The sequence below is a fragment of the Arthrobacter sp. 49Tsu3.1M3 genome (assembly GCF_900168135.1).
Classification (GTDB): domain Bacteria; phylum Actinomycetota; class Actinomycetes; order Actinomycetales; family Micrococcaceae; genus Arthrobacter.
Genome location: NZ_FUZD01000006.1, coordinates 55745 through 166833, shown reverse-complemented (window position 1 = coordinate 166833; position 111089 = coordinate 55745). Strand labels below are relative to the sequence as shown.

The window sequence follows — 111089 nt, the reverse complement described above, 5'->3', positions numbered from 1 at the left end:
GAGCGAACTCGTGCAGCGTGCCCTGGCCCGTTTCAACCTCGACTACGACTCGCACGTCCAGCTGACCATGGAGCGCGGGGACACCTTCCTGCCCACGGGCGCGCCGGTGGCCGTGGGCGAACTGCTGAGCAGCTACGTGGAGCTCGCAGTCCCCGCCACCCGCGCCCAGCTCGAGGACCTGGCGGATGTCGCGGCGGATCCTGCCCACCGCGGCGACCTTGAGGCCCTGGCCCAGGACCGGGGGCGGTACGCGGCCGAGATCCTCGACAAGCGCGTTTCCATCCTTGACCTGCTGGAGACGTATCCGTCATGCCAGCTGTCGTTCACCTCGTTCCTGCAACTGCTGACCCAGCTGACTCCCCGGCGGTACTCCATCTCCTCGTCCCCGCTCTGGAGCCCCGACCACGTGACCCTGACCTTCGCCGTCGTCCAGGCTCCGGCGTGGTCCGGCCGCGGGGTCTTCGAAGGGGCCTCGTCCACCTACCTCGCCCAGGCCAGGCCGGGGTCAAGGGTGGCGGTTACTGTCCGGCCCTCGAACGCGGCCTTTCACCCGCCGCCGTCCCTGGCGGTCCCGCTCATCATGGTCTGTGCGGGGACGGGGCTGGCCCCCTTCCGCGGGTTCGTCCAGGACCGGGCGCTGCGGGCCGAGGCCGAGGAGACGACGCCGGCACCTGCCCTGCTGTTCTTCGGCTGCCGCGCCCCGGACACCGATTTCCTCTACCGCGCGGAACTCGCGTCGTGGGCGGACCAGGCCAACCTCGATCTGCGGCCGGTCTTTTCCACCGCCCCCGAGGACGGCCTGAAGTACGTCCAGGACCGGCTTTGGGCGGACCGGGCCGACGTCGTCGAGCTGGTCCGGCAGGGCGCCACGGTCTACGTCTGCGGTGACGGCAAGCACATGGCGCCGCAGGTCCGGGACACGTGCGCCCTCATTTACCAGGAAGCGACCGGCGCCTCCAGGGCGGAGGCCGAGGCCTGGATGGATGAAGTGGAGCGCACCCACGGCAGGTACGTGGCCGACATCTTCACCTGAGGCCGGCCGGCTGCTCCCGCGGCCGGGCCGGTGCCGCCTAGCGGTGGTTGAACTCCGGCGGCCGCTTCTCGGTGAAGGCGGCCATGCCTTCCTTCTGGTCCTCGGTGGCGAACAGCGAGTGGAACACGCGCCGTTCAAACAGCACGCCCTGGGCAAGCCCGGTCTCAAACGCGGCGTTCACCGCTTCCTTGGCCACCATCGCCACCGGCTTGGATTTGGACGCGATCACTTCGGCGGCTTTCAGCGCCTCCTCGACGACGTCCGCGGCTGGGACCACCCGGGACACCAGGCCGGCGCGTTCGGCCTCCTCGGCGTCCATGAAGCGGCCGGTCAGGATCATGTCCATCGCCTTGGACTTGCCCACTGCGCGGGTCAGGCGCTGCGAGCCGCCCATGCCGGGGAGCACGCCAAGGTTGATTTCCGGCTGGCCGAACTTGGCGTTGTCCCCGGCGATGATGAAGTCGCACATCATCGCCAGCTCGCAGCCGCCGCCGAGCGCGAAGCCGGACACGGCTGCCACGACGGGGATGCGGAGCCGGGTGAAGTCCTCCCAGCCGCGGAACCAGTCCGCCGCGTACATGTCCATGTAGCCCTTGGACTGCATTTCCTTGATGTCCGCGCCGGCCGCGAAGGCCTTCGCCGAACCGGTCACCACCACGGCACCGACCCCCGGGTCCGCGTCCATCCCGGCGACTGCCTTCACCAGCTCGTCCATCGTGGCCTTGTTCAGGGCATTGAGGGCTTCGGGCCGGTTGAGCGTCACGAGGCCCACGCGGCCGCGGCGCTCCACCAGGATGTTTGCGTACTGTTCCGTCATGGGTGGTCCCCTTCGGTGGTGCTGGTCTGGTTCTGGTTCGGATGTTGCGCGTTGGCTTCGGTCCGGGACTAGTGCCCGGCCGTGCCTGCCTCGGATTTGCCTGCTTCCGACTTTTCACGGATGTCGGTGATGATGCCGGAGAAGTCCCGGCCGGCACCGCCTTCCGCGGCAAACGTATCGTAAATTTCGGCCGCGAGCGGCCCAAGCCGGGCGGCAACACCGGTGCTCTGCAACGCGTTGAGGGCCAGGTTGAGGTCCTTGGCCATGAGCGCTCCGGCGAAGCCCGGCCGGTAGTCCCGGTTGGCGGGGCTCGTCGGGACCGGACCGGGCACGGGGCAATTGGTGGTCAGCGCCCAGCACTGTCCCGAGGCGGCGGAAGCGACGTCGAACAGTGCCTGGTGGGTCAGGCCGAGCTTCTCGCCCAGCACGAAGGCCTCACTGACGGCGATCATCGAGACGCCCAGGATCATGTTGTTGCAGATCTTGGCCGCCTGGCCGGCACCGTGGGCGCCGCAGTGGACCACCCGCTTGCCCATGACTTCCAGCAGCGGCTCGACGGCCTCGAAGTCCTCCGGGAGGGCACCGACCATGAACGTGAGCGTGCCGGCCTCGGCGCCCACCACGCCGCCGGACACGGGGGCGTCGACGGCGCGGTGGCCGGCCGCGACCGCGAGTTCTGCGGCCTCCCGGGCCTCGTCCACGTTGATGGTGGAACAATCCAGGAACATGGTGCCCGGTGCGGCGGCTTCGAGCAGGCCGGGCGTGCCGCCCGTGCCGCGGTAGGCGTCCAGCAGGTGTTTGCCGCTGGGCAGCATGGTCAGCACGACGGCGGCGGCCGTCGCCGCCTCGGCAGCCGTCCCGGCAGTGGGAATGCCGTGCTCCCGGGCGGCGTCCAGGGCCGCCGGCACGACGTCGAAACCGGTCACCCGGTAGCCGGCCTTGACCAGGGTGACGGCCATGGGGCCGCCCATGTGGCCCAGGCCGAGGAAGGCGATGGTGCCGGTAACCGGGACTCCTGCGTCAGACATTGTTCTTCTCCTTGTTCTTCCCCTTGTCCTTCTCCTTCGGAGTCAGGTTCAGTTCGCGGCCGCCCAGCGGGGCGAAGTAGGCCTCGACGTCCGGCCCGGTGACCTCGGCGAGAGTGGCGGGCTTCCAGCGGGGATTGCGGTCCTTGTCCACCACCTGGGCGCGGATGCCTTCACGGAAGTCCGGGCCGTCGAGGAAGCGCAGGCCGACGCGGTATTCCTGTTCCAGCGCCTGCTCCAGCCTCAGGCCGCGGACCCGGCGCAGGGATTCCAGCGCCACCTTGACCGCCGTCGGCGACTTGGCCTCGATGGTGTCCGCGGCTGCGGCGGCCTCCCCGCCCGCCTCTCCGCCAAAGGCCCGCAGCCGGCGCAGGATTTCCTCGGCGTCGTCGCTGGAGTAGCAGGCGTCAATCCATTCCTGCTGTGCGGCCAGGACTGACGCCGGTGCCGGTTCGGCGAATCGGGCGACGGCGGCCTCGGCCGCCTCGGTTTCGAGCGCTGCCGCCAGGTCCGGCAAGTGGCCGGAGGGCACGAAGCAGTCGGCGAGGCCCAGGAACAGCGCGTCCGCGCCGCTCAGGTGGGCCCCGGTCAGGGCCGCATGGGTGCCGGTTTCCCCCGGCGAGCCGGAGAGCAACAGGGTGCCGCCGACGTCGGGAACAAACCCGATCGTCGTTTCGGGCATGCCCGTGCGGGTGCGTTCGGTGACGATCCGTACGGAGCCGTGGGCGGAGATCCCCACGCCGCCGCCCAACACCAGCCCGTCCATGAACGCAACGTACGGCTTGGGGTATTCGGAGATGAGCAGGTTCAGCCGGTACTCGACCGCCCAGAAGTCCGCGGTGGCGTCACCGCCGTCGAGCATGTCCCGGTAGATGGCCACGATGTCACCGCCTGCGCACAGGCCCCGGTCGCCGGCGCCGCGGACCAGCACCGTGGCCACGGCGTCGTCGTCGGCCCAGAGCGTGAGCTGTTCGAGCATCGCGGCGGCCATCCCGGCCGTCAGGGCGTTGACGGCCGCGGGCCGGTTGAGGGTCACGACGCCGAGGCGGCCGCGCCGTTCAAACGTCACATCCCCGGCCAAGGGTTCGCCGGGCGCTGCTGCGCCGTCCGCTTCCCGCGAAGCTTCCGCCCCCATCAGCTGCCTTCCGGCATGACGAAGCTGCTGCCGGAACGGATGCCGGAGGGCCAGCGGCTGGTGACCGTCTTGGTCTTCGTGTAGAAGCGGAACGCATCGGCCCCGTGCTGGTTGAGGTCGCCGAATCCGGACGCCTTCCAGCCGCCGAAGGTGTAGTACGCAATCGGCACGGGGATGGGGACGTTGATGCCCACCATGCCCACCTGGACCCGGCTGGCGAAGTCCCGGGCGGCGTCGCCGTCGCGGGTGAAGATGGCCACGCCGTTGCCGAACTCGTGTTCGCTGCAGAGCCGGAGAGCCTCGTCGTAGTCTTCGGCGCGGAGCACGCTGAGGACCGGGCCGAAGATTTCCTCCCTGTAGATCTTCATGTCCTTGGTGACGTTGTCGAACAACGTGGGCCCGATCCAGAAGCCGCCGTCGTAGCCTTCCACCTTCAGGCCGCGGCCATCGGTCACCAGGCTCGCGCCTTCCTCGACGCCGGAGGCGATGTAGCCTTCGATCCGGTCCTTCGCGGAGGCCGCCACTACCGGGCCGAAGTCGGAATCCTTGGCGAGGCTGTGGCCGACCTTGAGGCCGGCGATCCGCTCCTGCAGCTTCTCCACGAGGATGTCCGCGGTCTTCCGGCCGACCGGAACGGCCACCGAGATCGCCATGCAGCGCTCGCCCGCGGAGCCGAAGCCTGCCCCGATCAGGGCGTCCGCGGCCATGTCCAGGTCCGCGTCGGGCATGATCACCATGTGGTTCTTGGCGCCGCCGAAGCACTGCGCGCGTTTGCCATTCGCCGCGGCGGTGGCGTAGATGTACTGGGCAATGGGCGTGGAGCCGACGAACCCGATGGCCTGGACCCGGGGATCCTCCAGCAGCGCGTCCACCGCTTCCTTGTCCCCGTTGACGACGTTGAAGACGCCGTCGGGGAGGCCCGCTTCGGTGAAGAGCTCGGCCAGCCGCAGCGGCACGGAGGGGTCCCGTTCGGAGGGCTTGAGGATAAAGGCGTTGCCGGCTGCGAGCGCCGGGCCGGACTTCCACAGCGGGATCATGGCCGGGAAGTTGAACGGCGTGATGCCGGCAACGACGCCGAGGGGCTGGCGCATCGAGTGCACGTCGACGCCGGTTCCGGCGTTGTCCGAGAACTCGCCCTTGAGCAGGTGCGGGGCGCCGGCGGCGAATTCGACCACTTCGATGCCGCGCTGGATGTCGCCCTTGGCGTCCGGGAAGGTCTTGCCGTGCTCGGAGGACAGCAGGGTGGCGAGCTCGTCCATGTGCTCGTTGACCAGGTCCACGAACTTGAGCAGGATCCGGCCGCGGCGCTGCGGATTCATCGCGGCCCATTCCACCTGCCCCTTTTCGGCGCTGGCGATCACGTTGCGCACTTCCTCGGTGCTGGCCAGCGGCAGCCGGGCCTGGACCTCGCCGGTGCAGGGATCAAAGACGTCGCTGAACCGGCCGGAGGTGCCGTCAACCCGCTGTCCGTCGATGTAATGGGATAGTTCTCGAACCATGACCGAATGCTCCTTTGCATGTGACCTAGATCATCTCTGCAGCCGAATATACTCGGACTTCCTACTAATTTCCAGAGGACAGAGCCGGCCGGCGGCTTCGTCCGGGGGCCAAGTTCGGTAAGTTAGGGACTGTGAAGATTGCTACCTGGAATGTGAACTCGCTCCGTGCCCGCGCCGACCGTGTGGAGGCCTGGCTTCGGCGCACGGACTGCGACGTCCTGGCCATCCAGGAAACCAAATGCAAGGACGAGAACTTTCCGTGGGAGCTCTTCGAGAGCATGGGCTACGAGGTGGCGCACTTCGGCCTGAGCCAGTGGAACGGCGTCGCGATCGCCTCCCGGGTGGGACTCGCCGACGTCGAACGCACCTTCCTGGACCAGCCCGTGTTCGGCAAGAACGGCAAGGACGCCGTGCAGGAGGCCCGCGCCATCGGCGCCACCTGCGGCGGTGTCCGGGTCTGGAGCCTCTACGTCCCCAACGGCCGCTCCCTCGACGACGAACACATGCCCTACAAGCTCAACTGGCTGGACATCCTGAAAACCCACGCCGGCACCTGGGTCAAGGAGGACCCCGAGGCGCAGATTGCACTGATGGGCGATTTCAATATCGCGCCGCAGGACGACGACGTCTGGGACATCGACTTCTTCCGTGCCAACGCCATGACCCACGTCAGCGAGCCCGAGCGGGCCGCCTTCCATGCCTTCGAGGAGGCCGGCTTCCAGGATGTGGTCCGCCCGCACACCCCGGGACCCGGGGTCTACACCTACTGGGATTACACGCAGCTCCGCTTCCCGAAAAAAGAGGGCATGCGGATCGACTTCATCCTCGCCTCCCCGGCCCTGGCGGCACGGGTCACCGGTGCGATGATCGACCGCGAGGAGCGCAAGGGCAAGGGCGCCTCGGACCACGCCCCGGTGATTGCGGAACTGGCGGACTAATGGCTGCCGCCCAGGGAAGCGTCGTGATCCAATGACCGGGAGCATCTACCACGGACAGTCCGGGCTGCCGTTCTCTTCCGCGCTCCGGATCTACGAGCCCCTTGAGGCGTTCCCCGAGCAGCAGCAGGAAACCCTGCGGGCTGCCGGCGCCGGCCAGGCGTCCCGCGCGGCTGTGGAGAACGCCGAACTGCTGGCGTCCCTGGGCCGCATCACCCGGCCCGACGGGGATCCGTTTCCCACCGGCCGGACCGATCTGGTGCGGGTTGTCGCGGCCCCGGCCAGGCGGCCCCCGTCCGGCGCAGTGCACGGCGCACCGCACGACGCCGCCGAGTCCGGGACTGCGGCCGCCCCGCAGCCCGACCGGCTGCTGTACTGCCCCAGCCAGCTGGTCCTCCGCGCCGGGCTGGCCGCTAATGCCCTGATGGAAGGCATCCACGGGCCCCTGGCCCAGCTGCTGATCCCGGAAGAACAGCGGGACAAACACCAGGAACGCATCGATGAGGTGCGCGCCCACGATGGCCTCAGCCGGGTGCACACGAGGGCATCCACGTGGGGCATTCCGTTCAGCTGGTTCTGCCTCTTCCAGGAATCGGACCCCACCGACGTCGTCGAAGCCGACGGCCACATTGTCACGGTCCGCATCCGCGCCGGCATCGGCAACGCGCTGGAGCGGGTGAGCTACGCGGTGGCGCACCTGGCCCTCGCCGCGCCGGATCTCGACATGCTCGAGGACCTGACCCAGCTCACGGAATGGCTTGAGCTCTTCCACCCGGACTCGGCAGTGGAACTCGACTACGGCGGGGTGGCGGACAAGGTCTATCCGGATGATTCGCCGCTGGACGTACGCCTCGGCATCGAGTGCCTGGCGGAGGGGGACATGACCGGCGCCGCCGCGGCCTACCGCCGGCTGGCATCGCGTTGGGTGCCGATCCGCCAGCTGGCCCGCGCGTCCTAACCCGGCCCGAACTCCGCTAGCGGAGCCGCACGGACTGGCGCAGCGGCGGCGCCGTCGTCGTCCGGACAATCAGCCGGTGCGGCGCCACAGCCGACTGCACGGAGCCGGAAATACCGTCGAGCTCGTCCAGCAGCATCTTGGTGCCGAGTTCGGCCTGCTGGTCCGGGCGCTGCCCGACTGTGGTCAGGCCCATGGCCTCGGCGAAGTCGTGGTCGTCGATGCCGATGACCGAGAGGTCCTCCGGGACGCGCACCCCGGCCTTGTTGGCCTCAAAGATGACGCCCATGGCCATCTCATCGGAGGCGCAGAAGATTGCTGTGGGCTTGGGCCCCTCGGCGGCCCAGAGGCGGCGGAATGCCTCCTGGCCGCTGCGCACGGTGAAGTCCCCCCAAAGGTCCCACTCGGGCCTGACGGGCAGCCGCGCCTCGCCCATGATGTCGTGGAAGGCCTGGATCCGGACCCTGGGGACGTCAAAGTTGAGGTCGGTTTCGTCGTCGCCGTGCAGGAGCGCGATGTCCGTGTGGCCCAGCCCGATCAGGTGGCGGACTGCTGTGGCGGCCGCGGCGTAGTCGTCGATGCCGATGTAGGGGCACTCCTCGACATGGCCTCCCACCACCACCAGCGGGATGTCGATTTTCTGGAGATGCTCGATTTCCTCGTGGGTGAGCGCCATGCAGAGGACCAGCAGGGCGTCGATCTGCTTGTAGACCATGGTCTTGCTGAAGAGCCGCTCACGGTGGCTGCCGTGGCCGCCGAGGTTGAAGAGGGAAAGGTTGTACTGCCGGGAGTGCAGTTCCCGGTCGGCGCCCTCGATGGCCTTGGAGAAGAACCAGCGGCTGACGAACGGGGCCAGCACGCCGATGGTTTTCGTCCGGCCCGTCGCCAGGCCGGACGCCGAGGACGAGGCGACGTAGCCCAAGGTTTCCGCGATGCCGAGGATCTTCTCGCGGGTTGCCGGGGAAACACGGGGCAGTCCCCGGACGGCCCGGGATACGGTGGCCGTTGACACGCCCGCAGCGGCGGCGACGTCCTCAATGCTGACGCCCGAGTGGCCGCCGCGCTGCGCCCGTTCCGTCCGTGCCACCTGTGCCCCCTAGTTAACGGTCCGCGGAAGCCTGGCGGCTGCCCGCAGACGTGTTGCGCCCGCCTCCCCCCGGCGGCTGAATAATCCTGCCCGGCTGCTCTCCCCCCTGCTAGGAGTGCCGGCTGGCCGTCCGGCGCGGCAAACGCCGGCGCAGCCGGATCATCCCGTAGAGGGCCAGCAGCATGGCGAGCAGACCCAGGGCCCAGAAGAGGGCTGGCTGGGCGGTCACCTCCATCCAGACAGTGACCACCAGCAGCACCACGGCCCAGAAGCCGAGGAAGCCGATGATGATGTCGAAGTCCTCGCCGGAGCGCACCTTTCGACGCGTCGCCGGCACGTGGCCCTGGTTCTGCTCGTCAGTCATCACGCCTCAGTCACTTAACCGCGCCGGCCGTGAGGCCCGCGACAATCTTACGCTGGAACACCAGCACCAGAATGACCAACGGAATGGTCACAATAGTGCCCGCAGCCATGATCGCGGTGTACGGAATCTGGTTCGGCTGCGCACCGGCGAAGCTGGCAATGGCCACAGTGACCGGCTGCGTTGCGTCGGACGAGAGCTGGCTGGCGATCAGGAATTCATTCCACGAGGAGATGAAGGCCAGGATGGCGGTCGTGAAGATGGCCGGGGCGGCCAGCGGCATGATGACCTTCCGGAAGGCCTGTCCCTGCGTGCAGCCGTCCACCCGGGCCGATTCCTCGAGCTCCCACGGCATCTCCCGGAAGAAGGACGTCATGGTGTAGACCGTCAGCGGCAGCACGAACGAGATGTTCGGGATGATCAGGGCCTGGTAGGTGCCCATCCAGCCGATGTTCGTGAAGAGCTGGAACAGCGGGGTGATGAGGGCGACGCCGGGGAACATGGAAGCGCCCAGGATGAAGCCCAGCACAAGGTACTTGAACTTGAAGTTCAAGCGGGCCAGGGCGTAGGCGGCAAACACGCCGATCACCAGCGACACCAGGGTGACGACGGTGCCGATGAACAAGCTGTTCAGCAGTGCCTGGCCAAAGTGGTTGCCGAAGGAGGTGTCGAACGCCGTCTTGAAGTTGTCCAGCGTGACGTGCGTCGGCAGGATCGAGGTGTCGTAGGTGTAGCCGACGTCGCGGAACGCCGTCACCACCATCCAGTAGGCCGGAGCCAGGCACCAGAAGAGGATCACCACCGCGCTGATGTAGGTCCGGCTCTGGGCCCACTTCTCGCGGTTCTGCGCGACCTTCCGCCCCCGGTCCTGCTCTGCGCGCAACTCGGTTGCGGCGCTCGTCGCGGCGGTCATTTCTTCCCCTTACCTGCGCCGGTCTGCTGCTCCACAACGTTCGCTCCGAGGAAGCGCACGAAGATGAAAGCCACCAGAAAGATGATGATGAACGTGATGGTGGACAAAGCCGCCGCCGCGTTGAAGCCCTGCCTGATCTGGTTGATCACCAGGATGGACAAGGTGGTGGTGTTGTTCGCTCCGCCCGTCAGGATGTACGGGAGGTCGAACATGCGCAGTGCGTCGAGGGTGCGGAACAGGATGGCTACCATGAGCGCGGGCTTCACCAGCGGCAGGGTGATCATCCGAAACCGCTGCCAGGCGCTCGCGCCGTCGACCTTGGCCGCCTCGTACACTTCGGCGGGAATCATCTGCAGGCCGGCAAGAATCAACAGCGCCATGAACGGCGTCGTCTTCCAGACGTCCGCGATGATCACGGCCCACCGTGCCGGCCACTCGCTGCCGGTCCACAGGACGGTGGTGTTGAAGAGCTTGTTGCCGATGCCCTCGAAGGCGAAGATGAACAGCCACAGCTTGGCTGTCACGGCGGTGGGGATGGCCCACGGCACCAGGACAGCGGCGCGGACCAGGCTGCGGCCCTTGAAGGCGCGTGCCATGATGACGGCCATCCAGAAGCCGAGGACGGTCTCCAGTGCCACCGTCACGACGGTGAAGAAGAACGTGGTGCCGGTGGCGGACCAGAACTGCGCGCCGAGGGTTCCCGGCGGGCAGTCAACGGTTCCGCCGGACGGTGCCGGGCATTGCTGGAAAATCCAGTTGTAGTAGTTGGAGAAGCCGGCCGGGCCACCCTCAACGAAGAGACCCGTGGCGGGGTCCAGACCGGCATCCTTCTGGAATGACATCACAATGGCGGTGATGATCGGGTACACGATCACGACCGACAATGCGAGGATAGTCGGCGCCAGCAGCCAGGCTGCCCAGCGCCCCTGCGTCGCGATGCGGTTGTCCTCTCCAACACCCTTGGGTGCGTGGTGGATCGGAGCCCCGCCCGACGCCGGTGCCTTGACCGACGTCGGGCCTACTTCAGTTGCCATGATGGACCTACTGTCCCGCGCTAGCGGACTCGATGGACTTCTGCATGTCAGACAGGGCCGCGTCTACAGTCTTCTCGCCCTTGATGGCCGAGTACGCGTTTTCCTGGATGGCCTTGGTGACGGCCGGGTAGAACGGCGTGACCGGGCGCGGTACGGCGTTCTCGATCGAGGTCTTCAGGACCGGCAGGTACGGCAGCTTGGCGACGAGTTCCTTGTCGTCGTAGAGCGTCCCGATCACCGGAGCGAGCGAACCCTGCGTGGCGAAGAACTTCTGGGTCTCTTCCGTGGTGAGGAACTTCAGGAAGTCCAGTGCCGTGGCCTTGTTCTTTGAGTAAACGCTGACCGCGGCGCTGTGGCCGCCGAGGGACGAGGCGCCCGGGCCGTCCTTGCCCGGGAGGGCGGTCATGCCCAGGACGTCCTTGACCTTCGAGGAACCTTCAGTGGTGGCCAGGTTGTAGACGTAAGGCCAGTTGCGCAGGAACAGCAGCTTGCCGTCCTGGAACGCCTGGCGGCTTTCCTCTTCCTGGAAGGTGATGGCTTCCTTCGGGATGTCGCCGTTTGCGTAGGCCTTGGTCAGGTTGGCCATGCCGGCCTTTGCTTCCGCGGTGAGCAGGTTGGGCTTGCCGTTCGCGTCCAGCACGGCACCGCCGGCGGAGTTGATGGCCTCAGAGGCGTTTACGGTCAGTCCCTCGTACTTCTTGAACTGGCCCGAGTAGCAGCCGATGTTGTTGGTCTTGGCGATGGAGCACATGCTCATCATCTCGTCCCAGGTCTTCGGGGGCGTGGGGACCAGGTCCTTGCGGTAGTACAGGATGCCGCCGTCGGATGATTCCGGTGCCGCGTACAGGGTGCCCTTGTAGGAGGCGGCCTCGACGGTCGGTTTCAGCAGGGCGGAGGTGTCCAGCGCCATCTTGTCCTTGAGCGGCTGCAGCCAGCCCTTGGCGGCAAACTCGGCGGTCCAGACGACGTCGACGCTCGCGACGTCGTAGCCGGCGTCCTTGGCCTGGAAGTGCTGGACGAGGTCGTCGTGCTGCTGGTCGGCCTGGTCGGTCTGCTCCTTGAAGGTGACCTTCTCGTTCGGGTGTGCGGCGTTCCACTTCTCGATCAGCGGGCGGACCACGTTGCTGTTGTCCTTGCCCTGAACGTAGGTGATGGGGCCGCGCCCGTCCAGGCCCTGCGAGGCGGCGTCGCTGCCGCTCGTAGTGCCGCCACCTCCGCCGCCACACGCCGAAAGGGTGATAGCCAAAATGCCTGCCGTGGCGACGGGAAGTAGGAAATTGCGGGTTTTCATACTGGAGTGCTCCTCGCTGAGTACCGGTGAAAAACGGCCGTACTGTTGGTGTGCCGACCATCACAGTAATCAACAGGTACCCTGAATGCAAGCGTTTACATGAAAGCTTTATGCAAAGGAGATTCCGTGGGCCGCCGGCCGGCCGTCCAGGGCGGGTGGCCATGCCGCCACCGCGCCTGCCGGGGAAGGCCGCCTCAGCCTTCCCGCCGGCTCAGCGGACCCGCTCTGAACGGCCGAACCGCGACCGCGCGCCGGATCCGATGTGGATCAGCACCGGGGTGCGTTTGCCGATCACCGCGTCGAGCGCCTCTACCAGGGCGGAAACTTCGGCGGCGAGCCGGTGCGGGGCGACGCCCTGGCGCGGTTCCACCCGGATCTTGAGGGCCGGCTCCCCGCTGATTTCGTAGGCGGCAACCGTGACGCCGGCCAGGTCGGGCCGGTCCGCGAGCGCCGCGCGGAGCGTCTGCTCCGCCACGCCGCCGCTGATTCCGACGTTGCCGGGCACTTCCCCCGGGTCCTCCTCGGCCACGAGCAGGCTGGTCCGGCCCTTACCCTGTTGGGCAATCCAGGCGATCATCAGGCCAAGCACCACCAGCAGCGCCAGGCAGATGACAAGCCACAGCCAGCTCCCCTGGCGGCGGGGGAATTGCGTCCGTTCGAACAAATCGAGCCAGAAGCTCAGGACGCCGCCTGCCCACTCATGCCACCAGACACCGACGATTGGGACGGTTGCAAGCAAAATCAGGAGGACGCCGATGGCGAGGAGGATGATGCCAAGGATGCCAATCAGTACGCGGTTCAGCACCCGGGGAGTGTTGTTCATGCCCCCACCACCCCTGCCGTGGATACCTGGATCCGCACTTCCGGCATCGGCCAGGGGCGCATTTCCTCCACTTCCCGGCGCACAGCCTCCAGGACGGCGTCCGGACGCAGCGGCACACCGGAGGTCGGCCGGACGTTGACCGTGATCCGGTTCCGCGACACCACCACCATCACTTGTTCCTTGGCCACGTTGGCGGCCAGCCGGGCCCGGCGCGCCAGGGCAGCGGCGATCACCTCATCGTCCACCACGACGCCGGCCCGGCGGTCCGGGAGCAGGTGGCGTGCCCGCCGGCCGGGCAGCACGGCGTTGAGGAAGAAGAACAATCCGGCCATCGCGACCACGGCGCCCGTGACGCCCAGCAGGAGCGGCGGGATTCCCGCCGGGAGCGCGACCACCCGCTCGGCCGCGGTCTGCGGATCCACGAGCCACGGCGGCTGCCCGATCGCACGGACCCCGGTCTCAAGCAGCGCATAGCCGAACACGGCCATGACCAGGCAGGCCGCGATCACGGACACAACGGCGCGCGAGGTGTGCATCTCCCGTTTCACTATCCGATCCATGCCCGCGGCGCCGGAACCCAGCCGCGCGCTCCCCGGCACCGCATCGGCGTCGTGCCCGCCGGAGACCGTCCCGGCGTGTTGGATGTCCTGGCTCAATGTACCCGGCCTCCCCCGCGCACTGCGGCGCCGCTGATGCGGATGTCCACCCGGCTCAGCTGCGCTCCGGTCAGTTCCGTCACGCGGCGCAGGATCTGGGCCTTGGCGGCGACGGCACGCTCCCAGATGGAACCGCCGAATCCGGCGACGCGGCCGGCGTCCCGGACCACAGCGGTGAGGTTCGGGACCGCAACGGGCATGACAAGCGACAGCGCGAGCAGTCCGTCATCGTCCGACCAGTTGGCGCGCACGTCGTGCGCCGGGACACCGAGGGCCTCCCCCGCGGCCGCCCGGGCCACGCTCGTCAGGGCCTGGGTGCTGATGCGGTTGTGCCCGGCCATCGCGGCGCCGGGGATCGGCGCTTCAGCCGTGATGCTCATGAGGAGGAACGCCGGCCTGTGAGGGCGTCAAACACGCTGCGCAGGTCCAGCTTCCCCTCTGCGGCCCGGCCCAGGAGGGCGCCGATGGCCATGAAGAACAGGGCGCCGAGGAAGCCCCAGACACCGAACTGGAAGGACATGAAGGCCACGAAGGCGCCCATGGCGATTCCCACTACCGTCAGACTCATTGGATAGCCTCCCTGACTGGCCGGGCCGCAGCGGACGCGGCCGGTTTGGCCGGGCCGGGCACATAAACGTCGTTGATCTCGATATTGACCTCGATCACTTCGAGACCCACCAATTCCTCGACGGCGGCGTAGACGGCGGCGCGGACCTGGTCAGCGAGGGCCTGCAGGGGGGTGCCGTACACCGCAACAAGATCGATGTCGACTGCGACCTGCGTTTCGCCGACTTCCGCGCGGACGCCCGCTGCGTGATCAGCGTTGCCGACGGCGTCGCGGATGGCCCCGAGGGCGCGTGAGGGTCCTGATCCCAAAGAATAGACGCCGGGCACCGATCGGGCGGCGATGCCCGCGACCTTGGCGACGGCGGTTTCCGCTATGACCGTGCGGCCGGTGCCCTCCGGCGCGGACAGACCGTCCGTGGGCCCGACCAGGGCACCAGGACCGGGCTGACCTGCCGCGAGGCCGGCAACGTGTTGACCAGCCGCGGGACCGGCGACGGGCTGACCAGCCGCGGGACCGGCGACGGGCTGAGAATTCTGGTATTCCATAACGCACTCCCCCTTCTCTTTGACACAACCCTAGTCCCTGCCTTGGGGCGCGTGGGGGAATCTTGCGGCGCCCGTTCCCACAGTCCATGCAGGTGGGGGCGGGAACGGGCTGCCCGCGTTAGGGACAAGGCCGGCCGTTTGTCAGCTGCGGGATGTCAGCCGGGAGCAGACGCGGGCGATGGCCTGGCCGAACCCCCTACTTGCAGTTGGTGGCGATCCAGGTCGTGACCGGCGCCATGGCGGCCTGGAGCTTTCCGCTGGAGAAGACCGTCTGGTCGGTGACGCCGGCAACGGCCACCTCCTTGAGGTTGGCGAAGTCGGCCTTGAGGCTGTTCGGGACGCGTTCGGCCGTCTCGGCGAGCTCCGTTTTGAACTTCTCCAGTTCCGCCGTCTTGCCCTGGGCGGCGGAGAGCGGAAGGAGCGTGGCGCCGGTTGCCTGCTCCGAGATCTTGGAGCAGGCCTCGGCGGCGCTGGTGAAGCCGCCGAACGGTCCCGAGGTCCCGGTAGGGCTCGGCGTGGCGGACGCGGAAGCAGTGGACTCGCCCGCATCGGACGTGCCCGCGGCGGACGACGGCGCGCTGCCGGCCTGCGGGGCCGAACAGCCGGTAAGTGCCAGGGCTGCGAGGAGGGCGGTTGCGGCGAGAGGACGGGCAATATTCTTCGAAGTCACGTTGCAGAATCACTTTTCGGTTGAGATTGCGCCGCCCGCCCGGTCCGGGCTGCCGGCGGCCTTGGTGTTCTTTCCCCAGCGTGCGAGTCTAGCCCGGCCGGCTGGACGGCCCCCAACCAGTCGCCGCCGTCGGCCGCCCATCGCCGCCCGTGGTTGCGCCGCGCCGCCTACTCCCCGCCGATTGCCCCGTAACTGCCCTTTTGACCCGTCAGAAGGGCAGTTACGGAGCAATCGATCGTGTTTACGGCTCTGCCCGTGATTTCTGCGGGTATCAGCATCGCCACGATAGGCAGGAACGGTCCCTGTTTGGATTCAACTGACAGCCACCCCTCAACTGCATGCGCTCGACCGCCCCGAACAGCTGGGGCGCCGATCCCAAATGGATGCGGGCTGGGACGGTGTGGGCGGCTCTGCTTTCACGTCCCTCCGCAACCCTCAGCCGGCTTCAAGGACGAAGAAGATGAAGGACAGGAACGCTGTCTTCTCGCCGCTGAGGATGCGCGGCGGAAGGAGTTCATGCGGTGTGTCTGGAGATGGCCCTGGCTCGCTCACGGTAGCTACGCGGTATCCCGCCGACGTGAAGGCGTTGATCATCGCGTGAAGTGGCCGATGCCAGAAGGTCAGGACCGCAGGCTCGCCATCGAACTCGTAATCCTCCGAGTACTGCCGGATGGCGAAGTAGTCCTCGGTTGGTTGGGTGATCACGCTGACCGTGGGGTGGTTGACCGAGAGGATCAGGCGACCGCCGGGCTTCAGCACGCGCCGCAGTTCCGCAAGTGGTGCCGACCAGTCCTCCAGATAGTGCAGGACCAGGGACGAGACAACGTCGTCGAAGGATCCATCGGCGAAAGGGAGCGGCTTGCTGAGGTCGGCCACGCACAGGTCCGCGGTCGCGCCCAATCGTTGTCTTGCCAATTCGAGCATCGCAGGACTGGAATCGAAGCCGGTCATGATCGCGCCTCTCGCGCTCAGCGCCGCGGACAGGGGCCCGGAGCCGCACCCTGCATCCAGGACCCGGTGGCCGTCGACGTCGCCGGCGAGGCCAATCATCGCCGGCCGCTCGTAGTAGGCGTTGAGGAGGCTGGACTCGTTCTCCGCCGAATAGCTCTCGGCAAAACTGTCATAGTGGTCGGCTTTCACGGATCCTCGCTCTCGGGAGAACGCGCCGGGTCAGGAGGGTCGGCCCGATCCTAACAACCTGGTCGCCCCATCCGCATCCAGAAGCCGCAGACGACCCCTTTGAGAGCAGAGGCCGTGGGTATTCCAAGGGGGCGGCCCCGTCGATTGCTCCGTAACCGCCCTTTTGGCCCGTCAGAAGGGCAGTTACGGAGCAATCGACGGGGTTAAGGCGGAGCAATCGATGGAGTTAAAGAAGAAAAGCACCAGTTCTCAAAGAACTGGTGCTTCCCAGTGGTGGCTCCGACCGGCGTCGATCCGGTGACCTTTCGATTTTCAGTCGAACGCTGAATCGACCGCCAAGCTGGAGTGAAGCACTCCCCCACCGGTTCAGCCGTCGGGCCATAGACGTAGCCAGATTAGGTTGACGGAAGCTCCATTATCGGCTTTTTTGTTGGCGGGGTAGCCCTCGAGCATCACTCTGTAGGACTTACCGATGCTCGCCATCAATGGACCGACGTTAGTGGGACGTATCGGAGTTGGCGTGTACGTTTTCGAGGACCTCGTACCACGTCGTCCGATGGTTAACCTGCTGCAGCTCGTCCAGCCTTGCGCGGACAGAGAGAAAGTCTGGATCTTCATGCCATGCTTCCCAGTCCTGTCGGCTTCTCCATGTCCCGATAATGACCCGGGTCTCCGGTGCGTCGACGGGAACCAGTAACTGGCCTGAGATCCAGCCCTGACGGTCGTGGGCTGATCTAAAGCGTTTGAGGATCAGTTCGTCCCACTCTTCCACTGAGCCGGAGTGGAGTTGCATGGTGCTGACGACGGTCATCATGGAAGCGCCCTCCTCAAGAATCGTCCAACCAAGTTGCGTCTGCTCAGGTTTTCAGGTTCGAGCCGCGCCGTCAACGAAGTGCTCTCGCCCGCATGGGCGGCGCGTCGTTTCTGGCGTGCCAGGGCCGGGGCTGACTCCACCCGAGAGACTGGTGGGGTTTAGTGGGCGATGTGCGGTTCACCGGTGCGTCGCTCTCCGTGCTGACCGTTCCTGCAAGTGGGGGAATCCCTTGGCTACATGGGCAGGAAATGGCGAACCGCGGCCTCGGAGTCTTCTATTGTTTGGTCCCGTCTTTTGGATTTTTTAATGATGAGCAGCAGAAGTCCCAAGAGGAGGATTGCTGCGGCAGACGCAGCAGTGTATTCGATAGTGGAAGCAATGTTTTGCGCCGTACTGCCAGTGGCGGGGTCGTTTTCGTTCCCGGTGAGCAGGTGTGCAGTGATTGCGAGTAGCAGGTCGAGGTTCAACATGTGTGGCTCCTAGATACAGCGCTCTGCGTCTGACTTTGATTGGTCGGTAGGAATTTGAAGCGTGGATCCATGAACGCGCTTCAGCCTGGGATCGAGTCCGTAGCCGTAGTCGGGGGACCTTACGGAATCGGTCAGTCCAGCAGGTGCAGTTGGTCCCGTGTGTCGATGTCCTCTCCCCCTTCATATCCGCAGTCAACAAGATCGACGAGTTCCGGGTTGGCCTGAAGGAACAGGCGGGCGCCAGAGTCGCCTGCGGCAGAGTCGGTTGCGAGTGTGCGCAGCGATGCGTCAAGTAGCAGGGGATGTCCGCGCCGGAGCTTCCCGGAAGCAGCCCGGTAGCCCGCAGCTGTGACCCTGCCAGGCAGGTGTGCTGCCAGGAGCGTTCGCACAACGTCAGCGGTGAGGCCGGGTTGGTCGACAAGGGCTACAAGTACGTGGTCCCCAGGCAACGCGTTCTCGACTCCGAGCAGGAACGAACCGGCCATACCGCTATTCCATTCAGGGTTCACCACTACCCGAACCAGGCGTTGCTCCGCGCGGCCGAGGCCGGTGGAGGCGAGGACTTGTCCAGCCTCCGCACCAAGCACGACCACCACTTCTCGGCATCCACCGTCGAGGAGTACCTCCGCAAGCACTTCCACCAACGTGCGGCTCCGGAACGGAAGCAAAGCCTTCGGGCCCAGGCCCAGGCGCGTCCCCAGGCCAGCAGCAAGCAGAACAGCGGTGACGTTGGATGTGCTGAATTCGCTCATTTCTGGCCCTTTAGGTCGAACTGTTGTCTTCACCGGGCTTGGTCGCCGCGAAACCCGGCACATGGACTCCCCCAGCAAGAATCCAACAGTAGGGATCGTCGCCGCTTAACCTGGTTCTGATCAGTCGATTTTCCGGGTTCTCTGTCATATGGGCAAAGGCCCGATGCCGGGCTCGCCGGGCCGGTAGCAGTACCTTGTGAATCCAACGGGAAACTGAGCGTCTACCCGCTGAATCCATTGGTTTTGCGTCATCACTCATTGAGATGATGCTCCAACGACTCGTGATTGTGGTGCAGCAGAAGCTCGTGCCTGTAGTGCAGTCCAAGCCAGGGGGATGCGTTGAAGTCGTCGATGTTAATTGCCTTGGACGGAGCCAATTTCTCTGTTTCGCTGATGGCTCGATCCGCCATACGTGACCGGAACGCATATTGGGGGTTGGTGTTGGTATGCGGGGGAACTCGGCGTCTGGGCATGGTTTCTTCTCGAATTCGTTGAATGAGGGCGGGCTGGCTAACTTTCGCCACTGCAAGTGGGCATCCCAGGCCTGCAATGGCAAACAAGCAGTGTTCGGTGCTAGAAGGCACGGAGAATGTCCTCAACGCGTTGTTTGGCGTCGCCGAAGAGCATCTGGGAGTTGTCCCGGAAGAACAGAGGGTTCTGGACGCCTGCGTAACCGGCGGCCATGGAACGCTTGAACACCACGACGTTCTCCGCTTCCCAAACTTTGAGGACAGGCATCCCGGCGATGGGACTGCCCGGGTCTTCGGCCGCGGCGGGGTTGACCGTGTCGTTCGCGCCGATGACCAGGACCACGGAAGTGTCGCCGAGGTCGTCGTTGATCTCGTCCATTTCCAGAACGATGTCGTACGGGACCTTGGCTTCGGCAAGCAGGACATTCATGTGTCCTGGGAGGCGCCCGGCAACGGGGTGGATGCCGAACCTGACGTTCACGCCCTTCTCGCGGAGCTGGTGCGCCAGTTCAGCGACGGGGTACTGCGCTTGGGCGACGGCCATTCCGTAGCCGGGGGTGATGACGACGGACGAGGCGCTGGCCAGCATTTCCGCTGTCGCTTCGGCCGTGATCTCGCGGTGCTCGCCCTGGTCCGTGTCCCCCGTGCGGGCCGGGGCGGCGATGCCGAAGCCGCCGGCGATCACGGAAATGAAGGACCGGTTCATGGCCTTGCACATGATGTAGGACAGGTACGCGCCGGAGGAGCCTACGAGGGCGCCGGTGATGATGAGAAGGTCGTTGTTCAGCAGGAAGCCGGCGGCGGCTGCGGCCCAGCCGGAGTAACTGTTGAGCATGGACACCACCACAGGCATGTCACCACCGCCGATGGAGGCGACCAGGTGCCAGCCCAGCCCCAGAGCCAGGGCCGTGACAACGATGAGCAGCCAGAGCTGGGAGTCGTTGACGTACCAGACGGTCAGGACGACGAACACAACGAGGGCGCCGAGGTTGATCCCGTTTTTGCCCGGCAGCATCAGCGGCGAGGACTTCATACGGGCCGAAAGCTTCAGGAACGCCACGATGGAGCCGGTGAAGGTCACCGCGCCGATGAACACGCCGATGAACACCTCTGCGTGGTGGATCGCCATCAGGTCAGCGGACAGCGCAGGGGCTTCGAGGTGCCCGTTCCAGCCCACCAGGACCGCCGCAAGGCCCACAAAACTGTGCAGCAGCGCGATCAGCTCGGGCATGCCGGTCATTTCGACCACCCGCGCGCGCCAGAGTCCGATGGCGCCGCCGATGGCGACCGCGGCGACCAGCAGGCACAGGCCGGTCAGGGCGTGCCCGGCGCCCCAGGCGTCCTGCAGGGTCAGCCAGATGGTGGCGGCGAGGGCGATGACCATGCCGGTGATGCCGTAGACCACCCCGGCGCGGGCTTTTTCATGCTTGCTCAGGCCCGCGAGGCTGAGGATGAACAGCAAGGCCGCGACGATGTAGGCCGCCCCTGCAATGGAGTCGGCGGTCAACGGACCGGAGACGGCGTCAGTCACGGTAGAGCTCCTCGTCAGTGTTGCTGCTGTTGCGGTGGCGGCGCTCATGACCGGGCCCCGTTCCCCTTGGCCGCGTCACCGCGGGAGAACATGGCGAGCATCCGCCGGGTGACGGCGAAGCCGCCGAAAATGTTAATGCTGGCCAGCAGCACGGCGACGGCGGCCAGGACCTGCCTGACAATGTTTTCGGAGGTGACCTGCAGCAGGGCACCGACGACGATGATCCCGGAAATGGCGTTCGTCACCGACATCAGCGGGGTGTGCAGGGCATGGTGGACCTTCCCGATCACATAGAAACCGACCACGATCGAGAGCATCAGCACCGTGAAGTGCTGCGGCAGCGGCGCCGGCGCCACCGCGTTGACCAGGAACAGCGCCGCGATGCCCGCGGCAAACAGCCCGGCCTTACCGGCCGCGCTGAGGCCCTGCTTTTTCTTCGGCGCCGTGTTCTTGGCAACCTCAGCTTTGGTCTGGGCCGCGGGTGCGGCGGAGACCTGGACCGGGGGCGGAGGCCAGGTCATCTCACCCTCGCGCACGACCGTCACCGACCGCTGCACCACGTCATCGAAATCGATCCGCAGGACCCCGTCCTTTTCCGGGGTCAGGAGCTTGAGCAGGTTCACCAAATTGGTCCCGTACAACTGGGACGCCTGGGCCGGCAACCGGGCCGGGAGATCCGTGTAACCCAGGATCACCACGCCGTTATCGGTGACGATGCGTTCCCCTGCCACCGAGCCTTCAACGTTGCCGCCCTGCCCGGCAGCCATGTCCACGATGACGCTGCCCGGTTTCATCGCGGCCACATCATCGGCCGTGAGGAGTTTCGGCGCGGGCCGGCCCGGGATCAGGGCCGTGGTGATGATGATGTCCACATCTGCTGCCTGCTCGGAGTAGATTTCCGCAGCCCTGGCGTTGTACGCCTCGGACGTTGCCTTGGCATATCCGTCGGCGGACTTCATCTCTTCGGCGACCTCGACCTTGAGGTAGGTCCCGCCGATCGACTTCACCTGGTCGGCGACTTCCGGCCGCGGGTCCGTTGCCCGGACAATTGCCCCCAGACTGCTGGCCGCACCGACCGCCGCCAGGCCCGCAACGCCTGCGCCAGCTACCAGCACTTTCGCGGGCGGCACTTTGCCCGCCGCGGTCACCTGTCCCGTAAAAAACCGGCCGAACTCGTGAGCCGCCTCGATCACGGCGCGGTAACCGGCAATGTTCGCCATCGAACTGAGCACATCCATCGACTGCGCCCGCGAAATGCGCGGCACAGCGTCCAGCGCCAGCGCCGTGATTGGACGCGCCGCCAGCGCCCCTACCAAATCCGGGCGCAGTCCCGGGCTCAGCGAACCGATCAGCGTCGCACCGTCAGCCAAACAGCCGATCTCTTCCTCGGTGGGCGGGTTGATCCTGAGTACGACGTCACTGCCCCACGCCTCATCAGCACCCACGATCATGGCACCGGCCTCGGTGTACGCCACATCAGGGAAAGACGAGGACTCCCCCGCGCCCTTTTCCACTACGACGTCGTAGCCCAGCTGGATCAGCTGGCCGACCGTGAGGGGTGTTGCTGCAACCCTTGTCTCGCTACCTAATTCGGCGACGACCCCGATACGTGTCACGTTTTCTCTCTCTCATCCATTTTCAAGCCCTGGACGGTGTGCCCGATTCCCGGCGCACCAAGCCCTTGTTTCTTGTGAACCGTCAGCGCGCTGCTGCCGTATCTGACATGGCTCCTGACCCAAGGTCGAAGACTGCCTGCCCTCGATGACGATCTATCTGAACAGCACCTTGCTGGCGGGGACACGGATATGGGCCGGTCTTTGCCTGGCCCCTCACTGAGTTCGAAGGGATGCCGGACAGCCTCCGGAGATGTGCCCCCCCGACTGCGCCAGGCGGCCAGCTCCAGGTCTTCAGACTCTTCTCGGTCGGTACTGTTGTGCAATGCACGATTTCGGAGCGGGAACACCGGGGAAAGTTCCGCTGGCATGAAGGTCAAGTTCTTCCGTCACACCAAATGGCACGTTTTCGTCCAGCGCCACGATGAACTGCCGGTCTCCCAGGCGGGAGATCGATATTCCAGTGCGCCGTCCCTGTTGGAGGGCGACTCGCACCAGCCTGTCGACCGCGGCCGAAATCTGTTCATCCATCTCGGAGCGGCTGTCCACGATCAATTCAAGCTCGAGCGCTTCCGGATCCAGCCGCTTACTCGCGGTCTGCATGGGCACTGTGGTCATATGAGTTCCTCCTCAGTTAGGACGGTGGGGGCTGTCAGGGATTCCGGCAGTCACAGGTACCTGGACCCGCTCGTCTCCACGGCGCTGTGTGGTCTTGAGGCCCCGGAGCGCTTTCTTCAACTCAAGGTCGAGTCCTGCATCAGAGGCCGGCACTGGGTCGCAATCCAGCCCCAGCCTCTGGAAGGTGAGTGTTGCAAAGTCCATTAGAGGGTCACGCCTGTGGTTCGGGACAGCCAGTCGTGGGCGATCTGTTCGGCCGCTTCACCCAGTAGGCGCGGGGCCTCCCTCATGCAGACTTCCGGCAGCGGTTCGAAGTCCGTCAGGGCATAGACGCGGTCCAGCCCTGCCGTCCGGATCTGCGCCTCTCCCAGAGTCGTGCGCCCGACGACTGCAACAACTGTCGTACCATGGCGCTTTGCAAGTGCCGCGATTCCGACAGGCCCTTTACCGCGCAGGCTCTGCTCGTCCAGTGAGCCCTCACCGACGATGACCAGGTCGGCTTCCCTCAGCGCAGGACCGAGGGTGGTCAGTTCCGTGAGAACTTCGACGCCGGAGCAGAGCCGTGCTTCGGCGATGGCAAGGGCTGCAAATGCTGCCCCTCCGGCGGCGCCAGTGCCTGCTACTAGGCTCAGATCGCGGCCCAGTGTGTGTGCGATGAGGCGTGCCCAGTGGCGGAGAGAGCGTTCGAGCTGTTCTACCGTTCGAGCGTCGGCGCCCTTTTGCGGTCCATAGACGGCGGCAGCGCCGTCGTCCCCGGTCAAGGGGTTGTCTACGTCGCAGGCCAGGATAAGGTCCACTGCCCGGACCCGGGGATCGAGGCCGCTAAGATCTATCTCGGATGCAGAGTGCAGACCTTCGCCTCCTGGGGCTATTTCCGTCCCTGCCGCGTCTGTGATGCGGACACCGAGTGCCTGTGCGAGGCCGGCACCGCCGTCGGTGGAGGCGCTTCCCCCGACGCCCAAAATGATGCGCCCTGCTCCCCGGTCGAGAGCGTCCTTCAGCATCTCCCCCACACCGCGGGTAGTTGATTTTCCCGCCGTCTGGACGTTGGGTCTGCCCGGGAGCAGGGCAAGCCCCGATGCCTCGGCGAGCTCCAGGACTGCTGTTCCAGCATCGTCCATGGCATAAGTCGCCTCCACTGGCTCGCCCAACGGACCTGTCACCTGGACTGCGACGGGCGAGAAGCCGTTCGCGAGGGCAAGCTTGACGGTCCCCTCTCCCCCGTCGGCAACAGGGTGCCGAAGGATTCTGCTGTGCGGCGAGACGGACTTGATGGCGCGCGCCAGTACCTCTGAAGCCTCTTCGGCGGTGAGCGAACCCTTGAATTTGTCGGGCGCCACGACGACGAGGGGCCCCGCCCCTGTTTCCTCGGTCACCGGGTCGCCTCGTGGTGGGTTCGCACAAGGTCCAGGTACCGTTCGGCATTGGCCCGGATCCCGGCGCGTTCGTCTTCAGTCAGCTGCCGGCGGGCTTTGGCGGGAACGCCGGCTATCAGGGTTCCCGGTTCGAAGGTGGCGTCCTCAAGTACCACAGCTCCGGCCGCAACCAGACATCCGGGTCCGATCCTTGTCCCATTGAGCACTACTGCGCCCATGCCGATCAGCGATTCGTCGCCGATGTGGCAGCCATGCAGAATGGCCCGATGCCCAACGGAGACCCTCTCCCCCACTTCGACCGGAAATCCCCGGTCAGCGTGGAGCACGCATCCGTCTTGAATGTTGCTGTCAGCGCCCACAGTGATGGTGTCCCCGTCTGCCCTGAGGACCGATGCGTACCAGACGCTCGCACGGGCTTGGAGGGTGACTGAGCCGATGATTGTTGCATTGTCGGCGGACCATGCTTCGGGGTGGATGGTGGGCTTCCGGCCACCGAGACTCATCCGCTTCTGTTCCAGGACGGTCATCAGATGATTGCGACGGGGTCAAGCATGGAGCCTGTCGCTCCTTTGACCTTGATGGGGAGGGCAACGAAGAGGAATTCATATACGCGGTCCCGGGCAAGGTCTTCCAGGTAGATCGACTCGAACAGGTAGATGGCGTTTTCGATAAGCAGGAGTGTATGGACAGGCTGGGGGTTGGCCGGAGACCCGGGGTCGGGAGCCGGCTGAACCTCGAAGGTCTCCGTGTCACTTCCGGCGGCAACGACGCCCTGCTCGAGCAGCCACCGGGCCGCGCTGATGTCGGGTCCGGCGGTCACGTGCCGGGCCATGCGTTCGGGGTCGGGCCATTCGCTCATATAGCCGGTGCGGATCATCACGACGTCACCGGGGGTGATGGTGACGCCCTGGTGCCGGGCGACGGCTTGGAGTTCTTCGGCGTTGACGGGTTCATTGGCGGGAAGCGCGTTGATGCCGCGGTATCCGGGGACGTCGAGAAGGATGCCGCGGCGGATGAACGGCGGGATCTTGCTGCCGTCACCCACTGTTGGACCCCTGTCGCCGAGGCAGGTTCCTGCTGCGGCCCCTCCGTACCAATGGTCATCGTCCCCGATGGTCATGTGGGCGAGTGCGTCGACGTGAGCGCCGCTGTGCGAAGTACCGCTCATAACCTCGGCCATGTAGCCCAGATTTACTTCATTGACCTCCCCCCAGGGCTTGACGCCGTCCCCGCGCAGGCCGGCCGGGGTGCGGTACATCGATACGTCGAAGGGAGGGTGGGCGCCGAAAACGGGCATCCCGGTGAAGCGTGGCACCGAAAGGGAGTACAGCCGACCTTGCCTCGGTAGCTGCAGCGCAGCCAACAACTCGTTGGGGGATTGGTGGGCTGCTGGTCCTTCTTCAAGGAACTGGTCTGTCTGGGTGCTCATGGTGGTCCTTTCGAAAGGTCAGGTTTGCATGGAGTCGCGGATCTTGATGGCCCGCCGCAAATGCGCACCTGGAGGGCGTCAGGGCGCCTCGGGCAGTAGCTTGATGCGAACGGTGCGGTCCTCGGTTACTTCGACGTCAAGGCCAGCCAGCCACTGTGGTTCCCCTGGCTCTTCGCCAAGGGATTCACGGGCTACTGCTCGGAGAACGGGTGAGTGCGTGACAGCAACGGTGAAGACCGTGTTGTCGTCGCGGTCCGCGAGGCTTGCCGCGAATGCGTTGATTCTCCGGGCGACGGCCGCGGCGTCGTCACCAGGCGGGTTCTCGTGGCGGACCCACCATCCGACACGGTCGGGGGCCTGGAGCCACTCTCGGTAGAAGTCGATCCGGGCAATGTCCGCTTCACTCAGGCCAGGTACCTGAGCGGCAAAGGCTGCTTCGCTGCTGACCATGTCAACACGTGAACCGGCAAGGTACAGATCGGGGTTCCGCAAGGCAAAGGCGACTCCGTCGTCCTGTACCTGCGCACCTGCTTCGCGGGCGCCTTTTGCTACTGCCTCGGCTGTCTCCCGGGTGCGTCGCGTGGCACCGCTGATGACGCGGATGAGGCCGCCGTTTGCCTGCTCGGCAAGCCGTCGCCCCACTTCGACTGCGGTTTCCAGGCCCGCGGCGGTGACAGGCACGTCCCCGCGATGGGATGCGACTTCACCGTGGCGAAGCAGGAAGAGTTGATGGCTCATAGGGTCCTCCGGAGGTGGTACTTCTGGCTGGCGTATTGGTCCCGCAGCAGGGATATCGATGTTTCGGGGCCGGTACCCCTGCTGCGGAACGGATGAGAGGTGGAGCTGCTTACGCGTTGGTAGTCTCGGCGACAGAGGGTTCTGCAGCCTCTGCCTTTGCGGCCCATTGCTTCAGGAACAGTCCGAAGACGGCGTCCGCGAAGGCGTCATCGTTGATGTTGTTGTCCATTTCGATCAGTTCGACGCCAGCGTCTAGCCCGGCACGCAGTGAGTCAAACAGAGGCGAGGTGTCAACACCGTGCCACTGGCTGCCTTCTACGAAGTAGTTGTCCAGGCCAAGCAGGGGGAACGCGACCGCCTTGGGGCCTTTGGCGCGGTTCACGTGGTCGGCGATGTACGCACCGAGGCGGCGCATCTCTTCCGGTGTCGCCAGAAGGGATGTGACGTTCGGGTTGTGGATGATGATGTTTCGCTCCGGCGTGGCGTACTGCTCGGGGATGGTGTCAAAGGCGCCGAAGTTGAAGCATTCTGCTGCACCGGGAACGACTACCTGGGGGATTTCTTTGCGGATGGCGGCTTCCATGCGCTCCATGCCCGGGTCGAAGATGCCCTTGTTCCAGTGGTTGATGATCTCGGGCAAGGTGAAGTCGATCAGGCCATCGATTACGCCGACGTCGATAAGGTGTTCCATCCCGGCGCCTTCCCCGACGGCGTGGAACGTGACGACTTCGAAGCCGTGCTCCTCCAGGTTCTTGCGGATGCGCATGACACCGGGTGTCGTGACGCCGAACATGGAGATCGCGATCAGCGGCTTGGAGAACAGTGCGTGGGACTTTGTCACCTCGTACCCGCGGGCCATTCCTGCAGCAGCGTTGGCGGCGTTGGTCAGCACGAGCTTCGAGATGCGGTTCAGGCCGGCGATGTCGGTCACAGCGTTCATCATCAGCATGTCGGAGTGGCCGACATACGGGCGGGTATTGTTGGACGCCATGGTGCTCACGATGAGTTTCGGAACACCCATGCCAAGGCCCCTGAAGGCCTTGCTCAGCAAATCGGTCCCTCCGGTGCCGCCCAGGCCCAGCACAGCGTCGATCTTGCCCTCATTACACAGTTCTTCGAGGACAGACTTCAATCCGAGGCTCATGTTGGTGATGGCCGAATTGCGGCCGCCCGAGCCTCCCTCGACCCCTCCCGAGAAGGAAGCCAGGTCGATGCCGGCACGTTCTGCGACTACGGAGGACGGGACATCCGGCTCGAAATATGGCTCACCGAGGACACCGCAGTCCACAACCAGGACGTCGACGCCGGCCGCGAGGAGTGTATTGCGAACGAATTCGTACTCGGTACCCTTGGTGTCCAAGGTTCCGGCCAAGCAAACAACGGGCTTACGAGACATGATGTCTCCTTTCTTGGTTTCCCAATCAGGCTTATCCGCATCGGTGGGGATAGCCGTTCGCCGCCTTGGCGGCATTTTTCATTCAGTCGGGCTGACCGAGATCGGCTGCTTGCAGCCCCGCCCAGACAGTTTCGGGGGTTAGCGGCAGGTCGCGGAACACGACGCCGGTCGCGGCCGCCACCGCCGAACCCAGTGCTCCAGCCGTGCACAACAGCGCGCCTTCGCTGATTCCCTTGGACCCGTACGGTCCTGGACCGTCGTGGTTCTCGATGGCAGCGCTGATGAGCTCCACCGGCACATCTTTGAAGGTCGGAATTCGGTAGTCCAACGCCCCAAGGTTTCGGATCCGGCCATGGTCGTCTATCAGCAGCTGCTCCATCTGACTATGACCGAGACCCATGATTGCGGCGCCCTCATCCTGGGAGACGACCTGCAGCGGGTTGAGCTCGGTGCCCACATCGCTGACAGTGACGTGTTTCGTGAGAAGCAGCTCACCTGTCTCGCGATCAACCTCGACCTCGATTGCGGTGGCGTTGAACTCATAGAAGGCGGCGTCCCCGCCCAGCGGGTGATGCCCCTTGCCTCGAAGCCGCCTGGTTCCCTGGCCGATGAACTCCCCGCGTAAACTTCCCAGTGCCGCACGCGCCGCTTCCGGAAGGCTCACCTCACCGTCGCGAGTTACCAGGAGACCAGGCTTTTCGGAGAGCTGCTCCTCTGGTATCCCGTGCGTCTCTGCGTACAGCTCCAGCACGCGGCGACGGACATCCTGGCACGCAAGTACGGCCGCCGAACCCATGAAGACCGTCGAGCGGCTGGCGGAAGTCTGGAGGTCAAACGGTACGGTGCTGGTATCCCCGCTGACGACGCTGACCTTGTCCAGTTCCACGCCGAGTTCATCGGAAACGATCTGCTGCCACAGCGTGCGCGCTCCCTGCCCCATGTCGGACGTGCCGGCGTAAACGATGGCGCTTCCGTCGAAGAGCAGCCGGACCAGGCTCTGCGAGAGTCCGGAGGTGGCACCGGGCTTGATGCCGACGGCGATGCCGCGGCCGCGGTTGGGGGCCAGCGGCTGATCCCATCCGATGAGCTCGGCTGCTTTTTCCAGGCTCTGGATCCATTCACCGTCAGCCTTGGCTTCACATTCTCCGCGAACGAAGGCTTCCCCGTTTCCAACGAGGTTGCGACGCCGGATTTCAAGGCCGTCGAGGCCAAGTGCCCGCGCACCAGCGTCCAGTTGAGATTCGGTCGCCCACGTCACCTGGGGGCTGCCGTATCCCCGAAAGGCGGTGCTTGGCGTGGTGTTCGTTAGGACGGCACGGCCGGCAACCCGGACAGCAGGCATCCGGTAAGGTCCTGCCGCAACGTAGGTTCCTTTGGACATTACCCGGGGGGCGACGTCCGCGTAGGCCCCGATCAGGAAATCTGCTTTGACTTCGTGGAACGTGAGGTGCCCCTGCCCGGTGAAGCCAGTGCGCGCGGTGATCCGGCATCCGGCCCGGCGCATGCTCTGGAAGGTTTCCTCCAGCGACAGAATCAGGCGGCAGGTCCTGCCGGTGCGAAGAGCCAGGATAGCCACTAAAGGTTCCAGCTTGGGATTCTGTTTGCCGCCGAAGGCGCCTCCAGGATCGGGCGCGCAGACCCGCACCTTATTCAGCGGAAAACCGAGCAATTTCGCCAGGGTCTGCTGCAGCAGGTAGGGGTGCTGCACAGGAGAATAGACCTCGATGCCACCGTTGTCGGTCGGGATCGCAACGGTGCCGCCCGGCTCAATGGGAAAGTGGGTGACCATCGGGAAGGTGTAGGTGTTTTCGACAACCGTGGCTGTTCGTTCCTCTTCCGCGGCGATGTCGCCCCACGTGTAGAGCGCATCCTTTATAACGTTGGTGTCCGCCAACGGATCGCCAGGTCGAAGAGCCGGGTCCTGGACCAGGTGCGCTTCTGGTGCCAGGGCGGAATCGAGCGTGTAGACGCCAGGGAGCTCATTGAAGTCAACATGAACAGCGCGGGCGCCGGCGTATGCCGCCTCGGCGGTCTCGGCCAACACGGCAGCGACCGGCTCCCCATGGAAGTTCACTCTTCCATCGGCAAGAACAGGGCGGTCCTGGTGTGATACTCCAAACCGCGGCATGGGGGACGGAAGGTCCACCCCGGCCACAACGTCCACCACCCCTGGGATCCGTAGCGCAGCCGCCTTGTCGATTCCCGTGATCTCGGCGCAGCCGACGGGAATGGTGACCAAGGCTACCTGGAGGGCGTTGGTGAACTCCAGGTCGGCGACGAAGCGCTGAGCGCCGGTAGTCCGGTCCTCTCCGCCGTACCTAAGCACGGGCTGGCCTACGTTACGGCCGGATACGGTGCCATCACCATGAGCGTGGGACGGGGCCGTGTGCTGTAGTGCTTCAGTCATGGCCACAGGTCCTCCGGGCAGCTGTAGCCTGCACGGCGCAAACTATCCGCTCGTAGCCGGCGCACCGGCACAGGTTACCGGACATGCCCTCGCGGATTTGCTCCACCGAAGGCCCGGGGTTCGTGCGGAGCAGGTATTCCGCAGATACGACCTGCCCGGGGATGCAGAAGCCGCACTGGACTGCGCCTGCGTTGAGGAATTCCTCCTGCAAATCGCTCATGCCGTCCTGGGAAAGGCCCTCGATGGTCGTGATCTCGCGGCCATCGGCTTCCGAGCAGAGAACAAGGCAGGAGTTCACCGCCCGGCCGTCCAGGAGGATGGTGCAGGCACCACACTCACCTTCCGCGCAGCACTTTTTGCTGCCGGTCAGTCCAAGCTCGTCACGCAGGCCGTCCAGCAGGGTGCGTTCTGTCGGCACGAACATGGATCGTTCACTTCCGTTGACGGTGCACGTCACGTTCTGCTGATCAGTGCTCGCCGGTGGTTGGTTCCCGGTGGTGCTTGTCACGATGCCATCTCCTTGTTGTTTCTGCGGTTTGCCGCTGTCAGGACCGCGCGTTTGGTCAGGGCGCGGAGCGTGGCGATGCGGTATTCCCGGCTGCTGCGCACGTCGCTGATCGGTGTGGCGAGCTCCAGCAACTCATCAAGGACCTTGATAAGGGCCGGGCCGTCTTCAAGGGCAAGCGGATCTGTCTGACCGGTGAGCAGTGGGCGGGGGCCGACGGCGCCCAGCCCCAGGAGGAGCTTTCCGTCGGCGCTGACCTGAGCAGCGACGCTGACCGTAGCAATATCAACCCCCCGCCGCCGGGTGAGCCGGCGGGAGGCCGATCCGCTTCCTTCCTCCGGCCGCGGAAGGTGAATTTGAGTGACGATCTGTCCGGGGCTGCATTGCGTTCGCCTTGGGCCAAGGAAGAACTCGGAAATCGGAACGGTTCGCTCTCCGTCTACGGAGGCTATTGTCACGGATGCGCCCAGGACCAGGAGCGGCGGAGCGGTGTCCGCTGCCGGGGAACCGTTGCAGACGTTGCCGATGAGACTTGCCCGGTTGCGGATCGCTACGGATCCTACGCTGCCTGCAGCTTCCACCAGTCCCGGGTACCATTCCTGGACCACGGGATGCGTGATGAGTTCAGTCATGGTGAAGGTGGGGCCGATGCTCACTCCGGCGTCGGTAACGGTGATCGGCGTGGGGAGGTCCTGGGCGTTTTTGAGATCAACGATGAGATCCGGCTGCAGCGTGTGGTGCCGCAGCCCGACTATCAGGTCAGTTCCGCCGACGAGGATACGTCCGCCTTCACCTGCCGCGGCAAGGGCAGCAAGGGCGTCCGCCACACTGGCGGGCCGATAGTACTTGGACATCGTCGTCCTTTCTTTTCCGGTGCGTCCGGGTCAGGGTTCGATGATGATCTTCAGCGCGCCGCTGGAACGGTCGTTGAAGGTGTTCAGTGCCGTCTCGTATTCCGCCAGGGGGAAGCGGTGGGTGATCAGGTCCTTGACCCGCATCCGGCCGTTGGCAATAAAAGGTATGACACGGCGCATCTCGCCGGCGGAGGCGCGCGAGCCGACAAGTTCGAGTTCGTTGAGCACAATAGGCTGAATAGTCAAAGCAACGGCTTCGGTCGGGATGCCGACCATGGCGCAGCGCCCGCCCTTGCGGAGCATTTCCATTGCCCAGGTCAGGGTTTCCGGCACACCGGCGCATTCGAGGACAACATCGGCGCCGAGGTCCTCGGTCAGACGCCGGACGTCCGCGACCGGGTCGCCGGCGTTTGTGTCAACGGTCTCGAAGCCCATGGCGGCAGCTTTTTCGAGGCGGTGTCCACGGCCGACGATGATTACCCGGGCCGCGCCACAGATGAGCGCTGCGTCGCCGGCAAGAAGCCCGATGGCCCCGGCGCCGGTCACGGCGACCGTATCGCCGGGCTTGATGTTGCCCCGTCGTGCCACGTGCAGTGCGATGCTGGCCGGGTCGACCAGTGCACCCTCTTCGAAGGAGACACTGTCCGGCAGCCGGAAGATGCACTTGACGTTGTGGACCGCGTAGGTGGCATCCACGCCCTGGACGTTGTGGCCGTACTGCTCGTGCAGCCCGGCCTTCCCGTAGTTCTCACAGATGTTGTACTGGCCCTCGACACACTTCTGGCACGCCCCACAGGCGTTGTGGCTGGTACCGGCAACACGGTCGCCGACGTTCCAGCCATACGCCTCAGCACCGGGGCCAAGAGCCACGATCTCACCTGCCCATTCATGGCCAGGGGTGAAGGGGAAGGCCAAGGGCCAGAATCCCGGGTAGTCGCCCCGGATCAGGTGTGCGTCGGTGCCACAGATGGCGGTTGCCCTCACCCTGGCAAGGACTTCGTTGGCTCCCGGCTGGGGCACGGCCCTGGTTTCGATGCCGAGAACGTTCGGCGATTGCACGACAAGGGCTTCCATCGTTTCTGTCATTGATCTCTTCCTTGAGTCAGTTCACATTTTCCGTCGCCGGCCCAATGGGGTTTCAGCGGGGAATGTGATCGGGATTACTTTGAAGCTTAGGCTTCATCGGTGACCCTGTCAAACGATTATCGATTATCTAGGGTTTTGAATCAGTGTTGCAGTAAATAGGGTTACCAGCGAGAGGCTAGGTCAGCCCACTTCCTTGGGCTGGTAATGGTCTTGGATCAGCTTGCTGACGTTGAGCTGGTGCTCGCGGGCGGCCTTGGACGCACGTTCGGCATCGCCGTCGCGCAAAGCGTCGAGGATGCCAACATGCTCCTGAAGCAGGTCGCGCACATCCACGTTGGGCAGGTTCAGGGTGATGAAGGTGCGTCCGAACGGAGCGAGGTGGTCGAAAGCCGACACCACTGCTTGATTCCCGGCAGTCTGAGCGATAACTCTGTGGAACTGGACGTCAGCTTCCGTGACGGCGAGGAAATCGCCGGAGCCAAGGCTGGCCAGCATCGCATCAACCAGATCCTGAAGGCTTGCCAGAGTGGATTCGCTCATCACGCCGGCGGTCAGCCGGGCAGCCAGGGCGTCGATTTCCGCGCGAACTATACTGACATCCGCCAGTTCCTTGGCGCTCGGCATGCGAACGCGCGCCCCTCGCCGGGGATGAATCGTAATGACGCCTGCTGCGGCCAGATCGCGCAGCGCCTCCCGGATGGGCGACTGGCTCATTCCCAGCTCCTTGGCCAACTGCAGCTCGACAATTCTTCCGCCGGGCTCGTACTGTCCGCTCATGATGCGGTCCAGCAGGAGCCGCTTGACCGTGGTTGATAGAAGCTCGTTGCTGTGCTCAGAAATCCCTGGGCTGGCAGTCATCGTAAGGCACCTCTCATCGGCCTCGAGCGGCCTGCGGCTGACGTCGAGGATTATCGTTTATTTCACAAGTCTCTCAGATCGAGGCGACGGCGCGCCTCTTCCGGAGTGGCCGGTTCCCTGTGAAGCAGGCGAGCGATGGATGTTATCCTTTCGACCTGCGCAGCATTGGTCTCGGCCAGCTTCCCGGGACCGTCCCACAGCGAGTCCTCGATGCCCACGCGGGCGTTGCCGCCGAGGGAGAGGGCGATGGCACCGATACGCATCTGCGCAGAGCCGGCACCCAGCACTGACCACTCAAAGTCATTACCGAAGAGGCGCTCGGCAGTGCGGTGCATGTGGGCAATGTCCTCGATGTGGTTTCCTGTCCCCCCGAGGAGGCCAAAGACGGTCTGGATGAATAGCGGCCCACGCACGAGGCCGCGGTCAAGCATGTGCGCGAGGTTGTAGAGGTGCGATGTGTCGTAACACTCGAATTCGAACCGGGTGCCCTGGTCACCGCACGTCTTGAGGATCCGCTCGATGTCGGCAAAGGTGTTCTTGAAGACGATGTCCTTGTTGCCGAGGTACTCCCGCTCCCAGTCGTGCTTCACTGAAGGATAGCGGTCAAGCATGGGGAACAAACCAAAGTTCATGGATCCCATGTTCAGCGACGCCAGTTCCGGAGCCAGTTGGACGGCCGGAGCGATGCGCTCCTCGACCGTCATCGCCGGGCTTCCTCCGGTCGTGAGGTTGATGATCACATCTGACTCGTCCTTGATGATTCCGAGCACTTCCTTGAACAGCGCCGGATCCTGGACCGGGCGACCGTCCTTCGGATCGCGAACGTGCAGATGGACGATGGCAGCCCCGGCGCGTGCGGCGCCAAGCGCGGCCTCGGCGATCTCCTCCGGCGTGATGGGCAGCCAGGGCGACATGGTCGGGGTGTGAATCGCACCGGTTGGTGCGCACGTGATAATTGCGTGATGGGCAGCTCTGGCCATGGTGGTACTCCTCCTGTAGACTAACGATAATCGATTATAACGCGATAGCCAGCCGAAGACCAGAGCTCAACGGGTTCAGGTGTTAAGGCTGATCAGGAACGGCAACATGCGAGGGTGAGAAGCAATGCGCGAGATACTTGACGACCTTCTTTCCTGGTGGCGGGCTGGCCACACGGTCGGGATGGGCACCGTCGTGGCTACCTTTCAATCCGCACCCAGGCTACCGGGCGCCTCCCTTATCGTGGGTCCGGACGGAGAAGCCGTCGGCTCGGTCTCGGGCGGATGCGTCGAGGGTGCTGTCTACGAGCTAGCACAGTCGGTGGTGGAGAACGATGCCCCCGTTCTGCAACGGTACGGCGTGAGCAGCGAAACGGCCTTCTCCGCCGGACTGACGTGCGGCGGCATTCTCGATGTATTTGTCGAGCCCATAAACCGTGAGACCTTCCCCGATCTGGAGTCAGTTGCCAGGGATGTGGACGAAGGACGCCCGGTGGCCGTCGCCACCGTAATAGAGCATCCCGACCCCGAGCGGCTGGGTGCCAGGCTGATAGTAAGGCCTGAAGGAGAATCAACCGGCACCCTTGGCGGCGCCGTCCTCGATGACGCGGTAGGCGATGATGCGCTGGGCCTGCTGGGGCTGGGCCACAACGGCACGTTCACCTACGGTCCTCACGGCGAGCGGCTCGGCGATGGTGTCAAGGTCTTCGTTTGGGCCTTCGCCCCCGCGCCGCGCATGCTCGTGTTCGGAGCCATCGACTTCGCCGCAGCGGTTGCCAGCATCGGCTCCTTCCTCGGCTATCACGTCACCGTCTGCGACGCCCGCCCGGTGTTCGCAACCCGCGCCCGGTTCCCGTCCGCCGATCAGGTCATCGTCGACTGGCCCCACCGGTACCTGCGCAGCGAGGCCGAAGCAGGCCGCATCGACGGCCGCTCTGTTCTCTGCGTACTCACCCACGATCCGAAATTCGATGGGCCGCTGCTGGAGACGGCGCTCACTCTTCCTGTGGCCTACATCGGTGCCATGGGATCCCGACGTACCCACGAAGACCGCCTGGGCCGGCTCCGCGAGGCTGGAGTCAGCGAAGAACAGCTGCGCCGGCTGTCGTCGCCGATTGGGCTCGATCTTGGTGCCCGAACCCCTGAGGAAACAGCCGTCAGCATCGCAGCCGAAATCATCGCTCACCGCTGGGGCGGGACCGGGACCCCCCTGGGCAGCACCAGCGGGCGCATCCATCACGACATGTGGGCAAAAGCACCGGGGGCGCTTACGCCGGTCCTCAACCACATCGAGTCCTCCACGTGAAAGTCGCCCCCGTGACGGGACCATCAGCGCCAGAAACCCCAACGTGCACACCCGCCGTGCCGGGGAAAACAGCATCACCCACCCCCCTCGGCATGCCAAGCATCCGCCCCGGCCCGGAACGTGAACCCGATGCGGTACCGCCGCTCCCCCGCCGTGAAGCACCCGACGGGCTATGGGACCGGTACGGGCGGCGCGCCACTGACATGAGGTTGTCCCTTACCGACAGGTGCAGCCTGCGCTGCACCTACTGCATGCCTGCCAAAGGCCTCGAATGGATGGCCAAGCAGGCAGTCATGACCGCCGAGGAGATCATCCGGACCGTCCGCCTCGGCGTCAGGGAGCTTGGCATCCGTGAGCTGAGATTGACCGGCGGAGAGCCCTTGGTGCGTGCCGATCTCTTTGACGTCATATCCGGGATCCGTGCCAATCATCCGCACCTGCCGATCGCCATGACCACCAATGGTGTCGGACTCCAAACGAGGGCGGCCCCGCTGAAGGCAGCCGGACTGACCAGGATTAACATCTCCCTCGATTCCCTGCACGAGGAGACCTTCAAGCGGCTGACGCGCAGGCCGTTCCTCACCCAGGTTCTGGCCGGAGTAGATGCTGCCCGTGATGCCGGGCTCGGACCCGTCAAGCTCAACGCCGTCCTCATGCGCGGCATCAACGACGCCGAAGCGCCAGAGCTGCTGCGCTGGTCACTGCAGCAGGGGCATGAGCTGCGCTTCATCGAACAAATGCCCCTGGACGCAGACCACGGCTGGAGCCGATGGGACATGATCACCGCCGCGGAAATCCGCGAGCTTTTGTCGACCGAGTATGTCCTGACAACCGACCCCGGCCACCGGGATGGGGCCCCCGCTGAGCGGTTTCAGGTGCGGCGCCGCGACTCCAGCCGAGGCGGCATCACAGGCCCGGCGCTGGGAACGGTCGGCATCATCGCCTCAGTGACAGAACCCTTCTGCGGCGATTGCCGCCGCACCCGGATCACTGCAGACGGAAAGATCATGAGTTGCCTCTTCTCCCGCCAGGAAATCGATTTTGTCTCGCTCATGCGGCAAGGAGCCACGGATCGCGAGCTCGCGGAAAGATGGCAGGACGCAATGTGGGCCAAGCCCCGGGCCCACGGCATGGACCACACCGGCCTTGGCACAGAGGATTTTGTTCAACCGGATCGCAGCATGAGCGCCATAGGAGGCTAACCAGTGCTCGTACGTTATTTTGCTGCCGCATGCGCAGCCGCCGGGGTCGAGGAGGAAGACCACCCCCTGCCCGAGGGCACCAGCCTGGAAACACTGCTGGCAGCTGTACTGGCGGTCCACCGCCCGGAACCTCCGGCAGGAACGGCGCCCCTCTCGCGCATACTGCAGCGATGCAGCTTCCTGAGAAATCAGGTCGCCCTTCGTGACCCCACTGCAGGCCTCGGGACAAGTGACGTCATCGATGTCCTGCCACCCTTCGCCGGCGGATAGAACCCTGCAGCGGCAGACCGGCCGCAGCAATTGAACAGGGAATGAATCAGAAGGAGCGGCCAATGAGCAGAGCAGAAACGCAAATCCAGGTCATAAGGACCTCACTGGCCACCGAACCGATCGCCGTGGAAGAGGCAATCGCCGCTGTCGGGTCAGAAAGGGACGGTGCCGTTGTCAGCTTCAGCGGCGTCGTCCGCAATCACGATGGAGGCAAGGGTGTTGAGCAGCTGAGGTACTCCGCCCATCCGATCGCGGAGCAGGTGCTCAGAGAGGTAGTTGCAGCCCTCGTCCAAGAGAAAACCGGCGCGGACAGTCAATCCTTGCGGATCTGGGCCGCACACAGGGTTGGCAGGCTTGAAATTGGCGACTCCGCGCTCGTGTGTGCCGTGGCCGCGCCCCACCGGCAGCAGGCGTTCGAGGTCTGCTGTGAATTGGTGGACCGGATCAAGGCGCAGGTCCCGATTTGGAAAGAGCAGTTTTTCAGCGACGGCACCACAGAATGGGTCTCCTCAGGGGGCTAACGTCCGGCACTGTCCAGCCCTGGATACCGCTCGCGCACAGCCTCCCCCGGGGCCCGCGACATCGCGGCTGCGGAAGCCCAACAGCCGAGCCGAAGCAAAGAGTCATAGGGCTGCATCGCCATGCCTGGAGACCCGTTCCTTGAGGCCCGAGACAAATAGCTGGCTGGGCCCAGATTCACCCCAACAGTGTGCAATATCGGCTCAAAGCCTTGTGAGTCCAGTCACAGCCCTGTACAGTCGCAGTCAGATTATCAATTAACGATAATCGGTGAAGTGCTTCCCCTCCCGCTCCAGTTCCGCTAAGGCAATGCCGGCAAGGGCAAAAATTACTGAGCGGCCCTGCGTTGGCTCAGGCCCAAAGGACGGACGTCGGCAGATGCCGCAGGGAGGGGCCACCGCCTTCCACCCCCTCAACTGATCAACGATGCTCTCTTGAAAGCAAGGAACAACTATGAAGGCTCTTGTAATTATCGGTATCACTGCAGGCGTTCTTGCCGGCTTCTGGGCCGAGTACAGCACTCCCCTTGGACTCATCACCTGGGTCGGATTTTTGTCATGGGCGTGCTTCTTCGCGGCGGGAGGCAAGCGGACGGGGCTTCTCAAGACCATCCCTGCGAACCTGACCGGTGTCCTGTGGGGCGCCGCAATGGTGTGGGGGGCGTCAACCCTGCCGATTCCCGGGGCCCTGGGAATCTCGGTCGCCATCGCTGCCTTCGCCATGTGCATCCAGGCACGCTGGAGTGTCCTGAGCTTTATCCCGGGGGCGTTCGCCGGGACCGCGGCATACTTCGGAAATAACCTCGACCTTCTAAGCACGTCACTGGCGCTTGTTATCGGTGCCTGCCTTGGTTGGATCTCCGAATTTGCTGCCGGCCTCATCATGAATGCCGGCAGCACGAAAAGCGACGCCACTGCGACTCCCGACGCAGCTGCCGCAGCCCACAACTAACGAGTGAAGCGCCGGCGGGGCCACCAATTCCCGGCGGCGCTTTGCCGCCAGCCCCTGCGGGCACCGGCCACGGGACAACCCCGCTCCGGCAGGAATCCGGCCCCTGCGCCTACAAGCCCGAGGAAGGCAAGGCAGGGGCTCAGCGTTTGATCTTCTCGGATAGGGCGTGGGCGTGGCGCAGCAGCAGGCGCCCAAGGACGGGACGCCGTTCGGCTGAGAAACGGGACTCTATACCGGTGATGCTCAAAGCCCAGGCAGGCTGCCCGGCGGCGTCGAACACCGCCGCTCCCATGCCCCAACTGCCTTGAACGAGAAGCCCGGGATTGGTTGAATATCCCGCCGCGCGGGTCTCTTCGACCCGTTGGCGGATGACGTCCGCAGCGTGTTCGGGGCCAAAGTGTTCTTCCAGTCGCGCGCGGGCAAGGTACCGCTCGGCCGCGTCCCGCGGCAGGAACGAGAGGATAACCAGGCCCGCGGATGCGACGCCGAGAGGGAAGCGCTTGCCCTCGAAGAGAACGAAGGAACGGATCGGGAAGCTGCCGTCCTGGCGCAGCACGCAGACAGTTTCGTCGCCGCGTCGGGCCGACAGGAAGGCGCTCTCACCGGTCTCTTCAGCAAGGGCCCGGACGTGGTCGCGGGCCAGTTCGGTGATGTCATAGCGCTCCGCGGCGATAGACCCCATGAGGTAGAGCTCGGGCCCCAGGTGCCAGCGGCCCGCCTTGGAATCATGGTCCAGGAACCCCTCGACCGCCAAAGATGACAGCAGCCGATGGGCCGTGGGGCGCGCCAACCCGGTGGCGCGGGCGACCTCTGTCGTCCCGATCCCGCGGGGCATGGCTCCGCTGACGGCTCGAAGAACCTGGCCGATGCGGCCGACGACTTGGGCCCCGGGAAGCGATGCACTCATGTCTACATTATGGACGCTTTGGGCCACCCTGACCACAAGGCGACCAATAAACCGTCAAGGGCACATTCTCATTGACCGCAGTTCCGAGCAGGAGCTACGGTTCATGACAAACCTCACACAGATCATATAGTGGACGAACGGGAAAATATGATGGCAGAAAAACTTTGGGGCAGCGCCGCAGAGGCACTGGCCGGAACCATCCAGGACGGAATGGTCCTCGCCGTCGGGGGATTCGGCCTCAGCGGCATCCCCCGGGACCTCATCGAGGCGGTACGCGACAGCGGCGCGCGCAACTTGACTGTCGTATCCAACAACATGGGCGTGGACGGCAAGGGACTGGGCTTGCTGCTGGAGAACCAGCAGGTGAGCAAGGTTCTGGCTTCCTACGTTGGGGAAAACAAGCTCTTTGCAGAGCAATACCTGGCAGGCACGCTCGATGTTGAATTCGTTCCGCAGGGAACCCTAGCGGAGCGTCTGCGCGCTGGCGGAGCAGGCGTCCCCGCCTTCTACACTCCCACTGGCGTTGGCACGCCAATCGCGGAGGGTAAGCCTGAAGCAGAATTCGATGGCCAGCGTTGCATCCTGGAACGCGGCATCGTTGCAGACGTCTCCTTGGTCCGCGCCCACCAGGCAGACCGCGAAGGTAACCTCCGCTACAGAATGACTGCCCGCAACTTCAACCCCCTCGTCGCAGCGGCCGGCCGAATGACCATCGCTGAAGCCGAAGAAGTGGTAGACGGTTACCTGGACCCCGAGGACGTCATCACACCAGGGGTCTTCGTGCAGCGAGTGGTGCGCGTCGTCAACCCGATTAAAGACATCGAACAGCGGACCGTACGGGTCCGCGCGGAGGTATGAATACATGTGGACCCGTGATGAAATGGCGGCCATCGCCGCCAGCGAACTCGAAGACGGCCAGTATGTGAATCTGGGCATCGGAATCCCGACGCTGGTGGCCAACCACCTGCCCGAGGGCGTCCGCGTTACTCTCCAAAGCGAGAACGGCCTGCTGGGCATGGGCCCGTTCCCCTACGAAGGCGAAGAGGACGCGGACCTCATCAACGCCGGCAAACAGACCGTCACCGTTCTCCCGGGCGGCAGCTTTTTCGACTCCGCTGTCTCCTTCGGCATGATCCGTGGCGGACACGTACAGACCGCCATCCTCGGAGCCCTGCAGGTGTCAGGGGCAGGAGACCTGGCTAACTGGACCATTCCAGGAAAGCTCGTTAAGGGTATGGGCGGTGCCATGGACCTTGTCGCCGGCACCCCGCGCGTGATCGTAGTTACCGACCACGTGGCAAAAGAAGGTACCCCGAAGATCGTGTCCGAGTGCGACCTTCCGCTGACCGGTGTTGGCGTTGTCGACCGCATCATCAGCGACCGTGCAGTCTTCGATGTAGTGGACGGCGCTCTTGTCCTGCGCCAAATTGCCCCAGGGCATACCGTCGAAGAACTTCGCACTCAGACCGGGGCGGCCTTCACCGTTTCCCCCGAGCCGGCTTCCGGTGATCCCGGGGCACTCCGGGAGGCGGAAACCCCTGAGTCCGCATCCGAGACCGTCGGGGCAGACGCATGAGCGCCCTGATCGCCGGCTACGCCCGGACACCCTTCGCCCGGTTCAACGGACAGTTCGCCTCCATCCCGGCCACAGCCCTTGGCTCTCACGCGATCGCGGCAGCGCTTAGCCGTGCCGGCGTAAATCCGCAGGAAGTCCAAAGAGTGATCGCCGGACACGTCCTGCAGGGCGGAGCGGGCCAAAACCCCGCCCGACAGTCTGCCGTAGCGGCAGGAATCCCCTTGAGCGTCCCGGCAATCACGCTAAATGCAGTGTGCCTCTCGGGCATCGAGGCCGTCGCTTCCGCCGCACGGCTGATCGACAGCGGTGAGGCGGACATTGTCGTAGCGCTCGGACAGGAGTCCATGTCCTTGGCTCCTCACGTGTTCAACGCGAGGGCCGGACAAAAGTACGGAGCATTGCAGGCCGTGGACACACTGGAAATCGACGGCCTTACTGACGCCTTCGAACGCCGATCGATGGGGATCTCCACCGAGGACGGCAATACCGACTACGGTCTGGACAGGGCAAGCCAGGATGCATGGGCGGCGGTCTCGCACCAGCGTGCCCAGGCACATGCCGCCTTCCATGCCCAAGAAATAGCCCCTTACACGATCACCTCACGCCGTGGAGATAGCGTAGTCGCCGGTGACGACGGAGTTCGGAACGGGACGACGTCCGAGTCACTCGCAGCCCTGCGTCCGGCCTTCAGCAAGGAAGGGACCATCACGGCCGGAAACTCGTCGCAAATCACAGACGGCGCCGCCGCATTGGTCCTCGTCAGCCAAGAAGCTGCTGCAAGGTTGGGCCTATCCCCAATCGCTGCAGTGGAATCGCATGCCTTCGTGGCCGGGCCCGACGTGCGGCTGCACGACCAACCCGCCAATGCCATCCTGGCCGCACTCAAGAAGGTCTACGCCGGAGTGGAAGACCTGGCGGCCGTGGAGATCAACGAGGCGTTCGCCGCCGTGGCCGTCCAATCGGTCCGCACACTCGGAATCAGCCCCGATATCGTCAACACCCGTGGCGGCGCGATCGCCCTCGGGCACCCCATCGGAGCCTCAGGCGCACGCATTGTCGGAACACTGGCACGGCAACTTGCCGAGCAAGGATCGGGTGAGCTGGGCGCCGCGGGAATCTGCGGTGGAGGCGGACAGGGATCCGCTCTCGTTCTCAGGTCGCTCTAATCCGATGACTACGAGCGCGAAGCTTTTGCCTGAGCAACTCAACAGGCCCACCCAGTATGGCTATCGGAGATCGGTAGTGGCGAACTGGTGCGAGCTCATACCAGGTGACACCGTGCTGCTGCTCGGCCCCGTGGCCGAGCAGAGCCACAGGGGAACCGTAGACGCCATTTTGGCGGACGGCACCGTCATGTGGCTACTACTGGAGCATGCAGGCGGTCGGAAACTATTCCATCACGTCGATGGATACCAGACATTCGTCGATCCTGTCAGTACCTGAGGACCAGTGATCAGGAAAATTCTTCAGACTCCCGGCGCTGGCGCGGACACGCAACACGCAACCCGAAAGTCGGGGCCAGCGCCGGGCCTCCAACTCGTCCCCTGGCACGTCACAGGAGATGCCATTATCCCGATGTTGGCTATCGAGGCCTGCACCCTTCGACTGTAGGGTCAGGGGTGGCGCTGATTTTGGTGGGGTCAATGAGCCTCAGGTCCAGCGCGGCCTTGTGGCCGGCCGACGAGACTCTGCGTCCAGGACTTAGGGTTTGTGTCCTAGCCCCACGCGGGCTGACTACTTGTTCAGGTTGGGATCGTGGAGGTCATGCTCGCGGATATCGGCAGCGCCCAGAAGACGCTCTGCAGGGATGTCACCATGAGGATGCACGCGCATGCTCAACTCGGGGTGGTGCAGGCCCAGGGGCGGGACGCTCTAAACGGATCCGGGGCACGGAGGTGAAGTTGTGCCGCGGTGGCGGGCAGGACGTTGCCCATTCGAGCGAAGCGCCGAAGCCCCAAGGGTCGTCCACCGTGACCTTCTTCGTCCCCGGCTGGGCCCATCACGCACCGACCCTTGCCGGCCTCCAGAGGCAGGGCCTGGTCGGTGTACGGGTGTGCTTCCCGGCCGGTTGATTGCCGGCACGGATGGACATCCGGGTCACCTGCACGTTCGTGCTGGTCCAGGCGCGGAAGGTGCTGTTCAGGGTGATGGCCTTCTGGATGTCGAAAGAGTTGGGCCGGGCGCCGGGGACGACGACGGTCATACTCTTTTCCTGTTCTTTCCGTTACGGAGGGTGCACTAGTACGTCCGCCCGTGAGTCGTGCGGTCAGGCAGTTATGAAGGCGGACGCTTCATCCAGGCGACGAATGTCGGAAGCGCTGAGCCTCAGCGTGGCAGCTGCCATCAGGTGGGGCAATTGCTCGGCCGTGCGGGCGCTGGCAATGGGGGCTGCAATGTTATTTCGTGTCAGGAGCCAGGCCAGAGCTGCGGTGGCGATGGCCGTATCCCGTTGTCCGGCGATGTCCTCGAGGGTGGAGATGACCCGCAGGCCAGCGTCGCTGAAGTAGGTTCCTGCCATCTCTTCTCGTGGGCTTCCGACCAGGTCTTGTTGGGTCCTGTACTTGCCGGTGAGAAAACCGCTGGCCAGTGACCAGTAAGGAATGACACCGAGGTCGTAGGCGGCAGCAACGTCCGCAAGGCCGTCCTCGAACGCTGCCCGGTGCACCAGGTTGTAGTGCGGTTGCAGTGCGACCGGACGGGCGTAGCCGTTTTCGTCCGCAACCCGCATCCATTCGCGTACCCGGTCAGCGCTGTAGTTGGAGATCCCGATGTGGCGGACTTTTCCGGCGATGACGAGATCGTCGAAGGCCGCGACCGTCTCCTCCAACGCGGTCGCTTCGTCATCAAAGTGCGCGTAGTACAGGTCTATGTAGTCGGTCTGGAGACGGCGCAGGGAAGCGTCAGCCGCGGCCTTGATGTTTCGCCTGGAGAGTCCGGGGAAATCGGGGTGTTGACTGACTTTCGTTCCAATGATGAGTTCTGACCTGTTGGTACGGCTGGCCATCCAGTCTCCGATGATGGCTTCAGACTCACCACCGGCATTTCCTCCCACCCATGCGGAGTAACTGTCCGCGGTGTCGATGAAGTTCCCGCCCTGGGCTGTGAACGCGTCGAGGACGGACTTGGACTCTAATTCGTCCGATGTCCACCCGAACGTGTTTCCGCCCAGAGCCAGCGGGAAGATCGTCAGGTCTGAATGTCCGATGGTGTTCATGGGAATCCTATGCTGTGGTGGGTGTGGTTAGTCGGAGAGTTCGTCGATCAGTTTGATGTAGTCCGGTGTCAGGACGGGACCCGCGTTCAGGGTGCCCTGGCCGACGGCGCTTTCGTTGTGGCGCCGTGCCGAGGGGCCGATCGCTGATGCGGGCGGCGGCCGCGTCGTCCTTCCGGGCGGTCTGCCCGCACCCGTCGCCGGTGGGTGGAACATACGCTTTGATGTTCAACCGAGGCTAGTCGTCGTGGTGGTTATGCCGTGACCCTTCCTGCCCTGATCCGGCCACGCAGTTGTTTCCATATTTGTGGTGCATGCGCAGGTCAAGACACAACATGTTTGCTGCTCATCTTGCCGACGGGATCCGGTGGGAGGCCTCCACGCGATCGGGTTGGTCGGCGATATAAGCGCAGGCATGATTTTTCAGGAGACGTCCGGCGGTGGAGGCGTTCCCCGCGTCCAAGGCGTTCATAATGGCGTCATGTTCTTCTACGCAGGCGTACAGGTCCACGCCTGGTTGGCCCGCCCCAATCAGGGTGAGCATTTCTATTCCGACCGCATTCCATGCCCGGGTCAATGCCGTGTTATTCGCACTGTCCACGATGCTGCGGTGAAACTGAGTGCTGTGGAAGCAGAGAGCAGCAAGATCTCTGTCCAGCAGGGCTGCGCGCATCCCGCCCAGTGAGGTTCGAAGCTGCCTTGTATTGCCCTTCAACTGCGGCGCGGCCAACTGTCCGGCTATGTCCTCCAGCGCAGCTCGTATTATGTGGGCCTGACGAATCTCTTCACTATCGATCCTCCGGACCCGGCAACCTTTGTTGGGCGCAGATTCGAGAAACCCCATCGCAGAAAGCTCGCGCAGCGCTTCCCTCACCGGCGTTTGGCTGGTCCCCAACGTCCGGGCTACTTCCGCTTCCGTCAGTCGCTGTCCTGGAACGTAGGTGCTGTCGACAATCCTGGCAGTGATATGTTCACGGATTCTCACGCGAAGAGGAATCGCAATGTATGGGGCAGATTGTGCTGCCGATTGGCCTCCTGACGTCCACTGCCGCATCTCCGCAGAGGGCCAGCCTGTATGGGTTCTCATTTTTTCCTCACTGTTAGATGAGCCTAACCATCCAAGATTCTGCATCATCGATTATCTATAATCGTTTATAGACTATGAACGAAGGAGGCAGGCTATGCCCGAAAGTGACATCCGGCGCCCGGCTGTGGTCGCAGTGACCCTTGCTCTAGTTATGGATCTTCTCGATACGACCGTGGTCAATGTTGCGGTGCCAACCATGCAGGCGGAGTTCGGCACCGGACCCGGGATCACCCAATGGGTTGTTACTGCCTATCTGCTGGCTATTGCAGTGGCAATGCCGATGAGTAGCTGGATCAGCCGCCGACTGGGGCAGGGCCGCGCCTTTTATGCCGCCCTGGGTTTGTTCTCGGCGTCATCGGCCCTCACGGGCCTGGCCTGGTCCTTGCCTGCACTCACTGTCTTCCGGGCGATGCAAGGGCTGGGCGGGGGCATCCTTCTTCCGACCGGTATGGCGCTTCTTTTTGCAGCATTTCCCGCGGCCGAGCGAACCAAGGCCTCGGCGCTCATGTCTGTTCCGGCATCACTGGCGCCCGTGCTCGGCCCGCTGATCGGAGGCTGGTTTGTGCAGGACATCGGCTGGCGTTGGGTGTTCTTGCTCAACGTCCCGGTTGCGGTGGCCGCCATGCTGGCTGCAAAGCCTCTGCTACATCTTCGGACCGGGGATGACAAAGCTGCATTCGACACCGTTGGTTTTCTTGCTGTCTCGGGCGGCCTTGTGCTGCTTGTTTTCGGACTTTCAAGGGCAGAGAACAGCGACGGCACCCTTCTTGTCCCCGCCGCAATGGCGGCCTCACTGGTGCTCTTGGCCACGTTCACAGTGAGGCAGCTGCGCCGACACCGCCCTCTGATTAACGTGCGCTTGCTCGGACGGCGGGAACTTTGGAGCAGCAATCTTGTCTTTATGCTGACCTCACTGTCTTACGGCGGGCTGCTCTTCGTCCTTCCGATGTATCTTCAAGGTCCGCGAGGCATGTCTCCCTTCTCAAGTGGGCTGGTTACGTCGTTGCATGCGGTCGGCATTCTGCTGGCCAGTCCCTTCTCGACGCGATTCACACGCCGCTGGGGATTGACAGCTCCGCTGGTAGCCGGACTGGGTATCATAACTGCCGGCGACGCCGGGCTGGCTTTGACAGGACCGGACGGGCCACTGTGGGTGACGGCGGGCCTGATACTGGTAGCCGGTGTTGGGTTTGGGGCAACGATTATCCCGTTGCAGACTGCAACGGTTGCCGGGCTCGATGGTCTCGAGCTATCGGACGGATCGACCATGGTCAACATGGCCCGGCTAATCGGCATGGCCCTTGGCGTTGCCGCCGGAGCTGCTGTCCTCAATGCATTAACGGGCAACGCTACCCCGGGCGTAGGGTTCGCCGGTGGCTTTATCCTCATATCGGCGGCTGCAGCCCTGGCGGTCATCCCAAGCCTCCTGTTCAGGGAACCGGGATCCGCTCCGCAAGGTGCAGCACGCGCTCGGCAAGGAGCTTGAAGCAAACGGAATGGCAGGAGTGCCGAGGGGGCTTATAGGTATTTACGTTGTCGGTAGAGCATGAGCTGCCGTGGGTGGTGGCTAAACCGTCTCATACTCGGGGGTGCCAGCAGCCCAAGTATTTGGACGGTCTGCAAGCAACAAGGGGACTCGCCGCCGCGGAAAGCCCTCCCACCGCGGCGGCCGGTGGATGAGCATCTGGTCGATGTACTCCAATCCCAATGTTGCAAGGGACCCGTCGATCCCGGCGGCGGCATCGTAGTCCTTGATCTCGGCGGCCAGCTTGGTCGAGACGTCGTCAAGATAATAGCGCAGAAAAACCCCGGAATCTCGGGGATTCCGGGGGTCTTGTCTGTAGCACTGGGGAGGCTCGATCTCCCGACCTCACGATTAGCTGGAGATTGACTCCATAGTGACTAGTTAAGGTCCCGATGTACTGCAAGCTAGGGGTGGACTCGGGGCAACCCGATTTGTTCCACTCGTGATAACTCAGCGCATCTCGTCGTTTTCGTTGGGTAAACGTTGGCTGTTGGACAGAACTTACTGACGACGACGAGCCTCGTCGACCATGCCCTGAGCGATGCCGCGGAGCTCGGACGCCGAGGGCTCGTAGGCCCCCGTTCGGCGTATTTCTCGCCTTAGCTTTTCCGTGACGGTCGTGACACTGTCCGTCGGCTCAATGTTGACAATCAGGCCATCCAGCTTCTCCACGCCGTCGCTAAGCTTCCGCAGACTCTTGCTGAACTCTTCCAACCCCGATATTCCGGCCATGACCTGTCCCCTTTCATTCGCCAGCCCAGCGCCGGCGACATGAGGCTCAACGTACAGCACGGGGCAGACTTATCTGCTTACCTTCGGCTGCCTCTTGCTATAGTCCTCGACGCCGGCCCAGGGGATCCTGACGTGCTAGGACTGCCTACCGGCGCCTGTCTTGTAGGCGTTGGGGAAGTCCCGGCCGGGTCATGGTCCGGACGGTCTCGGAGTGGAGGTTTTGGCTGTCAGCATCCTCTCGGACTGTCATGTCCGGCTCGCGGCCGGGGATTCCGTTGCTCATGAGCCAAAACTTACATCGCTTCACGGCGGAGGCTGTGGTGATCCGTATGCCTCCGGCGAGGCTCCCCAGAGTTCCGCCAGGTTCCCCACCCAATGTTCCCCAGACATAGCTAGAGTGTCAGCGAAGGCCTTGACCGCAGGGTCCAGGTATTCGTAGTCGGGTTCAGTCTCCTCAAACTCAGAGCGCCGGATGACCTGTGACGGTGCCGCCAGCGCCTCGTCGAGCATCCGGCCGACCGCTTCCACATCTATCTTCTCCATTGTGTGGACGTTAGCCACTGGCACTGACAATGACGCGTTCCACTGCCCTGCGAATAGCACGGGCACAAGGAACGCCACGGAACGCAAACGGCCGGACATCTCGTCCTTCCAGGCCGGAGGCCTTCTGCATGTGCTGCCTTCTACCAAGGGAATACCAGAGGTCTGTCTCATAGTTTGGCTGATTCCGCCTGATCCAGACTGAATCGCCGGCTTCCTTTTAACAACAAAAAACCCCGCTGTTCCCGTGTAAACACTGGGAACTGCGGGGTTCTAGCTGGTGGCTCCGACCGGCGTCGATCCGGTGACCTTTCGATTTTCAGTCGAACGCTCTACCAACTGAGCTACAGAGCCTAGGTGACATGTCACCTTGAAGGCCGGAATTTCTTCCGGCAATCAGAGCGACCCTGACGGGACTTGAACCCGCGACCTCCGCCGTGACAGGGCGGCGCGCTAACCAACTGCGCTACAGGGCCTTGCTTGTTTACTGCTTGTTCTTGCTGTCTGCGATATCGCTACCGCAGATTTTCAAGGCCTTTAGCCTACCAGACTTTTTCACCCGGTTTGACCAGTTCCTTGCGTACCCCCAACGGGATTCGAACCCGTGCCGCCGCCGTGAAAGGGCGGTGTCCTAGGCCGCTAGACGATGGGGGCCAGGACGCCATCCGGTGAAACATAACAGGGCAAAAATTAAGGGCCGAAGCCTGTCGTTTTTGTCCTTTCGGGTTCCTCCGAACTGGACTATAAAACTATAAGGGCAGACCCCCGGATTATCCAAAATCGAGCCCTCCCGCCGATGCAAAGCCAGGCCAAGCTAGGGGCGGGGACGGGCAGGGTGGGTGCAAGATGGACTGATGGATGCCGTTGATGCCCTCAATGAGATCGCGTTCTGGCTCGAACGCGAGCTCGCCCCCACCTTCAAGGTCCAGGCGTTCCGCAAGGCAGCCGGGATTATCGGCGCCCTGGACCCGGAGGAGGTCGCAGCGCGGGCTCGCAACGGCAGGCTCAAGAGCATGAAGGGGATCGGCGACAGAACGTTCGAGGTCATCCGGCAGGCGGTCGACGGCGGCGTACCCGACTATCTTGAGGGTCTGCGCCAACGCGGGCAGCAGCCCCTCGCGACCGGCGGCGCCGAACTGAGCTCGGCCCTCCGCGGGGACCTGCACAGCCACAGCGACTGGTCCGACGGCGGATCCCCGATCGGACTCATGGCTGACGCCGCCCGGACGCTGGGCCGGGATTACCTCGCCCTGACGGACCACTCCCCCAACCTCAAGATCGCGAACGGCCTGAGCGCAGAACGGCTTCGGGAACAGCTGGACATTGTTGCGGACATCAACAAGAACGGCGGGGACTTCCGCCTCCTGGCCGGGATCGAGGTGGACATCCTGGAGGACGGCACCCTGGACCAGACCCCGGAGATGCTGGACCGGCTCGACATCGTGGTGGCGAGCGTCCACTCGAAGCTCCGCTCCGACCGGAGCACCATGACTGAGCGGATGCTGGGCGCCATCAATGATCCGCACACGAACGTCCTCGGCCACTGCACCGGCCGGCTGCTGCAGGGGTCGAGGGGAACCCGCCCGCAGTCCGAGTTCGACGCCGCGCGCGTGTTCGCGGCGTGCGCCAAGAATAATGTGGCGGTCGAAATCAATTCCCGCCCCGAACGGCAGGATCCGCCGGACGAGCTGATCCGGCTGGCCCTCGATGCCGGCTGCCTGTTCAGCATCGACAGCGACGCCCATGCGCCGGGCCAGCTGGATTTCCTGCAGTACGGTGCCGAGCGCGCGGCCTCGAACGGGGTGCCCGCCGAGCGGATCGTCACCACCTGGCCGGTGGATCGGCTGCTGGAGTGGGCCGGAAGCGGTAAATAGCAGCTGGACAGTCGCCTTGGGCCAGGCCCCAGGCGCCCATGCCCAGGCGCCCATGCCCAGGCGCCCATGCCCAGCCCGCCAATGCCCTAGGTGTACTGGGACGACTCCGGCCCCTCGGGCCGCCACGGCGTCGGCCTGGGCAGCCAGCGCGGGACGTTGCTGCGGTACTCCTCGTAGGCCGCGCCGAATTTCTGGGTCAGCTCCGGCTCCTCGTACAGCCGGACGAATGCCACCACCGGGATGGCGCCGATGCCCAGGGCCAGGAAGAGCTTCGGCTGGCCGAGCAGGAGCCCCTGCCCCGCGACCGCAGCCGCAATGGACACGTATATCGGATTCCGCACGTACCGGTAGAGCCCGCCGACCACCAGTTTCCTGGGCGGCGCAAATGGCGCGGGGGTCCCGATGCCCTCGACGGCGAAATGCACAAAGGAATTCGCGATGACGGCGGCGCCCGCCCCGATCATCATGGCGCCCGCGATCTGCGCGCGCACCCCGCCGGGGACCGGGGATTCCACTTTCCAGCGGGTCAGAAGCCACGGCACCACGCCGGCGGCCGTTGCGGGGGCGACCGCGAAGACGGCTGTACCGATGGCTGCGCGTCGTCGTTCGCTGGCCGAGGCTGGGGATGCTGTCATACCAGCAATCGTGACCCCGCCATGTTGAACGGACAAGGGCCCACCGGCCCAACCCCGGGGACGGAGGGATCAGCCTGAGCTTTCCCGACAGATCGAGTGGGCGGGGCGGGGCGCGCGGAGCGAGCCGCGCGGCGAGGCGGAGCGGCGGGTAGGCGCGATTCAGTTGAGAAGCAGCACGGCAAGGGTGACCATCACGACGGCGATTCCGGCGTCGAGTACGCGCCAGGCCGTCCGGCGCCCGAACAGGGACGTCAGGAACCGCGCCCCCGCGCCGAGGGCGGTGAACCAGGCAATGCTTCCCAGGCCGGCCCCGGCGGCGAACCACCAGCGCCCGGCTTCGCCCTGGGCGGCAGCGAGGGATCCGAGCAGCAGCACCGTGTCCAGGTAGACGTGCGGGTTCAGCCAGGTGAAGGCCAGGCAGGTGCCCAGGACGGCGGCCCGGCCGGCGGCGGGCTTGTTGCCGGGATTCTCCATCTGCTCCCCGCGGACCGCACGCCGGGCCGCGAGCGCCCCGTAGGCAAGGAGGAACGCCGCCCCGGCCCACCGGATCACGACGAGGGCAGCTGGCGCCCGGTCCAGGAGGATGCCGATGCCCGCGACGCCCAGCAGGATCAGCACGAGGTCCGAGACCGCGCAGACTGCCACCACCATAACCACGTGCGAGCGCTGGATGCCCTGCCGGAGGACAAAGGCGTTCTGCGCGCCGATGGCAACGATGAGGGACAGCCCGGCGGAAAGACCGGAAAACAGGGGAAGGATCACCACTCCACGGTAGGCACCCGCCAAAGATGAAACCAGTTAAAGATTCTGCTGATACGTAAGATGGGCTAATGATGGAGATCACCCCCCGAACAGGCCCGGACGCTGGCCGCGATTCTGACGCACGGGAGCTTCGACGCCGCGGCCGTGCACCTGTCCGTGACGCCCTCAGCGATCAGCCAGCGGGTCCGGGCCCTCGAGACCGCCGTCGGCCGGCCCGTCCTGACCCGGGCGCGGCCGCCCGGACTCACGGAGTCCGGCGGGGCCGTGGTGCGCTTCGCCCGGCAGTTGGAAATGCTCTCCGCGGACCTGGCCGAGGAGCTGCAGCCGGAGCACCCCCGCGGAGGGACGCGCCTGACGCTGGTGATCAACAGCGATTCCTTGCACACCTGGGCGTTGGCCGGCCTCGCGGCGGCCAGTAACAACGTCCAGCTTGAGATCCTGCGTGAAGACCAGGAGCACTCGCTGGACCTGCTGCGCGCCGGCGCCGCCGCAGCCGCCATCACGGAGACAGCCCAGCCCGTGCCCGGCTGCTCGTCGAGCAAGCTGGGGACCATGCGCTATTTGCCGGTGTGCGCTCCGGACTTCGCCCGCCGCTGGTTTGGGGCGGGTGCGACCGGCGCGACGCTCGCCGCGGCTCCCGTAGTGGTCTTCGACCGCAAGGACGACCTGCAGGACCGCTGGCTGCGCCGGGTCAGCCGGGCCTCCCTGCAGCCGCCGCGCCACTATGTGCCGGCCGCGCACGAGTTTGGCGATGCCATCCGCTGGGGCATGGGCTGGGGCATGATGCCCGAGATCGAAATCGGCGAGGACCTGTTGGCCGGCCGGCTCGAGACCCTCGCCCCGCGGGCGCACGTGGACGTTGCCCTCCACTGGCAGCAGTGGCGGCGCGGCTCGGCGGCGCTGAACGACGTCGCGGCCGCTGTCCGGGCGGCGGCGCGCGTCCTGCGCTGAGGCCGTTCGGGATGTTGGCAGGATCTCGACTAGACGTGACCGATTCCCGCCAGCCGGGAGGACACGGGAACGGCTAGATTGGCAGCATGGCAACAACCGCCGCATCCGGCCCCACTCCGTCCGCAGGCCCCCACGAAGGGTCTCCGCACGCTGCTCCCGCACCCGCCCCGCAACCCGCGCCGCCCCCTCCCGGGCAGCCGGCCACGATCAGCAGGCTCGGCATCGGCGCCGTCGTCGTTACTGTGGTCCTGTGGGCCTCCGCCTTCGTGGGCATCCGCGCCGTGGGCCCGAGCTTCTCCCCCGGCCCCCTGACGCTCGGCCGGCTGGCCGTCGCCGCCGTCGTGCTGGGCCTGTTGGTGGTGCCCAAGCTCAGGGGCCTGCCCCGGGGCCGCGAGTGGTGGCCCATCCTGGCCTATGGCGTCATGTGGTTCGGAGGCTACAACGTGGCCCTGAATGCCGCCGAACACATGCTCGACGCCGGCACGGCCGCCCTGCTGATCAATGTCAACCCCATCCTGGTGGCCGTCATGGCCGGTGTGATCCTGAAGGAAGGGTTCCCTCGCTGGCTCATCATCGGCAGCCTGATCGCATTCGGCGGCGTGGCCGTGATTGCGCTTGGCTCCGGCCAGCGGTCGACGGCGGACGTGGCCGGGGTGCTGCTCTGCCTGCTTGCGGCCGCGCTGGCCGCCGTGAGCGTGATCGTCCAAAAACCTGTGCTCCGCAAGTTCCCGGCGGCCCAGGCCACCTGGTTCGGCATCATGGTGGGCGCCCTGTGCTGCCTGCCCTTCAGCGGCCAGTTGGTCACCGAGCTGCAGGCCGCTCCCCTGCCGGCCACCCTGGGCCTGGTCTATCTGGGCATCTTCCCCACTGCGATCGCATTCACCACCTGGGCCTATGCCCTCTCGATGATTGATGCGGGACGCCTCGCCGCCACCACCTACCTGGTCCCCGGCACCACAATCCTGATCTCCTGGCTGGTCCTGGGCGAGATTCCGACCATCTGGGGCCTGGTGGGCGGCGTGATCTGCCTTGTCGGCGTGGGGCTGACCCGGCGCCGGTCCCGCTAGAGTTTGCCCATGCCCTCCTCCCTCCCGCCCGGCCTGCCGATCGTTCCGAACGGCGGAGACGGTGGTAACGACGGGGACGGTGGAGACGGTTCCTTCCCGATGTCCGAGGCCGATTTCGAGGCCGCCGTCAGTGATGCCCTCGACCGGATCCCGCCGGATCTGGCAAAAACCATGAGCAACGTCGCGATCTTCATCGAGGACGACTACACCCCGCAGCCCGGGGAGGATCCGGACACCGTGCTGCTGGGGCTCTACGAGGGGGTACCCCTGACCGAACGGGACTCCTGGTGGGATGCCGGCTCGCTGCCGGACCGGATCACCATCTTCCGCCAACCCATCCTGGACATCTGCACCTCCCGGGAGGACGTGATCGAGGAAGTCACCGTCACCGTGGTGCACGAGATCGCCCACCACTTCGGCATCAGCGACGCGCGCCTGCACGAGCTCGGCTGGGGCTAGCCTTAGAGGCATGGGACACGACCACAGCCACTCGCACGGCATCGCCGCCTCTGCCACGGGCACAGCCAAGCACCGCAAGCGCCTGGTCGCCGTCCTGGCCATCACGCTCGCCGTGGTGCTCGTGCAGACGATCGGTGCGGTGGTCTCCGGATCCCTGGCCCTGCTCGCCGATGCCGGACACATGCTCTCGGACGCCGCCGGCGTCTTCATCGCCCTGCTGGCCGCGTGGATCGCCACCCGGCCCGCCAGCGACCTGCGCACCTACGGTTACCAGCGCGCCGAAGTCCTGGCGGCGCTGGCGAACGCACTGGTCCTGATCGTCATCTCGGTGGTCATCTTCACCGAGGCCATCCGCAGGCTCGGCACCACCCCCGAGGTCCACACCGACGTCATGCTCGCCGCGGCGGTCCTCGGCGCCGTCGCCAACCTGGTCTCCCTGCTGATCCTGCGCGGCGCCCAGAAGGAAAGCCTGAACGTCCGCGGCGCCTACCTCGAAGTCCTGGGGGATCTGCTGGGCTCCTTTGCCGTCATCGCGGCAGCGGTGGTCATCATGGTCACCGGTTTCCAGGCGGCCGACACCATTGCCTCGATCCTCATCGCCCTCATGATCCTGCCCCGGGCCTGGCATCTGCTGCGCGACGTCGTGGACGTGCTCCTCGAGGCTACGCCCAAGGGCGTGGACGTCCAGATGATCCGCGACCACATCCTTGCGGTGGACGGCGTGGTATCCGTCCACGACATCCACATCTGGACCATTACCTCCGGTGTCCCCGTCTTCTCAGCCCACGTGGTGGTGGAAGACGCAGCGCTCGGCGCCAAGGGTGCCGACCGGGTCCTGGACAAGCTCACCAGCTGCCTTGGCTCCCATTTCGACACCGAACACTGCACGTTCCAGCTCGAGCCCACCACGCATTCAGAGCACGAGGCCCACCAGCACGCCTGACCGGCGGCAGGACACACCCGTCACGGACGTGGCCAAATGACACTCGTGTTGTTTATGTTATTCATGTGACTCGTGTTGCCAAAGTAGCCTTTGGCACGTAGCCTCATGCCTGCTGGGTGATCCGCAGAGGGCTTTCACGCGCCAAATCCGACCTCGCTCACTCCAGCCTGAGACTTCTGCGAGGTTGCCCATGAGTTGGACCGGACCCGGCCGCAAGACGGCTGTGCTCTGCACCGCCGTCGTCCTCCTTGGAACGCTCGCGCTCCCGGCCCAGGCCGCGCCGCTGACTTCCACGCTGGTTTCTTCGCAGATTTCTGAGCAGGGGCGCCCACCGCTGGAGACTGCCGGCCGGGTTCCGGCGTCGCCGGAGATCCCCTCACCGGAAGAGATCGCTGCCGCCAAGTCCAACGCGAGCTCGACGGCGGCAGAGGTCACCAGGATCGACGGGCTTCTGGCTGACGCGTCGGCCGGCCAGGAAACCAGCCTGGCCGCATCCCTGCAAGCAAACAACGCGTACGGTGAGGCCCTCGTGGAGCTGGCCGCACGCCGTGACGCTGCGGCTGTGGCGGCTGCCAGGGCTGCCGCCGCCGGGACGGAACAAGCCAAGGCCCGCAAGCAGGTTGGCCAGCTGGCCGGTGACCTGTACCGCAACGGCGGGCTGAACCCGGCCCTGAGCAGCTTCGTCAGCGGCTCCGGGCGGGCACTGGAGGATGCCGCCACGCTGGAGGCTGTAACGGCCGGACGGGCGCGGGCCTTCGAGTCCGCGGAAAACGCGGCCACGGCCGCGCAGTCCCTGACCGAAGCCGCAGCGGACGCCAACCGCGCCGCCGACGAGGCCGCCGCGACCGCCGAGGACCGCAAGGCCGACGCCGACGGCGCCGCAGCAGCCCAGCGCCAGGTCGTGGCCGATGCCAAAGCGCAGCGCAGCGCGCTCGTGGACCAGCTGGCAAGCCTGAGAAACACCACCGCGGCGCTGGAATCTGCCCGGGTGGATGCCCTCGACCGCCAGCGCCAGGAGGCGCGGCTCGCAGCACTGACCGCGGCGGCCGGCCCCGCGCCGCAGCCTGGCACGGGTTCGCAGCCGGCACCGGCAGCACCGGGACGGGACGATTCGGCCGCAGGGCAGCCAGCCGCTCCGGCTCCCGCCGACGTTCCGGCGGCACCCGCACCCGCCCCGGCTCCGGCACCGGCCCCAGCGCCCGCGCCGGCTCCCGCTCCGGCCCCAGCGTCCGCGCCGGATCCCGCGCCAGTACCTGCTCCGGTCCCTGTTCCGGTCCCCGCACCGGTTCCTGCGCCAGTACCCGTTCCGGTTCCGGCGCCGATTTCCGGCGGGTCGAACCAGACCGCGATTTCGGTGGCGCTCGGCAAGACCGGATCGCCGTTCTTCTACCAGTACGGCGGAACCGGGAGCTATGGGTTTGACTGCTCGGGCCTGGTGCAGAATGCATTCGCTGCGGCAGGGAAGTACCTGCCCCGCACGGCCTCCCAGCAGTTCGCCCAGGCCCCTGTTCATGTTCCGCTCTCCCAGGCGCGTCCGGGAGATCTGTTCGTCTGGGGTTCGGCCCCGGGATTCTACCACGTGGCCATCTACCTCGGCGGCGGCCGCGTGGTCCAGGCGCTGAACCCCGACGCCGGCATTACCGTGACCGATGTTGCCGCCATGTCCGGGATGCAGCTGTACGGCTACGCGGCCCGTTACTGAGACCCGCTCCCGGGGTTCCGTTCAGGCCTGTCTGGCGGCTAGGAGAGCACGTCCTTGGTGATGAACCTGCCGTAGGCCAGCGCGCCGAAGACGGCGACGTAGCCGCCCTGCAGGAGGGCATTGGCGGTAAAGGAATCCCAGGAAACCGGCTGCCGGAGCAGATCGCCAAAGTCCAGCCAGTAGTGGCTGAAAAGCCAGGGATGCAGCCACTCCAGTTGCGGCAGCGCGTCCAGGACCTGCGCGACGACCGAGAGCACCACGGTGGCCGCCATGGCCCCCACCGGAACATCGGTCAGGGTGGAGATGAACAGCCCAATCGCCGACAACCCCAGCAGTGAAACCGCCAGATAGGCGGCGATCAGCAAGAGCCGGACCATGGCCTCGCCGGTGCCGATCGTGTCGCCGGAGAGCAGGGTCACGGGCCCCACGGGGAAGAGCGCCGCGCCGATTCCGGCCCCGGTCAGGGCCACCACGAGCGGGGCAACGATCACGAACACGGCTGCCCCGGCATATTTGACAATCAGCAGGCGGATCCGCCCGGCGGGAGCCACCAGCAGGTACCGGAGGGTCCCCTGTCCGGCTTCCCCGGCGATCGTGTCTCCGGCCACGACGCCGACGGTAAGGGGCAGGAACAGCGGAACCGAGACCACCATGGCCGTGACGCCCACGAACAGGCCGTTCTGGGCGATCCGGTCCAGGAAGGCCGGCCCCCGGCCTGCCGGCACGGCCGAGGAGACCCGCACCGCCACCGCGATCAGGATCGGGATGGCCGCCAGCGCGCACAACATGGCCCACGTCCTGCGGCGGCGGAACAGCACCCCGAGCTCAGAGGCCAGCAGCCCGCCGGTCAGAGACCCGCGCCGGACCGGCGCAGCGCCCGCCCCGCCTTTGCCCCCAGCGTCAGCGCCTGCGCCCGCTCCGCTGCGGCCATCGGCCGCGCCGGCGCGGTCCGGCGCCGGGGCCACTGATGGGCCGGCTGCCGGATCACCCAAAGATGAGCTGTTACTGGACAACGTCGAACCCCTCCCCCGTCAATGCCACAAACCGGTCCTCGAGGCTTGCTTGTTCGGTCGCGAAGCCGCGGACCCGGACCCCCGCCGCCACGAGGGCCGCCACCACAGCTTCCGGCTGCACGGCCGCCCGCTCCACGGACCGGGACGATCCTCCGTCTTCCCGGGCTGCCGCACCTGGCGGAGCCACAGCCGGAGCCACAGCCGGAGCCACAGCCGGGGCCCCAGCCGGAGCCCCAGGCAGTGACGCGAACAGGGCCGCGTCCGTCCCGGACCCGGCGGCACCGGAACCAGCGCCACCGGGAGGACGGCCGTCGGTGCCCAGGGTCGCGGTCAGGCCCAGGCCGGCCAGCACCTGCGCCGCAGGCCCCGGGTCCGGGGTCAACACGCGGATCCTTGCCTGGCCGGCCCCGCGCAGTTCTGCCAGGGTTCCCTGCGCCACAAGCCGGCCAGCGCTCATGATGGCCGCATGGGTGCAGATCTGCTCGACCTCGGCCAGCAGATGGCTGGAGACGAAGACCGTGGCGCCGTCGGCCGCGAGCGATCGCACCAGGCTCCGCACCTCACGGGTGCCCTGCGGATCCAGCCCGTTGGTGGGCTCGTCCAGCACCAGCAGTTCCCGGGGGGCCAGCAGGGCGTTGGCGATCCCCAGCCGCTGCTTCATCCCCAGCGAGTAGGCCCGGACCAGCTTGTCCGCGGCGTGCGTCAAACCCACCCGTTCCAGGGCTGACTGGACGCGGGCACGCCGCGTCCCGCCCAAACCATAGGGGTCCGCGGCGTCCATGCGGCGCAGATTGGCGGCGCCGGAGAGGAACGGGTAGAACGCCGGTCCTTCCACCAGTGCCCCGACCCGGGGCAGCACGTCATTGAGTTTGCCGGGCATCTCCTCGCCCAGCACGCGCATGGAGCCTCCGGTGGCCGTGGCCAGGCCGAGCAGGAGCCTGATGGTGGTGGTCTTCCCCGAACCGTTCGGGCCCAGGAAACCAAAGACCGCGCCTTTCGGCACGGCCAGGTCGACGCCGTCGACAGCCATCTGCTGGCCGAACCGTTTGGTCAGGCCCGTGGTCTCAATGCTCAGCTCGGCCGCCGGCCCGGCGGCGCTCACGCGGCCGTCACCGGATGGTCAGGGAGCAACTGCCGGCCGCCGGATGCCGCGCCGGACATCACTTCTGCGCGGCAGCGGCCTGGAGCCGCTCCACTGGCACGGAGCCGGCGACGACCCTGCCGTCGTCGAGCACCAACACGTTCACGAGCGCGGTGGACAAGAGCCGCCCGCCCTGGACCGGGACGGTGGCCTGTTCGAGCAGGGCCGTGGCGTCCGACGCCGGGCTGGCCGTTCCCGCCGGGAACTCAACAACAGAGTCCCAGCCGGAGCCGGTGACGGCCGGCTTGCCGGCGCGGTCCTTGGCAGCAGGCGCGGTCGCGTTCCCGGCGTCGTTCCCGTGCTCGTGCTTCTTTACCGGAATCTCCTCGACCGTGGCGCCCGGGGGCGGAGTGAACGTGAAGACCGAGGCGTCGGGGGCCCCGAGGGTCAGGCTCGTGTAGGCGACGCGGAAGGCGGGATCCGACTGTCCGCGCGCCTTGATCTCGACGCCCAGCGGCAGACCGGTCTGGCCGTCAACGGCTACCGCGATGGACCCGACCAGCGTCGCCCCGGACTTTGGTGTCAGCACCAGGTTGTAGGCGGCCCGGCCGGCTACCTGGACATCGGCGCCCACCGCCACGTCGGTGCCCGGTTCGATCTTGGCCAAAAGCATCGCGGCGAGCTGGTCGGGCGTGGCGGTGACGTCGCTGCCGGCGCCGTGACGGCCTGTGCCACCGGCTTCACCGGCCGGGAGCTGGGCATGGGCGGCCGTGTTGTCCTTGGAGTTGTAGAACCACACGTCGTTGCCGTGGCGGATGGCGTTGCGTTCGGCCAGCCGGTCCATCACCTGGACGCGGGCGTTATCCGGGCCGTCGCGATAAACCCGCGCGGTGTGCGGACCCGTCAGCAATTCGAGCCACGCCGCCCCTGACGCGTCCGGGCCGGTACCGGACTTGGGCAGCTCGGGAAGCCCGAGCTCAGAGGACTGTTCCAGGGTTCCCGAGAGGGCGGGCTCGCGGTGCTGGGCAATCAACTGCAGCACCTGCTCCGGCGTCTTGGCCGGCAGGGGATCCCCGGCGCTGGCGGGCAGGGATCCGGCCAGCGCGCCGGCGGCAATGACGGCGGGAACGGCGACGGCGGGCAGCCAGCGCAGCCACGTGCGCGTCATCGTGACCGCGCTCCGGAAAGAGATGTTCCAACTATCCGCGCCTGGGGTATGCGCGCTTCGGTGCAGCTCATAGGTCAACAGTACGCCTGGGCCCGGCAGCCCGGTTATCCTACTTCAGCACATTGATGGTCAGTTCCACGGCGCCCAGCAGGAACGCGAGCACAGAGGTGCCCAGACCCGCCACGAGCAGCAGGCCGGGATGGGCCAGGCCCACCACCACCCGCCTCAGCCGCGGCCTGTCCCGCAGGAACTTCTTGGGTACGGCGCCCGGTTCCGGCGTTTGTTTCCAGCCCCGGAGCCGCCGCAGGAACCAGGCGCAGCGAATGATGAAGGCAAGCCACAGTACTGAGACCACCAGCGGGATCGCGGCCAGCAGGAGGTTGAAGCCCACCGCGGTGACCTCGCGTTCGGACGCCCCGACGAGCGACTGGAGGGTGGTTGAGATCGAGGCGCTCATGACCACTGACACTCCCCACACGAGGAAGGCGGCGATCAGGGCCAGGAATCGGACGAAGAAGTGGCCCAGGACGGAGTCCCGACGCGGCTTCAGGTAGCGGCGCGGGGTGGCATGCAGAAGGGCGATGCTTGCCAGCAGAGTCGGCAGGGCGGCGAGGCCAACCAAGACATACCAGGACCAGCCGGCCAGATCCAGGAACTCGTCGGCCACGATCAGCGCTGCCCAGAACCCGGCCCACGCCCAGCCGGCCGTGAGCGGGCGGCTGGCGCGGGCGCGGGCGCGCCGCAGGATCCGGGGTTGCCGGGCGGCCGGGGCTCAGGCGCCGGGGTGCCCGCCGCGGGTACCCCGGCGCTCCCGGGCTCCCGGCCATCGGAGCCGCGCGCTTCGCTCATGGCCCCACTGTAGCGAGCCGGCCGGCGTCGTGGTGTGGAGCCCGGCGCCGCGGGCGCCCCGGCGCGAATTGGACGGCGTCAGGGTGCCGGCGTCACGGTGCCGGCGGCGCCGTCGACCGTAATGCTGTGGCCCGTAGCGATCCTCGACGTCGCGTCGGGGACCCCCACCACTGCGGGGATCCCGTATTCCCGGGCGACGACGGCGCCGTGGGAGTTGGGCCCGCCCATTTCCATCACGAGGCCGCCGGCCGTCAGGAACAACGGCGTCCAGCCCGGATCGGTGGACGGCGCCACGAGGATCTCGCCGGGTTCCAGGTGCGCGCCCTGGGGGTCCAGGATCACGCGGGCCCGGGCCGTGATGGTGCCGGCCGAGGCCGGCGTGCCGGAGAGCCGCCCCGCGCCGCCGTTCGAACCCGCCGGTCCCCGTCCGCCGGCTGTGGTCTGCGCCGCGGTGGTCTGCACGGCCTCGGGCTCGGTGCCGTCCGAGAGCAGCACGCGGGGAATGTGCCGGCGGCCCAGTTCGGCCGCGTACGCCTCCCGGCGCCGTGCCACGAGCCCCTGCAGCGCGGCGCCGCCGAGCCCCCGGTGTGCGTCAGCCAGGTCGAGGAAGAAGATATCGTCCGCCGCATCGATGGCCCCGGCCGCGGCGAGTTCGGCCCCGACGGCTGAGAGCTGCTGCCGGACGGCGCCGAGCGCTTCCACGAGGTGGTACTTGGGCAGCTCACGCAGCCCGGCGAACATCCGGGTCCGCCGCAGCGCGGCCCGCGCTAGTGCACCACGAAGGCGGCTGCGCTGCGCCGCCGCGGCCACCAGCCGGGATACCTGCGCCTCCGCCTCGCGGGCCGCCTTGCCGAACTGCCGGTCCGGGGCGAGCGCAGGATCATCCATGCGCAGATAGTTGGCCAGGACACCGAGGATGTGGGTCGGGTCGTCAGACCAGCGGGGCATGCCGACGTCGATCTCCGCCACGGCGCGGTGGCCGTAGCGGGCCAGGAAGTCCCGCAGCCCGGATTGCACGACGCCGGGCAGGTCCGCCGCCCGGTAACGCCGGGCTATCTCGGCCAATGCGGCTTCCCCGAACACCGCCGCGGACGCCGGGTCGTTGCGGATGGCAGTAGCCAGCGACCACAGGTCCAGGTCCATTTCGGTGGTCACGTTGTTGGGCAGCCCCCGCAGGACTTCCTGCAGCGCCCCGTTCCCCGGTTTCCCGGCGAGTTTTCCGGCCACGGCCAGCAAGGCGAACCCCAGGGCGGGCAGCGGCAGGATCGCGGGAACCACGGGAAAGACATGCCGGCCAAGGATCCGCTCGACGTGCTCCAGGCGCTCCGTGGCGGTGGCACCGGCGGGCACCGCGAGTGCGGCCCGGAGCTGTTCGCCCACACGGTCTGCCCGGCGAAGTGCCGCCTCGGGCCGGATGAGGCCGCGGATCAGGGTCTCCGGGACCTTCGCCCGCACCGCCACCGGAGCGACGTGGCGCAGGAGCCGCCACGGGGTTGTTGTGGTCACGGAGAACCTGGGATCGGCGAAGAGGTTGCGCAGCACTGTGGCCGAACGCGCCTCCATCACGTCAAACACGCGGGGGACGATCGCGCGCCCGGCCCGACTCCGGACCACCGGCGTGAGATCGAAGAAGATGCGCTGACCGGCCTCCGCGTACGGCGCGGGCCCGTCACGGGGCACCGGTACCGGGAAATGCGCGGCCCCCGCAACCGAGGACGCGATCAGCCGGATGCCGGCGAGTCCCATCGGGGTGAGGGGCCGGGTCAGCCCCTGGGCCAGGCTGAAGCACAAATACACGCGCGGGGCCGGCCCGGAGGGAGGCCGGTCCGGCATCGGATAGAGCGTGGTGATGGGCCTGGACTGAGTGAGCCACACGGCCCGGTCCTGGCCGATGGCCCATTCGAGGTCCTGCGGCGAGCCGAAGTGCACCTCCGCGCGGCGGCCCAGGAGCTCCAGGGCCGCCAGTTGGGCATCGTCCAGGCTGGGCGCCAGCCCGGCGTCCGGTTGCGCCACCCGCTCGGTGCCGCCGCCGGGCAGGGGACGGATGAGCATGCCCTTGTCCCCAAGTCGCCGCTCGAGGATCCGTCCCGTGGCGCCGTCGATCACGAAGTGGTCAGGGTTGACCGCCCCGGACACCACGGCCTCCCCCAGCCCCGGGCTGGCGTCGATGACGGCCTCGTGCCGCCGGCCAGTCACGGGATTGGCCGTGAACAGCACGCCGGCCACGGCCGCGTCCACCATGCGCTGGACCACCACGGCGAGGGTCACCGCCGAGGGCTCGATCCCCTGCACCGCACGGTAGGTCACCGCGCGGTCTGTCCACAGCGAGGCCCAGCACCGGCGAACGGCAGCCAGCACGGCATCCGCGCCCACCACGTTCAGGAATGTGTCCTGCTGGCCGGCGAAACTGGCGAACGGCAGGTCTTCGGCGGTCGCGGAGGACCGCACGGCGACCGCCGTGTCGGCGCCCAGCGCCGCATAGGCGGCGCGCACGGCGGCGTCGATGCCGGCGGGGACATCGGCGTCGAGCACCAGCGCGCGGGCCTTGGCGGCAAGCGAAGCCAGCCCCGCCAGGTCGTCGGGGGCTGTTGCGGCGAGGGCGCGGTGCACGTCCGCCAGCGCGGGGGATGCCGTGGCGTCCAGGTACGCCCTGGTGGTCAGGCAGAAACCGGCGGGCACCGGCAGGCCGGCGCGTGCCAGCTCGCCCAGGTTCGCCGCCTTCCCGCCGACCGTGGCCAGCATGTCCGGGCCAAGGCGTTCAAGGGCCAGGACCGGCCCGTCCTGGGCACGGTCCGGCGTCCAGGGGTGCTCCATCCGCTAACCGTCCTTCCGACGCCGGGCCCGTCGCCTCGATCCTAGGACTCGCCGAGCATCGGCCCGAAGCTGGCTCTGTCCGCCAGCCGCGGGTCGTCGCGGTCCGGCACCACCATGACCGGCCCCTTGGCGTGGTGGAGGACGCCGTCGGACGTGGAGCCCAGCAGCATTCCGGTGAATCCACCGCGTCCGCGGGTACCGACCACCACAAGCTCCACGTGCCGGCTGGCGTCGACGAGGATGTCGACGGGCGAGCCGTCCACGAGCTGCGTCTCCACCTGCAGGGCCGGGAAGTGGCTCCGCAACCAGGCGACGCCGGCGTCGAGCTGGACCTTGATGTCGGCGAACAGGGCGTCGCGGTCCATCGGAGTGGGCACCCATGCCAGCGAGCCGGTGTACTGCGGCACCGCGCACACCACTCGGAGCCGGGCGGAGAGCCGCTCGGCCTGTGCTGCGGCCTCCAGCACGGCGACGCGGGCCTGCTCGGAACCGTCGACGCCGACGACCACGACGTTCTCGACCGGCTGGCTGCCCGACTTTGCCCGTTCGGCGAGCACGTGCTTGTCGTCTGTGGTCTCGCCCAGGCGGTCCGCGCAGATCAGCGGCACCGTCACGGTGGGGCACTTCGAGTGGGCGGGCAGCGCGCTGCTGACGGAGCCGAGCAGCCGGCCCACGAAGCCTCCGCGGCCGCGGGTGCCGAAGACCAGAAGCTCCGCGGTTTCGCTGATTTCCAGCAGCACGCCGGACGCGTCTCCGTTTTCGACGGACGCGTCGACGTCGATGTTGTAGAACGCGATCTTGTCCATGGCGTGCTTGAGGATGGCTTCGGCGCCCTCCCGGATCACGGAGTCGTCCACCGTGGCGTAGCCGCCGTCGAGCCCGGAAGCGGCGAAGATCGGAACGGAGTAGGCGGTCACGATGTGCAGCGGGCGGCGGCGGCGCTCCGCCTCACGGGCCGCCCACACCAGGGCGCAGTGGCTGTGGTCCGAGCCGTCCACTCCCACGACGATTCCGCGGGGCGGCGCCGGCTCGCCACCGGTCTCCCATGCCGGGTCCGGATGCACCTGTTCACGGCCCATTGGGTCCGCCTCCTCGCGATTCTTGCCTGATGTTGCGGCTATTCTGCCAGAAGTACTGCCGCCCGGCGTCCACCGGCGAGGCGACCCGGAATCCGCGTGCAGGAACCCCTGATTTTCCTCACTATTCTCGGTTAATTGCGAACATACAAGACGGCGGCAGGGCGCCCCCAGCCGCCCGCGGCGGAAGGATTTACGCAGAGTTAACACTCCGTTTCGCGGCCCGGCATCCAGGGCTTTTGGGACGGTTTCCGCCGGCGCGGGAGCACGGAAACCGCCGGAATCCGGGAACACAGCCAATGTCCTACCTCCCCTATCCACGGGCGGGAATCTTAGGTATCCTTCGAGGCATTGCTGAACCGAGACTGGTATTTCAGAAAGCAGCCGCTGGGGCTGTGGATCAGGCACGGGTCGGCGTCCGGGGTTTCCCCCGCGACTCGCACCATTTCAAGGAGGTACCCTGCAGTGTCGAGCATGCCTTTGTACGGCGGGATTGAGCGGACCACCGCCGTAGTTATCGGGACGGGGCTCTCCGGCCTGGCTGTGGCCAGCGAGCTCCAGCGCCGGGGCGTTGCGTCCATCATTGTGGACGGGCTCGACCTCCTGGGTGCCGGCCATCCGGCCAATACCTCCTCGCTCCAGCGCTGCGACGCGGCGGACGCCGCCAGCCTGCGGGAGCGCAACGAAATCCTGCGGCACCTGCGCAACTACGCCGCAAGCCACAAGCTCGACGTGCGGAACAACATCCGGGCCCTGCAGCTGGACCTCCTGGAGGCCGGCACGGACGGCTCACCGACGGAGAAGTGGGCCGTCCAGACCCCGGGCGGCGTCCTGCTGGCCGACCACCTTGTCCTGACCCGCTGCGCCCACAGCCAGCTGCGCCGCATGCTCTCGGAGCTTGGCATGGCAGCCGGCCAGAACCTCATGGCGGCGATGCATGCCCTCGGAATGTACCTTGTGGGGGTGGGCGAGCTCATTACCCCGACGCCCAAGGAAGTCCTGCGCCAGGCCAAAGTGGTAGGACAGGCAATTTCCGCCAAGGTCCACCCGAACGGGATCCCCGCGCTGATGCCCGGCGGCTTTGCCCTCGCCGCCCCCGCCTAGCAGCGCTTTGGTCGCGGAGCCGGAGCCGCGCTGGCTTGTTTCAGCCTTCGGTGTCGCCGCCCTCGTCCGGTGTGAGGCGGCGCTTCGCCATCAGGCCCAGGGCCACCAGGATGCCGACCCCGACGGCGACGAAGACCATGACGCTCCAGGGAAACTGCTGCGACCCGGCCGGCGCAGGGGCGGGCGCCGGCGTGGTGCCCGGCTGGGCGGTTCCCATCGTGGGGACGCCGGCGGCCGCCGTCGGGCCCGCCGCGGCGGCCGTCGCGGTGAAGGTGAAGCTGCCCTCGATCGGGTGGCCGTCAGAACTGGCCACCCGCCAGTGGACGTTGTATTGCCCCGCGGGGGCGCCGGACTTCAGCTTCTGCGCAGCGACATTGTCCACGATCTGGACCGGGCCGTCCGACCAGTTGGCGCCCGAGGCGTCGTTGACCACGATCTGCGAACCCAGGGCAAGCGGATTATGGTTGAACGTGACCGAGACCTGCTCCGGCGGTGCCGCGACGGTTGCTCCGGCGGCCGGGCTGGTGGACTCCGCGGTATCGTGCGCCGACGCCGGGCTCACGGCTCCGAGCAGGACCGCCATGAGGACGACGGCGCCCAGCAGGGCACCGCGAAGCTGTCGGATGGGGCGCATGGGCAGGCTACTCCTAGTGTTGGCTTCCTTACAGAGTAGGCGAAAACGCGGGGTTGGCCGTCGGGCTCCAAATAGGATTTAGGCAACACCCATCACTCCCGGAGGACCAATGCAAGGACTTATGCTCAAGCAGGACTCTGCACTCGACCGGTATTTCAAGATATCCGAGCGGGGATCAAACATCTCGCGCGAGATCCGCGGAGGGTTTGCCACGTTCTTCGCCATGAGCTATATCGTGGTGCTGAATCCGCTGATCCTCTCCGGGCCGGACTCCTCGGGCGCCACGCTGGGCTTCCCCGCCGTCGCCGCCGTCACCGCGTTCGTGGCCGGCATCCTGACCATCCTCATGGGCGCGTGGGCCAAGCATCCCTTCGCCCTGGCCACCGGGCTCGGCGTCAACGCGTTCGTCGCCGTCACGGTGGCCACGAACCCCGGCCTGACCTGGCCGGACATGATGGGCCTGGTGATGCTCTCGGGCATCACCATGCTGATCCTGGTCCTCACCGGCTTCCGGACGGCCGTGTTCAAGGCCGTGCCGGAGGGGCTGAAGACCGCGATAGTGGTGGGCATCGGCCTGTTCATCGCCCTGATCGGCCTCGTCAACGCGGGCTTCGTGCGCCGCGTCCCGGATGTAGCAGGCACCACCGTCCCGGTCGGCCTGGGCTTCGACGGCAAGCTCCTGGGCTGGCCGACGTTCGTGTTCGTTTTCGGCCTGATCCTGACCATCGCGCTGGTGGTCCGCAAGGTCAAGGGCGCCATCCTGATCGGCATCGTGGCCTCGACCATCCTGTCCGTGATCCTGGAATCCATCCTGCACATCGGTCCCAGCTTTGACGGCAAGACCCACAACCCGCAGGGCTGGTCCCTCGTGGCACCGCAGTTCTCCGAGTGGGCGGCCCCGGACCTGTCCCTGATCGGCAAGGCCAACCCCTTCGGCGCCTTTGAACACCTCGGCTTCGTCGCGGCGACCCTGCTGGCGTTCGTGATCCTGCTCAGCATCTTCTTCGATGCCATGGGCACAATGGTGGGCCTGGCCACCGAGGCCGGCACCATCGACAAGGACGGCAACATCCCCAACGTCGACCGCGTGCTGCAGGTGGACGCCCTGGGCGCGATCATCGGCGGCGGCGCCTCCGTCTCCTCGAACCAGATCTACGTCGAGTCCGGCGCCGGCATCGGCGAAGGCGCACGCACCGGCCTGGCCTCCGTCGTCACCGGCCTGCTGTTCCTCGTGGCGATGTTCTTCACCCCGCTGATCAACCTCGTGCCGTTCGAGGCCGTGGCCCCCGCCCTCGTGGTCGTCGGTTTCATGATGGTCTCCCAGGTGGGCAAGATCGACTGGCAGGACTGGGGCATCGCGATCCCGGCTTTCCTGACCTTCACCCTCATGCCGTTCACGTACTCGATCGCCAACGGCCTGGGCGCCGGCTTCATCAGCTTCGTGCTGATCCGCCTGTTCGAGGGCCGGGGCCGCGAGGTGCACCCGCTCATGTGGGCCGTGGCGTCCGCGTTCCTGCTCTTCTTCGCGATCGGCCCGATCGAGGCCGCCCTGGGGATCCACTAACCGCCCGCTCCCGCCTTCCCGCCCGCCGGGTGGGCCCCGCCCACCGGGCGTGGGCCCACCCGGCGCTGTTTAACCGCCGTTAAGCCCAGTTTCCGGGATTCCGGACAGTCCTACCGCGGCCCGGCTGGTATTCCGGCCCGGGCTGCGGTGAGCTAGTGGCATGGTTTCTCCCGCGCTCCCCGTTGATGTCCCGCCCCAGCCCTGGACGGGCAGGTTCGACGGCGACGGCGACGAGCACCGGCGCTGGTGGCAGGCGGTGACCCCCTACGCTCCCCGCACGGTCCCGGTGGGTGTCCCTGCCGGGCGCCCCGCCGTCATCCTCGGCTTCGGCAGCGACGCCGGGGTGCGGCGCAACAAGGGCCGGACCGGCGCCGCGGCCGCCCCCGCCGCCATCCGGACCGCGCTCGGCCCGCTCGCGTTCCACCTGGCGCGGGCCGTGCACGACGCCGGCGACGTCACCGTGGCCGGGGACGCGCTCGAGGCAGGACAGGCACGTGCCGGGCTCGCGATCACCGGCCTGCTCGACGCGGGCCAGCTTCCCGTGGTGCTCGGCGGCGGGCACGAGACCGCCTTTGCGAGCTATCTCGGCGTGGCCGGGTCGGCGGCCGTGCGCGAGGGCCTGAGCGTCGGCGTGCTGAACCTCGATGCGCACTTCGACCTCCGTGACGAGCCGGTGCCCAGCTCCGGCACGCCGTTCCTCCAGATGGCCCGCGCCGAAGCCGTCGCCGGCCGCGAGCTGCGCTACGCCGTCATCGGGATTTCCGAGCCGAACAACACCCGTACGCTGTTCAAGACGGCCGACGAGCTCGGCGTGGACTACCTGCTGGACGAGGACTGCTCGGCGGACGCCGCGCAGGCGTTTGTGGCGGCCTTCCTGGCACAGGTGGACGCGGTGTACCTGACCATCGACCTGGACGTGCTGCCGGCCTCCGTGGCCCCCGGCGTGAGCGCCCCCGCGGCCTTTGGTGTGCCGCTGCCGGTGATCAGCGCCGTGTGCCGCCAGGTGGCCGCGAGCGGGAAACTCCTGCATCTGGATATCGCCGAGCTGAACCCGGAGTTCGACATCGACGGCCGCACCGCCAAAGTGGCTGCCCGGCTGGTCAATACGCTGCTGGGATAGGCGGCGGCCCGCACCCGGGCCCACGCCCCCGGCAATGCCCCCGAAACGCAGAAAGTCCCCGCCACGGCGGGGACTTTCCGGTGAAAACGCTCAGCCTAGCTGCGGCGGACCTGCACGCCGTCGGAGTGCAGGAAAAGCTGCGTCTCGGACGGCCCGGCGGGGACCAGCCAGAGCACATTCCCGCTTACCGAGACCTCTTCGACCTCACCGGCCGCAATGACCTGTGCGTGCTTGACAATTTCGACGCGTTCGCCGACCCGGAGGCCGCTCCAGTCGGAAACCGTAGCTGCGGATGCTAGGCGCCTGGACAGTACCGTGCCGCGTGCTTTCATAGAACTTCTACCCCTTTGTATGTGTTCTTTGCCACAACTTCGTTGGTGTGGACTCTCCATTTGTACTACAGTTCCCGGGCCCCCGCCGTCCGTGTCGCCAAAGATTTCGGGGGCACCGGGAATTGTTCAGCTGCCCTGCATTTTGTTTCTTCTCAGGCGAGATTTCCGACGGCGGATTCGGCCGCCGCCCGGACCTTGCCCGAGGCCACGAGGGCATCCGCCGCTTCGAGCTCCGGTGACAGGAACCTGTCGGTGCCCGGACCGTCGACGACGTCGCGCAGCACGGCGATCACGGCCGCGCCCGCAGGTCCCGGCGTGAGTTCGCCGCCGGAGAGCTGGGTGCGGATGTCCAGCGCCCGGGCCGAGGTCACCAGTTCGATCGCCAGGACCCGGCGCAGGTTCTCCACCGCGCGGCGCAGCTTGCGGGCCGCGTGCCAGCCCATGGAGACGTGGTCTTCCTGCATCGCCGAGCTCGGGATCGAGTCCACCGACGCCGGGACGGCCAGGCGCTTGTTGTCCGAGACCAGGCCGGCCTGAGTGTACTGGGCGATCATGAGACCGGAGTCGACGCCGGGGTCCGAGGCCAGGAAGGCGGGCAGCCCGTGCGAGCGGGCCGGGTCCAGCATCCGGTCGGTCCGGCGCTCGGCGATGGAGCTCAGGTCCGCGACGGCGATGGCCAGGAAGTCCAGCACGTAGGCCACCGGGGCGCCGTGGAAGTTGCCGTTGGAGCTGACCCGGCCGTCGGGCAGGACCACCGGGTTGTCGATCGCGGCGGCCAGTTCGCGGGAAGCGACCAGGGCGGCGTGGTCCACGGTGTCGCGGACGGCGCCGGCCACCTGGGGTGCGCAGCGCAGCGAGTAGGCGTCCTGGACCTTGGTGTCGTTGATCCGGTGCGAGGCCACGATCGGGGAGTTGGACAGCACACGGAGCATGTTGTCCGCGGCGGCGGCCTGGCCCGGGTGCGGGCGCAGCGCCGCGTGCAGCTCCGGCAGGAACACCTGGTCCGTGCCGAGCAGCGCCTCGACGCTGAGCGCGGCGGTGATGTCCGCCGTCGTGAGCAGCTGGCGGATGTCCGCGATGGCCATCAGGAGCATGCCGAGCATGCCCTCGGTGCCGTTGACGAGGGCCAGGCCCTCCTTTTCGGCCAGCGTGACGGGTTCGATGCTGTGCGCGGCGAGGAGCTCGGCGACCGGGCGGGCATCCTTGCTCCCGTACAGTGTGCCGTCGGGGCCGGTCGCCTCGCCTTCGCCCATCAGGACCAGGGCGCAGTGGGACAGCGGCGCGAGGTCGCCCGAGCAGCCGAGGGAGCCGAATTCGCGGACCACCGGGGTAATGCCGGCGTTGAGCACGTCCACCATGGTCTGCAGCACCACCGGGCGGACGCCGGTGCGGCCGGAGGCCAGGGTCTTGGCGCGCAGGAACATGATGCCGCGGACCACTTCGCGTTCCACGGCCGGGCCCATGCCGGCGGCGTGGCTGCGGATCAGGGATTTCTGCAGCTGGGTGCGCAGCTCGTTGGGGATGTGCCGGTTGGCCAGCGCCCCGAAGCCGGTGGAGATCCCGTAGGCCGGGACCTCGCTGTGGGCGAGGTCGTCGATGTGGGCGCGGACCTTGGCGACGGCGTCCAGGGCGTCCTGGGCGATGGTGACGTGGGCGTCGTGGCGGGCGACGGCGACGACGTCCTCAGGGGTGACACCGCTGGAGCCAAGGGTGACGGTGAGCGGTTCGTGGGTGGTGAGTGTCATAGAAATCTACCTAGGTCTAAGTGTTGGTTCGCCGTCCCCCGCCGATTGCTCCGTAACGGCCCTTTTCAAGGCTCAAAACGGCGTTTACGGAGCAATCGACGAGGTTTTCACGGGCTTGGTTAGCGGGTTTCTGGGGCCACGCGGACAGGGTTCCCTGGCCGAGCTTGCGAGGTCACGGAGTCCGTGGGGAACATGGGGATGCGGACGCCGCGTTCCTTGGCGACCTCGACGGCGCGGTCGTACCCGGCGTCGGCGTGGCGGATGACGCCCATGCCGGGATCGTTGGTCAGGAGGCGCGCGAGCTTTTCCGCGGCGAGGTCGGTGCCGTCGGCGACGGAGACCTGGCCGGCGTGGATGGAGCGGCCGATGCCGACCCCGCCGCCGTGGTGGATGGAAACCCAGGTGGCGCCGGAGGCCGTGTTAAGCAGGGCGTTGAGCAGCGGCCAGTCGGCGATCGCGTCGGAGCCGTCGGCCATTGCCTCGGTCTCGCGGTACGGGGAGGCGACGGAGCCGGAGTCGAGGTGGTCGCGGCCGATCACGATGGGCGCCTTGACCTTGCCCTCCTTGACGAGCTGGTTGAACAGCAGGCCGGCCTTGGCGCGTTCGCCGTAGCCGAGCCAGCAGATGCGGGCCGGCAGGCCTTCGAACTCGACCCGTTCGGCGGCGGCGTCGAGCCAGCGGTGCAGGTGCTTGTTCTCGGGGAAAAGCTCCTTGATGGCCTTGTCCGTGACCGCGATGTCCTCGGGGTCGCCGGACAGGGCCACCCAGCGGAACGGGCCGAGGCCCTCGCAGAACAGCGGCCGGATGTAGGCCGGGACGAAGCCGGGGAATTCGAAGGCGCGGTCGTAGCCGCCCTTGCGGGCCTCGTCGCGGATGGAGTTGCCGTAGTCGAAGACCTCGGCGCCGGCGTCCTGGAACTCGACCATCGCCTGGACGTGCTTGGCCATCGAGGCCTGGGCCTTCTTGGTGAAGCCTTCGGGATCGGCCGCGGCCTCGCTGTGCCATTCCTCGACCGTGATGCCCTCGGGCAGGTAGCTCAGGGGGTCGTGCGCGGAGGTCTGGTCCGTGACGATGTCGACGGTGAGTTCGCCGGCGTTGTGGCGGCGCAGGATCTCGGGGAAGACCTCGGCGGCGTTGCCGACGTAGCCCACGGACCAGCCGCGGCGTTCTTCCTTGGCCTTCAGGACCTTGGCGATCGCGGTGTCGAGATCCGTTTCGACCTCGTCGAGGTAGCGCTTCCCGGCCCGGCGGCGCAGGCGGGTCTCGTCGACGTCGACAATCAGGCAGGCGCCGTCGTTCAGGGTGACGGCGAGCGGCTGGGCGCCGCCCATGCCGCCGCAGCCGCCGGTGAGGGTCAGGGTGCCGGCGAGCGTGCCGTTCTCGTCCCCGGTGAGCTTGCGGGCGATCGCGGCGAAGGTCTCGAAGGTGCCCTGCAGGATGCCCTGCGTGCCGATGTAGATCCAGGACCCGGCGGTCATCTGGCCGTACATCATCAGGCCCTCGGCCTCGAGCCGGCGGAACTCGGGCCAGTTCGCCCAGTCGCCGACGAGGTTGGAGTTGGCCAGCAGCACGCGCGGCGCCCATTCGTTGGTGCGGAAGACACCGACCGGCTTGCCGGACTGGACCAGCAGGGTCTCGTCCTTTTCCATGGTTTCCAGGGTGCGGGTGATGGCGTCGAACGCGGCCCAGGACCGGACGGCGCGGCCGGTGCCGCCGTAGACCACCAAGTCATCGGGGCGCTCGGCGACCTCGGGGTCGAGGTTGTTCATGAGCATGCGCAGCGGGGCTTCCGTCTGCCAGCTCTTGGCGGTGAGCTCGGTGCCGCGGGCTGCCTTGACCGGGCGGGCACCGGTGGTGAAATCGGCGGGTGCCATGAGGGTCTCCTTTGTCGCTGGATATGTGGCCGGATGATGTCTGTTCGGACTGGTGTCCGGGTGCATCCGGAGGAATGAGGTTCTGTATCAACTAAAGCCCCTTCACGGCCGCGGAAACAGGGCCGCCGGAGGGGTGCTGTCCGGTATTCCAGACCCTTCCCCTTCCCCGTTGCGCCATCACTTCCGGCTGCTGAGTAGGGGGAGAAGGGGAGCCCTGCGTGATGGCGCAACCGGGGGTGGGGGTGGGCAACCGGTCAGGCGGGGCGGCCGTGGATCCGGACCGAGAGCTCGTTGGCGACCTTCTGGATCCGGGCGGCCAGGACCGGCCACTGATCCGCGGGCAGCTTGTCCTCCAGGAACGTCACGGCGACGGCGGCGGTGGGCCAGCCCACGTGGTCGGTCACGGCGGCGGCGATCGAACCGAATCCGGGCGTCACCTCGCCGTGCTCTGTGGCGTAGCCGCGCTGGCGGACCTGGTCCAGATGCGAGGACAGCGCGGAGTACTTCATGATGGGCGATTCGGTTTCGTGCCGGGCCGTGAAGGCGGCAGCGTTCGGGTACAGCGCCCGCACCTGCGACTTCGGCAGCGCGGCGAGGATGGCCCGTCCGCTGGCCGTGAGATGGCTGGGCAGCCGGACGCCGACGTCGGTCACCAGGGACGGCCGGTTCTTGGCCCGTTCCTCCACGATGTAGAGCACGTCGCGGCCGTGCAGCACCGCCAGGTGCGCGCTTTCGCCGATCACGTCCACGAGCGAGGCGAGCATGGGCCGGCCCAGCCGGGACAGCGGCTCCTGCCGGGAATACGCCGAGCTGAGTTCGAAGGCGCTGATGCCCAGGCCGTAGCGCTGCTCCTCGTGCAGGTGCAGCACGAAGCCGTTCGCCTCCATCACCCCGAGCAGGTGGTAGACGCTGGAACGCGGCAGTCCCAGCGCGGTGGCAATGTTCGACGCCGCCATCGGCCCGCGCCGCGAAGCCAGCAGCTTGAGGATGCGCAGCGTGTTCTCGGCGGCCGGTACCTTCGACGCCGCCTTGGTGCCGGCCGTCCTGTGGACGGCCTTGGGCGCGGGCGTGTCAGGCGCTGCGGACAACGTGGCGGCGGCGGGGCTCACTGCGGTGCTGGTGGGTGGCATTGATCCTCTTCACGGTCGGGCGGTGTCCGGTATCCCGTACTTAAGCATGCGCCCGGCGACGGTCAACCGACAGCCTCCCACGGGAACGGCTGTCTGGAATGCCGGACAAGTGCCGGAAGGCGGCGGAGGGCTTTTGCCCCTTCCGGTTCGCGGACAACCGGCGGCAGGACGGACTACGATCGGTTCATGAAGCACACGTGGGAAGCTTCCGCGGACGGCATCATGGCTCTTCCGTCCGGCCGGCTCGTTCGTGGCCGCGGCCTGCACTACCCCCTTCCGGCCGGGCCGTTTCCCGAGTTCGGCGTGTATTTGCTCGGCAAGCAGCCGCCGCCCGTGGGTTGGGAGTCCCGATGGGTGCCCTGGCCCGACCTTCGGCTGCCTGTCGACCAGCCGGACGCCCTGGAGGCATTCCGGGAGGCCTGGCGCCGGGCCGAGTCCGAACGGGTTGAAGTGGCCTGCTGGCGCGGGATCGGCAGGACCGGCACCGCGCTGGCCTGCATCGCGATCCTCGACGGAGTCCCGCCCGGCCAGGCCGTGTCCTACGTCCGCCGCCAGTACCGGCGCCGGACAGTGGAAACCCCGTGGCAGCGGCAGTACGTCGCCCGCTTCCCGGCCGGGACACCGTAGGCGGCGACGGCCCGGCCCCTCCGGCTCAAATGGTGACGACGGCCTTCCCGCGGAGGTGGCCTGCGCGCAGGTCACGGATGGCCGCCGGCGCGTCCGCCAGGGCGTAGCATTTGCCGACGACGGGGGTCACCGCGCCCGCCTCGATGAGCCCGGTCAGGAACCGGAGGTCCTCCGCCCGTTCTGCGGCCATGACGCCCGTGAGCCGCTGGCGGACAAACACGGAGAGCAGTCCCGCGCCCAGCGAGCGTCCAAAGCCTCCGGCCAGCCGCCCACCGCCTTCCCCGCCGACGATCGCGAGCGTTCCCTTCGGCTTGAGCGCCCGCCGCAGGACGCTGAGCGGGCGGTTGCCGGCGGTGTCCACAATGAGGTCGAACTGCCGGGATCCGTCCGCGAAATCGTCATGCGTGTAGTCGATGACGTGGTCCGCGCCGATCGAGCGGACCAGATCGATTTTCGCGGTGCTGCACACCCCCGTCACCTGCGCCCCGAACGCCTTGGCGAGCTGCACCGCGTACGCGCCGACACCGCCGGCCGCGCCGATGACGAGGACCTCCTGCCCGGCCTGGATCCTGCCGGCATTCCGGAGCGCCTGCAGGGCCGTGACGGCAGAGATCGGGACGGCTGCGGCCTGTTCGAAGCTGAGGTTTTTCGGCTTCAGCGCGAGCCGGCCTTCCTTCGCGCACGCGTATTCGGCGAAGGATCCCTCACAGGTGCCGTACACCTCATCCCCGGTCCGGAAGCCGACGACATTCCGGCCGACAGCCTCCACCCGGCCGGCCACGGCCCGGCCCCGGATGCGGGTCTTCGGTTTCCTGAGCCCGTAGCCCACCACGCGGGTCAGGTACGGAAGGCCCGTCATGAGGTGCCAGACGCCCTGGTCGACGCCGGCCGCCCGGACCCGGATCAGCACGTCGTCGTCGCCGGGCACGGGGGCGTCGACGTCGCGCAGTTCCAGTACCTCAACGGAACCGTAAACATCCTGGACGATCGCTTTCATGGTGCTTCTCCTCTGGGTCAGCTCGCCATTCCGTAACCGCAGGCGCCGGCGACACCTTGAATGTGAAGAAATCCTGACATGTTGTCAAGCTCTTTCGCCGCTCCCCCGCCGGTTGGGGTTCGACGACGGCGGCGGCCGGCGCCGCGCGCGGTGCGGTGCGGTGCGCGGTGCGCCGCACAGTCTGAAATCAAAGACACCAAGTTCCCGTGAAACTCATCACAGCAAGGCCGGACATGGTCTGCTGGATAGCGATCCCCCTCCCAATGACGAGAAGGTATTCGCATGCAACAAGCCCAAACCGCCACGAAGCCGGCGCCCGCCGAAGCAGGCACCGGCAATGCCGTCACCGCCGCCGGCGCAGCCGTCGACTCCGTTCTCAGCCGGGGACTCAACGTCCGCCACATCCGTTTCATGGCTCTGGGCTCGGCGATCGGCACGGGGCTGTTCTATGGCTCCGCCTCAGCCATCCAGAAGGCCGGCCCCGCCGTCCTGCTGGCCTACATGATCGGCGGCGCCGCGGTCTTCATGGTGATGCGCGCCCTCGGCGAAATGGCGGTGCGGCATCCGGTGTCCGGGTCCTTCGGCCAGTATGCGAGCCGCTACCTGGGCCCGCTGGCCGGGTTCGTGACGGGCTGGACCTATGTCTTTGAGATGGCGATCGTGGCCATCGCGGATGTCACGGCGTTCAGCATCTACATGGGATTCTGGTTCCCCGACGTGGAGCGCTGGGTCTGGATCCTGGCCATCATCTTCTTCCTGGCTGCCCTGAACCTGCTCAGCGTCAGGGTGTTCGGCGAGCTGGAATTCTGGTTCTCCCTGATTAAGGTGTCGGCCATCATCGCCATGATCGCGGGCGGGGCGGCGATCATCGTCTTCGGCTTCCAGGCCGGCGGCGCCACCGTGGCGCCCGGGCTCGGCAACCTGGTGGACCACGGTGGCCTGTTCCCCAACGGGTTCGAAGGCCTCCTCGCCTCCTTCGCCGTCGTGATGTTCGCGTTTGGCGGCATCGAGACCCTCGGCATCACCGCCGGCGAGGCCGCCGATCCGAAGAAAGTCATCCCTAAGGCGGTCAACACCGTTCCCGTCCGGGTCCTGCTGTTCTATGTGCTGACCCTCGGCGTGCTGATGAGCCTGTTTCCGTGGGACGAAATTGGCAGCAACGGCAGCCCGTTCGTGCAGATCTTCAGCGGCCTGGGCATCCCCGCCGCACCCCACATCCTCAACGCCGTGGTGATCACGGCGGCGCTCTCTGCAGTCAACAGCGACATCTTCGGCGCCGGCCGGATCCTTTTCGGCCTGGCCCGGCAGGGCCACGCACCGGCGAGCTTCGGCAAGGTTTCCCGTCACGGGGTGCCGTGGATGACCGTGGTGATGATGACCGGCATTCTGCTGGTGGGGGTGGTGCTGAACGCCGTGATCCCGGAAGACGTCTTCCTGCTGATCGCCTCGATCGCCACCTTCGCGACCGTGTGGGTCTGGGCCATGATCCTGGCATCCCATGTCGCCATGAAACGCGAGATCGCCCGCAAGTCCCTGCCGGCGTCGGAGTTCCCGTCACCGTGGTGGCCCGCGGCCTCCATACTGACCATCGCGTTCATGGCCCTGGTAATCGTGATTCTGGGCGCCTTCGAGGACACCCGGGTGGCGCTGTATGTGGGAGCCGCCTGGCTCTGCGTCCTGGTACTTGCCTACCGGCTCTGGGTCCGCGGCCACGGCCGGGCGCGGGCGGACCTGGTCGACGAAACCGCCCAACTCCCGCAGGTTCCCGCCGGGCGGTGATGGGGCCTCGCCCTCAAGGGATCAGGACGCTCCCGGGCGGGCTCACGGGGTTAGGATCAGGCATGGTCCCCGCCACCAACCTCCTGGCCTTTGCCCTTGCCGCCCTCGTGCTCATCGCCATCCCGGGGCCCAGCGTGCTGTTCGTGATCGGACGGACGTTGGCCCTGGGACGCAGGGGCGGGCTGTTGAGCGTCCTGGGAAACGCGGCCGGAGAGGTGGTGCAGATCGCCGCCGTGGCCCTGGGCGTCGGCGTGGTGCTGGCCCAGTCCCTGCTGCTGTTCAGCGTGGTGAAATTCGCCGGCGCCGCCTATCTGGTCTACCTCGGGATCCAGGCGATCCGGCACCGCGGCGGTGGCGCGGCGACGGCGTCGTCCTCGAACCCGGCCTCAACCGCCCGCGTGCTCCGGGAGGGCTTCATCGTCGGCGCGACCAACCCCAAGTCGATTGTGTTCTTCGTGGCGGTGCTTCCCCAGTTCGTGGACTACTCGGCCGGGGCGATTCCCGTGCAGCTCGCCACCTTGGGTGCGGTCTTCCTGCTCATTGCCCTGGTCTCGGACAGCACGTGGTCCCTCGCGGCCGGGACGGCCCGGCACTGGTTTGCCCGCTCCCCCCGGCGGATCGCCGTTCTCAGCACCACCGGCGGCGTGATGATGATCGGATTGGGCGGCACGCTCGCACTGGTGGGCAACTCCGCGGAGTTCCAGCCGGGCGACTAGCCGGACAGCCGACGCCGGCAACCCGGCCAGGCAGCCCGGCCGGGCGGCCCCGCGCCCCGGCGGGCAACCCGTGCGGGCTACCGCGCGGACCAGCCGCCGTCCATCGTGTAGCTGGCGCCGGTGACCATGCCGGCGTCGTCGGATGCCAGCCACGCCACCAGGGACGCCACTTCCTCGGGTTCCACGAGCCGCTTGACCGCTGATTCGGTCAGCATGATCTTGGCCAGCACCTCGGACTCCGGGATGCCGTGCACCTTGGCCTGGTCCGCGATCTGCGATTCAACCAGGGGCGTGCGGACGTAGCCGGGGTTGATGCAGTTGGAGGTCACGCCGTGCGCCCCGCCTTCGAGCGCCGTCACCTTGCTCAGGCCCTCAAGCCCGTGCTTGGCCGAGACATAGGCGCTCTTGAACGGCGAGGCCCGGAGCCCGTGCACGGAGGACAGGTTGATGATGCGGCCGAAGTTGTTGGCGTACATGTGCGGCAACGCGGCCCGGATCAGCAGGAACGGGGCCTCCAGCATGAGGGTGATGATGCGGCGGAAGTCGGCCGGATCGAACTCCTCGATGGGGCTGATGCGCTGGATTCCGGCGTTGTTCACCAGGATGTCGCAGTCCAGGCTGAGCGTCTGGAGGGATTCGACATCGAGCAGGTTGACGGCCCACGCGGTGCCGCCGACCTCGTCGGCGAGCGCGGCGGCGGCGGACTCGTCCATATCCGCGATCACCACTTTGGCCCCGCGTGCCGTGAGGGCCCGGACGCTTGCCGCGCCGATCCCGCCGGCGCCGCCGGTGATAAGGGCCTTGCGTCCGTTCAGCGTGTTTTCCATAACTCAGCCTTCCGTGTCAAAAATTCGATGAGGCGGCCGGCTCCAGCGTGGCTGGAGCCGGCCCAAAACTCAAGCAGCTCAGCGGGTGGCTGCTACGGGCAGGCCTTCGCGTTCGGCGTCGGCCCGGTCCACGTCCTCCAGCGCGATGCCCTTGGTTTCCTTCAGGCTCAGCACTGCGACGGTGGTGATGGCGCAGGCGACCAGCAGGTAGATCGCGGTGGGCAGCCAGGAGCCGGTGTCCTTGAGCCACTGGGTGGCCAGGAGCGGCGCCAGCGAACCGGCGAAGATCGAGGTGACCTGCGAGCCAAGGGAGACCCCGGCGTAGCGCATCCGGGTCGGGAACAGCTCCGACATGAGGGCCGGCTGGCCGGCATACATGAAGGCGTGCAGGCACAGGCCGATCGTGACGGCCAGGACGATGATCACCGGGTTGCGGGTGTCGAACATCGGGAAGGCGAAGAACGGCCAGGTGGCACCGGTGACGGCACCGACGAGGTAGACCGGCTTCCGGCCCCAGCTGTCCACGAGGCGCCCGACCTGCGGGATGACCAGGAAGTGGACGACGTGGGCGATCAGCAGTGCCAGCAGCAGCGAGGAGGTGTCGTACTTGTGCACGGACTTCAGGTAGACGATCGCGAAGCTGACCACAAGGTAGTACATGATGTTTTCCGCGAACCGGAGCCCCATGGCCTGCAGGATGCCCTTGGGGTATTCGCGGATGACTTCGCGGACGCCGTAGCTGGCGGACTGATTCTCTTCCAGCTGGGCCTTGGCCTCGAGGAAGATGGGCGATTCGGAGACGTGGGTGCGGATGTAGTAGCCGACGAACACGATCACGGCGGAAAGCCAGAACGCCACCCGCCAGCCCCAGCTGAGGAAGTCGGCGGAGCTGAGCACGTTGGACATGATGAACAGGACCAGCGTAGCCAGCAGGTTGCCCACGGGAACGGCGGCCTGGGGCCAGCTGGACCAGAAGCCACGGGACTTGTTGGGGCTGTGCTCGGCGACGAGCAGGACTGCGCCGCCCCATTCGCCGCCGAGGGCGAAGCCCTGGATGAAGCGCAGGAGGACCAGCAGCGCCGGCGCCAGGTAGCCGAGGGTGGCGAAGCCCGGGAGGCAGCCCATCAGGAAGGTGGAGACACCGATGATGATGATGGTGAGCTGCAGGGTGGGCTTGCGGCCGAGCTTGTCGCCGATCTGGCCGAAGACAATGCCGCCCAGGGGACGGGCCACGAAACCGACGGCGTAGGTCAGGAACGCCTGGATGATGCCGTCCAGTTCGTTGCCCGTGGCGGGGAAGAAGTACTTGCCGAACACCAGGGTGGCGGCGGTGGCGTAGAGGAAGAATTCGTACCACTCGACGACGGTTCCCACCATCGATGCGGCGACGATTTTCTTGAGCCCGGAACCCTTGGATGCGGGTGCTGCGGCGGTCGTTGCAGAGCGTTCGTGTACGCTCATCTGGTTCTCCTTAGTGTCCACGGTGACACGCGCTGTGACGCACAGCACTGAAATGGCTTCATTGAGTATTGCCGCACATTCACGGCGGTTCAATGCCCAAACCAGCACCTGCTATGTGCAGAATTGCAGATATGAACGCCAATCCCGATGACCTGTTGGTCCTGCTCGCGGTCTCCCGCTCGGCGAAATTTACGACGGCGGCACAGACGCTCGGACTGAACCACACCACCGTTTCCCGCCGGATCGCGGCGCTGGAGAAGGCGCTGGGCGGCCGCGTGCTCTCCCGCGCCGCCGGTGGCTGGGAGCTCACCGAGCTCGGTGCCGAGGCCGTTCGGGTGGCCGAGCAGGTCGAGAGCGCCGTGCGCACCCTGGAGCAGCCCGGGCACACCCCGGACCCCATCACCGGCGTCGTACGGATGACCGCGACGGATGGATTCAGCGCCTACATCGCTGCCCCGGCCGTGGCCCGGCTCCGCCGCGACCATCCCGGCCTCAGCGTCGAGATCATCACCGTGACGCGCCGAGCGCTCCAGCAGCGGTCCGGCCTGGACATCGAGGTGGTGGTCGGCGAGCCGCAGGTGCACCGGGCAGAGGCCGCGCGGCTCGGCGAGTACATGCTGGGAATGTATGCCTCCCGCGGCTACCTCGCCGAGTACGGCACCCCGGCCACCGTGGAGGAACTGACGGCCCACTCGCTGGTTTACTTCGTCGACTCGATGCTGCAGGTGGACGATCTGGACGCCCCGCGGCGGCTGGTGCCCACCATGCGGGACGGGCTGAGCTCCACCAACGTCTTCGTCCACGTGGAGGCCACCCGGGCCGGCGCCGGGATTGGGTTCCTGCCCTGTTTCGCGGCCGACCTGCATCCGGACTTGGTCCGGCTCCTGCCGGACGAATTCGCGGAGCTGCTGCCCTATTGGATGGTGCTCCGGCCCGATTCGATGCGCCGGCCGGCAGTGGCCGCGCTCGTGCAGGCGCTGCGGGAGCAGACCGCGGCGCACCGCGATGCCCTGCTGGGCCGGGGAGCAACCCCATCGATTGCTCCATAGCCGCCGTTATGGAGTCGCAAAAGGGCAGCTACGGAGCAGTCGGCGTCCCTGCACGGGGCCCAGCCGGGGGTTCGGCGGGCGGCTCAGCGAGGACGGGCGGCTCAGCGAGAACGGGCGGCTCAGCGAGGACGGGCCTCTTCGGGTCGCGCCGGACGGCGGCGCCGGCCGCGAACGCCCGCACCTTTTCGTCGTTCCAGATGTGGGCAGGCACCGCACCGCCGAGCAGGCGCCGCGCGAGGCCGGGGTCGTCGTCGAACGGGACATCGCTGCCGGCCATGACCATGTTGCCGTAGCGCCGGCCCTTCAGCATGGCCGGATCCGCGATGATCACGGTGTAGGCAAAGGCGTCGGCGATGGTGGCGGCGTCCTCGCGGGCATTCTTGAGGTCCGGGGCGTCGCCGGAGTTGACCACATATATCCCGCCGGGGGCCAGGACGCGCTTGGCGTGCTCGACGAAATCCTTGGTGGTCAGCGGCCGCGGGGTCAGCGAGCCGGCGAAGACGTCGCGGATGATCAGGTCCCGGGTCTGCGGGGTCAGGCTCTCGGTGACCTCGCGGGCCTCTCCCACGCGCAGGCGCAGCAGCGGCGCCTTGGGCAGGTCGAACCAGCCCCGGACATAGTCGGCGAGCTTGCCGTCCAGCTCCACCACCACCTGGCGGGCGTCCGGATAGGCGGCGTGGAAATAGCGCGCCAGTGAGCATGCACCCCCGCCAAGGTGCAGGGCGCGCAGCTTGGGCCGGGGCTCCCGCGGCCAGCGCGACTCCACCAGGGCTGCCATCCAGCGCATGTACTCGAAGTCGAGGAACAACGGGTCCGCGAGGTCAATGTGCGAGCTCATGACGCCGTTGATGCGCAGGAGCCAGCCGGTGGAATTGTCCTGGTCCGGGATCAGCTCGCAGTCCCCGGTATCGATGTAGTACACCCCGGCCAGAGGACCGGCAGGGCGGGAACCGTTAGGCACTTCCACCACTCCCGGCCCGGCGGTTTGGGCGCCCCGCCCTTTGCCCCGCTTGGCCATCAGCTATCCCCCGCATTGTGCATGCTTCAACCCTAGTTCACCGGCGGCCCCGCCCCCTGCCCCGGACGGGCGGGCCGCGGCCAGCCCGCGGGACCAAAGCCCCTACCCATTCCCGGGCCGCAGGGTTCTACTGGGGCTGCACATAGTGCCGGGCGAAGGGGTGCGTCCGACGAGCCGGGAGGAAAAATGTCGGCACCCACAGGGCAGCAGGGCGGCACCGTGGCGGTCGGCTACGGCGGGTCCGGGGCCGCCCAACTCGCCGTTCGCTGGGCGGCCGAATACGCGGCCGCGGCCGGGCTGGACCTCCTGGTGATCCATGCCTGGGTGTGGCCGGTCTTCACCAAGAACCTGGGCCCCGTCAAAGGGGTGGCCGGGAGCGGGCTGCGGCACTCCGCGGAAGCCGTCCTCGCCGAGGGCATCGAGCTGGCACGCGCCGCCGCCCGCGAAGCTGCCGGCGACGCGCCGCCGGGGACCGAGCGCACTGTTACCGGCCCGGACCCGGAACGCCCGGGCCCCGACGTCGACGGCGTCATGGAGGCCGGGCTCCCGGCGCCCGTGCTGCGCGACGCCGCCCGGGACGCACGGCTGCTGGTAGTGGGCAGCCGGGGCCTCGGCGCCGTCCTGGGCCAGGTGGCCGGCTCTGTCTGCATCGATCTGGCCGGCTCGGCGCCCTGCCCGGTGATGATAATCCGACGCCCGCGCCGCCGGGCCCACCCCGTCGTCGTGGGAGTCGATGCCTCGCCCCGCAGCCCCGCCACCGTGGCCGAGGCCATCCGGCTGGCCAAAGTCCTCGGCGCCCCGCTGCACCTCGTCCACGTCGATCCGATGCGCGGCGGGGCTAGGGAAGAGCACGGCCGCCATGCCCTGCTCCACGGCCAAGAGCTGGTCGACCGCGCCATCGACGAGGCCCGCGGGATGGCGCCCGGGCTGGAGGTTACCGGCGCCCTGCGTGAGGGCCATGGGGCCCGGGAGCTCCTCGACGCCGCGGACGACGCCGACGTCCTGGTGCTCGGGACCCACAACCCTGCGGCCGGGGCCGGCAACACGGTCTCCGCCGTGCTGCACAAGGCGCGCTGCAACGTGCTGGTCACCCGCTAGCCGCCGCGGGCGCAACCGATTCGGACCTGCAGACGCTGCAAAGAAGGAGGCCGCGGTGCGAGCATGGCAAGTTGGACTTCCGGGGCCCATGTCCAGCGGGCCCCTCGTGGCCGCCGACCGCCCGGATCCTGTGCCGGGACGCGGCGAAGTCCTGCTGAAAGTGCGGGTCTGCGGTGTGTGCCGCACGGACTTGCACCTGGCCGAGGGCGATCTCACTCCGCGGCACCCCGGGATCATCCCCGGCCACGAAGTGGTGGGTGAGGTGATCGGGCAGGGGCCGGGGGCCGCCAGGTTCGGCCTCGGCGAACGGGTGGGCGTGGCCTGGCTGGGCGGCACCTGCGGCGCCTGCCGGTTCTGCGTGCGCGGCCAGGAAAACCTCTGTCTGTCCCCCACGTTTACCGGCTGGGACCGCGACGGCGGGTACGCCGAGCTCATCACCGTCGCGGAGAACTTCGCCTACCGGATCCCGGAGACGTTCAGCGATGAGGAGGCTGCGCCGCTCCTGTGCGCAGGCATCATTGGCTACCGGGCCCTGACCCGGGCCGAACTGCCGATCGGCGGACGGCTGGGCATTTATGGGTTCGGCGGCTCCGCGCATCTGGCGGCCCAAATCGCCCTCTACCGGGGTGCCCGCGTGTACGTCATGACCCGGTCCGCGCAGGCGCGCGCGCTGGCCCTGGACCTGGGCGCGACGTTCGTGGGCGGGGCCGAGGAGGAACCGCCCGATCCCCTGGATGCCGCGATCCTCTTCGCCCCCGCGGGCGGGCTGGTGCCGGTTGCGCTCCGGGCCCTGGACCGCGGCGGAACGCTCGCCGTCGCGGGCATCCACCTGAGCGATATTCCGCCGCTGCACTACGCCGAAGAACTCTTCGAAGAGCGCCAGTTGCGCAGTGTCACGGCCAACACCAGGGCCGACGGCGAGGAGTTCTTCCGGATCGCCGCCGAGATCCCACTCCGCCCGACCACTGTGGCATACCCGTTCGCGGTCGCGGACCGCGCCCTGCGGGACCTGGCGGAGGACCGGATCACCGGAGCGGCCGTGCTGCACATGGACGCGACGTAGCCCGGAGCCATCGCAGGCAAGTTGCCGCACCGACGCCGGGGACACGCTTCGGCGCGTCAGCCCGGCGTCCCGGCGGAATTCGTGCTCCTGGCCCGCCGGAGCAGCACCTTCTCGCCGCCCACCCGCACCAGCACCGGAGCCGCGTCCCCGGGGGCGGCGGACACCCGCAGGCGGTCCGGTCCGAGGTGCACGGCCAGCAACTGGTCACGGTAGCGGACCTGGAACTCCACCCGGGACAGCTCGGCCGGCAGCCTCGGGGTGAAGTCCAAGGCGTCCCGGGTGATCCGCAGCCCGGCGAAGCTGCGCTGGACCACATCGATCGAGCCTGCCATGGCGCCCAGGTGGATGCCCGCGCGCGTGGTGCCGCCCTGCGTATCGTCCAGGTCCGTGTCCAGGGCTTCCCGGAAGGTCGCCCACGCCCGCTCCGGGTTGTGCTGCGCCAGCACCGAGGCATGGGTGACCCGGCTAAGGGTGGAGCCGTGCGCGGTCCGGGCCAGGTAAAAGTCCACGGTGGCCGCGATCTGCGCCGGCTCGACGTCGTAGCCCAGCCGGCGCAGGAACCCCAGGAGCGCGGTGACAGGCGTGGATGCGGGCGGGAACGCCGTCGGCGTCCCCGGCAACAGCAGGACCGCGACGCCGGCGGCGAGCAGCCCGAGCGCGGCCACGACGGCCGCGATCACTATCAGCCGGCGCCGGCCGCCGCCAATCATGGGCCGCATGGTTCACGGTGGCCCCCCGGTCACGGCCGGTCCAGTGCTGAAAGGCCCGCGCAGCCTTGTCGCGGCCTAGGAGGACGCCGGAATCAAGCCGTCCGCGCGGTACCGGTCGAACAGCTGGAGGAAGGCGGTTTCCGTGCTGCGGTACCCGGTGAAGCCGGCAAGCCGGCTCTTGCTCATGTCCGTGACCACCTCGAGGTTCCGGCCCAGGTCGCCGTCCGTGTGCCACCAGGAGGCGACCTGCGCGAGGTCGGGTTCGGCCAGCCCATGGCGGGCGGCGATGGCCGACCCCAGTTCCTTACAGATGGATGCCTGAACGGCGAGGGTGAGCCCCATGTTCATCGCGTTCCCGACCGCATGTCCGATCACCGTATGCGCCCGGTGCACGGACCAGCCAAAGCCCTGCTTCGCGGCCGCAGCCCACAACTCATCTTCCTGGGCGTAGTAGAAGTTCGGCGTCGGCAGCCTCGGCTCGCTCTCCCGAAAGGGGGTGTCCGGCATTTCCCCTGCCGCATACGCCTCAAACGGGCCCAGATAGTGCTTCAGCCCGGTCATGAGTGCGACGTGCTTCACGGGCTTGCCGTTGAGGCTGGCGAGGACGTTCCGCAGCATCCCCGCGTTTGTGTCGATGTTCTCTTGTTCGGTCTTCCGCCTGGACCAGGCGGTGTAGAACACATGGGTGGGTGAAACACCTGCCAGGGCCTGGCGCAGGTTCTCCACGGAGGTCAGGTCCGCGCTCACATGGCGCACGCCACGGCGGCGGAGGGGCTTGCGGGAGAGCCCCACCACGTCCCAGCCCTCCTCGGTGAGCCTGTCCACCAGGGCGGATCCGGCAATTCCGCTTGCCCCCACCACCAGGGCGGTCCGGGTCTCGACGGTCTCTGCACTGCTTCGCACGTCATTCCTCCTGGCATCGCTTGTGCTGCGCCGCGCCCATTGCATGTATTGGGTCCCTGCGCGCCGGCCCGCTTGATCGGGACGGATGCTCTCCCAGCCTCTCATGCGGGGGTCCGGGGACTGGCCGGGAGGCCGTCCCGGCAAGCCGGTCGCGGCCGCGCAGTAGGATTCAGGGAGACGCCAAAACTGATACGAAGCTAAGGCGGAACATCCGTGAAATTCGTGCTCCGGTATCCGCTGGTGGCCGGGACCCTCGTCGTGCTGCTGGCGGTGCTGGTCTTGCTGTTCTCCGGGCAGGAAAGCATAGCCCGGGCCGTTGCGAGCGTCTATGCCCTGGCCGTGGCGGCCTACCTCGCCGTCGGGATGGCGCGCCGCCTCGCAGGCGGGCAGTTCGGCATCGACATCCTGGCCGTCACCGCAATCGTCAGCACCGTGCTGGTGGGCGAATACATCGCCTCGATGATCGTCGTACTCATGCTCGCAGGCGGTACTGCCCTGGAGGACTACGCCGCCGGCCGGGCCAAGGGCGAACTCACCGCATTGCTCGAACGCGTCCCGCAGACGGCCCACCGGGAGCGCAACGGCTCCGCCGCCGGAACCCGCACAGCCGGAAACCACACAGCCGGAACCCCAACGGAGAGCCAGCACGAGGACGTGGCGGCCGCCGACGTCGAGGTCGGGGACATCCTGCTGGTCAGGCCCGGCGAGGTGGTCCCGCTGGACGGCGTCCTGCTCTCCGAGTCCGGCTCCTTCGATGAGTCCTCGCTCACCGGGGAGAGCCTGCCGGTGGAGCGGTCCGCCGGGGACGGCCTCATGAGCGGTTCGCTGAACGGTGAGGCCGCGGTCCGGATGCGGGTCACGGCGCGCATGGAGGATTCGCAGTACAGCCGGATCGTCGCCCTCGTGCAGGAGGCGGCGGACAGCAAGGCGCCCATGGTCCGGCTCGCTGACCGCTATGCCGTGCCGTTCACGGCCCTCGCGTACGTGCTCGGCGCCGTGGGCTGGATCATCAGCGGCAGCCCGGAACGCTTCGCCGAAGTCCTCGTGGTGGCCACGCCGTGCCCCCTGCTGATCGCAGCGCCGGTGGCGTTCCTCGGCGGCATGAGCCGCGCCGCGCACTCCGGCGTCATCGTTAAGTACGCCGGGGTGCTGGAACAGCTGAGCCGGATCAAGACGGCCGCCTTCGACAAGACCGGAACCCTCACGTACGGCCGCCCGTCCCTGCTGCGTATCCGGACCGCCGGGCCCCTCGCAGAGGACGAGGTCCTGCAGTTGGCGGCGTCCGCGGAACAGTATTCCTCGCATGTCCTGGCCGCCTCGGTGATGGAGGCCGCAAGGAACCGGGCCCTGCCCTTCGCGGCCGCCACCGAGGCCACCGAATTCGCCACTCACGGGGTCCGCGCCAGGTTCGACGGCCAGGACGTGGTGGTGGGCAAGCCCGCGTTCGTCGCAGAGTGGGCGTCCGGCGTGGTGGAGGCTGGGCTGGCCAGCGGCGAGCTCGCCGTCTACGTCGGTGCCGGCGGAAAATTCGTGGGCGCCCTGGTGATGAGCGATCCCATCCGCAAAGAGACCCGCCGCACCCTCGCCGACCTCAATGCCCTGGGCGTACGCCGAACGGTCATGCTGACCGGTGATGCGCTCGCCACGGCCCGGCACATCGCGGACGAGGCAGGGCTCACCGACGTCCGCGCCGAGTGCCTGCCGCGGGACAAGGTCGAGGCCATCAGGTCGCTGCCGGACCGTCCGGTCATGATGGTCGGCGACGGCGTCAACGATGCCCCCGTCCTGGCGGTCGCCGACGTCGGAATCGCCATGGGCGCCCGCGGCTCGACGGCGGCCGGCGAGTCTGCCGACGTCGTGATCATCCTCGATGACCTCTCCAAGGTGGGGACCGCCGTCCGGATCGGCCAACGCACCGTGCAGGTGGCACTGCAGAGCATCTGGATCGGCATCGGCCTGAGCGTGGCCCTCATGCTGGCCGCGGCCGCGGGCTACGTGCCGGCCATTGCCGGCGCGCTGTCCCAGGAACTGGTGGACCTCGCCACCATCCTCAATGCCCTGCGTTCACTCGGACCCGGCCGCCAGGCCGGCCCGGTCCCCCAGTGTCCGGTAGTGGGCGCGGATGGATTCGGCGATGTCGCCGGGGAATTCGCTGGACAGGAACAGGTCCCGGATGGCCTCGCCGGTGGCCCGCAGCGTGGCGTCCCCGGACCGGAAGTCGGCAATGCGCGATCTCATGGCGGCGTCGATCCCGTTGGCCGCGACGAACGAGCGGTACGCGGCGGCCGTGGTGGCGAACCCGTCAGGGACCCGTATCCCCTCGCTTTGGAGGGTCCGGATGAGCTCGCCGAGCGAGGCGTTCTTCCCGCCGACCCGCGGGACGTCAGCCATGCCGATCTCGTCAAACCACATCACGGGCGATTCAGCCATGTCAGCACTCCTGCGCATTCTCGGTGGACCCATACTGCGCGGGGCCGGCGTCCCGGGGTCAGGGGCTTTGGACCCGCGGCCGCCGCCGGCTACCGTGCCGGCTACCCCGGGCCGCCGCCGTCGAAATCGCCGGAAGGCTGCGGGATCGCCGGAACTATACGGCGATGTCGCGCGCATCCGGCGAACTCGAGGGTGCGGGCGGCGTCGCGTGCGTCAGTCTTCGGCGGCGCTGATCCCGAACTCGCTCTTAAGCCGCACGCGGGCGCCGCGCTCAACCAGTGTGGGTATGTAGGTCCTGATCCGGCCTGCGTTCAGGGCATCGAATTCCTCGCCGACAATCCCGGCGATGTGCCTGCGCGGTACGTGCGGAAACCTGGCAGCCAGACGCTCGACAACCTGATCAATGCTGGGTTCTTTCGCATCGTCCGTCACTTCTTCAGTGTGGAGCGACCCGGTCCCGGCGTCAATGAATCTTCAGCCGGCAGGCGGCAGCAGGTGGCCCAGGCTCCGCAGGTACGTGCCAAAGCCGTGGGGCGCCCGGGCGTGGGTCCGGCCGGAGGTCATGACCCTGATGCTGTCCGTTGCGGTGACCGTAAAGGCGCGGCTGCGGAGGCCGTGCACCAGGGTCCGGTCTTCTTCGGACGTGACCCGGGCGAACCCTCCGGCGGCAAGATAGGCGGAAGCCCGGACCCCGAAATTCGCGCCATAGATATGGGGGTGGTCCTCGCGGAGGGGGTGGCGTTCGTGCCAGCGCCGGAGCAGTTCAGGGTCCATCCCGGCGGGGTCGGGTTCCACGGAACCCAGCACGGCGTCGGCGCCGGCCTCGGCGAACTCGAGCTGGCGCACCAGCCAGTTCTCCGGCACCCGGGAATCGGCGTCGGTGTTTGCCAGCCAGGTCCGGCCGGCCCAGGGCGGCGGCGTCCAGCGCTGGCCGGGCGGCCGCCGCCGGGTCACGCCGATGCCGGAGGCCCGGACGCCAGCGGCCCGGCTGGCGCCGGCGCTGCGGTAACTGACCTCCAGTGCGCTGAAACGCGGGTCCGAGGCTGCGAAGCCGGCCATGACGGCGGCGGAACCGTCCGTGCAGCTGTCCAGCACCACCGTCACCCGGGTGTCGACGTCGGACCGGACCCTGCGCAGGGCGTCCGCGGACCGCTGAACGGCCTCCAACGCCCATTCCAAGTGGTCTTCTTCGTTGTTTGCGGGCATGACGACGGCGACCCGGTCGATGCGGTGCCCGCGCGGCAGCGGCAACGCCGTCATCGTGGTCACCGCATCCGTTCCGGGCCGCCCGGGCCAGGTGCGGCGCCCGGTACAGCGTCCGGGGCAAGGAACACCTCGAGCACAAAGTCGCGCTCCTGGTAGGTCCCGCCGCCGGCCCAGCCCAGGTGCCGCCGGGCCGCGGCGTGGACCGCGTCGCCGTCGAGTTCCCAGCCGGAAATGGGGTGCCGCCAGTGGCACAGCGCGAGGGTCCCGCCCGGCATGAGCGAGCCGTGAATACGGTCGAACAGTCCGGCGAGCTCTGCCGGTGAGAGGTAGTAGCCCACCTCTGAAACCACGATCAGGTCGAACGATCCGTCCGGCCACTCGTTTGGGACGGTCAGGTGTCGCGTCGCCGCCGCGGGCAGGTGCGCGAGCCGCCTGGCGGCACGGTCCAGGGCGGTGCCGCTGGCATCGACGGCGAGGAAGCTTCCGCACCGGGGCGCGAGTTCCACGCTCAGGGTCCCGATGGAGCAGCCGATCTCCAACCCGGACGTGTAGCTGCTGCCGGGCAGCGCGGCGAGCGTGAGGGTACGTTTGCGCTGCTCGTACCAGCTCGAGGCGTACTGCCAGGGGTCCTCCTCCCGGGCGTGGACGGCATCGAACACGCGCTCCGCGTCGCCCGCGGCGAAGGGCCGCGGGGGCCCGCCATCCGCCGGGCCGTTGCCCGGGCCGCCGGCCGGGGCGACCGCGGGGTGCCAGGCAAACGTCTCCCAGGTCCGCTCAAAGTGTGCCAGGAAGGCCGGGGGCAGGAGCACCTCGTCGCCCGGCAGCCCGGAGAGCGGGCGCACCTGCGACACATGTGCCGCCATCGCGGCGGCTTTGGCCTCCAGCTCTGCCGGGCGCAGCGGCAGCCGGAACCAGCCGCTCCATGCGCCGCCGGCCGGGTCGCCGCCGGCGTCCGGCGCGCCTGGCGCCGCCCACAGCCAGTACCAGATGGGGTATTCGAGGAGGGCGTGGCCCGCCGCGGCCCTGAGCCCGGCGGCAACGGATCCGAGGACGTCGTGGTCGGTGTGTCCATCGGAGCGGTAGGGCGCGACGAGAACCACCTCGTCGGCGGCGCGCCCGCACACGGCCGTCGCCTCGCGGACTGCCGCCCGGACGGCCGCCCGGATCTCTTCCCGGTGCGCGGCGAGTTTACCGTCCGGCAGGCCCAGGCACTGCCACGCCACGTCCCCGGCCCCGGCCCCGCTCCCGTTCCCGGAGAGGCGTTTCAGGGCGTCGCCGAACTCCTGCAGCCGGACCGCGGTGAGCTGTTCCGGCGTCGTCGTTGGCGAGCCGGGGTGGGATCCTTCCCCCGCGGTGCACAGCAGCACGCGGACCGTGGCGCCGACGGCGTGCAGCCGGGCCAGCAGTCCGCCGGCCCCGAGCGATTCGTCGTCCGGGTGCGCGGCCAGGACAATGAAGGCCCGGCCGGCGAGTGCCGCGTCATCCAGCGGCAGGTCCGGCAGCCCGGCGGCGGGGCTGCCGGCCCAGGCGGCCTCGGGCGTCCCGGCGTCGTTGTGGGTGAAAGTCACCATGGGTTGCTTTCGGCCAGTGCCAGGGCACCCAGCTGCGCGTCGTCGCGCATCGCGTGGTGCTGGCGGATGTACAGGGCGAGGTCGGCCATCCGTTTTCCGTAGCGCTCATCAAAGGCGAGCGGTGCCGGACCGAGATTTTGGCTCACGAGCGTCTGGACGCGTTCGACGGCGGCGGCCACGCTGCCGCGCACGCGCAGGGCTTCCTGCCACGCACCGCGGTCCGAGAGTTCGCCGGCGTCGATCCTCGCGGCCGTGCCGGCCAGGTAGGCGGTGAGGGCGGCCAGCGTTCGGTCAATCTCGCCGAGGTGGGCCAGGGCAATCTGGTCCGGTTCCCGTCCGCCGTCGGCGGCGTGCCGCAGGGAGTCGGCGAAGCTGCGCGCCACGGCGACGGCGCCGCCGAGCCAGCAGGCGGCAACTCCCATGCCGCCCCACGCGAAACCCGGGCGCTGGTAATACCAGCCGGGGCCGCCGAGGGGCACGGCGGGAACGGTCTCGAAGTGGACTGTGCCGCTGGGAATCTCGCGCAGCCCCCGGCTGGTCCACGCCGGATTCGCGAAGCCCACACCGTGCGCGTGGAGGTCGACGGCGAAGGCGGCCCGGCCTCCGGTCTCCAGATGGGCCGTCAGCACGGCATGGTCCAGTTGGGCGGCGAGCGAGCACCAGGGCTTGGATCCCTGCAGGATCCAGCCGTCTGCGGATTCCTTGGCTTCAAGCCGCAGTCCGGGCGCCTCGGCGGCGAACACTCCCCAGGTCCCCTCGAAGTCGGCATTGTCAGGATCCGGGCAGTCCCGGCCGTGCCGCGCCGCGTCGTCGCCGGCCTGGGCCAGGATCGCCACGGCGTCCAGGTGTGGTTCCAGCGCGCGTCCGGCGGCGACATCGACGGCGGTCACGGAGGCCAGAATCTCCCACAGGAACGCGGTCCGGCCGTCCCCGGGTTTGGGCGCCGCCGCCGCGGCCGCCTTGGCCAGCTCCAGCAGCGCCGGGACATCGCCGACGGCGTCCTGCGCCCCGGACAGCAGGGGGCCGATCGTCTCGAGGTCTGCGGCCGCGGAGCTGATCCTGACAGGGAGGGGCTGGTGGGAGGTGGGGATCCCGTTCATTTCGACTGCCTGTGTTCCTTCGGGCTGGGCGGATTCGGGGTGGGCGGATTCGGGCTGGGCGGATCGGGCTGGGCCCGGCCACGGGGCTGAAGTCCTGCGCGTCCGCGGCCGCGCCGCCATCGCTGGCGCCGTCGACAAGTAATCTAAGCATACTTAGCACTTGGGGGTGGCCGGGCGCTTCACGGGTCGGCTGCCACCGGCGCCTTCGCCCAGGCGGACACTCTCTGGCACCTAGCGGACGATCGCGAGGGCGAAGCCGTCCCAGCCTTTCGAACCCACGGTCTGGATCACGGTGCCGTCGAGCCGCGGGTCATCGCCCATCATCTGGAGCGTGCTGATGATTCCGGGGGCGTTGACCGGGTCCATCGACGCGTCCAGCACCGCGCCCTCCCACACGACGTTGTCCACCACGATGGTGGTGCCGGGCCGGCCAAGCCGGATGGCCCAGTCCAGGTAGTGCGGGTTGTTTTCCTTGTCGGCATCGATGAACACGAAATCGAAGGGCGGCCCGGCTTCGCTTTCCAGCTCGGGCAGGGTGTCCAGCGCCGCGCCGACCCGGATGTCCACCTTGTGGCCCAGCCCGGCGTCGTCAACGTTGGTGCGCGCGACGCGGGCATGCAGGGGGAGGTATTCGCAGGTGACCAGCCGGCCGTCGTCGGGCAGTCCCTGTGCCATCCAGATGGTGCTGAAGCCGGCCAGCGTGCCGATCTCGAGGACGCGGCGGGCACCGGAGAGCTGGACCAACAGTTTCAGGAGTTTGCCGGCGTTGGGGGCCACTTCGATGGGCGGCATACCTGCCTCAAGCGCGCTGGTCACGGCACGCTTGAGTGAACGGTCCGGGCGGACCACCGCGTCGGAGAGGAAGTTCTCGACGGCGACCCAGCCGGGGGCGGATTGATGCTCGATCATGCCCCCAGTGTTCCAGCCGCCCGCGCCCGGCGGTACCCCTCCGGGTGAGCCTTTCCCGCCCGGGTTTCGGCGTGCGGTCCGGCCTAGATTCCGGGCGGGGCAGGAATTTGCGGGCCGGTCCCGCCGGCGCCCTGCCCGTCGATGGCGTTTTCCAGCCGTTCCACCTTGCCGGTCAGCTCGCCGCTGTAGCCCGGCCGGATGTCCGCCTTGAGGACCAGCGAGACGCGCGAACCGTAGGCGCCCACAGCGTCCGTGGCCCGCTTGACGACGTCCATCACCTGGTCCCAGTCCCCCTCGATCTCGGTGAACATGGAACTCGTCCGGTTGGGCAGGCCCGACTCCCGGACGATCCGCACCGCCGCCGCGACGGCGTCGTGGACCGACGCGTCGCCGGGCGCTTGCCCGTTTGCGGGGTCACCGGAGGGTGCTACGGAGAATGCGACCAGCATGTGGTGGATCCCTTCACTCAGTCAGGACACCGGGGCGAAAACTTCCGGGCTGTCCGGCACCAGTCTTTCACGGGATCCAAGCCCGGCAGCGGCCGGGGGCACCTCCGCCACCGTCACATAAGTCACTACCCGCCGGTAACAGGTTCGCGCACCCTTCGCATTGCTACCCTAGGCAAATGAACCGGGCAGTAGACCGCAGGCCGCTCCGCGCAGATGCAGCGCGCAACGTGGACAAAATCATCGCCGCGGCCCGCCAGTGCTTCCGCGAGCACGGCCCCGAAGTGCCGCTGCAGACCATTGCCGTCACCGCCGGGGTGGGTCCCGCCACCCTTTTCCGGAATTTCGCCGACAAGGAAGAGCTGGTGCTCGCTGCCCTAAACCAACAGCTCCGGCTGCAGGTGGATCCGGCCATCGATGAGGCCCTGGCCGATCCTGACGCCGCTGCAGGGCTCTTTCGGGTCATCGATGCCACGATGCGCGTCGCCAGCGAGGAGGCCAACTTGCTGGGAGCTGTCGCGGGGCGGCGCGGGCTGCTGACCGGGATCACGGGCGGCCTCATTGAATCCATCGCCGTGCTGCTGGGCCGCGGCCAGGGGCAGGGCACCCTGCGCAGCGATATTTCCATGACGGACATGATCCGCCTGCTGGCCATGCTGATCGGCGTCGTGGACACCATGGAGCCGGGCTCCGACGCGTGGCGGCGGCCCGTGGCGTTGGTTGAGGACGCCATCCGGACGGAGCGGCCGGACCGGGCGCTGCCGCCGCAGGCCCCGCTGACGGGCACCGCGTTCGACGCCGTTCTCGGCTAGCACCCAAATGATCTAGCCAAGGGATGGGAAACAGCTGCCGGGACTCCGGTCTAGGCGCGCCGGATCCTGCAGTGCCCCGACAGCCCGGTGTCCGGCGCTAGTCTTCGGCCGGCTTTTCCTTGGCTTCGAGAAGGTGCTGCTGAAGCTTCTCTTCGGCTTCCCGACGGCGGCGGGACATTTCGCGCATTTCCCGGGTGGACTCGGCCCCGCCGGAAACATACGTCTCGTGCTGCTTGGAGCGCTGATCCTTGCGCGGCTCCGCGGCCTGCGGCTCCTGCTGCTCCGCGGCCTGCTCGTCGGCAGCCTCCCGGTCGGCAGCCGGAAGCTCGCCGTCGTGTTCAGTCATGTTCGAATGCTCCCATGCGATCCCGGCACCAAATAGGGACTAAAGACCGTTCCGGCCGCCCACAGCCGGTTGGCGGCCCCGCGGCCAGGCGCAGTCCGGCGTCCTACGGGCGGGTCAGTCCCAGCCCAGCAGCCGGAGCCCGGCGGCCGCGGCGGCACCGGCGATCACCACCACCAGGAACGGCGCGCGCAACCACAAGGCGATGCCCGCCGCCGCCAGTGCGCCCAGCCGGGCGTCCAGGACGAGCGACTGGCCGGAGGCGACGGCATTGACCGCGGTCAGGGACGCGAGCAGCCCGATTGTCATGGTCCCGGCAATCCTGGACATCCGCGGGTTGCGGAGCAGGCTGGCCGGCACCAGGTAGCCGAGCAGCTTCCAGGCGTAGGCGAGCAGGCACGAGAGCAGCAGCCACATCCAAAGGTTCATGCGTCGTCTCCGGTGCGCTCACCGCGGTAATCACGGGCAGGGTCGTGGTGGTGGTGCACGTGGTCCTCCGCGTACGGATCGACGTCCGGTTCCAGGCCCTCGTCGCTGCGGCCGTGGCTGAACCATCCGATCCCTGCCGCAACCACGGCGGCGACGAGGATCGGCACTCCCGGGGGCACGAACGGCACGGCCAGCACGGTGGCCAGCGCGCAGACCACCGCGATGGCCACAGGTTCCCTGCCTTTCAGCCTGGGCCAGAGCAGGCCCAGGAAGGCCGCCACGGCGGCGCCGTCCAGTCCCCACTGTTTGGGATCCCCGAGAGCCCCGCCGGCCAGTGCGCCGAGGGCGGTGAACAGGTTCCAGAGGACGAAGACGCCGATTCCGGCGGTCCAGAAGCCGCGTTTCTGCTCGTCGGGGTCCGTCTGCCCGGTGCTGGTGGCTGTGGACTCGTCGATGGTCAGCTGGGCGGCGGCAAACTTCCGCCACCCGCGCGGCTGCAGGAGGGCATTGATCTGCATGCCGTAGATGCCGTTGCGCATGCCCAGCAGCGTCGCGGCGCCCATCGCGGCGACGCCGGACCCGCCTCCGGCCACCACGCCGATGAAGGCGAACTGCGAGCCGCCGCTGAACAGCAGCAGGCTCAAGGCCATGGTCTGCCAGAAATCCAGGCCGGAGGTTACGGACAGCGCGCCGAAGGAGACGCCGTAGAGGCCGGTGGCGATGCTGATCGACAAACCGATCCGCACCGCCGGTGACTGCAGGATTTTCACGGGCGCCGGTTCCGCCGCGTCAGAGTCCAGGCCCATGCGATGAGGGGTGCCTGGAGCGGGAGCCGCAGGGTGTGCACGCGTCGCCGGCGCGGCGAGCCCTCCGGCCCGTAGGCCTTGCGCAGGGCGTCCACGTGGCCGGCGAGGAAGGCGGCGAACAGCGCCGTGACGCAGCCCGCGGCGGCCCTCCGTGTGGCCGGGACCAGGAGCCCGACGGCGGCCGTGGCTTCCAGCAGCCCGCTCACTGCCACCCATTCCTCGCGGGACAGGACGGCCAGGGGCCCGTTCGGCTGCCCGCCGGAGTCGTCCCGGCACAGGAAGTCGGGTACCACCGGGTGGAAAAATTCAGGCTCGCGGAAGTGCTTGGCGGCACTGGTGAGCAGCAGCGCGCTCATCGCTGCCGCGGACAGCGTCTGGAGGTCCGGGACGGGCCGGCGAAATGGCATGCAACAACTCAACCACAGCGGCCACGCCGTCCGTAATCCGCACCGGACGCAGGGGATGTGAAGATGTCAGCCCGGGATTCGTGGAGCGGCCACGCGGCTACCGCGGGGGCCGGCTGTCCGCCATGAGCTGGGAGAGGACCTGGGCCGGCCAGTTGGTGGTGATCTCCTGGATCCCGAGTTTCCGGCACCGTTCGACGTCATCCTCGGTATCGACCGTCCACACCCGGCACCGCAGCCCCGAGGCGATCCAGCGCTGAACGGCCGGGGCGTGCGTGCGGACGTACCCGATGCCGGGGCCGGCAATGCCCGCCCCGGCCGCCGCCAGGATCCGTTCCCCCTCAGCCTGGGCGGCCTTCATCACGTTGGCCAGCGCCCCGCCGGTCAAGGCACCGAGGCCCAGTTCCTCCCGGATGTCCGCCACATTGACGTCATCCACGAGCTGGCAGACGGCCCCGGCCGGTACGGACTCCAGGAGGTGTTTTACGGCGTCGGGGCTAAAGCTCATGAAAGAAACCGTGATGTTGTCCAGCATCGACGTCCGCGGATCCCAGCCCTGGGCCCTCAGGACCTCGAGGGCCCGGTCCTCGAGTCTGAGCTGGAACGGGCTCGGGTGCTTGAACTCGATCGCCAGCCCGATCCCGCGGCCCGCCGCGCGCAGGATGTCGAGCAGGTCCGGCAGGGTCAGGAACTGCCCGGACTTGGCGCCGTAGGCCTCCGGGATCCGGGCTCCCTTCCAGGAGCAGAAGTCCAGTTCCTGGAGTTCCTGCAGCGTCCGGTCGGCCACCTGGCCGGTGCCGTCCGAGGTGCGGTCCAGGGTGGCATCGTGCAGGAGCACCACATGCTGGTCCCGGGTCAGGTGGACATCGCATTCCACGCCGTCGGCGCCGTCGGCGATTGCCTGCAGGTACGCGGCACGGGTGTGCTCGGCGAAGGTTCCGCTGGAGCCGCGGTGGGCATAGACCAAAGGCCGGGCGGCGGCAGGCTCATCAGTCGTCATGGTGCCACGTTAGCGGACCGTCCGTTTCCGTGGCGGGCTAGGCTGGGCTCATGCAGGTGAATACTGAGTCAACTTCCCTGACCGGTGCCGCGGGACGTCCGGGCGGCGCCCGGCCGGACGGTCCCCCCGGACAGCGTTCCGCTGCCTCCAGCGACGTCGAGAAGGCCGCGGCGCTGCGCCGGATGAAGCTCCTGGCCCTCTCGCTGCTGGTCGTCATGGCGGTGATCTTCATCGTCGCGTTCTCCCTGCAGAAGCAGTATCCGGCGCTCGAATACGTCCGCGCCGCGGCCGAGGGCGGCATGGTCGGTGCCCTCGCGGACTGGTTCGCCGTCACGGCCCTGTTCAAGTACCCCATGGGCATCAAGATCCCGCACACCGCGATCATCCCGCGCCGCAAGGACCAGATCGGCGCCTCGCTGGGCGAATTCGTGGAAACCAATTTCCTCTCCGAACAGGTGGTCCAGGAGAAGCTGGCGTCCGCAGACATTGCGCGCAAGGCCGGCGCCTGGCTGTCCAGCCCCGGCGGCCCGGACCGGGTCGCCAAGGAGGGTGCCGCCGTCATCCGCGGCGCGTTCAAGGTCCTTAACGACGACGACGTCCAGGCCGTGATCGAGTCCATGGTCCGCAAGCACCTGCTCACCCCGCCGTGGGGGCCGCCGGTGGGCCGGCTCGCCGAGCGGATCTTCGACGACGGGCACCACCATGCGCTCGTGGACCTGCTGGTGGACCGCACCGTGGACTGGGTGCGGGACAACCAGGAGACGGTCAACCGGCTGGTCACCGACCGGTCCCCGACGTGGGTGCCCTCGTTCGTGGACGGGCTGGTGGGCGACAAGGTGTACGTGGAGATCCTCAAGTTCACCCGGGCCGTGCAGTCCGACCCGCAGCACCAGGTCCGCCTCTCGATCGACAAGTACCTCAAGGAACTCGCGCAGGACCTGCAGCATGATCCGGTCATGATCGCCCGCGCCGAGGGCATCAAGGCCCAGGTGCTCGGCGACCCGGAGGTCCGCGAGCTCGCTTCGCGCACCTGGGACACCATCAAGACAGCCCTGCTCACCGCCGTCGATGACCCGCACAGCGAACTGACCGTCAAGTTCAAGGCGGCCGTGCATGACTTCGGCACCCGGCTGCTGGTCGATCCCGAGCTCGCCGGCAAGGTGAACGCCTGGATCGGCGACGCGGCCGGCTACCTCGTGAAGACCTACCGTTCGGACATCGCGGGGGTCATCACGGACACCGTGGCCCGCTGGGATGCCGAAGAGACATCGCAGAAGATCGAGCTGCAGGTCGGCAGGGACCTGCAGTTCATCCGGATCAACGGCACGGTGGTCGGCGCCCTGGCCGGGCTGGCCATCTTCACGCTGGCCACCCTGCTGTTCGGCTAGCCCTAGGCGAAGCTCTCCAGCTCGACGCCGGCAGCCTCCAGCGCCGCACGGATCGCGGTCGCCGCGGCAACGGAGCCGGGGGTGTCGCCCTGGAGGCACAGCGACTGCGGCTCGATCCGGAGCACGGTGCCGTCGACGGCCTCGATTTCGCCCTTCATGGCGAGCCTGACCGCCCGCTCGGCAACCTGTCCGGCGTCGAGCATCACGGCCCCCGCTTCGGTGCGCGGCACGAGGGTGCCGTCGGGGAAGTAGGCGCGGTCGGCGAAGGCCTCGGAGAAGACGGGGTGCCCGGCTTCCTTGGCGATTTCCAGCAGGGCTGAGCCGGGGAAGCCGAGGACGGGCAGTCCGGGATCGTAGGCCTGGATGGCGGCGATCACGGCGGAGGCCTGCTCGCCGTCGTGCACGGTGCGGTCGTAGAGCGCCCCGTGCAGCTTGACGTAGTCCACCGAGGCGCCCACGGCATGGGCGACGCCGTCGAGCGCCCCGAGCTGGTAGAGGACCGCGCCGAAGAGATCGTCGAAGGTCATGTCCAGCGAGCGCAGGCCGAAGCCGGCCAGGTCCGGGTAGCCGATGTGGGCACCGACGTTGACGTCGAGCTCGTACGCCGCCCGGCACGTGTCCAGCATGGTCACAGGGTCACCGGCGTGCATCCCGCAGGCCACGCTGGCGCTTGTGACCAGCGGAAACATCACGGCGTCGGCGCCCTTGGTCCAGGTCCCGAAGGACTCCCCCAGGTCAGTGTTCAGATCCAAAACGTGCCGCCGTCCTTCGTTGAAGTCTTCGGGGCGCCGCCGCCCTGCGTGCCGCCGCCCGGGGCGCCACCATCCGGCTGGGCGTCCAGGGAAGTCTCGTAGAGCGCGGCCGGGCCGGTAGTGTCCGCCAGGGCCTGCAGTTCGCCCGGAATCGTGTCCGGGAGGGGCCCGAAGGCTTCCTTGGCGTTGGCGACGACGGCGCGGCCCATCACCCGGTTGCCCACGCCGCCGACGACCGCGCCGACGCCGAAGGGCAGTGCACGGCCCAGCAGGGCAGTGCCCTGGGTCTTGAGCAGGGAGCGCAGGAACATCGTCTGGATCTTGGCCCGCACGGTGCCGAAGCCGGCGAGGGGCATGCTCCGGGTGAAGGCCGTGGTCCAGGCCTGGGACGGGCCCCTGCCCCGTCCCGCCGCTTGTCCGCTCAGCGAGCTCAGCAGCTGGGTGCCTTCCTCGCCCAGCATGATCGCCATGACCAGGGTGCTGGCCCTGTCCGGATCCACCATCCGGACTCCGTGCAGTTCAGCAAGGGCCGTGGAGTACAGGGCAGTGGCTTCCAGGAACCCGACGGCCGCGGCGGCCGAAAGACCGAGTGCCGCCGCGGTCCCCACGCCCGGAATCACTGCCGCTCCGCCGACCAGCGCCCCGCCGCCGGTGACGGCCAGCAGGTAGTCGCGCTCCAAGATGGCGGCGAGCTGAGCCGCCGTGGCCTGCGGATGCCTGCGCTGGAGCCTGCGGATATTGGCCAGCACCAGGGGCCGCTGGACTTCAACCGCCCGCAGGAGCACCTTGTGGAGTCCGGGCCGGGGCCGGCCGGCCGCGTCGAACATCGCACTGTGGGCTGTTTGCTGGGCAACCTTCATTGCCGGGTTGCTGCGCTTGGCCATGATCGCCTCTCGTCGGAACCAAAAAAGTAAGTTCACTTAACACTAGGGCACGGCCCGGCAGACGGGGTCGCCGCTGCGCCCCGAAGGGTTCCAGCCCGGCCGCGCGGCTGGCTACTAGACTGGGCCCATGCCCGCCCTGCGAGCCCTCCGCCCGTTCGCGCACCGGGAGTACCGCGTGCTGATCACGGCGCTGGCCATCTCCATCTTCGGTTCCGGGATGTGGGCCGTCGCGATGGTCTACGAGGTGATCCACCTGGGCGGCGGACCGCTGGAGCTTTCGGTTGTGGCCGCGGCGGGCAGCGTCGGGCTGGTGACGTTTCTGCTCGCCGGCGGCATCGCCGCGGACCGCGTGCCCCAGCGGCTCCTGATCATCGCGGTCGAGGGCGCCAACCTCGCCGTCGTAGCCACTGTCAGCGGGCTGGCCGTGGCCGGCCTGCTCGAGCTGTGGCATCTCGCGCTGGGGGCCTTCGTGCTCGGCGTCGGCGCTGCGTTCTTCTTCCCCGCCTACTCCGCCATCCTGCCGCGGATCCTGCCGCCCGAGGACCTGCTGGCGGCCAACGGCCTGGAAGGCACCATGCGGCCGCTGTTGCAGCAGGCGGCCGGTCCGGCCGTTGCGGGCATCCTGGTGGCAGCACTGTCCCCTGCCTACGCCGTTACCGGAGTGGCGGCCTGCCATCTGGTGGCCTTCTCCATCCTGAACCTCCTCCACCGCCAGCCCGCGGCAGGGGTCCCGGACAGCGGCGAGGCTGCCGAGTCTGGCCAGTCGCGGGCCAAGACGTCGCTGCGCCACGACCTCCGCGAGGGCGTCAGCTACACCGTCAGGACGCCCTGGCTGCTGTGGACCCTGATCTGGGCCTGCATTTCGGTGCTGTTTCTGATCGGCCCCATCGAGGTCCTGATCCCGTTCGTGGTCCGGGACCAGCTCGGCGGGGACGCGCGCGTGTTCGGCTTCCTGCTCGCCATCATGGGTGTGGGCGGCGCCGCAGCCTCGCTGGCCACGGCTTCCTTTCCCCTCCCGCGCCGCTACCTCACCGTGATGATGGTGTCCTGGGGGGCGGGAAGCCTGCCGATCGCCGCCGTCGGAATCATGGACAGTTTCTGGGCCGTGGCCGCCGCCCTCTTCATCTTCGGCGCCACCGGCGGCGTGGGCATGGTGATCTGGGGAACCTTGCTCCAGCGCCGGGTGCCGCCGCATCTGCTGGGCCGCGTCTCGAGCCTGGACTTCTTTGTATCCCTGGCCCTCATGCCGGTCTCCATGGCACTCGCCGGGCCGGCCGCCGAGGTGCTGCCGGTGTGGCTGATCTTCCTCGTCGCCGGGACCGTGTGCCCGGCGATGGCCGTCGTCGCGATGGTCGTGGCGCGGATGCCGGCCGATGAACTGGCCCACCCCCTCGCAGGCGGCGAGGAGTCCGCCGACGCCCCGGCCCCTGCCGAATCCTCCGGACCAGGGCGGCCCGGCCCAGAGCAACGCGGGGTCACCTAGAGCCCATGTCCAAGGGGATCATTGGCTGTAAGTGACCCCGCGTTGCTTCGGCTGCGGGTTAGACTGCGGCGCGCACCACCGGGATCGACGACGTCGGAAGGCCGCTGGGGAAGATGGTCGGTTCCGGGGCGGTGACGGGCGCCAGCGGGACCCGGACCGGACCGCCGTCGACCGTGAGCAGTTCCCCGCGCACGTCGACCTCCAGGGGCGCGCCGTCGCGGACGGTCAGGCTGATCGAGTCCTGCTCGAGCCCGACGTGCAGGAGCCTGCCCTGGATCTTCAGGTGGAACTCGAGGCCGTCCCATTCGGCAGGCAGCCGGGGATCGAAGTACGGCACCGCGCCCTGGTCCCGCAGCCCGGCGAAGCCGCTGACCAGCGAGCTCCACACCCCGCCGGTGGAGGCGATGTGGACGCCGTCGATCGTGTTGCCGTGGGTGTCGTCGAGGTCGATGAACAGGGCGTGGGTGAAGTGGTCCAGCGCGGCCTTGCCGTAGCCGACCTCGGCCGCCATGATGCCCTGGACGCAGGCGGACAGCGTGGAGTCGCCCGTGGTGATGGGGTCGTAGAAATCGAAGGCGCGGCGCTTTTCCTCGGCGGTGAAGTCCTGCCACTGCAGGAACATGGCCAGCACGGTGTCGGCCTGCTTAAGGACCTGGTGCCGGTAGATCACCAGCGGGTGGAAGTGCAGCAGGAGCGGGTACTTGGACCGGGGCGTGGTCCAGTCCCACGGTTCCAGCGTCATGAAGTCGTTGTCCTGGGAATGGACCTGGAGGTCCTCGTCGTAGGGCAGCTGCATGCGGTTGGCTGCCTGCTCCCAGAGCTGGCGTTCGGCGTCGTCGATCTCCGGGTGGTCCAGCGCCGCCGCGGCGCGCAGGTTGAAGCGCGCCATGACGTTCGTGTACAGGTTGTCGTTGACGACGGCGGTGTACTCGTCGGGGCCCGTGACGCCGTGGATGTGGAACAGCCCGTCTTTGCCGAAGAAGCCGAGCGAGACCCACATCCGCGCAGTCTCGATCAGCAGATCTGAACCCAGGGTGGCCTGGAACTCGGTGTCCCCGCTGGCCCAGATGTACCGGTTGGTTGCGAAGGCGATCGCGGCGGCGATGTGGAACTGCGCGGTGCCGGCCGCGTAGTAGGCGCTGGCCTCGAGTCCGTTGATGGTGCGCCAGGGGAAGAGGGCGCCGTCGACGCTGAGTTCCTTGGCGCGGATCTTCGCCTCGGGCAGGAGGTCGTGCCGGAATTCCAGGACCTGGCGGGCGTTGCCCGGGTTCGTGTAGGTCAGGTAGGGCAGCAGGTACACCTCCTGGTCCCAGAAGTAGTGGCCGTCGTAGCCGGAGCCGGACACGCCCTTGGCCGGGATGCCGGCCACATCGGCGCAGGCCGTGGCCTGCGCGAGCTGGAAGAGGTTCCAGCGCACGCCCTGCTGGAGCTCGGTCTGGCCCGCCAGGACGATGTCGCCCGTGCTCCAGTAGGCGCGGTAGTGGTCCTCGCTCTCGGCGAAGATCTCGCTGACCGGCTTGAGGCTGGCTTCGGCGCTGTCGGCGAGGTCCTCGGCGGCCTGGCCCACCGCGTAGCTGACGCTCTTCTCCAGCACGAACGGTGCGTCCGCGCTGACGGCGAGCACGTAGCGGACGCTGCTGTCGTCCTGGTCCACCTGGGTGTCGAACGGCTGCACGCCGGCCGAGGTCCAGTGATCCACGGCCATCCCGAGCCGCTGCTTGGATTCCGAGGCTTCCCAGGACAGGCGCAGGGAGCCGTCCCCGCCGTCGAGCCGCAGGGGCAGCAGCACGCGGCCGGCGTGGCGGCCGGCGCGGCGCGGATCATGGGCAGAGTGGTCCTCCACCGGCTGGTCCTGTCGGTTGATGACCGAGGACGTGACGTCCGCGGAGATATCCCGGTCGGCCGCCACTTCGAGGCTGATGCCCAGCGCCCCGCGGGTTGCGTAGCCGACGGCGCGCCGTTCGGTGGTGGTCACGGTCGCACCGGAACGGCACTGCCAGGTGATCCGGCACTCGTAGATGCCCGTGGCGAAATCCACCGAGCGGCGGTAGTCCAGCACAGTGGACTCCTCCAGGCTCAGCGACTCGCCGTCGATGATGACGGTGAAGTTGTTGGCGTCCGGGACGTAGAGGATCCGCTGGCCGGTGCGGGCGAAGCCGTACGCGTTTTCCGCGTGCTTGATGTCCCAGGTCTCATGGAAGCCGTTGATGAAGCTGCCCGGAAGTTCGGCGTCCGCAGCACCCCAGTGCGCGCCGCGGATGCCCAGGTGCCCGTTGCCGAGGCTGAACAGGGTCTCCAGGGTGCCGGCATTGCCGGGGAGGTGAACGGTCTCGACCAGCTGCCAGGGATCGTTGGGGAACCGGGCGCGGTCCGAGGTGATGAGAGCCATGGTTTAGGGGGTTCCTTCGGCGGGAGTGGGCTGTGCGGTGGGGTGAGCGGGCCGTGAGCGGGCCGGGCTAGAGCAGTTCGGCGAGGTCGTTGACCACGACCGTGGCGCCGGCGTCGAGCAGGGTCTGCCGGCCGGCGCCGCGGTCGACGCCGATCACCGAGCAGAAGTCTCCCGCACTGCCGGCCTGGACGCCGGAGACGGCGTCCTCCACCACGACGCACTCCTGGCTTGGCAGGCCCAGGAGCCGCGCGGCGTATTCGTAGGTGGCCGGGCTGGGCTTGCCGGGCAGTCCCTCGGCGACGGCGACGACGCCGTCGACCACCACCGGGAAGTAGTCGGACAGGCCGGCAGCCTTCAGCACGGCAGGGGCGTTGCGGGAAGAGGAGACTACAGCGAGTTTGAGCCCGCGGGCCAGCGCGGCCTCAACCAGCCGGACGGAGCCCTCGTACGGCTGGACTCCGCCGGCCTCGACGATGTCGTTGAAGACCTTGTTCTTGCGGTTGCCGAGTCCGTGGACGGTGTCATGCTCGGGCTCGTCGTTCACCGGACCCTCGGGCAGCACAATCCCGCGGGAGGCCAGGAAGTCCCGGACGCCGTCAAACCGCGGCTTGCCGTCGATGTGGTCGAAATAGTCGCTCTCACGGTACGGCTCAGCACCGGGGACCGAGGCCAGGAAGCCGTCAAAGAGCTGCTTCCAGGCGTGCTCGTGCACCACAGCGGTGGGGGTCAGGACGCCGTCGAGGTCAAAAAGGATGGCGGATGCACCGGAGAGCGCACCGGCGAGGCCGGAAGTGTCGGGAACTACAGTCATGAGTCGAGGTCCTTTCAGACGACGGGCAGGCAAGACGGTTTGGTCAAAGCGATGGTCTATGGCAGGCAGTTCAGGGCTGCTTTGCTGGGGCCGTTCCGGCGTCGGACACCGTCCGGTTCAGCGTCGGCGCGTGCTGGTGCGCTCTACCAATTTGGTGTCCAGCAGATGGTTGTGGTGTCCAGCAGATGGTTCGACGGCGGACTGACAGGCGGCGGATTGGCAAGTCCTGAGCGATGAAGTCTTTCAATCAGCAGGTCGGCCGCGAACGCGCCCTGGTCGGCCAGTGGCTGGGCAATTGTGGTCAGGCCCAGGAACCAACTCATCTGATGATCGTCTATTCCTATGATGGACACGTTTTCCGGCGCTGACAAACCGGGCTCCCGCATGGCCATCAGCGCGCTGCAGGCTGTCTCGTCGCAACCGGCGAAGATCGCGGGCGGTATCCTGGGGGTTTTCACAGGCTCCACCATGGCCAGCCGGCCGCCTTCGATGCCGGAGCCGGCGTCGAGCACGAGGTCCGGAGGAGACGGTGCAGATGGCGAGTCCGGGCAGCGCGGGGCCGCCCTGGATTCTCACGCGCGGGGTGTTGGCCTGCGGCACGGGCTCAGCCCTTTCTTCCCCCGAAGTAGTGGGCCCGGTGTTCATGGCCGAGGTCGATTGTAAGCGCTTACATATTTGGCATGCAAGTGGATGATCCGGGGTTTGGGAGCGGGTTGGGAGCGGGCTGGCGGCCCTGTCTGGGCGGGGGTTGGCGGGACCGGCCGGCGCCCTGGTCAGCGCCTAAGTCACGCAGTACGGGGCGCCATGGCCAGCACCTAGGTCAGCGCAGGACGTAGTGCCGCAGGAATGCGCTGACGTCCACGAGTTCGGCCTTCGAGATCGTGTGGCCCATGCCCGGATAGGTCCGGGCCGTGAGCTGGGTATTCCGGTTCAGCCACGCCTCGGTGTGCTCGGTAGCGGCGTCGTTTATGACGACGTCGCCCTTGTCCCGGCCCCAAAAGAACGGCGGCCGGGCGGTGAACGATTCGCTCATCGCCAGCAGTTCGTTGTCCAGGACGAAACCCGAGAGCCCCACAGCTGCGCGGAATTGTTCCGGCCGGAGCCGCAGGAGGGTGCTGGCCATCGCCATCCCCTGCGAAAATCCGAACAGGCTGACGCTGCTGTGCCGGGCTTTGACCGACTCGATCCAGGCGAAGACCGCGTTCGTGGAGGCGATGACGTCGGCAAAGTCATGGGTGAGGAAATAGTCCAGCAGGAACCAGCCGTAGTGGTCTCCAATGTCCTTGGGTCCACGCAGGGCGGCGCAGCTGAACTCGGGCGGCAGGGAAGCGAACAGCTTGGACATGCGGAATTCGTCCGTACCGTAGCCGTGCAGCATCACCAGCAGCGGGGTTCCGCCGCGTTCGTGTTCGGGTTTTGACCAGATCACCGTCTCCATTGGCTCAGCCTATCCAGCACCGCCACGCGCTCCGCCCGGCACGAGGCGGCGCTGCCCGCGGTTTTCGCGGCGAAATCGGACCACCGCCACCCGGATCAGCGGCGCATCCGTCCGAAATGGGCGCGCCCGGCCGAAAACGGCGCGGAAATTTCCCCGCGGGGCGGAGGGCGCTTCATTGAAACAGCCGGGGCGGGGTTGTAGCGTGACGCTGGACAGCATGCTTACCATCATCAGCCCGGCCCCGGGCATCAAGGAGCACGTTATGAGAATCGGTTCCGCAATCTTCCTCATCGCCATCGGCGCCATCCTCGCCTGGGCCGTCGCCCCGGGGCTGATCCCCAATGTGAACCAGGCCATGATCGGCTACATCCTCATGGCGGTCGGCGTGATTGGACTCATCGCTTCCCTCGTCCTCGCCGGCCCCGGGCGCGGCCGCACGCGCCGGGTCAGCGAAAGCCGCACGGTAGTGGACCCCAACACCGGCGAGACCATCACCCGCAATGAGAGCCGCGACGCAGGCATCTGAGTTTTCCCCGCACCCACTGAGCGGCGCGGAATCCAACGACCCGGAAGCCGGGCCGGACCTCGAGGTCGGGCCCGGCTTCCGCCGTCCGGGCCCACTCCCCGGCCCGACCACTGGACATGTCCCCGGCGCCCTGCCCGGAACCACCCCATGCGCGGCACATGCCCAACCCCCGCGGCGACGACCCATGGACATAGTCCCCAAGTGCCCACTCCCCGGCCCGACCACTGGACATGCCCCCTTCGGAACCACCCCATGCGCGGCACATGCCCAGCCCCCGCAGCGACCCATGGACATGGCCCCCAAGTGCCCACTCCCCGGCCCGAACGCTGGACATGTCCCCTGGCGAAGCCCGCCGTTCTGTGTTCATGTGGTTTTTCATTGACAAACCAACAAGAACAAAGATAAAGTCAAACAATTCCACTTCATGTGACGGGAGTCACCGAAGCGGCCAGGGCGCATTTCCAGCCCAACGCACGGCAAGAACCAGGACAGACGCAGTACGCAATGGAGGGTAAGTGTTCGCCGAAGAACGCCAGCAGCTGATCGTGGGGCTCATCTACGCCAGCGGCCGGGCCAGCGTCACCGACCTGGCCGAGCGCTTCAGCATCACCACCGAAACCATCCGCCGGGACCTCGCCGCCCTGGAAGCCTCCGGAAGCGTCCGCCGCGTACACGGCGGCGCGGTCTCCCCGGACCGTTTCAGCACCACGGAAGAAAGCATCCTGGAGCGGACCGTCCAGCGGCAGCCTGAGAAGACCCGGATCGCCGAGGCCGCCCTGGCCCTCATTCCCCAGGGCCTCGCCGGCAGCATCCTGATCGACGCCGGCTCCACCACGGAGGCCCTCGCCGAACTCCTGTCCGCCCGTGCCGCCGGAGCCGCCGCGCAGGGCACCGTTCCGGCATCCGGGCCCGACGCCGAACTCGTCGTCATCACCCACTCCCTGCCCATCGCGTCCAGGCTGTCCGGTGGACCCGGGATCGCCCTGCACCTGCTCGGCGGCAAGGTCCGCGGCCTGACCCAGGCCGCTGTCGGCCAGTCCACGGTGGAAGCCGCCCGCCGGATCCGCCCGGACATCGCCTTCATCGGCACCAACGGCATCCATGCAGCCTTCGGGCTGAGCACACCCGATCCTGAAGAAGCCGCTGTCAAGGCTGCCTTCGTCCAATCAGCGCGCCGCATTGTGGTGCTGGCTGACTCGTCCAAGCTGGACGCGGAAACGCTGGTCCAGTTCGCCTCGTTGAAAGATCTGGACACCGTGATCACAGACACGCAACCCAGCCGGGAACTCGCCGACGCCCTTGCGGAAGCCGGAGTGGAGGTGGTGGTCGCGTGATTGTCACCCTCACCGCCAACCCCAGCCTGGACCGCACCGTGGCGCTGCCCGGCCCCCTCCTCCGCGGGGAAGTTCAGCGGGCCCTCTCCGTCCGCCAGGAATCCGGCGGCAAGGGAGTCAACGTCTCCCGCGCCCTCGTCGCGTCGGGGCTGAAGACAGTCGCCGTTCTCCCCGGCGCCGAGGCCGACCCCGTCCTCACCGGCCTGCGGGATACCGACGTTCCGTTCGCGGCCCTGCCGATCGGCGAGCCGCTGCGCAGCAACGTGGCCCTTACCGAACCCGGCGGCGTCACCACCAAGATCAATGAACCCGGACCGGCCCTCAGCGAGGAGCAGCAGGAGGCCCTGATCAGCCTGCTGCTGGACCACGCCCGCGGTGCCGCCTGGGTAGTCCTGGCCGGCTCGCTCCCACCCGGAGTCCCGGCCGACTTCTACGCAACCGTCACCCGGCGGCTTCGTTCCCTGTTCGACGGCGAGGCCGCACCACGGGTCGCCGTCGATTCGTCCGGCGAACCCCTCGCCGCAGCGGTCTCCGGCGATACCTCGGGAAAACCGGACCTCTTGAAACCCAATGCCGAGGAACTGGTGGAACTGGCTGCCGCAGCCGGTTTCGCCACGAACAAGTCTGCCGAGGAGCTCGAAGCGGACCCGGAGGCTGCAGCAGCAGCCGCCTCCGCCGTCGTGCGCTCCGGAGTGGGTGCCGTACTGGCCACCCTCGGCTCTAAGGGTGCCGTTCTTGTGACGGCCGACGGCGCGTGGCTGGCCACGCACCCGCCGGTCACCGCGGTCAGCACTGTCGGCGCCGGCGATTCCTCGCTGGCCGGATACCTGCTCGCATCCAGCCAGGGCGCCGCCCCGGTCGATTGCCTCCGTCAGGCGGTGGCCCATGGTGCCGCCGCCGCTTCGCTGCCTGGCTCCACTGTCCCGGCAGTCAACCAAACCACCCCTGATGCCGTAACCATCACGGCCCTCCGGAAGGATTGACAGTGACACAGCTCATTACCACCGAACTGGTCGAGCTCGACCAGAATCTGGGCAGCTCGCCCGAGGACGTGATCCGGCATCTGGCAGGCAGGGTTGCAGCCACCGGACGCGCTACCGAGGCCGAAGGGCTTTTCGCCGACGCCTTTGCCCGGGAATCCAAGACCGCCACGGGCGTCCCGGGCGGCATCGCGATCCCGCACTGCCGCTCGACGGCGGTCACCGAACCCACCCTGGCGATGGCGCGGCTGTCCCAGCCGGTCGACTTCGGCGCCAAGGACGGGCCCGCGGACATCATTTTCTTCATCGCCGCTCCCGAGGGCGCGGACCAGGACCACTTGAAGCTGCTTTCGAAGCTGGCGCGGTCGCTGATCAAGAAGGACTTCACGGCCAGCCTGCGCGCCGCGACCACCGAGGCGGAAATTGTCGACCTCGTCGACGCCGCCCTGGCGGACAAGCCTGCCGCCCACACCGCCGCCGAAGCGACCGGCGCCGCATCCGCGGCCGGCGCCTCAGCCGCGGCGGCCGCAACCGGTGAAGATGCCGGCGCGGCGAAGGCCAAGGGGCCCAAGCGCCTCGTCGCCGTCACCGCGTGCCCCACCGGCATTGCCCACACCTATATGGCCGCCGACTCGCTCGTCGCCGCGGCCAAGGAAGTCGGCGTGGACCTGCAGGTGGAAACCCAGGGATCCTCCGGCGCCAAGGCCCTCGACCCCGCCGTGATCGCCGCCGCCGATGCCGTGATCTTTGCAGTGGACGTGGACGTGCGCGGAAAGGAGCGCTTCGCCGGCATGCCGGTGATCAACGCCCCGGTCAAGCGCGGCATCGACGAACCAGACAAGATGGTCGCCGAGGCACTCGCCGCAGCGGACAACCCGCACGCCCACCGCGTGCCCCACTTCGGCGCCGAGGAGCAGGCTGAGATGGCCGCCGAGGAAAAGAGTGAGCACATTGGCACGAAGCTGAAGAAGGCCCTCCTGACCGGTGTCAGCTACATGATCCCGTTCGTGGCTGGCGGCGGTCTGCTGATCGCCCTCGGCTTCCTGCTGGGTGGCTACAACATCACCGCCTTCGCGGACAAGATCCTGGCGGAGAACAGCCTCACGAACTTGCCCACCGCGTACCCGGAGCTGGCCTGGGGCCCGCTGGGCGCCTACCTGGGGGCCGTGCTCTTCAAGATTGGCGCCCTGTCCCTCGGCTTCCTCGTGCCTGCACTGGCCGGCTACATTGCCTACGCCATCGCTGACCGGCCCGGCATCGCCCCCGGTTTCGTTGCCGGTGCCACCGCCGTCTTCA

Annotated in this window: 110 protein-coding genes, 3 tRNA genes and 2 pseudogenes (2 of these 115 running past the window's edge); 35 read left to right on the top strand and 80 right to left on the bottom strand. The window is 67.4% G+C overall.

The features are described 5' to 3' along the window. Positions 1–1033, top strand: partial view of a bifunctional cytochrome P450/NADPH--P450 reductase gene (locus B5X90_RS09785; protein ID WP_079552404.1) — the end only. It extends 2147 nt beyond the left edge of the window; the window shows 1033 of its 3180 coding nt (coding positions 2148–3180); its start codon lies beyond the left edge, outside the window; the stop codon is at positions 1031–1033. 37 nt (positions 1034–1070) lie between these two features. On the opposite strand, the gene B5X90_RS09780 is transcribed toward B5X90_RS09785, so the two are convergent. From B5X90_RS09780 to B5X90_RS09765, 4 genes are all read right to left on the bottom strand, one after another. After that, positions 1071–1850 (bottom strand): enoyl-CoA hydratase, encoded by a 780-nt coding sequence (locus B5X90_RS09780; protein WP_079552402.1) that lies wholly within the window; start codon positions 1848–1850, stop codon positions 1071–1073. A gap of 68 nt (positions 1851–1918) precedes the next feature. Next, positions 1919–2878 (bottom strand): 3-hydroxyisobutyrate dehydrogenase, encoded by a 960-nt coding sequence (gene mmsB, locus B5X90_RS09775; RefSeq protein WP_079552400.1) that lies wholly within the window; start codon positions 2876–2878, stop codon positions 1919–1921. After that, entirely contained in the window at positions 2871–4010 is a 1140-nt protein-coding gene (locus B5X90_RS09770) for an enoyl-CoA hydratase/isomerase family protein (protein ID WP_079552398.1), read from the bottom strand. Before B5X90_RS09770 ends, mmsB begins: the two co-directional genes overlap by 8 nt. Beyond that, a complete protein-coding gene (locus B5X90_RS09765; protein WP_079552397.1) occupies positions 4010–5509 on the bottom strand; it encodes a CoA-acylating methylmalonate-semialdehyde dehydrogenase in 1500 nt (499 codons plus the stop codon). Before B5X90_RS09765 ends, B5X90_RS09770 begins: the two co-directional genes overlap by 1 nt. A 131-nt stretch (positions 5510–5640) precedes the next feature. On the opposite strand from B5X90_RS09765, the gene B5X90_RS09760 reads away from it, so the two are divergent. Beyond that, the gene (locus tag B5X90_RS09760; protein ID WP_079552396.1) at positions 5641–6447 is read left to right on the top strand and encodes an exodeoxyribonuclease III; all 807 of its coding nucleotides are present in this window, start codon (positions 5641–5643) and stop codon (positions 6445–6447) included. A gap of 31 nt (positions 6448–6478) precedes the next feature. After that, on the top strand, positions 6479–7402 hold the full coding sequence (locus B5X90_RS09755; RefSeq protein ID WP_079552395.1) for a hypothetical protein: 924 nt from the start codon (positions 6479–6481) through the stop codon (positions 7400–7402). Positions 7403–7418: 16 nt separating this feature from the next. Here B5X90_RS09755 and B5X90_RS09750 read toward each other — a convergent pair whose 3' ends face one another. The 29 genes from B5X90_RS09750 to B5X90_RS09610 form a co-directional block, all read right to left on the bottom strand. Further along, a complete protein-coding gene (locus tag B5X90_RS09750; RefSeq protein ID WP_079552394.1) occupies positions 7419–8486 on the bottom strand; it encodes a LacI family DNA-binding transcriptional regulator in 1068 nt (355 codons plus the stop codon). A 109-nt stretch (positions 8487–8595) separates the two neighbouring features. Then, positions 8596–8850 (bottom strand): hypothetical protein, encoded by a 255-nt coding sequence (locus tag B5X90_RS09745; protein WP_079552393.1) that lies wholly within the window; start codon positions 8848–8850, stop codon positions 8596–8598. A 10-nt stretch (positions 8851–8860) separates the two neighbouring features. Next, entirely contained in the window at positions 8861–9760 is a 900-nt protein-coding gene (locus B5X90_RS09740) for a carbohydrate ABC transporter permease (protein ID WP_079552392.1), read from the bottom strand. Beyond that, the gene (locus B5X90_RS09735) at positions 9757–10794 is read right to left on the bottom strand and encodes a carbohydrate ABC transporter permease (RefSeq protein WP_079552391.1); all 1038 of its coding nucleotides are present in this window, start codon (positions 10792–10794) and stop codon (positions 9757–9759) included. The genes B5X90_RS09740 and B5X90_RS09735 overlap by 4 nt, the downstream gene beginning before the upstream one ends. 7 nt (positions 10795–10801) lie before the next feature. After that, a complete protein-coding gene (locus B5X90_RS09730) occupies positions 10802–12085 on the bottom strand; it encodes an ABC transporter substrate-binding protein (protein ID WP_079552390.1) in 1284 nt (427 codons plus the stop codon). Positions 12086–12296: 211 nt separating this feature from the next. Further along, positions 12297–12908 carry a hypothetical protein gene (locus B5X90_RS09725; protein ID WP_079552389.1) on the bottom strand — a complete coding sequence of 204 codons (612 nt, stop codon included), beginning with the start codon at positions 12906–12908 and terminating at the stop codon, positions 12297–12299. After that, entirely contained in the window at positions 12905–13564 is a 660-nt protein-coding gene (locus B5X90_RS09720; protein WP_079552387.1) for a DUF6286 domain-containing protein, read from the bottom strand. Before B5X90_RS09720 ends, B5X90_RS09725 begins: the two co-directional genes overlap by 4 nt. Then, complete coding sequence (locus B5X90_RS09715; protein ID WP_079552384.1) at positions 13561–13944, bottom strand: hypothetical protein; 384 nt, start codon at positions 13942–13944, stop codon at positions 13561–13563. The genes B5X90_RS09720 and B5X90_RS09715 overlap by 4 nt, the downstream gene beginning before the upstream one ends. Then, positions 13941–14132, bottom strand: a complete 192-nt coding sequence (locus tag B5X90_RS09710; RefSeq protein WP_026266861.1) for a hypothetical protein — start codon at positions 14130–14132, stop codon at positions 13941–13943. Before B5X90_RS09710 ends, B5X90_RS09715 begins: the two co-directional genes overlap by 4 nt. Further along, positions 14129–14677, bottom strand: a complete 549-nt coding sequence (locus tag B5X90_RS09705; RefSeq protein WP_079552382.1) for an Asp23/Gls24 family envelope stress response protein — start codon at positions 14675–14677, stop codon at positions 14129–14131. Before B5X90_RS09705 ends, B5X90_RS09710 begins: the two co-directional genes overlap by 4 nt. Positions 14678–14873: 196 nt before the next feature. Next, positions 14874–15347, bottom strand: coding sequence for a hypothetical protein (locus tag B5X90_RS09700; RefSeq protein ID WP_079552380.1), 474 nt, complete (start codon positions 15345–15347; stop codon positions 14874–14876). Positions 15348–15782: 435 nt separating this feature from the next. After that, positions 15783–16487, bottom strand: a complete 705-nt coding sequence (locus tag B5X90_RS09695; protein WP_079552377.1) for a class I SAM-dependent methyltransferase — start codon at positions 16485–16487, stop codon at positions 15783–15785. Between the two features lie 496 nt (positions 16488–16983). Next, the gene (locus B5X90_RS09690; RefSeq protein WP_079552375.1) at positions 16984–17301 is read right to left on the bottom strand and encodes an antibiotic biosynthesis monooxygenase family protein; all 318 of its coding nucleotides are present in this window, start codon (positions 17299–17301) and stop codon (positions 16984–16986) included. A gap of 233 nt (positions 17302–17534) precedes the next feature. Beyond that, positions 17535–17771 (bottom strand): hypothetical protein, encoded by a 237-nt coding sequence (locus B5X90_RS09685; protein WP_079552373.1) that lies wholly within the window; start codon positions 17769–17771, stop codon positions 17535–17537. Positions 17772–17902: 131 nt separating this feature from the next. After that, complete coding sequence (nboR, locus tag B5X90_RS09680; RefSeq protein ID WP_079552370.1) at positions 17903–18523, bottom strand: nicotine blue oxidoreductase; 621 nt, start codon at positions 18521–18523, stop codon at positions 17903–17905. Positions 18524–19096: 573 nt separating this feature from the next. Further along, entirely contained in the window at positions 19097–20524 is a 1428-nt protein-coding gene (gene pntB / locus B5X90_RS09675; protein ID WP_079552368.1) for a Re/Si-specific NAD(P)(+) transhydrogenase subunit beta, read from the bottom strand. Between the two features lie 44 nt (positions 20525–20568). Further along, positions 20569–22140, bottom strand: coding sequence for a Re/Si-specific NAD(P)(+) transhydrogenase subunit alpha (locus tag B5X90_RS09670; protein ID WP_079552366.1), 1572 nt, complete (start codon positions 22138–22140; stop codon positions 20569–20571). A 291-nt stretch (positions 22141–22431) separates the two neighbouring features. Continuing rightward, positions 22432–22755 (bottom strand): hypothetical protein, encoded by a 324-nt coding sequence (locus tag B5X90_RS09665; protein WP_079552364.1) that lies wholly within the window; start codon positions 22753–22755, stop codon positions 22432–22434. A 203-nt stretch (positions 22756–22958) separates the two neighbouring features. Further along, positions 22959–24131, bottom strand: a complete 1173-nt coding sequence (locus B5X90_RS09660) for a glycerate kinase (protein WP_079552362.1) — start codon at positions 24129–24131, stop codon at positions 22959–22961. Next, positions 24128–24658, bottom strand: coding sequence for a gamma carbonic anhydrase family protein (locus tag B5X90_RS09655; RefSeq protein ID WP_179129095.1), 531 nt, complete (start codon positions 24656–24658; stop codon positions 24128–24130). The genes B5X90_RS09660 and B5X90_RS09655 overlap by 4 nt, the downstream gene beginning before the upstream one ends. Beyond that, entirely contained in the window at positions 24658–25560 is a 903-nt protein-coding gene (locus tag B5X90_RS09650) for a cyclase family protein (protein WP_079552360.1), read from the bottom strand. Before B5X90_RS09650 ends, B5X90_RS09655 begins: the two co-directional genes overlap by 1 nt. A gap of 78 nt (positions 25561–25638) precedes the next feature. After that, positions 25639–26298, bottom strand: a complete 660-nt coding sequence (locus B5X90_RS09645; RefSeq protein ID WP_079552357.1) for a phosphoglycerate mutase family protein — start codon at positions 26296–26298, stop codon at positions 25639–25641. Positions 26299–26407: 109 nt separating this feature from the next. Then, entirely contained in the window at positions 26408–27694 is a 1287-nt protein-coding gene (locus B5X90_RS09640) for a Tm-1-like ATP-binding domain-containing protein (RefSeq protein WP_079552355.1), read from the bottom strand. A gap of 82 nt (positions 27695–27776) precedes the next feature. Further along, entirely contained in the window at positions 27777–30101 is a 2325-nt protein-coding gene (locus B5X90_RS09635) for a xanthine dehydrogenase family protein molybdopterin-binding subunit (protein ID WP_079552495.1), read from the bottom strand. After that, a complete protein-coding gene (locus B5X90_RS09630) occupies positions 30094–30609 on the bottom strand; it encodes a (2Fe-2S)-binding protein (RefSeq protein WP_256860150.1) in 516 nt (171 codons plus the stop codon). The genes B5X90_RS09635 and B5X90_RS09630 overlap by 8 nt, the downstream gene beginning before the upstream one ends. Then, a complete protein-coding gene (locus B5X90_RS09625; protein ID WP_079552351.1) occupies positions 30606–31460 on the bottom strand; it encodes an FAD binding domain-containing protein in 855 nt (284 codons plus the stop codon). Before B5X90_RS09625 ends, B5X90_RS09630 begins: the two co-directional genes overlap by 4 nt. 30 nt (positions 31461–31490) lie before the next feature. Further along, positions 31491–32546: a zinc-dependent alcohol dehydrogenase gene (locus B5X90_RS09620; protein ID WP_079552348.1), complete on the bottom strand. Its 1056-nt coding sequence runs from the start codon at positions 32544–32546 to the stop codon at positions 31491–31493. Between the two features lie 180 nt (positions 32547–32726). Beyond that, a complete protein-coding gene (locus B5X90_RS09615) occupies positions 32727–33404 on the bottom strand; it encodes a GntR family transcriptional regulator (protein ID WP_079552346.1) in 678 nt (225 codons plus the stop codon). A gap of 62 nt (positions 33405–33466) precedes the next feature. Then, positions 33467–34384: a 3-keto-5-aminohexanoate cleavage protein gene (locus B5X90_RS09610; RefSeq protein WP_079552343.1), complete on the bottom strand. Its 918-nt coding sequence runs from the start codon at positions 34382–34384 to the stop codon at positions 33467–33469. 124 nt (positions 34385–34508) lie between these two features. On the opposite strand from B5X90_RS09610, the gene B5X90_RS09605 reads away from it, so the two are divergent. From B5X90_RS09605 to B5X90_RS09585, 5 genes are all read left to right on the top strand, one after another. Further along, positions 34509–35687 (top strand): XdhC family protein, encoded by a 1179-nt coding sequence (locus B5X90_RS09605; RefSeq protein WP_079552341.1) that lies wholly within the window; start codon positions 34509–34511, stop codon positions 35685–35687. A 92-nt stretch (positions 35688–35779) separates the two neighbouring features. Beyond that, positions 35780–36889, top strand: a complete 1110-nt coding sequence (gene moaA / locus B5X90_RS09600) for a GTP 3',8-cyclase MoaA (RefSeq protein WP_079552338.1) — start codon at positions 35780–35782, stop codon at positions 36887–36889. Positions 36890–36892: 3 nt separating this feature from the next. Then, positions 36893–37159, top strand: coding sequence for a MoaD/ThiS family protein (locus B5X90_RS09595; protein WP_079552335.1), 267 nt, complete (start codon positions 36893–36895; stop codon positions 37157–37159). Between the two features lie 62 nt (positions 37160–37221). After that, on the top strand, positions 37222–37680 hold the full coding sequence (locus tag B5X90_RS09590; RefSeq protein WP_079552333.1) for a molybdenum cofactor biosynthesis protein MoaE: 459 nt from the start codon (positions 37222–37224) through the stop codon (positions 37678–37680). Between the two features lie 451 nt (positions 37681–38131). Beyond that, entirely contained in the window at positions 38132–38629 is a 498-nt protein-coding gene (locus B5X90_RS09585) for a DUF1097 domain-containing protein (RefSeq protein ID WP_079552331.1), read from the top strand. Between the two features lie 139 nt (positions 38630–38768). Here the strand turns inward: B5X90_RS09585 and B5X90_RS09580 are convergent, their stop codons facing one another. Next, positions 38769–39536, bottom strand: a complete 768-nt coding sequence (locus B5X90_RS09580) for an IclR family transcriptional regulator (protein WP_079552493.1) — start codon at positions 39534–39536, stop codon at positions 38769–38771. Positions 39537–39686: 150 nt separating this feature from the next. Here B5X90_RS09580 and B5X90_RS09575 point away from each other — a divergent pair, with 150 nt between their 5' ends. From B5X90_RS09575 to B5X90_RS09565, 3 genes are read left to right on the top strand one after another with little or no spacing between them, the layout of a single operon-like run. Then, the gene (locus tag B5X90_RS09575) at positions 39687–40394 is read left to right on the top strand and encodes a CoA transferase subunit A (protein WP_079552329.1); all 708 of its coding nucleotides are present in this window, start codon (positions 39687–39689) and stop codon (positions 40392–40394) included. Between the two features lie 4 nt (positions 40395–40398). Then, positions 40399–41112 carry a CoA transferase subunit B gene (locus B5X90_RS09570; RefSeq protein ID WP_079552327.1) on the top strand — a complete coding sequence of 238 codons (714 nt, stop codon included), beginning with the start codon at positions 40399–40401 and terminating at the stop codon, positions 41110–41112. After that, a complete protein-coding gene (locus B5X90_RS09565) occupies positions 41109–42278 on the top strand; it encodes an acetyl-CoA C-acyltransferase (RefSeq protein WP_079552324.1) in 1170 nt (389 codons plus the stop codon). Before B5X90_RS09570 ends, B5X90_RS09565 begins: the two co-directional genes overlap by 4 nt. 568 nt (positions 42279–42846) lie before the next feature. Here the strand turns inward: B5X90_RS09565 and B5X90_RS21600 are convergent. From B5X90_RS21600 to B5X90_RS09535, 5 genes and pseudogenes are all read right to left on the bottom strand, one after another. Then, a pseudogene (locus tag B5X90_RS21600) lies at positions 42847–43093 on the bottom strand (cytochrome ubiquinol oxidase subunit I); the annotation flags it as partial. An 18-nt stretch (positions 43094–43111) separates the two neighbouring features. Beyond that, positions 43112–43315 (bottom strand): hypothetical protein, encoded by a 204-nt coding sequence (locus B5X90_RS09550; RefSeq protein ID WP_079552320.1) that lies wholly within the window; start codon positions 43313–43315, stop codon positions 43112–43114. 63 nt (positions 43316–43378) lie between these two features. Further along, on the bottom strand, positions 43379–44326 hold the full coding sequence (locus tag B5X90_RS09545) for an aldo/keto reductase (RefSeq protein WP_079552318.1): 948 nt from the start codon (positions 44324–44326) through the stop codon (positions 43379–43381). A gap of 27 nt (positions 44327–44353) precedes the next feature. Next, positions 44354–44539 carry a hypothetical protein gene (locus B5X90_RS09540; RefSeq protein WP_079552316.1) on the bottom strand — a complete coding sequence of 62 codons (186 nt, stop codon included), beginning with the start codon at positions 44537–44539 and terminating at the stop codon, positions 44354–44356. Positions 44540–44669: 130 nt separating this feature from the next. Next, positions 44670–45458, bottom strand: a complete 789-nt coding sequence (locus B5X90_RS09535; protein ID WP_256860148.1) for a GntR family transcriptional regulator — start codon at positions 45456–45458, stop codon at positions 44670–44672. A 46-nt stretch (positions 45459–45504) separates the two neighbouring features. On the opposite strand from B5X90_RS09535, the gene B5X90_RS09530 reads away from it, so the two are divergent. Then, positions 45505–46896, top strand: coding sequence for a DHA2 family efflux MFS transporter permease subunit (locus tag B5X90_RS09530; protein ID WP_079552311.1), 1392 nt, complete (start codon positions 45505–45507; stop codon positions 46894–46896). Positions 46897–47436: 540 nt separating this feature from the next. On the opposite strand, the gene B5X90_RS09525 is transcribed toward B5X90_RS09530, so the two are convergent. The 5 genes from B5X90_RS09525 to B5X90_RS09505 form a co-directional block, all read right to left on the bottom strand. After that, positions 47437–47727 (bottom strand): hypothetical protein, encoded by a 291-nt coding sequence (locus tag B5X90_RS09525; RefSeq protein WP_143264700.1) that lies wholly within the window; start codon positions 47725–47727, stop codon positions 47437–47439. A 243-nt stretch (positions 47728–47970) separates the two neighbouring features. Further along, the gene (locus tag B5X90_RS09520) at positions 47971–48210 is read right to left on the bottom strand and encodes a hypothetical protein (protein ID WP_143264699.1); all 240 of its coding nucleotides are present in this window, start codon (positions 48208–48210) and stop codon (positions 47971–47973) included. Positions 48211–48485: 275 nt separating this feature from the next. Next, positions 48486–48561 (bottom strand) — tRNA-Phe (locus B5X90_RS09515). A 48-nt stretch (positions 48562–48609) separates the two neighbouring features. Continuing rightward, positions 48610–48683 (bottom strand) — tRNA-Asp (locus B5X90_RS09510). A 105-nt stretch (positions 48684–48788) separates the two neighbouring features. Next, a tRNA-Glu gene (locus B5X90_RS09505) sits at positions 48789–48861 on the bottom strand. Positions 48862–49061: 200 nt separating this feature from the next. Here B5X90_RS09505 and B5X90_RS09500 point away from each other — a divergent pair. Further along, on the top strand, positions 49062–50081 hold the full coding sequence (locus B5X90_RS09500; protein ID WP_079552305.1) for a PHP domain-containing protein: 1020 nt from the start codon (positions 49062–49064) through the stop codon (positions 50079–50081). Positions 50082–50167: 86 nt separating this feature from the next. On the opposite strand, the gene B5X90_RS09495 is transcribed toward B5X90_RS09500, so the two are convergent. Further along, on the bottom strand, positions 50168–50716 hold the full coding sequence (locus B5X90_RS09495) for a methyltransferase family protein (RefSeq protein WP_079552303.1): 549 nt from the start codon (positions 50714–50716) through the stop codon (positions 50168–50170). A gap of 159 nt (positions 50717–50875) precedes the next feature. Further along, positions 50876–51478, bottom strand: coding sequence for a LysE/ArgO family amino acid transporter (locus tag B5X90_RS09490; protein ID WP_079552301.1), 603 nt, complete (start codon positions 51476–51478; stop codon positions 50876–50878). 102 nt (positions 51479–51580) lie between these two features. Between B5X90_RS09490 and B5X90_RS09485 the strand changes: the two genes are divergently transcribed. From B5X90_RS09485 to B5X90_RS09465, 5 genes are all read left to right on the top strand, one after another. Further along, positions 51581–52429: an ArgP/LysG family DNA-binding transcriptional regulator gene (locus tag B5X90_RS09485; protein WP_079552299.1), complete on the top strand. Its 849-nt coding sequence runs from the start codon at positions 51581–51583 to the stop codon at positions 52427–52429. A gap of 86 nt (positions 52430–52515) precedes the next feature. Beyond that, on the top strand, positions 52516–53496 hold the full coding sequence (locus tag B5X90_RS09480; RefSeq protein ID WP_079552297.1) for a DMT family transporter: 981 nt from the start codon (positions 52516–52518) through the stop codon (positions 53494–53496). A 9-nt stretch (positions 53497–53505) separates the two neighbouring features. Further along, on the top strand, positions 53506–53955 hold the full coding sequence (locus tag B5X90_RS09475; protein ID WP_079552295.1) for a metallopeptidase family protein: 450 nt from the start codon (positions 53506–53508) through the stop codon (positions 53953–53955). A 10-nt stretch (positions 53956–53965) separates the two neighbouring features. Further along, positions 53966–54898, top strand: a complete 933-nt coding sequence (locus B5X90_RS09470) for a cation diffusion facilitator family transporter (protein ID WP_079552293.1) — start codon at positions 53966–53968, stop codon at positions 54896–54898. Between the two features lie 190 nt (positions 54899–55088). Beyond that, on the top strand, positions 55089–56600 hold the full coding sequence (locus B5X90_RS09465) for a C40 family peptidase (protein WP_079552291.1): 1512 nt from the start codon (positions 55089–55091) through the stop codon (positions 56598–56600). Positions 56601–56638: 38 nt separating this feature from the next. Here the strand turns inward: B5X90_RS09465 and B5X90_RS09460 are convergent, their stop codons facing one another. The 6 genes from B5X90_RS09460 to B5X90_RS09435 all read right to left on the bottom strand — a co-directional run bounded on the left by B5X90_RS09460 (position 56639) and on the right by B5X90_RS09435 (position 64604). Then, positions 56639–57451: an ABC transporter permease gene (locus B5X90_RS09460; protein WP_256860161.1), complete on the bottom strand. Its 813-nt coding sequence runs from the start codon at positions 57449–57451 to the stop codon at positions 56639–56641. A gap of 151 nt (positions 57452–57602) precedes the next feature. Further along, positions 57603–58715: an ABC transporter ATP-binding protein gene (locus B5X90_RS09455; protein WP_079552289.1), complete on the bottom strand. Its 1113-nt coding sequence runs from the start codon at positions 58713–58715 to the stop codon at positions 57603–57605. Positions 58716–58773: 58 nt separating this feature from the next. Next, the gene (locus tag B5X90_RS09450; protein ID WP_079552287.1) at positions 58774–59862 is read right to left on the bottom strand and encodes a LolA family protein; all 1089 of its coding nucleotides are present in this window, start codon (positions 59860–59862) and stop codon (positions 58774–58776) included. 109 nt (positions 59863–59971) lie between these two features. Then, a complete protein-coding gene (locus B5X90_RS09445; protein WP_256860147.1) occupies positions 59972–60529 on the bottom strand; it encodes a hypothetical protein in 558 nt (185 codons plus the stop codon). A gap of 260 nt (positions 60530–60789) precedes the next feature. Next, positions 60790–63525: a PEP/pyruvate-binding domain-containing protein gene (locus B5X90_RS09440; RefSeq protein WP_079552285.1), complete on the bottom strand. Its 2736-nt coding sequence runs from the start codon at positions 63523–63525 to the stop codon at positions 60790–60792. A 41-nt stretch (positions 63526–63566) separates the two neighbouring features. After that, a complete protein-coding gene (locus B5X90_RS09435) occupies positions 63567–64604 on the bottom strand; it encodes a universal stress protein (RefSeq protein ID WP_143264698.1) in 1038 nt (345 codons plus the stop codon). 471 nt (positions 64605–65075) lie between these two features. On the opposite strand from B5X90_RS09435, the gene B5X90_RS09430 reads away from it, so the two are divergent. Further along, entirely contained in the window at positions 65076–65705 is a 630-nt protein-coding gene (locus B5X90_RS09430) for an FAD-binding protein (RefSeq protein WP_079552283.1), read from the top strand. A 40-nt stretch (positions 65706–65745) separates the two neighbouring features. Here B5X90_RS09430 and B5X90_RS09425 read toward each other — a convergent pair whose 3' ends face one another. After that, positions 65746–66339, bottom strand: a complete 594-nt coding sequence (locus B5X90_RS09425) for a copper resistance CopC family protein (RefSeq protein WP_079552281.1) — start codon at positions 66337–66339, stop codon at positions 65746–65748. 121 nt (positions 66340–66460) lie between these two features. On the opposite strand from B5X90_RS09425, the gene B5X90_RS09420 reads away from it, so the two are divergent. Beyond that, a complete protein-coding gene (locus B5X90_RS09420) occupies positions 66461–67903 on the top strand; it encodes an NCS2 family permease (RefSeq protein ID WP_079552278.1) in 1443 nt (480 codons plus the stop codon). Positions 67904–68063: 160 nt separating this feature from the next. Beyond that, positions 68064–69023 (top strand): formimidoylglutamase, encoded by a 960-nt coding sequence (hutG, locus tag B5X90_RS09415; RefSeq protein ID WP_079552276.1) that lies wholly within the window; start codon positions 68064–68066, stop codon positions 69021–69023. 95 nt (positions 69024–69118) lie between these two features. Here hutG and B5X90_RS09410 read toward each other — a convergent pair whose 3' ends face one another. The 4 genes from B5X90_RS09410 to B5X90_RS09395 form a co-directional block, all read right to left on the bottom strand. Then, entirely contained in the window at positions 69119–69355 is a 237-nt protein-coding gene (locus B5X90_RS09410; protein WP_079552274.1) for a hypothetical protein, read from the bottom strand. 152 nt (positions 69356–69507) lie between these two features. Further along, positions 69508–71100: a histidine ammonia-lyase gene (gene hutH, locus B5X90_RS09405; RefSeq protein ID WP_079552272.1), complete on the bottom strand. Its 1593-nt coding sequence runs from the start codon at positions 71098–71100 to the stop codon at positions 69508–69510. Positions 71101–71219: 119 nt separating this feature from the next. Further along, positions 71220–72974, bottom strand: a complete 1755-nt coding sequence (gene hutU / locus B5X90_RS09400) for a urocanate hydratase (protein ID WP_079552270.1) — start codon at positions 72972–72974, stop codon at positions 71220–71222. Between the two features lie 254 nt (positions 72975–73228). Continuing rightward, positions 73229–74104 carry an IclR family transcriptional regulator gene (locus B5X90_RS09395; protein ID WP_256860145.1) on the bottom strand — a complete coding sequence of 292 codons (876 nt, stop codon included), beginning with the start codon at positions 74102–74104 and terminating at the stop codon, positions 73229–73231. 186 nt (positions 74105–74290) lie between these two features. Here B5X90_RS09395 and B5X90_RS09390 point away from each other — a divergent pair, with 186 nt between their 5' ends. After that, a complete protein-coding gene (locus B5X90_RS09390) occupies positions 74291–74731 on the top strand; it encodes a protein-tyrosine phosphatase family protein (protein WP_079552268.1) in 441 nt (146 codons plus the stop codon). 25 nt (positions 74732–74756) lie between these two features. Here B5X90_RS09390 and B5X90_RS09385 read toward each other — a convergent pair whose 3' ends face one another. After that, complete coding sequence (locus B5X90_RS09385; RefSeq protein ID WP_079552266.1) at positions 74757–75728, bottom strand: NAD(P)-dependent alcohol dehydrogenase; 972 nt, start codon at positions 75726–75728, stop codon at positions 74757–74759. A 282-nt stretch (positions 75729–76010) separates the two neighbouring features. On the opposite strand from B5X90_RS09385, the gene B5X90_RS09380 reads away from it, so the two are divergent. Then, the gene (locus tag B5X90_RS09380) at positions 76011–77507 is read left to right on the top strand and encodes an amino acid permease (protein ID WP_079552264.1); all 1497 of its coding nucleotides are present in this window, start codon (positions 76011–76013) and stop codon (positions 77505–77507) included. Between the two features lie 62 nt (positions 77508–77569). After that, a complete protein-coding gene (locus B5X90_RS09375; RefSeq protein ID WP_079552262.1) occupies positions 77570–78223 on the top strand; it encodes a LysE family translocator in 654 nt (217 codons plus the stop codon). 77 nt (positions 78224–78300) lie between these two features. Here the strand turns inward: B5X90_RS09375 and B5X90_RS09370 are convergent, their stop codons facing one another. Together B5X90_RS09370 and B5X90_RS09365 are read right to left on the bottom strand one after the other, a co-directional pair. After that, on the bottom strand, positions 78301–79050 hold the full coding sequence (locus B5X90_RS09370) for a 3-hydroxybutyrate dehydrogenase (RefSeq protein ID WP_079552260.1): 750 nt from the start codon (positions 79048–79050) through the stop codon (positions 78301–78303). A 78-nt stretch (positions 79051–79128) separates the two neighbouring features. After that, positions 79129–80511: an MFS transporter gene (locus B5X90_RS09365; protein ID WP_079552258.1), complete on the bottom strand. Its 1383-nt coding sequence runs from the start codon at positions 80509–80511 to the stop codon at positions 79129–79131. Positions 80512–80642: 131 nt separating this feature from the next. Between B5X90_RS09365 and B5X90_RS09360 the strand changes: the two genes are divergently transcribed. Further along, positions 80643–81560, top strand: a complete 918-nt coding sequence (locus B5X90_RS09360) for a LysR family transcriptional regulator (protein WP_079552256.1) — start codon at positions 80643–80645, stop codon at positions 81558–81560. A gap of 28 nt (positions 81561–81588) precedes the next feature. Here the strand turns inward: B5X90_RS09360 and B5X90_RS09355 are convergent, their stop codons facing one another. Next, on the bottom strand, positions 81589–82578 hold the full coding sequence (locus B5X90_RS09355) for a spermidine synthase (RefSeq protein ID WP_079552254.1): 990 nt from the start codon (positions 82576–82578) through the stop codon (positions 81589–81591). Between the two features lie 186 nt (positions 82579–82764). Here B5X90_RS09355 and B5X90_RS09350 point away from each other — a divergent pair, with 186 nt between their 5' ends. Together B5X90_RS09350 and B5X90_RS09345 are read left to right on the top strand one after the other, a co-directional pair. Beyond that, positions 82765–83676: a universal stress protein gene (locus tag B5X90_RS09350; protein ID WP_079552252.1), complete on the top strand. Its 912-nt coding sequence runs from the start codon at positions 82765–82767 to the stop codon at positions 83674–83676. 55 nt (positions 83677–83731) lie between these two features. Next, the gene (locus tag B5X90_RS09345; protein ID WP_079552250.1) at positions 83732–84739 is read left to right on the top strand and encodes a zinc-dependent alcohol dehydrogenase family protein; all 1008 of its coding nucleotides are present in this window, start codon (positions 83732–83734) and stop codon (positions 84737–84739) included. A 56-nt stretch (positions 84740–84795) separates the two neighbouring features. On the opposite strand, the gene B5X90_RS09340 is transcribed toward B5X90_RS09345, so the two are convergent. Both B5X90_RS09340 and B5X90_RS09330 read right to left on the bottom strand, forming a co-directional pair. Next, positions 84796–85458 (bottom strand): glycosyl hydrolase family 65 protein, encoded by a 663-nt coding sequence (locus B5X90_RS09340; protein ID WP_256860144.1) that lies wholly within the window; start codon positions 85456–85458, stop codon positions 84796–84798. 66 nt (positions 85459–85524) lie between these two features. Further along, the gene (locus B5X90_RS09330) at positions 85525–86352 is read right to left on the bottom strand and encodes an NAD-dependent epimerase/dehydratase family protein (protein ID WP_079552245.1); all 828 of its coding nucleotides are present in this window, start codon (positions 86350–86352) and stop codon (positions 85525–85527) included. Between the two features lie 213 nt (positions 86353–86565). Here B5X90_RS09330 and B5X90_RS09325 point away from each other — a divergent pair. Continuing rightward, positions 86566–88434, top strand: a pseudogene (locus B5X90_RS09325) (heavy metal translocating P-type ATPase); the annotation flags it as partial. Here the strand turns inward: B5X90_RS09325 and B5X90_RS09320 are convergent. The 6 genes from B5X90_RS09320 to B5X90_RS09290 all read right to left on the bottom strand — a co-directional run bounded on the left by B5X90_RS09320 (position 88417) and on the right by B5X90_RS09290 (position 94017). Next, positions 88417–88743, bottom strand: a complete 327-nt coding sequence (locus B5X90_RS09320) for a PEP/pyruvate-binding domain-containing protein (RefSeq protein ID WP_256860160.1) — start codon at positions 88741–88743, stop codon at positions 88417–88419. The pseudogene B5X90_RS09325 and the gene B5X90_RS09320 overlap by 18 nt on opposite strands. A gap of 252 nt (positions 88744–88995) precedes the next feature. Continuing rightward, positions 88996–89214: a three-helix bundle dimerization domain-containing protein gene (locus tag B5X90_RS21835; RefSeq protein ID WP_079552243.1), complete on the bottom strand. Its 219-nt coding sequence runs from the start codon at positions 89212–89214 to the stop codon at positions 88996–88998. A gap of 833 nt (positions 89215–90047) precedes the next feature. Further along, on the bottom strand, positions 90048–91559 hold the full coding sequence (locus B5X90_RS09305; RefSeq protein WP_079552240.1) for a bifunctional PIG-L family deacetylase/class I SAM-dependent methyltransferase: 1512 nt from the start codon (positions 91557–91559) through the stop codon (positions 90048–90050). Then, positions 91553–92659, bottom strand: coding sequence for an acyl-CoA dehydrogenase family protein (locus B5X90_RS09300; RefSeq protein ID WP_079552238.1), 1107 nt, complete (start codon positions 92657–92659; stop codon positions 91553–91555). Before B5X90_RS09300 ends, B5X90_RS09305 begins: the two co-directional genes overlap by 7 nt. Positions 92660–92890: 231 nt before the next feature. Then, entirely contained in the window at positions 92891–93568 is a 678-nt protein-coding gene (locus B5X90_RS09295; protein WP_028275270.1) for an O-methyltransferase, read from the bottom strand. An 83-nt stretch (positions 93569–93651) separates the two neighbouring features. After that, positions 93652–94017 carry a thiamine-binding protein gene (locus tag B5X90_RS09290; protein WP_079552236.1) on the bottom strand — a complete coding sequence of 122 codons (366 nt, stop codon included), beginning with the start codon at positions 94015–94017 and terminating at the stop codon, positions 93652–93654. Positions 94018–94193: 176 nt separating this feature from the next. On the opposite strand from B5X90_RS09290, the gene B5X90_RS09285 reads away from it, so the two are divergent. Continuing rightward, on the top strand, positions 94194–94826 hold the full coding sequence (locus B5X90_RS09285) for a TetR/AcrR family transcriptional regulator (RefSeq protein WP_018774840.1): 633 nt from the start codon (positions 94194–94196) through the stop codon (positions 94824–94826). A gap of 97 nt (positions 94827–94923) precedes the next feature. Here B5X90_RS09285 and B5X90_RS09280 read toward each other — a convergent pair whose 3' ends face one another. The 5 genes from B5X90_RS09280 to B5X90_RS09260 all read right to left on the bottom strand — a co-directional run bounded on the left by B5X90_RS09280 (position 94924) and on the right by B5X90_RS09260 (position 97808). Next, the gene (locus B5X90_RS09280) at positions 94924–95172 is read right to left on the bottom strand and encodes a hypothetical protein (protein WP_079552233.1); all 249 of its coding nucleotides are present in this window, start codon (positions 95170–95172) and stop codon (positions 94924–94926) included. 114 nt (positions 95173–95286) lie between these two features. After that, complete coding sequence (locus tag B5X90_RS09275; protein ID WP_079552231.1) at positions 95287–95598, bottom strand: AzlD domain-containing protein; 312 nt, start codon at positions 95596–95598, stop codon at positions 95287–95289. Further along, complete coding sequence (locus B5X90_RS09270; RefSeq protein WP_079552228.1) at positions 95595–96404, bottom strand: AzlC family ABC transporter permease; 810 nt, start codon at positions 96402–96404, stop codon at positions 95595–95597. The genes B5X90_RS09275 and B5X90_RS09270 overlap by 4 nt, the downstream gene beginning before the upstream one ends. Then, on the bottom strand, positions 96365–96811 hold the full coding sequence (locus B5X90_RS09265; RefSeq protein ID WP_079552226.1) for a DoxX family protein: 447 nt from the start codon (positions 96809–96811) through the stop codon (positions 96365–96367). Before B5X90_RS09265 ends, B5X90_RS09270 begins: the two co-directional genes overlap by 40 nt. Positions 96812–96908: 97 nt before the next feature. Further along, positions 96909–97808, bottom strand: a complete 900-nt coding sequence (locus B5X90_RS09260; protein ID WP_079552224.1) for a glycerophosphodiester phosphodiesterase — start codon at positions 97806–97808, stop codon at positions 96909–96911. A 50-nt stretch (positions 97809–97858) separates the two neighbouring features. Between B5X90_RS09260 and B5X90_RS09255 the strand changes: the two genes are divergently transcribed. Beyond that, positions 97859–99196 carry a DUF445 domain-containing protein gene (locus tag B5X90_RS09255; RefSeq protein ID WP_143264697.1) on the top strand — a complete coding sequence of 446 codons (1338 nt, stop codon included), beginning with the start codon at positions 97859–97861 and terminating at the stop codon, positions 99194–99196. A gap of 2 nt (positions 99197–99198) precedes the next feature. Here B5X90_RS09255 and B5X90_RS09250 read toward each other — a convergent pair whose 3' ends face one another. Next, positions 99199–99948: a LamB/YcsF family protein gene (locus tag B5X90_RS09250; RefSeq protein WP_079552222.1), complete on the bottom strand. Its 750-nt coding sequence runs from the start codon at positions 99946–99948 to the stop codon at positions 99199–99201. After that, positions 99939–100832 carry a hypothetical protein gene (locus B5X90_RS09245; RefSeq protein ID WP_079552220.1) on the bottom strand — a complete coding sequence of 298 codons (894 nt, stop codon included), beginning with the start codon at positions 100830–100832 and terminating at the stop codon, positions 99939–99941. The genes B5X90_RS09250 and B5X90_RS09245 overlap by 10 nt, the downstream gene beginning before the upstream one ends. Before the next feature lie 127 nt (positions 100833–100959). On the opposite strand from B5X90_RS09245, the gene B5X90_RS09240 reads away from it, so the two are divergent. Then, positions 100960–102315 carry an MFS transporter gene (locus B5X90_RS09240; protein WP_079552218.1) on the top strand — a complete coding sequence of 452 codons (1356 nt, stop codon included), beginning with the start codon at positions 100960–100962 and terminating at the stop codon, positions 102313–102315. Positions 102316–102373: 58 nt separating this feature from the next. On the opposite strand, the gene B5X90_RS09235 is transcribed toward B5X90_RS09240, so the two are convergent. From B5X90_RS09235 to B5X90_RS09220, 4 genes are all read right to left on the bottom strand, one after another. After that, the gene (locus tag B5X90_RS09235; protein WP_079552215.1) at positions 102374–104704 is read right to left on the bottom strand and encodes a glycoside hydrolase family 65 protein; all 2331 of its coding nucleotides are present in this window, start codon (positions 104702–104704) and stop codon (positions 102374–102376) included. Between the two features lie 67 nt (positions 104705–104771). Beyond that, positions 104772–105515 (bottom strand): HAD family hydrolase, encoded by a 744-nt coding sequence (locus B5X90_RS09230; protein ID WP_079552213.1) that lies wholly within the window; start codon positions 105513–105515, stop codon positions 104772–104774. A 143-nt stretch (positions 105516–105658) separates the two neighbouring features. Beyond that, on the bottom strand, positions 105659–106027 hold the full coding sequence (locus tag B5X90_RS09225; protein ID WP_256860143.1) for a substrate-binding domain-containing protein: 369 nt from the start codon (positions 106025–106027) through the stop codon (positions 105659–105661). Positions 106028–106335: 308 nt separating this feature from the next. Further along, positions 106336–106953, bottom strand: a complete 618-nt coding sequence (locus B5X90_RS09220) for an alpha/beta hydrolase (protein ID WP_079552210.1) — start codon at positions 106951–106953, stop codon at positions 106336–106338. Positions 106954–107215: 262 nt separating this feature from the next. On the opposite strand from B5X90_RS09220, the gene B5X90_RS09215 reads away from it, so the two are divergent. The 4 genes from B5X90_RS09215 to B5X90_RS09200 all read left to right on the top strand — a co-directional run. Then, positions 107216–107479 (top strand): DUF6458 family protein, encoded by a 264-nt coding sequence (locus B5X90_RS09215; protein ID WP_018774860.1) that lies wholly within the window; start codon positions 107216–107218, stop codon positions 107477–107479. Positions 107480–107994: 515 nt separating this feature from the next. Continuing rightward, entirely contained in the window at positions 107995–108813 is an 819-nt protein-coding gene (locus B5X90_RS09210) for a DeoR/GlpR family DNA-binding transcription regulator (RefSeq protein WP_079552208.1), read from the top strand. After that, positions 108810–109796 (top strand): 1-phosphofructokinase family hexose kinase, encoded by a 987-nt coding sequence (locus tag B5X90_RS09205; protein ID WP_079552206.1) that lies wholly within the window; start codon positions 108810–108812, stop codon positions 109794–109796. Before B5X90_RS09210 ends, B5X90_RS09205 begins: the two co-directional genes overlap by 4 nt. A gap of 2 nt (positions 109797–109798) precedes the next feature. Next, positions 109799–111089 carry the 5' portion of a PTS fructose transporter subunit IIABC gene (locus B5X90_RS09200; protein WP_079552204.1) on the top strand. Its footprint extends 788 nt past the window's final position, so only the first 1291 of its 2079 coding nucleotides appear in the window; the start codon lies at positions 109799–109801; the stop codon falls past the right edge of the window.

Coding starts and splice junctions, on each gene's coding strand:
- B5X90_RS09780 (WP_079552402.1), bottom strand. CDS start 1,850: ATGACGGAACAGTACGCAAACATCCTGGTGGAGCGCCGCGGCCGCGTG.
- mmsB (WP_079552400.1), bottom strand. CDS start 2,878: ATGTCTGACGCAGGAGTCCCGGTTACCGGCACCATCGCCTTCCTCGGC.
- B5X90_RS09770 (WP_079552398.1), bottom strand. CDS start 4,010: ATGGGGGCGGAAGCTTCGCGGGAAGCGGACGGCGCAGCAGCGCCCGGC.
- B5X90_RS09765 (WP_079552397.1), bottom strand. CDS start 5,509: ATGGTTCGAGAACTATCCCATTACATCGACGGACAGCGGGTTGACGGC.
- B5X90_RS09755 (WP_079552395.1), top strand. CDS start 6,479: ATGACCGGGAGCATCTACCACGGACAGTCCGGGCTGCCGTTCTCTTCC.
- B5X90_RS09745 (WP_079552393.1), bottom strand. CDS start 8,850: ATGACTGACGAGCAGAACCAGGGCCACGTGCCGGCGACGCGTCGAAAG.
- B5X90_RS09740 (WP_079552392.1), bottom strand. CDS start 9,760: ATGACCGCCGCGACGAGCGCCGCAACCGAGTTGCGCGCAGAGCAGGAC.
- B5X90_RS09735 (WP_079552391.1), bottom strand. CDS start 10,794: ATGGCAACTGAAGTAGGCCCGACGTCGGTCAAGGCACCGGCGTCGGGC.
- B5X90_RS09730 (WP_079552390.1), bottom strand. CDS start 12,085: ATGAAAACCCGCAATTTCCTACTTCCCGTCGCCACGGCAGGCATTTTG.
- B5X90_RS09725 (WP_079552389.1), bottom strand. CDS start 12,908: ATGAACAACACTCCCCGGGTGCTGAACCGCGTACTGATTGGCATCCTT.
- B5X90_RS09715 (WP_079552384.1), bottom strand. CDS start 13,944: ATGAGCATCACGGCTGAAGCGCCGATCCCCGGCGCCGCGATGGCCGGG.
- B5X90_RS09710 (WP_026266861.1), bottom strand. CDS start 14,132: ATGAGTCTGACGGTAGTGGGAATCGCCATGGGCGCCTTCGTGGCCTTC.
- B5X90_RS09705 (WP_079552382.1), bottom strand. CDS start 14,677: ATGGAATACCAGAATTCTCAGCCCGTCGCCGGTCCCGCGGCTGGTCAG.
- B5X90_RS09690 (WP_079552375.1), bottom strand. CDS start 17,301: ATGATGACCGTCGTCAGCACCATGCAACTCCACTCCGGCTCAGTGGAA.
- B5X90_RS09685 (WP_079552373.1), bottom strand. CDS start 17,771: ATGTTGAACCTCGACCTGCTACTCGCAATCACTGCACACCTGCTCACC.
- nboR (WP_079552370.1), bottom strand. CDS start 18,523: ATGAGCGAATTCAGCACATCCAACGTCACCGCTGTTCTGCTTGCTGCT.
- B5X90_RS09665 (WP_079552364.1), bottom strand. CDS start 22,755: ATGACCACAGTGCCCATGCAGACCGCGAGTAAGCGGCTGGATCCGGAA.
- B5X90_RS09655 (WP_179129095.1), bottom strand. CDS start 24,658: ATGACCGTCCTGGAACAGAAGCGGATGAGTCTCGGTGGCCGGAAGCCC.
- B5X90_RS09650 (WP_079552360.1), bottom strand. CDS start 25,560: ATGAGCACCCAGACAGACCAGTTCCTTGAAGAAGGACCAGCAGCCCAC.
- B5X90_RS09645 (WP_079552357.1), bottom strand. CDS start 26,298: ATGAGCCATCAACTCTTCCTGCTTCGCCACGGTGAAGTCGCATCCCAT.
- B5X90_RS09640 (WP_079552355.1), bottom strand. CDS start 27,694: ATGTCTCGTAAGCCCGTTGTTTGCTTGGCCGGAACCTTGGACACCAAG.
- B5X90_RS09635 (WP_079552495.1), bottom strand. CDS start 30,101: ATGACTGAAGCACTACAGCACACGGCCCCGTCCCACGCTCATGGTGAT.
- B5X90_RS09625 (WP_079552351.1), bottom strand. CDS start 31,460: ATGTCCAAGTACTATCGGCCCGCCAGTGTGGCGGACGCCCTTGCTGCC.
- B5X90_RS09620 (WP_079552348.1), bottom strand. CDS start 32,546: ATGACAGAAACGATGGAAGCCCTTGTCGTGCAATCGCCGAACGTTCTC.
- B5X90_RS09615 (WP_079552346.1), bottom strand. CDS start 33,404: ATGACTGCCAGCCCAGGGATTTCTGAGCACAGCAACGAGCTTCTATCA.
- B5X90_RS09610 (WP_079552343.1), bottom strand. CDS start 34,384: ATGGCCAGAGCTGCCCATCACGCAATTATCACGTGCGCACCAACCGGT.
- B5X90_RS09605 (WP_079552341.1), top strand. CDS start 34,509: ATGCGCGAGATACTTGACGACCTTCTTTCCTGGTGGCGGGCTGGCCAC.
- moaA (WP_079552338.1), top strand. CDS start 35,780: ATGCCAAGCATCCGCCCCGGCCCGGAACGTGAACCCGATGCGGTACCG.
- B5X90_RS09590 (WP_079552333.1), top strand. CDS start 37,222: ATGAGCAGAGCAGAAACGCAAATCCAGGTCATAAGGACCTCACTGGCC.
- B5X90_RS09585 (WP_079552331.1), top strand. CDS start 38,132: ATGAAGGCTCTTGTAATTATCGGTATCACTGCAGGCGTTCTTGCCGGC.
- B5X90_RS09580 (WP_079552493.1), bottom strand. CDS start 39,536: ATGAGTGCATCGCTTCCCGGGGCCCAAGTCGTCGGCCGCATCGGCCAG.
- B5X90_RS09575 (WP_079552329.1), top strand. CDS start 39,687: ATGGCAGAAAAACTTTGGGGCAGCGCCGCAGAGGCACTGGCCGGAACC.
- B5X90_RS09570 (WP_079552327.1), top strand. CDS start 40,399: ATGTGGACCCGTGATGAAATGGCGGCCATCGCCGCCAGCGAACTCGAA.
- B5X90_RS09565 (WP_079552324.1), top strand. CDS start 41,109: ATGAGCGCCCTGATCGCCGGCTACGCCCGGACACCCTTCGCCCGGTTC.
- B5X90_RS09550 (WP_079552320.1), bottom strand. CDS start 43,315: ATGACCGTCGTCGTCCCCGGCGCCCGGCCCAACTCTTTCGACATCCAG.
- B5X90_RS09545 (WP_079552318.1), bottom strand. CDS start 44,326: ATGAACACCATCGGACATTCAGACCTGACGATCTTCCCGCTGGCTCTG.
- B5X90_RS09540 (WP_079552316.1), bottom strand. CDS start 44,539: ATGTTCCACCCACCGGCGACGGGTGCGGGCAGACCGCCCGGAAGGACG.
- B5X90_RS09535 (WP_256860148.1), bottom strand. CDS start 45,458: ATGATGCAGAATCTTGGATGGTTAGGCTCATCTAACAGTGAGGAAAAA.
- B5X90_RS09530 (WP_079552311.1), top strand. CDS start 45,505: ATGCCCGAAAGTGACATCCGGCGCCCGGCTGTGGTCGCAGTGACCCTT.
- B5X90_RS09520 (WP_143264699.1), bottom strand. CDS start 48,210: ATGGAGAAGATAGATGTGGAAGCGGTCGGCCGGATGCTCGACGAGGCG.
- B5X90_RS09500 (WP_079552305.1), top strand. CDS start 49,062: ATGGATGCCGTTGATGCCCTCAATGAGATCGCGTTCTGGCTCGAACGC.
- B5X90_RS09495 (WP_079552303.1), bottom strand. CDS start 50,716: ATGACAGCATCCCCAGCCTCGGCCAGCGAACGACGACGCGCAGCCATC.
- B5X90_RS09480 (WP_079552297.1), top strand. CDS start 52,516: ATGGCAACAACCGCCGCATCCGGCCCCACTCCGTCCGCAGGCCCCCAC.
- B5X90_RS09475 (WP_079552295.1), top strand. CDS start 53,506: ATGCCCTCCTCCCTCCCGCCCGGCCTGCCGATCGTTCCGAACGGCGGA.
- B5X90_RS09470 (WP_079552293.1), top strand. CDS start 53,966: ATGGGACACGACCACAGCCACTCGCACGGCATCGCCGCCTCTGCCACG.
- B5X90_RS09465 (WP_079552291.1), top strand. CDS start 55,089: ATGAGTTGGACCGGACCCGGCCGCAAGACGGCTGTGCTCTGCACCGCC.
- B5X90_RS09450 (WP_079552287.1), bottom strand. CDS start 59,862: ATGACGCGCACGTGGCTGCGCTGGCTGCCCGCCGTCGCCGTTCCCGCC.
- B5X90_RS09440 (WP_079552285.1), bottom strand. CDS start 63,525: ATGGAGCACCCCTGGACGCCGGACCGTGCCCAGGACGGGCCGGTCCTG.
- B5X90_RS09435 (WP_143264698.1), bottom strand. CDS start 64,604: ATGGGCCGTGAACAGGTGCATCCGGACCCGGCATGGGAGACCGGTGGC.
- B5X90_RS09430 (WP_079552283.1), top strand. CDS start 65,076: ATGCCTTTGTACGGCGGGATTGAGCGGACCACCGCCGTAGTTATCGGG.
- B5X90_RS09425 (WP_079552281.1), bottom strand. CDS start 66,339: ATGCGCCCCATCCGACAGCTTCGCGGTGCCCTGCTGGGCGCCGTCGTC.
- B5X90_RS09420 (WP_079552278.1), top strand. CDS start 66,461: ATGCTCAAGCAGGACTCTGCACTCGACCGGTATTTCAAGATATCCGAG.
- hutG (WP_079552276.1), top strand. CDS start 68,064: ATGGTTTCTCCCGCGCTCCCCGTTGATGTCCCGCCCCAGCCCTGGACG.
- B5X90_RS09410 (WP_079552274.1), bottom strand. CDS start 69,355: ATGAAAGCACGCGGCACGGTACTGTCCAGGCGCCTAGCATCCGCAGCT.
- hutH (WP_079552272.1), bottom strand. CDS start 71,100: ATGACACTCACCACCCACGAACCGCTCACCGTCACCCTTGGCTCCAGC.
- hutU (WP_079552270.1), bottom strand. CDS start 72,974: ATGGCACCCGCCGATTTCACCACCGGTGCCCGCCCGGTCAAGGCAGCC.
- B5X90_RS09395 (WP_256860145.1), bottom strand. CDS start 74,104: ATGCCACCCACCAGCACCGCAGTGAGCCCCGCCGCCGCCACGTTGTCC.
- B5X90_RS09390 (WP_079552268.1), top strand. CDS start 74,291: ATGAAGCACACGTGGGAAGCTTCCGCGGACGGCATCATGGCTCTTCCG.
- B5X90_RS09385 (WP_079552266.1), bottom strand. CDS start 75,728: ATGAAAGCGATCGTCCAGGATGTTTACGGTTCCGTTGAGGTACTGGAA.
- B5X90_RS09380 (WP_079552264.1), top strand. CDS start 76,011: ATGCAACAAGCCCAAACCGCCACGAAGCCGGCGCCCGCCGAAGCAGGC.
- B5X90_RS09375 (WP_079552262.1), top strand. CDS start 77,570: ATGGTCCCCGCCACCAACCTCCTGGCCTTTGCCCTTGCCGCCCTCGTG.
- B5X90_RS09370 (WP_079552260.1), bottom strand. CDS start 79,050: ATGGAAAACACGCTGAACGGACGCAAGGCCCTTATCACCGGCGGCGCC.
- B5X90_RS09365 (WP_079552258.1), bottom strand. CDS start 80,511: ATGAGCGTACACGAACGCTCTGCAACGACCGCCGCAGCACCCGCATCC.
- B5X90_RS09360 (WP_079552256.1), top strand. CDS start 80,643: ATGAACGCCAATCCCGATGACCTGTTGGTCCTGCTCGCGGTCTCCCGC.
- B5X90_RS09355 (WP_079552254.1), bottom strand. CDS start 82,578: ATGGCCAAGCGGGGCAAAGGGCGGGGCGCCCAAACCGCCGGGCCGGGA.
- B5X90_RS09350 (WP_079552252.1), top strand. CDS start 82,765: ATGTCGGCACCCACAGGGCAGCAGGGCGGCACCGTGGCGGTCGGCTAC.
- B5X90_RS09340 (WP_256860144.1), bottom strand. CDS start 85,458: ATGCGGCCCATGATTGGCGGCGGCCGGCGCCGGCTGATAGTGATCGCG.
- B5X90_RS09320 (WP_256860160.1), bottom strand. CDS start 88,743: ATGGCTGACGTCCCGCGGGTCGGCGGGAAGAACGCCTCGCTCGGCGAG.
- B5X90_RS09305 (WP_079552240.1), bottom strand. CDS start 91,559: ATGGTGACTTTCACCCACAACGACGCCGGGACGCCCGAGGCCGCCTGG.
- B5X90_RS09300 (WP_079552238.1), bottom strand. CDS start 92,659: ATGAACGGGATCCCCACCTCCCACCAGCCCCTCCCTGTCAGGATCAGC.
- B5X90_RS09295 (WP_028275270.1), bottom strand. CDS start 93,568: ATGATCGAGCATCAATCCGCCCCCGGCTGGGTCGCCGTCGAGAACTTC.
- B5X90_RS09290 (WP_079552236.1), bottom strand. CDS start 94,017: ATGCTGGTCGCATTCTCCGTAGCACCCTCCGGTGACCCCGCAAACGGG.
- B5X90_RS09285 (WP_018774840.1), top strand. CDS start 94,194: ATGAACCGGGCAGTAGACCGCAGGCCGCTCCGCGCAGATGCAGCGCGC.
- B5X90_RS09280 (WP_079552233.1), bottom strand. CDS start 95,172: ATGACTGAACACGACGGCGAGCTTCCGGCTGCCGACCGGGAGGCTGCC.
- B5X90_RS09275 (WP_079552231.1), bottom strand. CDS start 95,598: ATGAACCTTTGGATGTGGCTGCTGCTCTCGTGCCTGCTCGCCTACGCC.
- B5X90_RS09270 (WP_079552228.1), bottom strand. CDS start 96,404: ATGGGCCTGGACTCTGACGCGGCGGAACCGGCGCCCGTGAAAATCCTG.
- B5X90_RS09265 (WP_079552226.1), bottom strand. CDS start 96,811: ATGCCATTTCGCCGGCCCGTCCCGGACCTCCAGACGCTGTCCGCGGCA.
- B5X90_RS09260 (WP_079552224.1), bottom strand. CDS start 97,808: ATGACGACTGATGAGCCTGCCGCCGCCCGGCCTTTGGTCTATGCCCAC.
- B5X90_RS09255 (WP_143264697.1), top strand. CDS start 97,859: ATGCAGGTGAATACTGAGTCAACTTCCCTGACCGGTGCCGCGGGACGT.
- B5X90_RS09245 (WP_079552220.1), bottom strand. CDS start 100,832: ATGGCCAAGCGCAGCAACCCGGCAATGAAGGTTGCCCAGCAAACAGCC.
- B5X90_RS09240 (WP_079552218.1), top strand. CDS start 100,960: ATGCCCGCCCTGCGAGCCCTCCGCCCGTTCGCGCACCGGGAGTACCGC.
- B5X90_RS09235 (WP_079552215.1), bottom strand. CDS start 104,704: ATGGCTCTCATCACCTCGGACCGCGCCCGGTTCCCCAACGATCCCTGG.
- B5X90_RS09230 (WP_079552213.1), bottom strand. CDS start 105,515: ATGACTGTAGTTCCCGACACTTCCGGCCTCGCCGGTGCGCTCTCCGGT.
- B5X90_RS09220 (WP_079552210.1), bottom strand. CDS start 106,953: ATGGAGACGGTGATCTGGTCAAAACCCGAACACGAACGCGGCGGAACC.
- B5X90_RS09215 (WP_018774860.1), top strand. CDS start 107,216: ATGAGAATCGGTTCCGCAATCTTCCTCATCGCCATCGGCGCCATCCTC.